This window comes from Clostridium nigeriense, assembly GCF_050585245.1.
Classification (GTDB): Bacteria; Bacillota; Clostridia; order Clostridiales; family Clostridiaceae; genus Clostridium; species Clostridium nigeriense_A.
Genome location: NZ_JBNOOF010000003.1, coordinates 115,343 through 230,685, shown reverse-complemented (window position 1 = coordinate 230,685; position 115,343 = coordinate 115,343). Strand labels below are relative to the sequence as shown.

Below are 115,343 nucleotides of genomic sequence, written 5' to 3'. Positions count from 1 at the left end.
TACTTTATTTCTAACCATAGTAGTGGAATATAAAGTAATGAAAGAACGTCCATTTTTAGACATTTGAGCACCAACTGCAGTATCAGTTTGTCCTCCTGTAGCACTGAATATTGATGATCCTAAGGATTCAGAAGCACATTGTCCTGTTAAATCAACCTCTAAAGTAGTGTTTATAGAAACTTGATTATCATTTTGTGCTATTACAGCTGGACTATTTGTCCAATATCCATCAAACATAACAAATGATGGATTATCATCTATAAAATCATATAGCTCTTTTGTTCCAAGAGCAAAACATGCAACGTGTTTTCCATTATTAAAATTCTTTTTCTTTCCAGTTGCTACTCCAGCTTTAATTAAGTTCATCATTCCAGTACTAAACATTTCTGTATGAACTCCTAAATCTTTTTTATCCATTAAAGAAGCTGCAACTGCATTAGGTATTCCACCTATTCCAAGTTGAATACAATCTCCATCATTAATTCTATCTGCTATATACTTTCCTATTGTAAAATCTTTTTCATTTGGCTCTAAGTCTGGATATACAGGGACTTCATAATCAGTTTCAACCATATAATCTACATCACTTACATGAATTTCCATATCTCCAAATGTTCTTGGAAAATTTTTATTTACTTCTAAGATTACCAAATCGGCTTCTTTTAATACTCTTTTTTCATACATATTACTTAAGGATAAAGAGATATATCCATGCTTATCTGGAAGTGTAGCTGTTCCCATATAAATATTAGTTTTTTTATGGAAACCTCTCTTATAAGCTGATTCATGAAGATGATTTGGTATAAGAGTTATACTCTTATTTCCATTTTTTATCGCTTTCCTCATAAGACCTGAATAAAACCAACTATCCATCTTAAATGAATTTTGGTATTCAGGATTCATAAAGTATTCTGCTGGTTCAAGAGGTAAACATGTAGTTACTGTAACATCCCTTACTCTATCTGCAATTTTGTGCAGGTTGTTTAAAATTTCTTTTGGTTCAGCGCCTCCTAGACCTGTTACTATTACATCTCCACTTTTAATTAAACTCAATGCTTCATCTACAGTAATATACTTATCCTTTGTTGATATTACTTTTGCCATATTGATCCTCCTAACATATAATCTAATACAAATATTGTAAATAGATTTTATTATTTTAATATCAAGTATGGTCAACCTCAATGTCTATACTTTAAGCTTGATATTTATGTATGTGGAAATGTTTATTTATTCTGTATCTTCAATTGTAAACATTGTCAAAACTATAGTCAATACCTTCAATTTATATATGTTAATTTTGAAATTAAACATCTGATTATTAGAGAAAAATGAATTATTTTTCTACTAAAAATGTATAATTAGATAAAAATATATATTGATATCATAATTATAATGAATGGAAATTTACTCCCATATAGTTTGATTTTTTATTTTTCTATATAATTTATAACATGCTTTATTATCATATTTATGCTACCATCTCCATTTCTATGAATTTCAAATCTACTGTCATCATGATAAGCTTCTTCATTAATATATAAGTCTATATCTTTATCTATCTTTAATCTTACTCTTTTTAACTTTTTTTCTACCCATTGCTTATCTATTGCTACTTCATCTTCAAGACCATGACTTTTAACAAAGTTTGAAAAATCGTTTTTTATTTGTGGTTCTTCTTTAAATAATTCATTAGAAAGTTCATCGATATTTATTCTCTCTTCCTCTTTAAGCTTTGCCTTAACTGCAGTTCTTATTCTTTCAGCTTTATCTGCATCTTCTATAATATTGTTTCTAGTCCAATTTTCAGCAGCCTTTAAGAAAGTCTTAGTCATGTCTCTTTCATTACTAATTATGGAGCATCCTAAGAAATTACTTATAAAATAATTTGCACCATATTCTTCTTCATCTTTACTCTTCTTTTGTTTATCTATAACCATAAGATTATAATTTTGATTTTCTCTTATAGGTTTTATAAAAGCTGCCTTTTGAATTCTTTGACTACTTGCTGGAAGTCCAGCTGATTGCGGAACTATATCTATTCCTATCTTGTTTTCTATAAATTCTACTTGATGTGTAAAGTTTTTAACATAATCCATTTTTAGTATACCTATCATCGGACCTTGATCTGTTATTAAAGAAACTATAATTAAATCACAAGATGGTATATTTACATTTCCCTTCATTATAATAAATAATTGTCTTGCAAGTTCTTGTGATAACCCTATCAAGTTATTATCTATTCCATTTAAGTAATCCTGTACAAGTTCCTTTACTATATTTCTTTCTGGATTAAATATAGCATATTTTAATTCCTCATCCTTAAAACATTTTTCAATATGTCTATGGAGAAACTTATATGTATCTTCAGTTAACTCAAGACTATACTCATTTAAAATAGGCTCATCAGCATTAGAATCTACAATATGAATTACTGCTTCTTGTATATCTATATCACTTATGTATTCCATATCTTTTGGGCTATCATAATGACATCTAAAATAAAAATGTAAAATTATTTATGTAATTTAATTTTGAATAATCCTAATGGAGTTTCTTCTTTAATTTTACACTTTACATTCTAAATTTTACATTTTAAGTCAGCCCAAACTCACCACCTTTCACTTATGCTCCTATTATTATGTATAATTTATTATAAGTTTTCAATTACATTTATTACTTCTTTTAGATTTTTTAATCTTTTATAAGCTAATTCTTCTATTTCTTTATCTGGTTCCTTTAAATCTGGAATTATAATTGCTTTCATTCTACCTCTACTTGCAGCTATAGTACCAGCCTCTGAATCTTCTAAAACAATACAATTTCTTGGATTTACATCTAACTTTTTAGCAACATTTAGAAATACTTCTGGATCTGGTTTTGATTTTTTTACTTCATCACCACATAATACATAATTAAAATAATGTAATATGTTAGCCTTTTCTAATAAATTTAAAGCTACCTCTCTATTAGAAGAAGTTGCAACTGCTTTTTTTATATTTTTATCTTCTAAATACTTTAATAAATCATCTAGGCCTGGCTTTTTTTCTGCACCATTCTCTAACATAGACAAATTAATTCTTCTTTTTTCTTTAATATACTCATCTACCTCTATCTTATCACCTAATTCAGATATTAATAGATTTCTAATACTTTCATGATTTGTTCCCAACATTTTGTAAAATAAATTTAATTCAAAATCAAAATTAAATTTTTTAGCTGCTTCAGCCCATGATGCATAAGATAATTTTTCTGTATCAAATATTAATCCATCCATATCAAATATTACTAGTTCAACTTTTTCCATTTCTATTCCTCCCATACTTTCCTATTTATATATTATAATATAGTTTACAAAAAAATAGGACTCATATTTCTTTTTAATATAAATCCTAATTTTCATTATCTATTAATTAAGCATTTTTAACATCTGATTCCTTAATTACAAAGTAAGTTATAATAAAGCCAGCTATATAAGAAATAACTAATCCTATAAAATAATTAAGCATACTTCGTGGTTGCATTATAGGAATAGCAACTAATCCAGATGGTCCCCATGCTGTAGCTAGTACATGTGTTAACATAACATAAGCTCCACCAAAACCTGCACCAAGTCCTGCTGTAATAAATGGCTTGAACATTGGAAGTGTAACTCCATAAATTAATGGTTCACCAACTCCTAAGAATCCTGCTGGCAACGCACCTGTTATAACCTTTTGTAATCTAATATTTTTAACTTTCCTTGCTATAAAATAAATTGCAATTGCTGCACCAACTTGTCCAGCTCCAGCCATTGCAAGTACTGGGAATAATGAAACTCCACCCATAGCTTCTAATTGAACTGCATATATTGGAATTAATCCATGATGTAATCCAAATAAAACCATTGGTAAAAATAAAGCTGATAATAAATATCCACTTATTACACTAATAACTGGATTTGAAGAATTTATAATAACACTTAATGCAGAAACTAATCCATCAGATAAGAATCCAGCTAAAGGCATTATTGCAAATACGAAAAGTAAGCCTGTTATTAATAATGTCAATAATGGAGTTAAAATTAAATCTAAAACATCTGGTACTCTCTTACGTATTGCTTTTTCTATTTTAGCAAGAATATATACACCAAAGATAACACCTATAATACCGCCTTTTCCTGTTGTTAAAATAGAATTTAGTGGAACTGCTTCATCATATAAACCTAACATAGTTGATAGTGAAACTATGTTAGCACTAATTGAAATAGCTCCAAGCATACCACCTAATGCTTCTGTTGCACCAAATTGTTTTGCAGAATTAATACCTGTATAAATTGCAAAATATGATAAGAATCCTCCACCAATTAATGAGAACATTAATTGTGTACCCTTCCAGAATCCTTCTGCTGGCAAAGTGCCTTGTCCTTGTAATGTAGAAACCAAACTACCTAATCCATTAAATATACCAGCCGCTATAATTGCAGGTATTAAAGGAATAAATATATTAGCAATTATATTTACTACTTTTTTAAATTTATTTTCTTTTTGGTTTGCCTTTATAGCTTGTTTATTTTCTTTCCAATCTTCAGTAACAATAGCATCTCTAGGTAATCCTAATTCTTCTACGCAAATATCAGTAACCTTTTTAGCCTTACCAGGTCCTAAAACTACTTGTATATAGTCGCCATTTTCTACAACTCCAAGTACTCCAGCTGTATTTTTCAAACTATCAATTTTAATTACAGAGGCGTCTTTTAATGTAAGTCTAAGTCTTGTCATACAATTTGCCGCTTTAATTACATTTTCCTTGCCACCAATTAAATCAACAATAATCTTTGCTAATTCTAAATTACTCATAAACTCTCCCTCTCTCTTCAATATTTTTTAGGTTTTAAATATTCCCCCCTTTACGATTCATCAAAATTAAGTATATTTTTAAATACACCTCCTTTAATATTTCAATAAACGTTTACCTTATATTTATACTCATCCCTTGTTTAATTTAAGCCTAAATTTATAATTATTTTTTTCATAATAATACAGTATTTTTGAAATTCCATTTCATATTTTATTGAAAATTATTAATATAATATAAATTAAATCAATTTTTAGATAAATTAATTAAAAATGGTTAATAATACTTAAATAATTTCAAAATTAATATTATTTATTAAAGCTTATTTAAAAAAAGTTTGTAAATTCTCATAATTTTCATAAACTAGTAAGTAAATTCTAATATTTTTGTTTAAATTAAATTTATTTTGAGTTATAATATATATTAACAAGAACAACTTCTTAGTTGTTTCTCTTACTACAGTTAGCATATAGCTTAATTGTAATAAAATATAAAGTTTATGGAGGGTTTATACCATGTTAGTTTCAGCAAAGGAAATGTTAACAAAGGCTAAAGCAGGAAAATATGCTGTAGGTCAATTCAATATCAATAACTTAGAATGGACTAAGGCAATATTATTAACTGCTCAAGAAAATAATTCACCAGTTATATTAGGAGTTTCTGAAGGAGCTGCTAAATATATGTGTGGATACAAAACTGTAGTTGGAATGGTAACTGCAATGATAGAAGAGTTAAACATCACTGTACCAGTTGCATTACATTTAGACCACGGTAGCTATGAAGGTGCTTTAAAAGCTATTGAAGCTGGATTCTCATCAATCATGTTTGATGGATCTCACTATCCAATAGATGAAAATATAGCTAAGACAAAAGAAATGATTAAATTAACTTCAGAAAAAGGTTTATCTTTAGAAGCTGAAGTTGGATCAATCGGTGGAGAAGAAGACGGAGTTATCGGTGCTGGAGAAATCGCTGATGCTGCTGAATGTAAAGCAATTGCTGACTTAGGAGTTACTATGTTAGCTGCTGGTATTGGTAATATCCACGGTGTATATCCAGAAAACTGGAAGGGATTAAGCTTTGATGCTTTAGAAGCTATAAGCAACGCTACTAACAATGTTCCTCTAGTATTACATGGTGGTACTGGAATCCCTGAAGATATGATAAAGCAAGCTATTTCTTTAGGAGTATCTAAGATCAATGTTAACACTGAATGTCAAATATCATTCGCTGAAGGAACAAGAAAGTACATTGAAGCAGGAAAAGACCTACAAGGAAAAGGCTTTGACCCAAGAAAACTTTTAGCTCCAGGATTTGAAGCTATTAAAGCTACAGTTAAAGAAAAAATGGAATTATTCGGATCAATCAACCAAGCATAATTCTATTAAAATTTTAGGAGTACTACATTAATTTGTAGTACTCCTTTCCATTTAAACTTATAAAGATTGCCTTCATATTTATATTAAGGATCTTTTTTTAACCTAATCTAAAAGTTTTAACTTAATCTAAAATTTTTAATAGTACTATCCTAATGCCACATCTAAAATCATCATAACGATAAATCCTAAAATAAGCCCTAGAGTTGTTAACTTTTTATTTTCAATAGAAGCTTCCGGTAATAATTCTGCTCCTACTACTGCAACCATAGCTCCTGCTGAGAATGATAATAAAAATGGTAATAAGCTTCTTACTGACAATGCCGCAATAACTCCAATAACTCCCGCTATAGGCTCAACTAATCCTGATGCTTGACCATAAAGAAAACTTTTGGTTCTAGATAATCCTTCCCCTCTTAGTGGTAATGAAACCGCAGCTCCTTCTGGGAAGTTTTGAAGACCTATCCCTAATGCAAGTGCTAATGAGGCGGCTATACTAGTTCCAGGAATTCCAGCTGCAACGCCACCAAATGCAACTCCAACAGCTAATCCTTCTGGAATATTATGAAGTGTTACTGCAAGTACTAATAAAATACTTTTTCTATACCTAGCTGCTTTAGGTATATTTTCATTATTTTTATCTACTACAACACCATAAGAATAAGTATCCATTAACTTATCTGCAAAAATTAAAAAGGCACCACCTAAGAAAAATCCAATAGCCGGAATAACAAAACCACTATATCCAAGTTCTTCTGATAATTCTATTGCTGGGCTTAAAAGAGACCAAAAACTTGCTGCTAACATTACTCCGGCACCAAAACCAAGCATTGAATTTAGAACCCTCTTATCAAACTTCTTAAAGAAAAAAACTAATGCAGCTCCTAAAGCAGTAATAAACCAAGTAAATAATGTTGCAAGTAAACCTTGTAAAACAGGACTTAAACCTTCAAACCATTCCATTAAATATCCTCCTTAGTTTTTATTATTAAATCCTTAATTATAATTTACTAAGGAGAGTGTTTTTTGGTTACAAAGTTATTCAATTTATTACAAAATTATTTTTTAAAGTCCCTTACCCTTTCCTTGAGCTAATCCTCTTTCCTCCAATAGTTCATAAATTGTTTTTGATGTAGTATCTTCTATAGTATATCCTATTAAATCTAATATTTTCTTTAGCTTTTCTTCTGAAGATGTCTCTATTTCTAAATAAGGAAATGGGCAAAAACTCTTATCATTAATATCTATTTCAATTAATGAATCCATTATTTTATAACTTTCTCTATACTTTTTTATAGACTGCTTTAAAGATAGTCCTAATGAAGTAAATATCTTACTTGCTGCTTCCTTATCTTCAACAATAGTCTCATTTTCCTCCATAACCTTAAAAGTATCTTGACTTAACATTTTCTTAGTAGTCATATAAACTACTTCTTTATTATTAAGTCTATCATCAGTTATTCTAATTCTTGCATATCCCTTAGCATTAAGAAGTCTATTATCATCAAAGTCATAAATATTATTAGTTTGATATTCTTCTTTTACCTTCTTTGCACCAATATCCTTTAAAAGTTTTCTTATTTTATCAACATCTATATCAACTATCCTAGTTTCTAATTCCTTCATTAGTATCACTCCTTTAAAATTAATAATAATTATTATACCATATAAATTTATATAAATATTTTAAACTAAAAAGAAATAGTAATATATGCAAAAAGGTATATACCATTATCGATATATACCTTTATATCCTAATTTTCAATATACTCAAATACTTATTTCTTCTTACCTTTTTTCCTAACAGAAATGCTAATATTCCAGAAGATCCTACGAGCATAGTGCCTAATAAACCAATATTACCAACATCTCCAGTTTGTGGAACATCATTTTTATTGTTTGATACATTGTTATTATTTGATTCATTATTATCTGGTATTGTTTCCTTGTCTTTGTCTTTCTCGTTAACTGTTACTGTAATTGTCTTAATAGCAGTAGCACCATCTTTATCTACTATATTATATGTAACAGTATATATCCCTGTTTTATTTGTATCTACATTATATTGATAGACAAGGGAATTTAATTATAGAGTTATTGTGTACTAGAAAAATGACTTCTGATAAATTAAAAAGACTCTATACTAATCGTATAGGAGAAGATTCTATTTTTTGTATTGATATTCACAAAGTTATATGAAATTCGCAGAAGATATGGAATTAGAACATAATAGAATTAAAAGAGGGACACATAAAGAAGATATATACCCATATAAACAGCCTTCATTCTAATTTAAAGAGATGGATGAGTAGGTTTAATGGCGTTATCTTAATAACTACCTTAAATGTCACAAATGGATAAATACCTTTAGTTCAGAAAAAGTATCTATTAAACTTAAAAATTTTATGTTTCATAGTAATATACCTTGCAGTTATACTAAGATACATGAATTTAAAGATATTCAACCAATCTTCATATAAAGCATATTCATTTTACATAAATGATGTGTTCATTATATTCAAGACATTATGCATAATATAAATAAAGATTAATAACCAATTATATTGAAAAAAGAAATGAAAATCTAAATAAATGAGAGAGTTTTACTATAAGATAAAAGATTGTTAAATAATAAATTTGTAATTTATTATTTAGCAGTAATATTTTTAGAAATATATACAATGTACTAAAGTATATTTGTATGGATTTTAATTTTAATCAAGAACAATAAAAATTTATTGACAAACGATAAATACTTATATATTATTACCTTTAAAGGGAAATAATAGAATACAGAATTTTAATTGGGGGTATATTGTGAAAAAAGTTAGTAAAAAAACATTAATAATTTTATTGATATCATGTTCTTTTATATTTGTATTACTTAGTAAGTGTCCATATAGAATTTTACAAAAAATTAACGCAGAAAAAATTATATTAAATGACATGATTCTATCAAGTCAGTTTAGTAACAAAAATATAGTTTCTGTGGAATACAAAGGAGATAACACCTTTTTAATAAACGCGGATGAAGACCTATTTATTGTTGTGCGTGAGAATACTTCCTTTATGAATTATAAATGGAGTGTCTTTGAGTATAAATATGATTTGCAATAATAATCATTTATTCAAATATCAACATTAATTTAAAACAAAGCAATACATTATAAATATGCAAAGTATTGTTATAAGCAAAAGGGATATTTTCAAATTGAAAATATCCCTTTTAGCTATGTTCAGAAAGGACACATAAGTGTCCTCTACTTTATAATTTTTCTCTTCTTTTACTAGATTTTATAAATAATTTTTTTAAATTATCTTCATCGTCTTCAATTAAAGCAGTCTTTATACTATTTATTTGTAATAAAAAATTATCTATTGCTTCAATTAAATTTTCCTTATTCCCCAAAAATAATTCACTCCATAAATCTTCATTGATATTTGCTATTCTAGTTAAATCTCTATAGCTATCACCAATGAAACTTCCAGTATCTCTGCCTTCTTCATCACTATTTATTAAAGCTACTGCAATAGCATGAGGCAACTGACTTGTAAAGCCTATCATCTTATCATGATAATATGGATTAATTCTTTTAATATTTTTAAAGCCCATTTCATAAATAATTTTCTCTAAAAGCTTTATATTTTCTTCTTTATTTCTATCAGTTACAGTAATTAAATAATTAGCTCCCTTAAAGACTTCCTTTGAAGCATAATCTATTCCCTTTTTTTCTCTACCAGCCATAGGATGACCAAATATGAAATCTATTTCATTAGGTAATATATTTAAAATGTCATCAATAAAATGTCCTTTAATTCCTGTTGCATCTGTTACTATTGCACCAGACTTAAAATAAAATCTATTATCTTGCATAAAATCCTTAACTAATCTTGGATACAAAGAAATAATAACTAAATCTGCTTCTTTTATAATTTCCCTTCCACATAAGTATCCTTTTTTAATTATTTCTAAATTTTCTGCTTTTTTTAAGGTTTCTAAATTACTATCTATTCCATATACATCCTCATATCCTGCTGCTTTAAGTGCCATGGCATAACTACCTCCAATAACACCAAGCCCTACAATTAAAATTTTCATAAAAACCCCCAAAATTACAATTAATAATTGATAATGCATAATGCATAATTAAGGAAAAAATCCTTCGGATTTTTGAAGATAATATTCTTCTCACCAATTGAAATTAAGTTTTGCTGTGCAAAACATCATTAATTATCCACTATCAATTATGCATTATTAATTAAATTATCTTGCCTTCCATTTTTGCTAAAATTTTCACCTTATCCATAATATTCTTAAAGGATTCTGGTTTTACTGATTGCTGTCCATCACTTAATGCACATTGTGGGTTGTTATGAACTTCTATCATAAGTCCATCAGCACCTGCACTTATTGCTGCCTTTGCTAGTGGCTCTACAAGATACCAGTATCCAGCTGCATGACTTGGATCTACTATTACTGGTAAATGTGATTTTCTCTTAACTACTGGAATTGCACTTAAATCTAATGTATTTCTTGTGTAAGTTTCAAAAGTTCTTATACCTCTCTCACATAAAATTACATTTTCATTTCCAGCTGCCATTATATATTCAGCTGACATAAGCCATTCTTCTATTGTTGCTGACAAACCTCTTTTTAATAAAATAGGTTTTCTAGTTTTTCCTAATTGCTTTAATAAATCAAAGTTTTGCATATTTCTTGCTCCAACTTGGATTACATCAACATCTTTTTCAAATACATCTATATAATCAGTTGACATTATTTCCGTCACTATAGGTAGTCCTGTAGCTTCCCTTGCTTTTTTTAGAAGTTCTAAGCCTTCTAATTCTAATCCTTGGAAACTATATGGGGAAGTCCTTGGTTTAAACGCTCCTCCTCTTAAAAAAGTCGCGCCAGATTCTTTTACACTTTTAGCTATTTCTATTATTTGCTCCTCGCTTTCAACAGAACATGGCCCAGCCATAACAGCTAAATTATTGCCTCCAATTAAACTACCTTTTACATCTATAACAGTGTCTTCAGGCTTAAATAATCTATTAGCCTTCTTATAAGGCTCTTCAACCTTAATAACTCTATCTACTCCTGGAAATCTTAATATCTTATTTGAATCAATAGCTCTAGTTTCTCCTACTATTCCTAAAATACAAAAAGTTTCTCCTTGAGATAAATGAACACCTAATCCCTTAGTCTCTAATTCTCCCTTAACCTTCAATACTTCATTTTCATCACAATTTGGATTCATTATAATTATCATTCTACTATCCCTCCATACTACTTAAATAAATTTTTGATTTGATTTATGCCTCTATTTATCTTTTGTTGCTCTTTTTAATATATTTTTAAATATTCTGAAAGTGTCCAGTTAAATAAATCTTTTTTCTAACTTAAAATTATTAGTACCATTTATAAATGGCACCTTAATGCCCCCTTATTTATTATTACTTTTTATTACTTCTATAACATTATCTATAGTATCTTCAATATCTTTATCATTATCTATCTTATAATGGCAATAATCATTATATAAATTATATCTTTCAGAATATAAATTGTAAAGCTTAGACTTTCCTTCTTTTAATAATGGTCTTGAAGAAGTTTCAATATCTTTAGCTATATTTTCAACAGGTCTATCTATAAATACAATAATTCCCTTATCTTTAAAGAAATCTATATTTTCTTTTCTTTTTATAACTCCTCCACCACTAGAAATTACAATTTTCTCATCTAAAGAACTTAACTCCTTGCAAGCCCTAGTTTCATAATCTCTAAAGAAATCTTCGCTAATATTAAATAATTCTTTTACAGTACTATTAGAAATTTCCTCTATATATCTATCCATATCACAAAAATTATAGTTAAGTTTTGAAGAAACTTCCATTCCTACAGTAGTCTTACCAGCTCCTGGCATTCCAATTAAAAAAATGATATTTTTTCTCATAATCTTCACCTAAGACAAAATAAGATTCATCTTTATCTTTCTATATATATTCTCAATTACAGAATCATCAATGACAGTATCTTGCCAAATTTCTTGAGCTTTAACTGCTTGACCCACAAGCATATATAGTCCATCAACTATTTGCTTATTTGATTCTTTTCCATAGGATAGAAATTTAGTCTCCATTGGGTTGTAAATTAAATCAACTAAAGAACTAAATCTATCTACAACTTCTTTAGATACTGGAGAATTTTCAATATTAGGATACATTCCAACCGGTGTAGTATTTATTAATATATCTCCACTTAATGAATTCAACTCTTCATAACCAATTAATTTTGTATTTTCAAACTCAAAAACTTCCTTATTAGGATTTCTACTAACTATGTATACTTCCCTAGCTCCGTTATCTAGCAAATAATGAAGTACAGCACTTGATGCTCCACCATTACCTAAAATCACTGCCATCCTATCTCTTACATCAATATTACTTGTTTTAAGCATATAACCAAAGCCAAAATAATCTGTATTATATCCATAAAGCTTTTCATCCTTTAAAAATATAGTATTAACTGCTCCTATTTTATTAGCTTCTTCAGATACTATATCAATATATTTCATTATGTCTTTTTTATAAGGAATAGTTACATTGCATCCACTAATCTTTAATAGTTTTATTGCTTCTGTAAAGTTCTTAAGCCTATACCTATCTATTTCGAATAATTTATATGCCCCATTTTTATTTAATGATTTTAAGATTTCACTATGAATTTTAGGTGATAAGCTATAAGATAACTTTTCCCCAAGTAGTCCATAAAGCTCCATATAATCGCTCCCTAATTAAATATAATATTTATTATATCATAAGGTTATGGTAATATTAACTAGAATAACAGGCTTAAAAAAAATATATATTTATTATGGAGGTAATAATGACTAAAACCCAAAATACTAAAGGAAATTTTAATTATGAGAATGTAGAAAAAAAAGATAAAAATTTTATGTATCAAAATTTTGAGAAAAGTAATTGCTATAATTGTAATTTTTCAGGTTCAAATTTTGACTATGTAAATTTTAGAGGAGCACGTTTTAAATCATCTAGCTTTCTAAAATGTAGCTTCAAATTTGCTGAATTTATAGGAAGTAATTTTAAAAAGAGTAATTTTAAAAGTGCAACATTTGAAAATACTATTTTTGATTCAGTAAGATTAGATAATGTAGATTTTAAAGATGCCGAATTTATAAATACTATATTTGTTGCAACTGATATAAGTAAAGCTAAAAATTTGGATATCAAAAATTCAGAAATAAGAATTTATGAAGAAATGCCCCAAATAGAAATAAGTGAAGATTTAAAAAATGTAACTTTAAATGCCTTAAATAATAAATATGTAAAAGCTTCAAGAGTTCTTGATACAAAGGATGGAAGTATAAATTTATTAAGTATTATGATTCTTTTAGAAAATTTTGATGAAGAAACTTTAATTAAAGGACTAGATTTAGTTGCTAATGAATTAGATAGAGATTTCTATACTCTAAGTTATATAATAAAATTTATTCAAAATATGCAATAAGTTAATCCATAAATAATTAAGGTAGTAAGAATTGATGCTTCTAATCAACTCTTACTACCTTATATTTATTGAAGATAAAACTGTTTTTCATACCTCCTCTCACTATTTAATTCAAAGAATTGATTGTTATAAAATTCCACCTCCTCTTCCACATAATTATCATTTAATGAAACTAAATAAGCTACATTGTAGGCTTTAGCATGTTTTTCAGCTTCTAACATAAGTTGATGTCCAACTCCAAGTCCCCTATACTTTTCCTCAACAACTATCTCATTTATCACTAAGCTCTTATTATAATTTATATCATGTACTATACTGTAACTGATATATCCTATAATATTATCATTTAATTGGGCAACAATAATCCTTAAATTTTCATCTTTTTCTTTTAATTTAATGCTTGAATAATCTAAACTTGAATTTAAATTAATTAAATCACTATAATCATCTAAGATCATATTTCTAACATCAAAACCAACCATAAATACACCTCCCCAGGTAAACCTTTACACAACCCCTATCGCAAACTAAGAAGAACCGTTATTCAAATTATAATTTTCAGAAAATTCTGTATTTTGTTTATATATTTATTATACTATTTTTTTTAATAATTACTACTATTTTTTAAATTAAAAATGAACTAAATTTCTAATTATCTTTTCAAATGTCATCTAGGCCTTATTCTATGGGCTTTTCGGGCATTTTTACTATCAGTAAATTTTAGAGTTTATATACTTTCTTTAGAAAAGTCACAATAAATACTATGTTAATTCTTAAATGAAACATAAGCAACTACATCTGTATTATATATAACACAGATGTAGTTGCTATTTATGAAATAGATTATAAAGAAATAAATATGTTAATATCCATTGTTAAAAGTTTAAGTTCAATTCAGATAAGCATGTGTCAATTTGATTTATACTATTTATTCGCATCCCCTTATAAACAGCCAGTCCTTTAGATGAATTTAAAAAAGTCGGCATTGTTTCGGAAATATCACTTTCTCCACTGGTACAGAATGGAATAATGAGTTTATTGCTTAAATCATAACTTTCAAGAAAAGTATTAACTGGGGCAGGAGTAGCATGCCACCATACTGGGTATCCAATAAAGATGATGTCATATTTATCTATGTTTTTAACAGTATTTGAAAGTTTAGGAAGTTCTGCATTCCTTATTTGGCTGTTAGATTGTAAATATACATTTGAATATTCAGTTTCTTGAGCAATTTCAAATATATCTGCTCCGATTTCTTCGCTTAATGCATTTGCCACACGTTCTGTAGTTCCCGATTGAGAAAGATATGCTACCAATACCTGCTTATCTTCTTTTGTCTCAATTTTTTCCTTTAATGTGTTTACCTGTTCTTCGCTTAATGATTCATCAGATAAATTTCTAAACATAGCTGGTTGCCTATAAATATTATATCCAACAAATGCAAGGACGATAACAGCCAAAATTATAATTCCTATCATAATACGGTTACCTTTCATAGATATATATTCTCCTTTTACATACATTCAATTAATATTTCGTAAATTTCATCTCGACTTAGTTCACGAGGATTAGATTTAACGATATTACAAGTATCTGCTACTTGACGTAATACATCAGGAGTAATTTCCACTTTAGATTTCAACTCATTCATTTTTGTAGGAAGTCCACATTCCTCAATAAATGCAGATAATGCATTTATCCCTTTTTCAGCAGTGTCTACATCAAATACAACTTTTGCAAACTTTTCAAATTTTTCTTCTGCATCTTTTACGATATGGCGATAATAAGCAGGCTGAATGACAGCTAACCCTTGTCCATGATTACAATCAGTATAAGCTCCTAACTGATGTTCTATCTGATGTGCTTGAAAATCTGTTTTTCTTCCAATTTTTAAAATTCCATTTTCAGCCATAGCAGAATCCCACATCAAATTAGCTCTTGCTTCCATGTTTTCATGGTCATGTAACAATTCACGGATATTATCAACAGTATTTCTCATAATTGCTAAGGCAACATAATCTGAAACATGATATTTTCCAGAAGTCCCTAAATATGTTTCCATTGCATGACTTAAAGTATCAAATGCACCTGAAATCACTTGTTTGTATGGTACAGTTTTTGTATATTCAGGATTTAAAATAGCAAAAACTGGTGTTGCTCCTAACATACCTGTTTTTAGATTTTTTTCTTCATAAGTTATAACAGCTCCACAATTCATTTCAGCCCCTGTTCCTGAAGCTGTTACGATAGCTCCCATAGGAATTATCTGCATAGGAAGTTGACCTTTTTCAAATTCCATAGTCCAAATATCTTCATCTGTACCTGCCTGTGCAGAAACAATTTTACAACAATCAATTACAGATCCTCCACCAACAGCAAGAATAAAATCAACATGATTTTCTTTAACTAACTTTGCTCCTTCCTGTACTTTAGCATAAGTTGGATTCGACATGATACCCGAAAATTCAACTACTGTTTTTCCGGCTTTTTTTAAAATATCTGTGATTTCTTGATGAATTCCATTTTTCTTAATAGAACCACCACCATAAGCAAACATTACCGTTTTTCCAACTGCCTTTAATTCATTTTCAAGATTGTTTTTTACACTTTCATTACAAAAAATAACTTTTGTTTTATATTCATAAATAAAGTTTTCCATTATATTTTCCTCCATTCTTATTTATTGAATTCCTATCGTTTTTAGCCATTAATCTACTTCATGTGGTACTGCTTCCATATCATCTCTCGATAAAGTAAATCCATTTGAGATTACATCAGCCTTTGTTAAAATTTCACTGATGGTTTCCACTGATTATTTGCTTCTATAATTTCTTTAAGTTTTACCTCATTATTACGATAACGAGCCATTGGATTTTTCTCTGGTATATTTAACCGAATCGCTTTTTTAGGGCAGTTATGAATACAAGCCATACAAGTCTGACAATTATTCATATCGTAAATGACTTTATCATTTTTCAGACTAATACAACCAGCAGGACAAACCTTTGTACAAATACTACATTGGATACAATCATCATTAACTGTGTATAAATGTTGAAATATATCTGCTGGCATTTTACTTCTAATTTCAAGATACTGTTGATGTGCCTGTCTGTCGCTATCTGTAACAGGTTGAATACTTCTTTTCTCATACTGAATATCACTGATAATTTTAAATAAGTTTTCATTTACATGCTTATCTATTTTTCGCTGTTCATCCATATCAAATGACGGTAACCAATTATCTACCATTTGAATTAAATTCAGATAATCAACATTTAGTCCACATTCTTTACAAAAGTTATTTGTTAGTTCAACTGCCCCACCATGACGATTACCAAAGGTAAGTATGATAAAAAAATAATCTGTTTGAAATGTTGCTGTTCTGATAAACTGCTTAACCATTTCTGGCACTTCATGTCCATAAATTGGAGCGACGATACCAATTTTATCTGCTTTATAAATTTGTTCAGTTTGCTTAATGATTTGCGGAATACTAATAGGATTTTTTTCTATATTCTTTGCTACATACAGACTATTTCCTGTACCTGTAAAATAAAATATCATTACCTCTTCGCCTCTATTCTTTTTCATAATTTAAAGAAATTTCATCAACAATAGCCATTGCATTTAATGTTCTTGGATATCCGATATACGGCATACATTGTTCAATAACCTGATATAGCTTTTCTTTGCTGTTTCCAACATTAAAATTACCAGCTGTATGACCTCTCAGCTGATTTTCACAACCACCTTGAGCTAAGATAAAACAAAAAGTAATCATTTCTCTTTCTTGGTCGTTTAAACCTGTTCTTGTGTAATAGTCTCCGAAGCAATTAGAAGCTAACCACTGATTGATATTCTTTCTTAACTTTGGACCTTTCGTTTGCCTATCAGCCATTTGTTGTCCAAATAAAGAAATCTGTTTATTTAATCCTTTTTCAAAACGATTTGTTTCATTTGTTGTACTTTGATTTTGAAGTGGTAATTGAATACCGTTTTTTAGCATAATTTCATTTGTTTTGACTATATAATCATAAGTACGTCCAATACCTAAATAAGCAGTTGCTTGATAAATCATTTCTTTTATTCCAACAGGGTCAATGTTGCTATTCAAAGCCATATCAAGCATATTGCAATATACATTCATTCCTTGACATCCTATTAATACAGACAAAATACAAAGTATTCTTTCCTTTTCTGGTAGCGTATTTTGCTCAACCACTTCACATTGAGAGAATCTAAAGATAATATCCGCAAATTCTGGATCATAGGTTTCAATTGAACCAAATAAGATTTTCTTACATTCTTCTATATCTTTATTCATAGTTTTTACCTTGCCTTCCTTTTATTTCTTTGTTACAATTATATTGTAAAACTCGGGTGTAACACACGGTCAATAACTATTTTAAATTTTATGAATTTTTTGAGGAGTGTGAAGTAAATGTATTCCATGAAAGAAGCATGTCAACTTACCAATATGACATACGACACATTGAAATTCTATTGTAATAAAGGGTTAGTTCCTAATGTCAAAAGAGATAAAAACAATTATAGAATTTTTGATGATAATAATATTGGATGGTTAAAAAGTCTGTCTTGTTTAAAAAAGTGTGGCATGAGTATTGAAGAAATCAAAGAATATTTAGATTATTGCTTACAAGGACAAAATACTATACCTGAAAGAAAAGTAATTTTAAACAAAAAAAGACAAAAACTTATAGAGCAAATGAAAGTTATACAAGAATCTATTGATTATATCGACTCTAAGCAACAACTTTATGATGATGTTATGAATGGTAAAATAGAGTATCAAAGCAATTTAATTGTTAAATAAAAATGTTTATGGCATTAGAAAAGACACTCCATATTTGAAGTGTCAATCAATCGTATAATGAAATTATAAAAAGTTATTCACAGAGTAAACTTCTTATAATTTCCTATTATTTTAAAGTACCCACTATTTTTTTCTATAAGATCTAAAGCATTTTTAACTAGATTATTTTTTAAGTTTCCTTCGAAGTCTACATAAAGTAAATACTTCCATGATTCATGCTTATTAGGCCTTGATTCTATCTTAATCATATTAATATCATTTTCCGCAAAATGTCTTAAAAGTTTATATAATGTTCCAGCCTTATCTTCTAGAGAAAATACAACACTAACCTTATTAAAGGAATCATCATATTTTAATTCTTTTCCTATGATAATAAATTTAGTATGATTGTCACTCTTATCATTAATATTTTCTCTTAATATATCTAATCCATAGATTTCAGCAGCTCTTCTGCTGCCAATAGCAGCCTTTTTTGTATCCTTTAAATCTGAAACTAACTTAGCACTTATAGCTGTATTATGATATGGTATTAGCTTTACATCATCATATTTACTCAAAAAGCCTTTACTTTGAGCAAAACCTTGTGGATGTGAGTATATTTCTTCAATATTATTTTCATTTGCTCCTAACATACCCATAAGATGTTGATCTATCTTTATACATTCTTCTCCAATTATATAAAAATTATATTTAACTAAAAGATCATATACTTCAGTAATTGCTCCTGTATAAGAATTTTCAATAGGAAGTATAGCATATTCTATTTCATTATTTTCTAAAGCCTTAAATACATCTATAAATTCATCATAATTTTTAACGCAGTCATAGGATTTAAAATACTTAATTAAAGCTTCTTCGCTAAAAGAACCTTTAACTCCCTGATACCCTATTTTAATTTCTTTTTCTATTATATTAGAATTATTATCTTCTTTATTCTCTTCAATTAACTTAGCTTGTAGAGATCTACTAAGTTCCATTACTTTTTCAAAGAACCTTCTAGTTATATCACTATAATCTTTATTATTAAGAAGATTTATATTCTTTTCTATAACTTCCTCTTCTCTTTTACCATTAAATATTGGAAGATTTCTTTCTTTTTTATACTCACCAACTTTAATAGCAACATTCATTCTTTTTTCAAATAATGCTATTAATTCTCTATCTATAGAATCAATTTCTTTCCTATAATCTTCTAAACTTCCCATTAGTATCTTCCCCCTATTAAATCTAGTAATCCTATTGCAGTAACTGCTTCAATTACAGGTACTGCCCTTTGTACTATACAAGGGTCATGCCTTCCTTCAATTCTAAATTTAACATCTTTTTTATTCTTAATATCTATAGTATTTTGTTCTTTTAATATGGATGCTGTTGGCTTCACTGCCACTTTAAATACTATAGGCATTCCATTGCTTATTCCACCAAGAATCCCACCATTATTATTAGTTTTAGTTCTTACTAAATTTCCATCATAATAATATTCATCATTTGCTTCTGATCCAAAAAGTTTTGTCATATCAAAGCCCATACCAAATTCAATTCCCTTAACTGCTGGAACAGAAAACATAAGATGAGCTAATGTGGATTCTACTGAATCAAAAAATGGATTACCTACTCCAGGTTTTATTCCTACTACTGCACATTCTATAGTTCCACCTACTGAGTTTCCATCATATTTAGCTTGCATTATAGTATGTCTTATTTTTTCTTCTAAAGATGTATTTATTAATGGTAACTCTTTATCCCTTAGTTTTAATAGCTCTTCTTTAGATATATTTGTACTATTAAACTTATCATCTTCTATATCTTTTATTGATGAAATATGAGCCCCTATAACTATACCTTTTTCTTCTAATATTTGTTTACAAATAGCTCCTGCAAATACTAATGGTGCTGTAATCCTTCCCGAAAAGTGTCCACCACCTCTATAATCATTAAAGCCTGCATATCTCTCATATCCAGTAAAATCAGCATGACCTGGTCTCATAAAATCTTTAGTTTTCCCATAATCCTTAGATCTAGTGTCACCATTTCTAATTATTGCGCAAAGTGGTGTTCCTGTAGTCTTTCCTTCAAAAAAGCCACTTAATATTTCTGGCAAATCAGCTTCTTTTCTAGATGTTGATAATTGATTTTTTCCTGGTGCTCTTCTTTCCATTTCAATAAGTATCTTATCCATATTAATTTCAAAGCCAGATGGAAGTCCATCTATATTAATACCTATTGCATTTCCATGAGATTCACCAAATATAGAAACCTTTATATTATTCCCCCATACTCCACTCATTTACAGCTCCTCCTAGCATTTTATAATCTTCGAAAAATCCTGGATAAGATTTTGCTACACAATCATAATCCTTTATAATTATAGGCTTTTTACACCTAGTCGCTGCTATTGCTAAAGTCATGGCAATTCTATGATCCTTCCAGCTCCAAACTTCTACACCGCCTTCTAGTTCTTGAACACCATGTATTACTAGCCCCTCTTCTTTTTCTTCGATTTTTGCACCAAGCTTATTAAGCTCAGTAGCTACAGCTTTTAATCTATCGCACTCTTTAATTCTAAGTCTTCCTGCATTTATTATTTCTGTTCTTCCTTTTGATAAAGCAGCTACTAAAGAAATTACAGGAATTATATCTGGACATTGAGACCCATCTATTAATGTAGAAACTATCTCATTTTGAACTTCACAACTTAAGTTATCTCCACAATTAAATGTAGCTCCCATTCTTTCTAAAATTTCTATTACTTCCTTATCTCCTTGAAGTGAATCTAATCTTAAATCTTTAACTTCAACTTCTGAACCTAATGCATCTGCACAAAGATAGAAAGCTCCTTGAGAATAATCTCCCTCAACTCTATATTTTCTAGAAACATAGCTCTGATTTCCTTTAATTATAAACTCTCTATAATCATTATTTTCAATAGAAATTCCAAAGTCCTTCATACAGGATAATGTTAAATCTATATATCCCTTAGATTCAAGTTCTGTACTAATTATTATCTTTGAATCACCTTCTAATAAAGGTAATGTAAATAAAAGTCCTGTTATAAATTGAGAGCTTATATTTCCTGGTAAAGTAAACTCACCACTACTTAAAAGTCCTTTAATTTTTAAGCTTAACTTACCATCAACTGTACTATAACTAATTCCTTGATTCTTAAAAATATTATAATAAGTATCTAATGGTCTCTTTCCTAAATTTCCTCTTCCTACAAACTTAGTCATACCATCAAATAAAAGGGACACAGGAACTAAAAATCTTAATGTAGAACCTGATTCATTGCAATCAATAGTTCTAACTGCATTTCTCTTATTCTCCTTATTAAAGGCTCCTGTAATAGTTAGCCTATCCCCCTCTTTTTTAATATATGCTCCTAAAGCTATCATTCCATCTATAGTTGCATTAATATCATCTGAGTAATCTATATTTTCTATTATTGAAACTCCACTTCCTAGTGCTGCACAAATAATAGCTCTATGTGCCATGCTCTTAGAAGGTGGAACTTTAACTATTCCTTTTAACTTGCTATTTTCTACTTTTATATCTTGCATAAAAACCCCCTTAATAATAATTGATAATTAGCAATTGATAATGGATAATTTCGGATGTAATTTGTTCCAAATTACTTAAGCTTCTATTTTTAAAACTACTTTTTAGTAGTTTTTACTTTAATTATGCATTATCCATTATTTATTATTCATTGTCCAAGTCTCTCTGTACTATTTTGCTTTCTCCTATCTTATCAATAAAAATTAGATTAAGCTTTTTATTTATATTTTTCTTATCTAACTTCATAGCTTCCCTTATTTCGTTTATATCAACGTCTAACTTGTATGGTAAATTATATTTTATTAATATATTCTTTATTATATCTGCTGTTCCTTTTTCAGTTTCTCCATAGGATTCACTTATCTTAGTTATTTCATACATTCCAATTGCTACTGCTTCTCCATGAGTATACTTACTATAATTGTAATGTTGTTCTAAAGCATGACCTATTGTATGTCCAAAATTCAATTTCATTCTTTCCCCAGTGTCTTTTTCATCCATTTCCACAACTTCTTTTTTGATTTTACAACAATTGTGAATAACATATTCAATATTGTTCATAACTTCTTCTTTGTTCTTATAATTTAGAAGCTTATAAAAAAATTCCTTATCTTTTATACATCCATACTTAATAACTTCAGCCATTCCATCATTAAAGACTCTATCACTTAAAGTGTCTAAAACATTTGGATCTATTATAACTTTCTTTGGATGATAAAAACTTCCTACTAAATTTTTCCCTCTATCTAAATCTACTCCAACTTTTCCGCCAACACTGCTATCTACCTGAGCTAATAAAGTGGTTGGACATTGAACAAAAGGAACTCCCCTTAAATATGTAGATGCAACGAAGCCTCCTAAATCTCCAATAACTCCACCACCTAAAGTCAATATTAAATCACTTCTAGTAAGCTTAAAATTTAAAAGCTCATCATAAACTTTTGGTAAAGTAAAAAAAGCTTTGGTTTCTTCTCCAGGCTCTAAAACTAATTTTTTTGTATCATAACCAGCAGCTTCTAATTCTTTAATAACTGTATCTCCATAAAATTTATCTACATTTTTATCCGTTAATATAAAAATCTTATTTCCTTTAAATACTTCTTTTATCTCCTTAGCTAAATTACTAAGTATTCCTTTTTCTATAATTATCTCATAGCTGCTATGAGCTAAATCTATAGCTAACTTCATTGTTGCACCACCCTGTTTTATAATTGATAATGCGTAATTGATAATTCATAATTATTGTTGTAATTTGTTCCAAATTACTAAAATATTTAATTTTAAAAACTCCTACTGGAATTATTTTTAATTAATATTTAGAAACTCAGCTCAGCTGAGTTTCATCTACAATTATCAATTATTCATTATCCATTCTTCATTATATTATATTTCTCTTCCAACTGCTGCTGCAATTGTTTGTAATTCTTTTACTAATGTACTGTAGTCATCTGGTGTAATTGATTGTGGCCCATCACAAAGTGCTTTTTCAGGATTATTATGAACTTCAATTATAAGTCCATCTGCACCTACTGCAATTGCTGCCTTTGCAAGTGGAGATATCATAAATCTTTTTCCTGTTGCATGGCTTGGATCCACTATAACTGGTAGATGACTTAATTTTTTTACTGCTGGTATTGCACTTAAATCTAAAGTATTTCTTGTGTAAGTTTCAAAGGTTCTTATTCCTCTTTCACATAATATTATATTTTCATTTCCACCAGCCATTATATATTCAGCTGACATAAGCCACTCTTCTATTGTAGCAGATAAACCTCTTTTTAACAGTATTGGCTTTTTAGTTCTACCTAATTCAGTTAACAAATCAAAATTTTGCATATTTCTAGCACCAACTTGAATAACATCTACATCTCTTTCAAAAATTTCAACATCATATGGTGACATAATTTCTGTTACTATTGGTAAGCCAGTTTTTTCTCTTGCAATTTTTAATAATTCTAGTCCATCATGCTTTAATCCTTGGAAACTATATGGTGATGTTCTTGGTTTAAAAGCTCCGCCTCTTAAGAAGTTTGCCCCTAACTTCTTAACTTCGTCAGCAATATAAGTTAACTGCTCTTCACTTTCTACTGAACATGGACCTGCTATCATTGCTAGTTTATTTCCACCAATCGCCTGTCCTGCAACATTAATTACAGTATTATATGGGTGGAATAATCTATTTGCCTTCTTGAAAGGCTCTTGAACATGCATTACTTTTTCAACTATGTCCTTTGCCTCTATCTTTAAAGGATCTATTTTACTCGTATCTCCTACAAGTCCTAATATAATTAATTCAGACCCAACTACAGGATTTACTTTAACTCCCTCTTTCTCTAATTCCTCTGTTAATCTTTTTATTTCCTCTTCCTTTGTTCTTGGTTTTAAAATTATTACCATAAATAAAGCCCCCTTTAAATTTAATTAATAATTAAAAATTAATAATGAATAATTTAGGTTATAATCTAACCAGCTAGATTATTTAAAATAAATTAAAAATCAAATATTGAAACTAAATTTCTATTAAATTATTCTCTTTACTAATTCAAATCATTTTTTATATAAAAAAAGAGAACCCTTAGGAGTTCTCTTATAATAATCACTATATATTCATCACCCAAAATATACAAATCTATATCAAAAACTCACCTTGAAACGAATTATTTTTTTTGCAAAACAAATAGCCAGCGCTAAAGAAAAAGCCCCAGAATGTAAAGTAAAAAAAGCTATAAAATTTTGCTAATTTATTCATAATTCCTTTCATATAGTCCTCCATAAATTTGAATTCTTTACCTAATTATACCAAAATATATCACCTTGTCAATATTTTATGAATATTTTTATTCTTTCACAACAAGAATAAAATGCGAGCATTTTTATAATGCATAATCAAGGAAAAAAATCCTTAAGGATTTTTAAATAAAGAGTGCTTCGCACCAATTAAATTTTAAGTTTTGCTGTGCAAAACATCCTTAATTATCCATTATCAATTATGCATTATTAATTTTAAGATTGCTTCGCAATCTTATAGTATTGGTGCTATAAGCCTAATTAATGCTTCTTTAATCCTAATAGCTCTTCCTCTATTGTTATAGTCTTCCAAAGTAACTAATTTACTATCTTCAATATCTTTATTAAATATTTTTTCTTGCTTAGATGCAAAATCACAATTAAAAATAATTGCATTTATTTCAAAGTTAAGTTGAAAACTTCTAATATCTAGGTTAGCTGTTCCAATACTTGCTACCTTTCCATCTGCTACAATAGTTTTAGAATGTATAAATCCTTTTTCATATTTATAAATTTTAACACCATATTCCATAAGTTCGCCCATATTAGCACTTAATATCCATGCCATAAAGAAGTGATCTGGCTCTCCAGGTACCATTATTCTAACATCTATCCCTGATAGTGCAGCAATCTTTAATGCCTCTTTCATAGGCTCATCTAGAACTAAATAAGGTGTTTGAATATAGACACTCTTCTTTGCATCATTAATAATTTTCATATATGCATTTTTAATATATTCTTCTTTATGATCTGGCCCTGAAGAAATTATCTGTATTCCAATATCTCCTTCTTCAGTTTGTTTTGGAAAATACTTTTCATATGTATTTAATTCTCCTTCTGATGCATAATCCCAGTCTAATATAAATCTTTTATTTAGTTCGTCAACAGCCCTTCCTTTAATTCTTACGTGAGTATCTCTCCAAAAATCAAATTGCTTTCCTTTATTTATATACTCATCTCCTACATTGAATCCACCAACATATCCTACTTTTCCATCTATAACTACTATTTTTCTATGATTTCTAAAGTTTAAACGAGTATTAACATAAGGTAATATTCCTGGGAAAAATAAATAGAATTTAATTCCTAGACTTCTTATATACTTAATATCCTTAGTCCTTAAACTTTTAGATCCCATACCATCAGCTAAAAGTCTAACCTCTACACCTTCATCTACTTTTTTCTTTAATTCGTTAATTATAGTTTTACCTAATTCATCTAATCTAAATATATAGTATTCAATATGTATAAAATTCTTTGCTGATCTTATGTCCTCTATTAAAGCTTTAAATTTATCTTCACCATTTATAAAGGTTTCGATGCTATTACCATTAGTATATAAAGCTCCTGAATGATTGTAATTCATTCTAATAAGTTCTATAAATTCCTCAGACATTCTGCTATTTCTTTCTTCTTCTTTAAATTTCTCTAATAATTCCTTAGATTTTCTTTCATCTGTAACCTTTTTTTCTTTAAAGATCTTTTGTCTGCTTAAATTTTGACCAAACATTAAATATAATACAAAACCTACTACCGGTAATACTAGTAGAATTAATAACCATGCCCAAGTAGTGGTAGCCTCCTTACGTTCAATAAATATTAATGATATAGCACATAAGATACTAACAAGGTAAGCTATTATAATCCAAACAGATGCATGCATTTATTTCACCTCTATTTCTACATTAAATATTTTATCTTATCATTTAATTATAATTAATTTTATCATTATTTAAAGATAATAAGTTAAATTTAATATTATATAATTGTTAACTTTTTATAATTTAAAAATAAGAAGCTATATAGAAGTACTTTGCTCCTATATAGCTTCCTATTGGTTTATTATATATAGTTTATATATAATAGAGGCTATTTATTATCTCCGAAATATCTATCTAATAAGCCCTTGAATGCTTGTCCATGTCTAGCTTCATCTTTACACATTTCATGAACTGTATCATGGATTGCATCTAAGTTTAATTCCTTAGCTAATTTAGCTAAATCCATCTTTCCTTGGCAAGCTCCGTGCTCAGCATCAACTCTAGCTTGTAAATTAGCTCTTGTATCTGCTACTACAACTTCTCCGATTAATTCAGCGAATTTTGAAGCGTGTTCTGCTTCTTCGAATGCAATTCTCTTGTAAGCTTCAGCAACTTCTGGATATCCTTCTCTATCAGCTTGTCTTGACATTGCTAAGTACATTCCTACTTCTGTACATTCTCCCATAAAGTTTGATTGTAGTCCTTCAATAATTCTTGGATCTACATCTTTAGCAATTCCAACTCTATGTTCATCTGCCCACTTTAAGTCTCCAGTTTGTTCAACAAACTTATCTGCTCCTACCTTACATACTGGACATTGGTCTGGTGCCATATCCCCTTCATGAACATATCCACATACTGTACAAACAAATTTCTTCATAATTAAACTCCTCCTATATCTTTTCATTTCCATATTTAAATTTATTTCATTTACGTTTTGCCGTTTCGACATTGATTATTATATAATAATTATTATCCATTGTAAATACAGAAAGATATTTTTATTAAATTTTAAAAAACATTACACTAAAATCATATTTTTTATTATTAAAAACAGTTATTATTGATAATTTATCATTAACATTAGTTATTTTTATTAAGTTAACTTCCTTAGAATATAAAATCCAATAAAAATAAGGAGCTGTTTTTAATAGCTCCTTACTTTTAGTAGTTCTTACCTTAATTATTCATTATATATTTTAAATTATTACTTTATTCCTACTGCTGTTTCCATATCTGAAATTATAACATCTATTGCCATTAATCCACTTCCGCCAACATACCAAGCTTGTGGGTCTACATATACTATATGTCCATCTTCATAAGCTTTTGTTGTTTTTACTAATTCATTTTCCATAGCTTCTTTAACAGACGCTTGAGCTCCTGTTATAGCTCCTCTATCTAAAACAAATAAATAATCTGGATTCTTTTCTTTTATATATTCAAATGATATTCCTTGACCATGATTTGAAGATTCTATAGATTCATCCACTACTTTGAATCCAAATTTGCTATAAACCATATCATATCTTGATCCTACACCATAAGCTGATAATGAACCTTCATTAAACATTGCTATTAAAGCTGTTGAATTATTTTCTTCTACTTTCGCCTTTACAGCTTCAACTCTCTTATTTAAACTTTCTAATTCAGAAGTTACGCTATCTTCTTTTTCAAATATTTGACCTAAAATTTTAGCATTATTTTCTGCTGAAGCAAATATATCATTATTAACTGTACCTAAGTATAATACTGGAGCAATTTTCTTTAAATCTTCATAATATGATTCTTGTCTTCCTTCAATTATAATTAAGTCCGGTTCAGCTGCATTTATTTTTTCTAAATCAAATTCCTTTACTCCACCTAAATCAATATATTTTTCATCTTTATATTGTGATAAGTACTCTGGTAATGAACCCTTTGGTAGTGCTACTGGCTCAACCCCTAACTTACTCATTATATCTAACGAACCATAATCTAAAACTACTACATTTTTAGGATTAACAGGTACTTCTACCTCTCCATTTTGATCTGTAACAACAATTGTTTTATTTTCTTCTTGCGCTGCTACATTGCTATCCGTTCCTGCACTATTGCTAGTACATCCCATAACCCCTACTGATAATGCCATAACCATACCTAATATAGCTATAATTTTCTTTCTCATTAAAATACCTCCATTTTATCTTTATATAAATTTTTATTTATATCATTTTTTATACTAGAAGTAAATACATATTTTTTGATTGTTAACTTCTCTTATATTAAAGTCCATATCATAAAGCTTTGATAAACTTTTTTCTGTTATCATCTCTCTAGTTTCACTATGTTTTATAAGTTCTCCATTTTTCAATGCTACTATTGTATCTGAATAACAAGAAGCAAAGTTTATGTCATGTATTACAATTACTATAGTTTTTCCAAGATCATTAACCATTTTTCTAAGCATTTTCATCATTTCTGCTGAATGCTTCATATCTAAATTGTTTAATGGTTCATCTAAGAAAATATAATCTGTATCTTGAGCTACTATCATGGCTATGTATGCTCTTTGTCTTTGTCCTCCACTTAACTCATCAAGATATTTATCTTGAATATCTGTAAGTTGCATATATTCTAAAGCATTATCTACTATTTTTTCATCTTCTTTTTTAAGCTTTCCTTCACAATAAGGAAATCTGCCAAATGAAACAAGCTCTCTAATACTTAGTCTTATATTTAAGTTATTACTTTGCTTTAATATAGAAAGTTTTTTTGATAATTCCTTTGAATCCCATTCTTTTATCTCTTTACCATCTATAAATACTTCACCTGAATCTGCATCCATGAGTCTTGATATTATAGATAAAACAGTACTTTTACCAGCACCATTTGGACCTATAAAAGAAGTTATCTTTCTTTCTTCTATTTTAAAAGAAACATTATCTACAACTTTTTTATTTCCATAGCTTTTATTTATATTTCTTACTTCTATCATAGTTTACTCTCCCTTAATAATAGATTTATAAAGTAAATTCCACCAATAAAGTTAATTATTATACTTATAGTTGTATTAAATGTAAACACCCTCTCTACTAAGAATTGTCCACCTACTAATGCTATTATACTTATAAGAGTACCAACTATAAGAAGAACTGAATGTCTATATGTTTTCGTTATTTCATAAGTTAAATTAACAACTAATATTCCTAAAAATGTTATAGGACCAACTAATGCCGTTGATAATGAAACTAAAATTGCTACAATAACTAATATTTTTTTGCTAAACTTATCATAATCAACGCCTAAATTTATAGCTTGTTCTCTTCCTAATGACATAACATCTAATTTACCAAAATCTTTATATAAAAATAGTCCTAATATTACTATAATTATAATAGAAACAAGTATTATCTTTGTATTAACTAAACTAAATGAAGCAAATAACTTTGTTTGAAGTGCATCATATTCATTGGGATCAATTAAAACCTGCATAAATGATGACATACTTCTAAATAATGTTCCTACTACTGTTCCTACTAAAAGTAAAAGAAATATATTATTTTTACTTTTTTTAAGAACAACTTTAAATAAAATCATTGCTAAAAGCACCATTAATGTTCCTGATGTTAAAAAGTTAACAGTTTTATTCACCATAAATAATGATGTAGATCCAAAAACAAATACAACAACTGTTTGAACTAAACTGTACAAAGAATCTAAACCTATAATACTTGGAGTTATAATTCTGTTATTTGTTATTGTCTGAAATAGTATAGATGCTACTGAAATACTTCCACCTGCTATTAAAATACCTAATACCTTAGGAATTCTTAATGATAAATTAAATCTATAATTTTTAGCTGTTAACCCCCATACTATAAAAAGAATTAAGGAAATTATAGCTATAATTGACATTATTATTATTTGTTTTTTATTCTTATTCATTAGTTATTCCTCCTAAGTATTAAATAAAGGAATATTACTGCTCCAATAACTCCTATTGTCAAATTGATAGGAACTTCGTATGGCGCTATTATAACTCTACTAATTATGTCACAAACTAAAACAAAGCTTGCCCCTAAAAGAGCTACAAGTGGCATATTAGTTTTTAAATTATCACCTTTCCATATAGAAACTATATTAGGTATTACAAGACCAACAAAAGGCAAACTACCTACTGTTATTACAACTAAGGAGGAAATTAAAGCAACTATTACCACTCCTAAATTGGTTACCTTCTTATAATTAAGACCTAAGCTTATTGACATCTCTTCACCCATACCTGCTAATGTAAATTTATGTACATATGAAAAAGCTATAATAACTAAAGGTATGCTTAAATATAAAATTTCATAGTTTCCTTTTAAAACTGTTGAAAAGCTTCCTTGTAAAAATGCTCCCATACTTTGATTTAAATTGAATCTGTATGCGAAAAAGTCTGTTATAGATCCAATTACATTTCCTAGCATAATACCTACTAAAGGTATAAATATTACATTTTTTATCTTTATCTTCTTAAGTATTGTCATAAATATAAAAGTACCAGTTACAGAAAAGATAAAAGCCAAAATCATTTTTTGAAATATACTTGCTGAAGTAAATATTATCATTGAAAATAAAACTCCAAGCTTGGCTGAATCTACAGTTGCTGCTGTACTAGGCGAAATGAATTTATTATTACTTATTTGTTGCATAATAACACCACTTATACTCATTCCAACACCAGCTACTAATATACTTATTAACCTTGGAAGCCTACTTATCATAAGAACTTGTACATCCTCTGACGTTAAATTAAATATATTTATATCTATTACACCAACAAAAATCGAAATAATTGATAATAATATCGTTATAATCCACAAAGATTTTTTAGCCATAAACTCCACTCCCGTCATTTGATAATTCATATCAACTGATTACCATTATAATTGATAAAGATTATCACTGTCAACATATTTTGAAAAATACTCCACATAAATATGTGAATTATTCGTTATTTTTAATAAATACATACAAATAAAAATAATTATCCATAATTTAAACTCTATAATCTTCTAAAAAATAAAAGGAATCCAGTCAAAACCGAATTCCTTCATTAATTTTACATTTTATTTTTCACTTTAAATTTTTTTAGAATTTCTCAATTAATATATATTATACATTTGTACTAGTCTCTGTATTTACTAACTTCTCTTTTTACTATTACTAATAAATTATTAAGCTCATTTATTTCTCCATCTTCAACTAGCTTATTTAGAGAACTTTCAAATCTATTTGCTTCTGCATTTTTCCCAAAAGATTTCAAAGCTAAAATATTATGCATTATATTAGAGATAATATCTGATTTAATTTCAAATAATTTTTGTGCATCTTTGATTTCATCTTTAATATCCAACATAAGTTCATCTAATTCAAAGGCTGCATCTGCCGCTTTTTTCAACTTTTCTCTTACCACATCAGGAAGCTGCTTTTTATATTTATAATTTAATGAATGTTCTATAGTTGCCCAGAAATTCATTGACAAAGTTCTTATTTGAAACTCTGCTAGTATTTCCTTTTGTTCTTCTGCCATATTTATTGGATATTTAATAACAATATGATAGCTTCTATATCCACTTTCCTTTACTCCTCTAACATAGTCCTTTTCATAAAGGATCTGCATATCTTTTCTTCCTCTAATTATTTCAACTACCTTATCTATATCATCTACAAATTGGCACATTATTCTTATGCCAGCTATGTCCTCAATTTCATATTGAAGTCTATCTACTGGAATATTAAATTTGTTAGCCTTTTCTAAAAGACTTGAAATTTCCTTCACTCTACCAGTAACAAACTCTATAGGTGAGTATTCATTTCTTTTTCTATATTCCTTTCTTATACTTCTAAGCTTAACCTTTAGCTCATCTACTGCCTGCTCATAAGGCATAAAAAAACTTTTCCAATCATGAATTGCCATATTACATCACCCTTTTCAAACTTCACCCTAATTATTATATCAAAAATATTGAAAAGTGTAATCAAATTCTTAAAGGTTATAAAATATATTACTATTTCAAATTGTTTTATTTATCTAATAAAGCTTCTATTATTTTGCCAACCCTTTTATCTACAACTTCATATACTATTTCTAATCCATTTCTCTCACCTTTTATTATTCCTATGCTTTTTAACTTTTGAAGATGTTGAGAAATTGTTGATTGAGGCATACCTAAACAACTATGCATATTTGTTACATTACAACTGCCTTTTTCTAAAAGATTTTTAACTATACAAAGTCTAACTGGGTGCGCTAAAACCTTTAAAATTTCTGCTACATCCTCATATTGTTTATAGTTACTATCCATTATACCACCCCACTTAATACCATTTTTTTCAACATTGTTATAATAATATCAATAATATCACTATATGCAAATTTTAAGATATACCTACTTAATTGTCAAGTTTTTCTTAATAAATCCAATTCTTTATTTTAATTTTTCCTCTTCCAAGCTCCAATAACCCTCTTTTTTCTAATGCTTTTAAGCTTCTACTTACTACTTCTCTTGATGATCCTATGTCAGCTGCAATCTTTTCATGGGTGGTATATATAATCCTTGCGCCATTATTATCTTCAAGCTTTACATTAAAGTAATTTATAAGCCTATTTTCAATACTATCAAAAGTTACTTTTTCTAATCCTTCAACTACATTCTCAAATTTATTATATAAATTTTTAAACATATATTTTAAAAAGCTGCTATTATTAACTAAATATTTTTTAAATAAATCCATTGGTAGAATAGCTATTAAAGCATTTTCTTCTACATCTGCAAAAGAAATCTCATCCGAATCAGTTAATGCACATAAAATAGTATTAAAACAGCTATCTCCTTTGCCAATTCTATAAAGAGTTATTTCTTTTCCATCATCACCAATCTTATAAATTCTAAGACGCCCTTCTAAAATGAAAGAAAAACCTATACAACTTACCTTATCACTAAATATATTTTGACCAACCTCATAATTGTTTACAATTATTCTCTTAAAAAATAAATCTAACACTTCATTTTCAATATCCCTTAAAAAAGGATATGACTTTAATAATTCATATCTAAAATCCATAGTTCCCCCTAAAAATAAAAAAGTAAAACTACTTTAATTGTAGCTTTACTTTTTTTACTAATCAACTAATTAGGTAATGTTAAACAATTATAAATCTAATAATGAGTCTATTCTTCCCTTATCAAATCCAACAACTATATTACCGTTAATATCTAAAACTGGAACTCCCATTTGTCCACTTTTAGTTACCATTTCCATTGCTGCTACTCTATTTAATCCAACATTAACTTCTTCATAATTTAAATTTTTGCTTTTTAGATAATTCTTAACCTTTGTACACCATGGGCATGTATTTGTTGTATATACTTTTATATTATTCATTTTGAATTCCTCCGTGTCATAAATTCTTTTTATGATATAAGTATATTCTTATTTTACTTTTTTGACTGTAACAAAGTCACAAAAGATAATTTATTATAAAATAGCTACAACTGTAAATAAATATACAAAAAATCCAATAGTACTAGATATATGTATTTTTCTTACTAGTCCCCTTTTTCCTATAGAAAAGTATCCTGTTACTCCAATAGCAACCATAATCGAAGTAAAACCAATATATTTTATAAAGTCTGATTGTCCTATTTTTTGTATTAAAGCTATACACATTGCTAATACAGATATACTTCCAACAACTATATGTGCCTTTATAAAATTAAACTTCTTTATCTTAAAAAGTTTTGGTATATAATAAATTAATAGTGCTAACATAAATAAATTTGATGATATTCTTTCCATAGATCCTCCAATTAAACCTCTTTGTTAAGTTTCATTACTGCTTTTTCTTCTTTTGTTATAGTTTTAATTCTAAAAATAAAATAATAAAATTTAAATAATATCAGTACTACAATAACAAGCTTCATAAATAAGCTATCTAAAAAAATTAATGGAAAAGCTAGCATAAAATCTGCAAAAGCTAAAATACAAATTTTTTCTTTTAGCGTCATAGACCTTTCTTTAACAAAGGAATCTAAATGATTTTTATATAATTTTGTATTAATAAACCAATTATTAAATCTATCAGATCCTTTTGCAAAACAATAAGATGCTAATAGTAAAAATGGTGTAGTTGGTAATATAGGAAGTATAACCCCTATTGCTCCTAATACCACAGCGATAAGGCCTACCGTTATATAAACATATTTTTTTATAGATTTCATGTTAATTTCTCCTATTCTAAAATTTTATATTATTTATTAGTAAGTCATATGCCTGAATAGCTCTATTGGATTATAAATAAGTAATCTCGGACCTGAAAATTTCATGACCTTCTTAACCCTTTCTTTCATATCCTTTTTATAGCAGTGTATTGGACATTTTGCACAAGTGCTTTTTTCTTCTCCAAACTTACAAAGACTAAGTCTCTTATTTGCATATTCTAATAACTCTTGACACTCATCACATAATTCTTTATTTTTATGTTTCTTTTTACAATAAATCTTTATCATAAGTTCAATAGTTCTTTTTTCTCTTTCTATTTTAGTCATATAAGTACTCCCCCTAGATTTTGATAATCATTATCAATAATAATTATTAATAAAGAGGATTTATCATCCTCTTTATTAACTTATACTATTTTTTTATTTTCTAGCTTATAAACTTTATCACATATAGCTGTTGTAGACTTTCTATGTGAAATAAGAATTATAGTCCTATCTTTACAGTTTTCATTTATAGACTTTAAAATTTCTCCTTCATTTAAAGCATCTAAATTACTAGTTGGTTCATCTAAAATAAGTACTTCACTATCTTTTAAGAAGGCCCTAGCTAATCCAATTCTTTGCTTTTCTCCTGAAGAAAGATTTCCACCAAGTTCCCCAACTTTTGTGTCATATCCATTAGGCAATGTTAATATAAAGTCATGTATAGATGCCTTTTTAGCAGCTTCAATAACTTCTTCTTCAGTAGCATTCTTATTTCCTAGCTTAATATTTTCCATTATAGATTCATTGAAAAGATAAGTTTCTTGGCTAACTAATCTTTGAGTATTTCTTAGAGATTTAGTGTTAACTTCTTTAATATTTATATTATCTAATTTTATATCTCCTGAATTAACATCCCAAAATCTCATTATTAGCTTAATAAATGTACTCTTACCTATTCCACTTTCTCCTATTAATGCAATCTTTTCTCCCTTTTTAATATTTAAGCTAGTATTTTCAAATATTTTTTCTTTCCTATTTGGATAAGAGAAAGTTACATTATTATAAGTTATATCTTTACAAATTATATCATTCTTTCCTGAAACTTCTTCTACTTGTGGATTTTCATCTAAAAGTTCAAATATTCTTTCTGCACAAGCAAAAGTTTGAAGTAATGTATTAGAAAGATTACTTAGTGCAACTACTGGTCCAAAAGATGATGCTATTATTACTATAGCTACTATAGCAGTTGTAAATGTGATTTCACCTGATAAGAACTTGCTTGTACCAAGTAAAACGAAAGTTAATATTGCTATCATTATTGTAATATCTGTAGTAGCTCTAATAATTCCTTCATGTTCTTTTATCTTATCTAAACTCTTATTTAATCTTTTAGAATTCTCATTTATTTTCTTAAGTCTTTCCTCACCATTTTTATACAATAATACTTCTTTTAAACCTCTTAAAGAATCTAAAACATAGTTATTACTTTCTCCAAAAATATTTCTGTAATTTACTCCTGATTCCTTTGCAAAACTTGAAGAAGCATATGGTATTACAAAACCTACTATTATATAGAATATAGCAGCTACAACTCCAAAAATTGGACTAATTAAAAATAATATTATAGCTATTATACTATTTGTTATTATTGCTATAGATATTGGTGCTATTGTGTGAGCATAAAATACCTCTAAAAGCTCAATATCTGAAGTTATTAAAGCAATTAAGTTTCCCTTTTCCTTGCCTTCTAATTTAGCTGGTGCAAGCTTTCTTAAAACAGTGAAAATCTTATCTCTTAAAATATATAAAATCTTAAATGCTATATAGTGTCCCGATAATTGTTCACCGTATCTTAAGAATCCTCTTAGTAATGCTGCTACAACCATTACTATTAAAGCTGCTTTAAAACTTATAAAAGTTATATCTCCAATAAATGCACCAAGAGCAATTGCTCCAAAAGTAGCTATTGAAATAGCAGCTAAAAATCCTAACACTCCCATAGAAATTGTAATTAACATTATAGGAGCAAGTGGTTTTAATTCTACTATTAGTCTCTTCATTATTTGGAAGCCTGATCTTCTTTTCATATTAGCAAACCTCCCTAATTTCTTCTAATTCATTTTGTTTATTTACCATGTTATGATAATATCCCTTAGCATTCATTAACTCATGGTGAGTTCCTTCTTCTACTAATTCCCCTTTATGCATAACATAGATATTTTTAGCCTCTTTAACATTAGCTAATCTATGAGATATTACTAATATAGTTTTGTCTTTAGAAAGATCGTATATAGCTTCCCATATAGCTTCTTCACTTTCAACATCTATATTTGAAGTAGCTTCATCAAAGATTATCATCTTTCTGTTTGCAAGTATGGCTCTAGCTAAAGCTAATCTTTGTTTTTGTCCTCCAGATAAGGCACTTCCACCTTCTCCTACATTAGTATTTAATTTATCTTTTAATCCTTGCACAAAATCATATAATCTTGAAACCTTTAATGCTTCATTTATTTCTTCATTAGTAGCATTTTTTTTGCCTACTAAAAGATTATCTAAAATACTTCCATTGAAAATATAACTATTAGTAGATATTAAACCTATATTTTCATATACAAGATTTGAATTAAGCTTTTCGATATCTATATTGTTTAATAAAACTTGTCCCTTATTAACTTTATAATTATTTAATATTATAGAAGCTATAGTACTCTTACCTGAACCACTTTCACCTACTATTGCAACTATTCCATTAGGTGTAATATCCATATTAATATTTTTTAATACTTCTCTTTCACCATCATAACTAAAAGTAACATCTTTAAGTTTAATATTTATATCTTCTTTAATTTCTTTTACTTTATCATCAACTTCTTTTTGTCTTTCTTCTGCATCTAAAATTCCAAAGATTCTATCTGAAGCTGCCATTCCATTCATTGCTATATGGAAGTAAGAACCTAGAAGTCTTAGAGGGATAAAAAATTCTGAGGATAAAAGTATTATTATAAGTAAGCTTCCTGGTAGTAAATCTCCATTTTTAAATTGAATTAAAGCAACTATAGTTCCTGCTGCTGCACCACCAAAAGCAACTAAATCCATTATTGTAATAGAATTTAACTGCATACTTAAAACCTTCATTGTTATTTTTCTAAACTTTTCTGCCTCTACATTCATCTTTTGATGTCTTTCTTCATCCATATCAAAAACCTTTAAAGTTGTAAGTCCTTGAAGATTTTCTAAGAAACTTCCACCTAAATCAGAATAGCTTTTCCAATAGTCTTTTAAAATTCTCTTTGCTATTTTCATTATTGCAATTATCGATATCGGAATAAGAGGTACACAAAGTATAAATACTAAGGCCGCTTTAACTGATATAAAGCTCATAAATACAAATAATGTAACTGGTACTAATAATGAATAGAAAAATTGTGGTAGATACTTACCAAAATATATTTCTAATTGTTCCACTCCTTCTACCATTACTTGAACTATAGACGATGTACTTTCAACACCACTATATCCAGTACCTAACTTAAGTAACTTCTTATATACAAGTTCTCTTAAAGTAGTTCTAGCCTCAGATGAAGCTAAATTAGAAAACTTAGCATATAGGATATTAGATATAAATCTTATAATTAAAAGTAAAACTATTATAATTCCTGGTTTTAAAATTGAATTTATATCTATAGCGCTTACTCCACCAACATAAACCTTATTAATAAACTGTCCAATAAGTATAATTGTAATTATATTACATATAATTGCAATCCAGTTCGCTAATATAGTAAGACCTATGTATTTTTTTGATTGGCTGCATAAATTTATTAGCCTTTTATTAATCATCATAATATCTTCCTCCGACATACCGATATTTATTTCAATTCTATTAGACTATTGATAGTATACATTAACTGATAGTGATTTTCAATAGGTAATTATGAAATTATAAGTTTTTGACAAAGAACTTTATATATATTCTCAATAACTTCTTAAAATTTAAAATAAGAACTCAGCCAAAGCTGAGTTCTTTCATTAATTCTTAATTCTTCATTCTTCATTTTTCATTATTCATTTTCCTAAGAGTGTACTGCTTCTCTAACCTCTTCTTTGTTAAAATACTTAACCAAAAGTAAAATTCCTAATGAAAGTATTCCTAAGAAGATTAAGAATTCTATTGTGTATGCAAGGGTCACTCCTCCTGTAATAAGTGTTGCTACAAATTTAAATAAATATGCGGCTACCCAAGCTAATACAAATTGATAAGCAATTGATAAATACATCATCTTAGTTCCATATTCTTTTTTCATAACACCTATAACTGCAAAGCATGGTGTATATAATGAAACAAATACTAAGAAAGTTAGTGCTGTTACTGCTGTAAACATAGTTGGTAGTACTACAGCTAAATCTCCGTATACTATTTCCATAGTTCCAATTATTAATTCCTTTGCTGCTAATCCAGTAATAATTGATACTCCAGCTTCCCAGCCTCCAAAACCTAATGGCTTGAATATAGGTGATATAAATCCACCAACACTTGCTAAAAAGCTAGTATTTATTTCATCAGTAAATCCACTCATATTAAAGTAAGTTAAGAACCAAATTACTATTGATACTGCAAATATTAATGTTCCAGCTCTTATTATAAAGCCTTTAGACTTATCCCAAGCATTTAATAATATACTCTTTAAAGTTGGCATTTTATATTCTGGAAGTTCTAATATGAATGGTTCTTCATCTTTCTTAAATAAAGAATTTTTAAATAATAATCCTACTAAAATTGCAACTACTATTCCTAATAAGTATAATCCCATTACTACAAATTCTTGATTTGAAGCAAAGAAAATTGAAGCGAATAGAGCATATACAGGTAATCTAGCTCCACAAGTTACAAGTGGTGCTAATAAAGCTGTCATCTTTCTGTCTTTTTCACTTTCAAGAGTTCTAGTTGCCATTATTGCTGGTGCTGAACATCCAAATCCCATTATTATTGGAATAAATGCCTTTCCTGATAATCCGATTTTTCTCATTATTCTATCCATAAGGAAGGCCATTCTTGACATATATCCACAATCTTCAAGGAATGATATACCAATGAAAAGCGAAAATATTATTGGGAAGAATACTATAACTCCTCCAACTCCAGCCACTATCCCATCAACTATTAATGATTGAAACCATGCTGATGAGTTCGCCACTAATCCTTCTACCATTGGTGTAAATATATCTGCTACAAAGGCATCCAAAGCATCAGCTAAAGGTTGTCCGAACCAACTAAATGTAAACTTAAATATTATAAATAATGCAATTAAAAATGCCGGATATGCTAATATTGGGTTTAATACTACCTTATCTATTTTTTCTCCTATATATTTTGATTTACCTTTTCCTTTAGCAGAATCTTTTATAATCTTATCAATAAAGGAATAAGCTTCTTTTTCACTATTAAATTTTAAATTATAACTTGGAATAATTTCTTTAGATTTATTGATTTCTTCTGATATATTTTCTAATCCAGTTTTGTTCTTTGCTGATATTGGTAAAATCCTAACACCAAGCTTCTTTGCTAAAACTTCTGTATCTATATTAAGTCCTCTTTTATTAGCTATATCCATCATATTTAACAAAACTAATATCGGCTTATTGAATTGCATTAATTGAGTTGTAAGATATAAATTTCTTTCTAAATTTGTAGCATCTACTACATTTATAATTAAGTCAACATCTTCATTTTCTAAATAAGATCTTGATATTTTCTCTTCATTTGAATATGTGTCCATGGCATAAATACCTGGTAAATCAACTATCTTTATGTCTTTATTTATAAAACCATACTTCTTATCTATAGTTACTCCTGGCCAGTTCCCTACATATTGTTTTGCCCCAGTTAAAGCATTAAAAACTGTGGTTTTTCCTGTATTGGGATTACCTACTAATGCTACATTTATCATTTTACACACTCCTTAAACATTTAAATGAATATTTTTTGCATCTGTTTTTCTAATAGCTAAATCAAAACCTCTAAATGATATTAATATTGGGTCTCCTAATGGTGCAACTAACTTAACCTTAACTTCAGTCCCCTTTACACAACCTAAAGCCCTAAGCCTCTTAGCTAATCTAGGGTCTCCTCCTACCTCTCTTACCGTTCCAGATTCCCCAACCTTCATATTAAATATAGTCATTAATCTTCCCCCTTACATAATCTTCTATATATACAATTATAATCAATTGAAATTGATTGTCAATAATTTTAACCAATATATGTTAAATTTTTATCAATTTTTTTACAAAAAAATATAGCAAAACTCCACGTCTTGCTATATCATTTATAAACTATTTTAATTTTCCTTTTTCTTTCTTACTAATAGTCCACCAACAGCTGTTGTTGCTCCACCTAATATTAATGTTAATATAGATAAAGCTCCACCAGTTTGAGGAAGCTTACTATCTTCTTTTCCAGTAGTACCATTATTATTCACATTGTTAGCTTGATCTCCACTATTGTTGTTTGCATTTCCGTTATTAGAACTATTATTATTTCCACCATTTCCATTCTCTAATTTAACTAAGCTTTTAATAGCATTATTTATTCTAGCTATTGCTGAATCTATATCAGCTTGAGTGGATTTTTCTGATTCTAGTACTTTCTTTCCTTCTTTAATCTCTACTAATAATGCTTTATAGCTATCCTTAGTGTAATCATTCTTATTTAAAGCTTCTGATTTTTTGATTACTTCTTCTAATTCTACCTTAGAAGTATTTTCAAATACCTTCAATGCTTCCTTAGCTTCAATAACTTTATTCTTTAATCCTTCAACTACTACAGTTATTTCTTCTAATGTTGCTTCATTATTATCTCTAATATTTTCTGCATCTAATACTAATTTTTCTAATTCTGTTTTTAATTTAGATAAACACTCATACTTTCCTAAATCTTTAATCAATTCTTTTCCTTCATTAATTAAGTTCTTTAGTTCTGTCTTATCTGGCAATGCTGATTTTAATAATTCTGATTCTGCATTTAACAATTCTTTTATACTTTCATCTACAGTTGCTTGGCTTGCATTACTATCTAATAATACTACCTTAGCCTTATTTATTTCTAATACAAACTTTTCAACTGCCTCTGCATAATATTTTCCTTCAGCATTTTTTACTGTCTCTTCAGCATTTGTTATAGCAACTTCCAAAGCATCTTTATTCACTATAATTACTTTAGAATCAAACTCTCCTACTGCATTCTTTAAAGTATCAATAATCTTCTCTACTTCTTCTATAGTAGTTGATCTCGTATAATCTTCTTTAGCCTTTGCAATAACTGCTTTTAATGATTCAACATCAGATTGAAGGAACTGTCCATTTCCTTCCCCTACTACTGCATCATTTAACCTACCTTCTGCTATTTCTAATTCTACTTTATATTTATTATCAGCATCTAGAGAAACATATCCTTCTTCTATTATTAACTTTAACTTAACCTTAGCCTCATCTAACTCTTTTTGTGTTACAATCTTAGTATCATAAACTGCTTGAGCCTCTGTTATTCCAGTTTTTAAATTAGCAATACTATCATTAATCACAGCTCTCTTGTCCTCTTTAGCTTCTGCTCCTAAAGAAGTCTTTAAAGCATTCAATACTATATTAGCATCACTTATGGTAGTTAGTAGGTCTTTTCTATTTATTATTACAACTTGTGAGTAGAATTTATTTACAGCTTCTTTTAGCTTAACTATTTCTGTTTCTACTTCAACAGAGTTTATTCCATTCATTGAAGCTGCTTTAGCTGAATTTATTGCTGTTAATAATTCATTTTTTGCAGCATTTGGATATTGTCCAGCATATTCACCTTCTTTTGCATTATTGTAGATCTTTTCTACTTCACCAATGTAATTCACTAATTTACCTGTTACATCTGCCTTATAAACCTTAACTTCATTAACAGTTAATTCTTCATTTGCGAAGTTAATTCTTATTGCATCTGTAGCAATTGGATTTTTTATAGCTGTTAATATTTTTTCTACTGTACTTGTATTTTCGCTATTATCAACAAGCTCTATCCATTCTTCTTCATTTTCAATGCTTCTATATTCAACAGTGTATTTTAATCCACCATCAGCTTTACCAATAGTTTCAATAGTGTTGATATCTACTATCTTACCAAAATCTATTACATACTCTTTATTTGAATCTGCATTTAAATTAGTTCCGCTTGTTTCATTCCCATCAATTAAAAACTCTCCCTCTAGAGGATTGACAGTTGCATTTATAGCTACATTTTCCGGTCTTGAGAAAGCTCTAATTTCAGCTACTGCTGGCCAAGCTAGGTATGCATTACCTTGTCCATTATTTCCTGTTATTTCAACTTTTATTTTCTTAATATTCTTATTTACAGGAATATTATATTTTAAATCTGTAACTTTATCATTAGATGTCATATCTAATACTCTATGAGTTTCATTGTTTCCATCTACTACATCCACATAAAACTTAAATGGCAATCCTTCTTTTTCAAATACTAATTCTAAATTATCAACATAATAAGAATTAACTAAATCTACATTTACATTAGATGGATATTTTCCACCATCAGCTACCCATAAGGTATCATCTTTACCATCTGTTACATTTGAAAGAGGTCTTCCATTTTCAGCGGTACTTCCTGTTACCGGCTTATCCAACGCAACATTTACTGCTTCAATTTTAACTTCTTGTTTTCTTAAAGCTTTAATTTCAGCTAGTCCTGCCCAAGCTCCAGGATATGACCCAACATTATTCTTACCATGGAAAGTATATCTAATTCCCTTTATTTCTCTATTTACATCTATAGTATATCTTCTATCCAAAGCATTACTTTCTGTGCTCTTATCTAATATAACTGTTTCTGTTCCATCTTTTTCAGTTACACTTACAGTAAACTTAAATGGTAATCCTTCTTTTTCATGAACTATTTCTACTTTATCAACAAATTCAGTACCTTCTAAGTCAACAAATAATGAAGAGTTTAATGCTTCACTTGTAGCTGCCCAAATTGTACTATCATTGCCATCTGTTAAATTAGTTGATGGTCTATCCCCACTTGTATCTGCCCCTTCTACTTTAACTGGTTTCTTTAAGGCAATATTATCATAAACTACTTTTTCTCCAGCATTTTCATAAACCATAAGTTCAGTCATTTCTGGAATGTTTTCTTTATTATCACTTTTAAATGTATACCTTACAGCATCTGCAGTTCCCTTGTAATCTAATGATATAGTCCCAGTTATACTATCGCCTTCTTGTGATCCAACTACATTCCAAGTATCACCGTTTCTTACTTCTACTTTATAATCAATATGAAATCCACCTGCTGCTTGGTTTGGAGCAAATGCTATTCCATTAAGATTTCTTTCACCTTCTAAATCTATTGTCATAGTTACTGGCCACTTAACTTCTGTTCCCATCCAAGCTGTACCTGTAGTTCCATCTGTTAAGTTTTTAGCTGGGTAATTTACATCAGTCTCTACTCCTTCAACTACTACATTCTTACCTAAAGCTATATTAACTTTTTCTACTGCATTTGATTCTCCATCTAAGAATTCATCCATATTAGTTACTGAGAATTTATCCATAGCCATTCTAGCTAAAGCTCCTAAATCTTCTCCTGATCCTTCTGTTGTATATCTATTATCTTCTGTTGTCTTAGTATTTGCCCATTGATACTCCATTTTATGCCAATTGACTTCTGGAGCTGGACTTCCTGTTTCAATTTCAGTAACAACATTATTAACCCAGGTTTCCCATCTCTTATAATATAAATCTTCAGTTAATCCTGCCCATTGTCTATTTGAATAATCCTTTAAATCTGGATTTTTATAATCTCCCCAAGTAGTTATTAATGCTCTTGCATTAAACTCAAATAAATCCATTGTCCAATCATCAGCACCTGATAACATAGTTCTTGCTTGATCAATCCAAGTTCCAACTAAGAATTCAGGACTAGTTGATAGAACTTCTTCTTGAAGCTTAATTAATTCTAAGAAGTGTGTTGAAATCTTTTTAAATAATTCTAAATCTTTATTATCATAAGCTGCTACCATTTCTTTATGATATTCTTGAGCAGAGTTTGCTAATACTTGTTTAGTTACATCTAAGAAATCATAAATAAAGGCTTCGCTATCCTTTAATTCATCGTATGAACTTATGAATAATTGTAAAGCTTTTTCAAGTTCTTCCTTATCATAAGTAATATTATTATGTCCCCATGTTGATGCACTGTTTATTTCAGTTGCAGGCCTTGAGTTAATTACTGATTCAGCCGCTCCTTGGTAATAATCGTTGGTTTTCTTATAAGCTGTTTCTAATAATATATTCCAAGCTTCTTGAATATCCTCATTTACCTTACCATATCTTCTTTCAATATAATCTTTAGTCCATTGTCTAAAGTCTATTGAATCTCTTGTCCAAATCATATCACCAATTAATTCATAAACTATTGGACTGTTGTTAATTGCTTCTGGTGTTATACCTATCCCCTTCATATTTTCAGACTCAGCATAGGCTGCTGGAATATTATTTGCTAATATTTCAGGTTGTCCATCTAATCCCATTCTTCCACCAAAGTTATGAAGCATATTCCATACCCATGGTAAATCTTGACTATCAAATCTATTCCAATCTGGATTTAAATCTGAATTTAAATCTAGTATTAAAGCTTGATCCTTTTTAAGTCCTGATAACTTTTCATTATTAGGATTTCCTTGCCAGTGCTGAATTACCCATACTGAATCTTCATCATGTTCTATCATCTTATTTTGAACTGTTTCATAAATCTTTCCATTATTTAATCCACCAGTATTACCACCTTCATGGAATGGGTCAACCGCATAATAATTACTAACATCACCAAACACTTCTTTTTGAGCTTTATAGAATGCATCTGCAACTTTTGCAAAGTAATCCTCTTCTCCCTCATTTACATAAGTTTTAAGCATATCTGGTCTATCAAAACCACACCATTCACCTTGCTTAATTACTTGTGCATCTGGATTCTTTTCAGTAAAGTCTAATGGAACTCCACCTGAATATCCTTGTAGAACTGGAGTAATTCCTAGAGTTTGCATTCTATCATGCATTTGTCTTCCAAGTTCAGCTCTATCCTCAAACCAATTGTTTGGTAATGGTCCTCCAAAGCTTGTCATGTTTTGCATATAGAACCATGCAAAATATCCTGGTCCAGAAATATATTCTTTTATTTCCTCATCTGAATATCCAAATTCACTTAAAGTTCTTCTTAAAACTTCCTCCTGTCCTACTATGTCAAGGATTAAGTTAAAGCCATTCATTGCTGACCAATCTATAAATGCTTCATATTCATTCCAATCCCAGAAAGCCATTGTATATGAATATGTACAGAAGTTTAATGAATATCTTTGTTCATATGGAGTATCTACTGCAACTTTTTCCCCTACATTTGGCAATACTTCAGGCATATTTAAGTTGGAACCCATTATAGGATTATACATAACTTTTGCATAATTCTTTAGATAGTAATTAAATCCTGATGCTAAAGATACACCATCATTACCTCTTACCACTATTTTACCATCTGCTCCATCTTCTACTTCAAATACATCATTTCCTGAAGAAGTTTGTTCTATGATTTCAAATTTAAAGCTATCCTTATATTCATCTCCAATAACTCTTCCAACCATATTTGTCATTTCATTTATAGTTTTTTCATTTGCATAATTTATATTGTTTTCAAATTTGTTATACTCTTCTGACCACTTAGTATCTTCAAAGTTTTCTACTGAAATCGGAGTTTCTTTTGCTACTTCGCTAGAGACTTTATTACCGAAAACTTCAATTTCTGCTATATTTGAATCATTATTATCCGAAGTGAAGGTAACATCAATTCTTATCTTAGATGCTCTAACATCACTTAGGCTATAAAAATCACCATCATCATCAGCAACTGAATTATCTGATTTATATGCTACCTTTTCATAGTTTTCTCCATCAGATGTTGCATAAATATTATAATTGTAGTATCCATTTTGCTTGTTATAGATTTTAATTCCTGACAAATCATATGTTCCATCTAATTCTAACTCTACCCATCTAAAATTATTTGATGATTCCCAATAAGTTGATACGTCTCCATCTATTGCAAGCTGACTATCATGACCTTCAGTATTACTTTTAGCAGTAATCTTCATTTTATCAGAACTTATTTTATTTTCCGTGCTTGCATAAGTCGGAAAAGGAATTGATGTTAGCATGCTAGCTGTTATTGTTATCGCTAGAGCTCTTGCTACCTGTCTTTTAACATTTTTCATTGACCAGTTTCCCCCTTGAGATAATATTGTGATTAAATAAATTTATACATAAAAACCTTGAAAATAAAAAAAGCCGAGAAGAACTCCAAGGACTCTTCTCAGCTAATGCCTATCATAATAGTAACACGCTAATCTAAACTATTTATAATTTTATGTATTCATTTACAACTAGATTCTACTTTAACTGCATTATTTTGTCAATAATATTTTCATTATTTTCACTTAATTCAGCATTCTTGTTTTTTATCCAATTCAATATAAAAAAAAATGCGAGCATTTTTATAATGCATAATTGATAATTCATAATGCATAATCGTGGAAAAAAATCCTTAAGGATTTTTAAATAAAGAGTGCTTCGCACCAATTAAATTTTAAGTTTTGCTGTGCAAAACATCCTTAATTATCCATTATCAATTATGCATTATTAATTTTAAGATTGCTTCGCAATCTTTTACTATAGTATTCTAATTGGATCAAAGTTTAAGTAATCACAAGAAGTTATTATATATTCAGTTCCTTCAAATTCTCCAGAAAAAGCTGTATTTAAAGATGGACCATGTAAATGTCCATATATAACTTTTTCTACTCCATACTCTTTAAATAATTCAGTAAAAGCAGATGGCTCTCCCTTATCATTTAATGGTGGATAATGAATCATTACTATAAATTTTTCATATCCAGCTTCTTTTGCTTTATCTAAAGATAATCTTAATCTTATTAGTTCTCTATCAAATATCTTCTTATCTTTTTCAGTAAATCTATCTGTTCCTTCAAGTATCCATCCTCTTGAGCCACAAATAGCATAATCTTCATATGTATAGAAGTTATTTTGTATAAACTTCATATCTTCATACATACTATTAAGCTTTGATATTCCGCCCCACCAATAGTCATGGTTACCTTTCGATATAATCTTTTTGCCAGGTAATGAATTAATCCAATCTAAATCTACCTTACTATCGCTTGATCTCATTGACCAAGATATATCTCCCGCAATTAATACCATATCATTTTCTGTAATTTTATTAGTCCAATTTTCCTCTATCTTTTCATCATGCTTAAGCCACTTTTCTCCAAAGATATCCATAGGCTTATCTGTTGTAAAAGCAAGATGAAGATCTGAAATAGCGTATAAAGCCATTAATTCAACTCACCTTTCTATTATCCTATATTAATTGTTTTTACTCTATATCTATTAACCATTTTAACATAGCTTTCTTCCTTTTTTAAAGCTTATAAAAAAGTACTTCTATATAATTTTGCTTATTCCGTTGCATTAGCTCCAAGTCATTGCAAAATTAATAGAAGCACTTCATAGCTGAAGGAAGGAAATTATAAAAGGTTATTCACAGGGTAACATTTTTATAACTGGTCTAAATAGCAAAGAAACTCAGCCATATAAGCTGAATTTCTTAATTTTATTCTACAACTATCTTATTGTAATTTTTCTTTCCTCTTTTTAATAATGCTGATCCATCTTCTAAATCTGATTCTTCTAAAGTTCTAGTAACTTCAGTTACCTTTTCTCCATTTAAAGATAATCCACCTTGTTGTATTAATCTTCTTCCTTCAGCTTTAGATGGAACTATTTTATTTTCAGCCATTATATCTAATATAGTGGAACCTAACTTTTCTCTAGATATAGTTACAGTTGGAACATTACTCATATCAACTCCACCTGAGAATAATGCTTCAGCAGCTGATTTAGCCTTTATAGCCTCTTCTTCACCATGTACAAGCTTTGTAACTTCAAAAGCAAGTCTCTTCTTAGCTTCATTAATTGCTGCACCTTCAACTGCACAAATACTTCTTACTTCATCCATAGGTACGAAAGTTAATAATGCTAAACACTTCTCAACATCTGCATCATCAACATTTCTCCAATATTGATAGAAATCAAATGGTGATGTCTTTTCTGGATTAAGCCATAAAGCTCCTCCAACAGTTTTACCCATTTTTTGTCCTTGGCTATTTGTTAAAAGTGTGCAAGTCATAGCCATTGATTGGCCTTGAGCTTTTCTTCTAACTAACTCTACACCTGCAATCATATTTGACCATTGGTCATCTCCACCTAACTGCATCTTACAACCATATTTTTGATTTAATACGTAGAAATCGTATCCTTGCATTAACATATAGTTAAATTCTAAGAAAGAAAGCCCCTTTTCTAATCTTTGTTTAAAACATTCTGCAGTAAGCATTCTATTTACTGAGAAATGAACTCCTACTTCTCTTAAGAAATCTACATAATTTAAGTTTAATAACCAATCTGCATTATTAACTAATATTGCCTTATCATCAGAAAAGTCTATAAATCTTTCCATTTGCTTCTTAATAGAGTTAACATTATGTTCTATTTGTTCCTTAGTAAGCATTGCTCTCATATCAGTTTTTCCAGATGGATCTCCTACCATTGCAGTACCTCCACCAAGAAGTGCTATTGGTCTATGCCCAGCTTTTTGCATATGTGCCATGAACATTAATGCAATAAAATGTCCAACATGTAAACTATCAGCTGTTGGATCAAATCCTATATAAAAAGTTACTTTTTCCTTTTCTAGCAATTCTCTAGTTTCTTCTTCGTGAGTAAATTGCTTTATGTATCCACGATCTAATAACTCGTCTAAAACATTAGCCATTCTACGTATCCTCCTCTTATCTTTACTTATTATAGTATATCTTTTTATTAAAATAATATCAATGTTCAATTATAGAAAAAGGCCCTTGTAGTTATTTCTACAAAAGCCCTTAACTTTTTAACTTTTATGCCACATATTCCTTTATAAAATCCGGTAAATCATCTATGCATTCACAGTTTAAATTTATAAAGATACTTAAATTATATCTTTGAGAGAATTCCTGTAATTTTTTGAACAAATTATTTGATCCCGATATATTTTGGTTAATTATATTTGATAAGGCATCAACATAAACATTTTCCACATCATAGTTTTGAGATATAATCCCACATAACAAACCATAAAAGCTATCGCTATCTAATACACCTAACTCATTAGTATCTATGAATCTAATTTTCCCCCTTAGTTGCATCCTACGTCTTGCATCATCATCGATATAAACTGAATCGCCCTTTGATATTAATATACGTTCATTTGCAAGCTCTATTAATTTTTTAGATTTACCTGTACCCCTTTTTGAACAAAAAACTTGAATCATTGGAATCCACTCCTTTTATAGATTTTTATATCTTAATTTATATATATTCCTTACTATTGAAATTATTTACAATAAAAAATATTAAAATATCATATCTAGGTTCCGTCGCTTCGCTCCAAGTCACCTTGCTATGATATTTTAATACTTCAAAACTGAAGGTAATAATTCCTCATTCTTCGGAATTATGAACTTTTATTCTCTCACTACGATTTTAGTTATAAACTCAAAACTTTAATTATTGAGTTTCTACATTAAGCTATATGATGAAATTTATTAATTCTTATTTTAAATTAACTAATTACCCTATAAACTATCTTTAACTATACCAGTTCCCTCCATAATTATATCTACATTTACTTCTAATTCAGCTTTGCTTATTGGATCCTCTACTGACGCTTTAGGATAATTTATTTCTAATAGTCTCTCTATTTCAAATACATCTATCCCTTCTGCTTTATACTTTTCAAAAGTATAATTAAGATATCCTTCTACTTCTTTTTCCTTTGCTATCTTAATATAGTCAAGTAACTCTTTATCAACTATAGCTTTTCCCTGCATTTCAGCAATAGAAACCCTTATAGTTAAGTTCTTAATTAATTTTATATTTTCATCATCAAAAATTAAATTACTATTAGTAGTATTGCCCAAAATTTCCAAAGTTATAAACCCACTTTCATCTTTTGGATTAGAAATTTCTAAGGTTCCTTTAGTAACTTTATTCATCATTAAATTATAGCTCATTGCATCCCTAGCATCTATTCTATCTACCAATACTCCATCTTTTATAATTGCCCCTCCTCCAATCTCAACTTTCTTATCTAAAGCATCTTCCCTAATTTCAATACTACCAACTATATAAGTATTATTATTATCTACTGTATTACTTAAATAATCATTAATATTAGCTCTCATAGCTCTAGGATTTCTTTTATTTTTATGAACTAATTCCTCAAGATATAAACCTAAATATTCCTCATCGCTTGATGTAACCTTTAAAAGATCATCTACCTCACCAAAATAAACAAATAAATCAGGCTTTATTTGAAATTCTTGATTGTTATTTATTAAATCTGTATATTTATTAATTCCTTCTTTAGCTGCTTTTTCTGTGAAAATATATGCTCTATTTTGAGAATAGTTTAATTCATAACTAGAAGCTAAGTTTACATCTCTTAAAGCTTCCAAGGCCGTTTTTCCTTCTCCTCTATAAATTATTCTCTTACCCTTATCAGAACTTTCATTAGTACTCCTATAAGGCTTTACGCAATCTACATAAACTACTGCTCTTCCAAAATCATCTGTATCAAAGATTATACTAGTTGAAAAGCTTACTTTATTTATATCTCTATAATTAAAACATCCTACTAATAATAAAGGAAGAAATGCAACTGATAAAAATCTTATAAATTTTTTAGTTTTCATTTTTGTCTCCCCTTTTTTATAAAATCTTTTGATATTTTATTTAATGATCCTCTTAGTACTACATCTTTAAATTTATATTCACTTATGCTACCAATAGGAAATAAAAATTGATATCCTACTGAATCAAGTTCAGCTAATTGTACTAGTAATAATAATGCTCCTGATAAAAATCCTGGTATTCCAAAAGCTGCTGAAAAACAAACTAATATTATTGCCCAAAAAGATACAGCTCCATAAAGCTTTGGTATTAAGAAGTATGAAAGTGTACTTAAAGCAACTACTATTATGGTAATTCTTGATGCTATTCCAGCTCCTACTGCTGCATCACCTAATATCAAAGCAGAAACTATGCTCATAGCACCTCCTATTGGCTGTGGCAATCTAAGTCCAGCTTCCTTTATAAATTGAAAAGCTAGCATCATTAATATAACTTCAAGAAAGGTCGGAAATGGTACTCCAGCCCTAGATACTGCAAGTCTAAACATAAATAAAGATGGTATCATTGCAAAATGATAGGTCATCACTGCTACATATAGTCCAGGTACTAAGGTCGCAATAAAAAAAGCTAACCATCTTAAAATTCTATTAAAGTTTGTATAATACTTATTTAAATAATAATCATCTGGCATTTGAAAGTTTTCTAAGAAAAAATATGGAACAGTAATAACAAAAGGAGTTCCATCTACTATTACTCCCACTCTTCCTTCCAGTAATTTTGCACAAACTTCATCTGGTTTTTCAGTATAACCCACTGTATCAAAAAAACTATTTTGAGTTTTAATTGCATCTTCAATATAATTAGTATCTAAAATAAATCTCAAATCTAAGTTCTTTACCTTATTTTTTATTTCATTTATTAATTTTTTTGGTGCTATTCCTTCTAAATAACAGACTGCTACTGAAGTTTGAGATGTTTCACCAACTACTACTGCTTCAAATTTCAAATTAGGATTTTTAATACGTCTTCTTATTAATGCTACATTATTAACTATTAATTCGTTAAAGCCTTCTCTTGGCCCCTTTAATACAGATTCCGTTTCCGGTGTACCAACTCCCCTTACTGGGAATCCCTTAGCTTCTACATACATTATTTCCTTATAATTTTCGAAAATAACTGCTGGATCACCAGATAATATATGCATTACAGCATCGTCTGCATCCCTTGCTATTCCTGCTGCATTTATATCTAAGGCATCTTCAATTACTTGTTCTAATGAACTCAATTTACCATCCTTATATGCTAAATTTTCACTTTCTCTTAATGGCGCAACTACATATTCGCTTATCATTTCTGAATTACATAAATCGTCTATAAATACTATAGTTGCTTTTCCTAATACAGTTTTTACTGGTCTATATTTAACATCGAAGGAATTCTTTAGTTTTTCCTTTACATATTCTAAATTCTTCATATACATCACCTGTTTGTATTATTTGTTGTAAAACTGTTTAATATTCATAATAGTTGGGAATTATATTTAATGAAAAAACTCTATAGGAGTTTTCATGGTTTAATTACATCAATAATTATAAGATTTTAACTTGTCCGTATTTACTACAGACTTATAGCTATTAAATTTAATTATTTAGAAATGAAAGGGATTTATTATGAACAAAATATCTAGTAAACATTATATTCTATTTATACTTGGTGTAACTATAATTTCACTAAAAACTTATTTATCTGTTTTTATAAATAAAGGGGGAAGAGATACTTGGCTATCATCTTTATTAGCTGGAATTATTTTTATTTGTTTTTTACTATATATAATTAATATTTGTAAAGTAAGTAATACCTTTGATATAAAAGAAATATTCAACAAATCACTTCCAAAAGTTCTTAGCTATTTTTGTATTGCTATTTTTGTATTAGGTCTATTTATAAATGCAGTAGAATCTGCTGCTGTAGAAGCTAATGTACTTCATTCAACTTTATTTATAGATACTCCAGTTTGGTATGCCTTAATATTTTTTATAATTCCATCATTATTTATCTTTACAAAAAAAATGCGCACAATATTAATATTTGTATTAGTGAGTGTAGGTATATTTTTAGTAAATGGAATAGCATTTTTTCTATTAACACAAGGATATACGGATATAAACAACTTACTTCCTGTACTTGGAAATGGTCTCTCTAAAAACTTTTTCTCTACTACCTTACTTATTTTAGGTGGTTTTTCAACCTTTATGATAGTAGCCCCTTACCTTAAATATATAGATAAAAATCAGCATATAAGAAAGCATAGCTTTTATGCCGGAATAATTGCTACTGCCTTTGTAGTTGTATCATTTGTTAGTGCTATAACCGCCTTTGGTCCATCAAGAGCTGCTAATATTTTTTATCCTGAATTCGTACTAGGTCAAAGAATTGAATTAGCAGGATTTTTAGAGTTTGGAGAACTTTTTTTCATAATACAAACAGTAATAGGTTTCTTTGTTAAGTACATTTTAGCTACCTATAGCATATTATTAATACTAGAGAAATATATAAAAAGAAAATCTATCTTTATAGGTATTTATGTATTTATAGTATTTGTATGTTCAAACTTTTTAGGATTGAATAATTTCTATCTGTATGACTTACTTAAATATATACAGATAATTAATTTAGTAGCTTTTGTTCTTATTCCTTTTATTGTTTTTACTTTATACTATATTAAGCATAGAAATTTAAACACTAAAAAGTCTTAATACTGTAAAGCTAATTATCATATATTTTATGCGAGAAAAAGCATAAATTTAACGCTTAAATTTACCTTAATGTACCTTGCATAAAATTTACTTTATGTTATAATAAGTTTGAATATTTAAATAATAGGAAAAATTCGATAGATCTCTCCCCTTAAAGTTCATATTTTGCCTTAAGGAAGAAATTATCAGTTTGTACCTATGAATTTTAAGGAGGAATTTTTTAAAATGGAAGACAAGAAAATAGTATGTAAAGATTGTGGAAATGAATTTATTTTCACAGTAGGAGAACAAGAATTCTACAAAGAAAAAGGATTTGACAATGATCCTGTAAGATGCCCAGAATGCAGAAAAGCTAGAAAGGCTCAAAATAACAGAAGATAGTTTCTGTTTTAAAAGGGACTGTATCAAGAAAACTTGATACAGTCTTTTTTTACTTAAACAATTATTTCCAGTATTTTTTTTATTAAGTTGCACAAGCTATTTATAATAAGAGTTTAGGAGGTCAAAAATTTGAGTTTCTTAAAAATATCCTTTACTTTATTAGTTTTACTAATGTTAATAATTTTAATATTTAAATACTCCTTTTGGGTGATTAATATAATATTACTGCTATCAATTGCTACATTATTAATAGATATATTTTTTAGTAAAGAAAGAAGAAATCATTTTAGCTAATAGAATGATTTCTTCTTTTGTTTCTGTCCATTTCTCCATTGTTGTTGACATGATAATTTTCCAAATCTATAATTAAAAATATAGTTTAAGGTTTTATGTTAATTTGCACAAATGAAAGGAGTGCTTAACTTGGAAAGTAATATAGAAAAAAAGAAGGTCATATTTAGCGGAATTCAACCTTCTGGTCAATTAACCTTAGGAAATTATCTAGGAGCTATAAAAAACTGGGTTAATCTACAAAATGAATTTGATTGTTATTTTTGTGTAGTTGATTTACATGCAATTACAGTTAGACAAGAACCAAAGGATTTAAGACAAAGAACCCTTGAAGTATTAGCAATTTATATTGCATCTGGAATAGATCCTGAGAAAAATACTTTATTTATTCAATCTCATGTACCAGCTCATAGTGAAGCTGCTTGGCTATTAACTTGTAACACTTATATGGGTGAATTAAGTAGAATGACACAATATAAGGATAAATCTCAAAAATACGGTGACTCCATAGGGGCTGGATTATTTACTTATCCAGTTTTAATGGCAGCTGATATCCTTTTATATAATTCAGATTTAGTACCTGTTGGTCAAGATCAAAAACAACATTTAGAATTAGCAAGAGATATTGCAAACAGATTTAATAATCTATATAGCCCTACCTTTAAAATACCTGATCCATATATTCCTAAGATAGGTGCTAAGGTTATGAGTTTACAAGAGCCTACTAAGAAAATGTCTAAATCAGATGATAATCCAAATGCATATATATTAATTATGGATCCCCCTGAAGTTATTAGAAAAAAAGTTTCTAGAGCTGTAACAGATAGCATTGGAGTTATAAATTATACAGATGAACAGCCAGGTGTTAAAAACCTATTAGATATATTAATTGCAATTAAGAATTCAACAGCTGAAGAACTAGTTGAATATTATAAAGATAAAGGATATGCAGATTTAAAGAAAGATGTAGCTGATGCTATAATTTCAGAATTAGAACCAATCCAAAATAAAGTAAATGAAATTCTTAAGGATAAGAAAGCCTTAGAGTCAATTTACAAACTTGGTGCTGAAAAAGCTAGCTATATTTCAATGAAAACACTAAGAAAAATGCAAAAGAAGATAGGATTTATTCCTAGATAACTTATAAAGACTCCTTTTATAGGAGTTCTTTATTTATTATTTTTATGAAAATGAGGTTTTAAATATGAATCTATATAAAGGTATATTAAATTGTCTTATTTTATTATTTATAGTTTTATATCCTATATTACCTAGTTATGGTGCAATAAACTCTGATTTAATTTTATACTTATTAGCCCTAATTCAAATAATAGGCTTAATTGTTTTTAAAGATGAACGAAAGGATTTATTTAAAAACTTAAAATTACTTATTAATGATAAAATTTTTTTATTTGTAATATTTCTAAACTCAATTATGTATTTTTCAGTTTTGGTAGCTGAAGATAAAAGAATTGCTCTAGTAGGTAGTATTAGATTTTCTATGTACATATTTATATATTATTCAATTGCTTATAAGTTAAAAATTAAAAATTCAGTTACCATAATTATGACTTCCTTTTTAGGGGTAGCTAGTCTATCAGGAATTGTAAGCTTAATTCAATTAGTAATATTGAACTTTTCAAATATACAATTAAGTGAAGAACATAGAATTTCATCGCTGTTAGAAAATTCGAACAACCTAGGCGCATATACAATATTATCAATTTTTATCGTATTGCTATTATTACTTAATGAAAAAGAAAAGAAGATGAAAATGCTATTACTTATATCATTCTTTCTATTGATTGCAAATATTATTTTATCACAATCACGAAATGCATTATTAGCTTTATTTATAGGATCTTTATTAGTTGCAATAATCTACGATAAAAGAATTTTAATTTTTTCTATATTACTTCCTGTAATATTACTAATTATACCTCAAAGTCGTTATAGAATTTTAGATATTCTAAATCCGGAGCAAAATAGTAGTAGAGTTAAGATATGGAAAATTGCAGAACTTATAATTAAGGATAAACCTTATTTTGGATCTGGATATGATAACTTTGCTATAAAATATCCTAATTATGTATATCATAATCCTGAGCTTATGATTCATGGAAGCTATAAAGCCTTGCATCCTCATAATATATTCTTAAAAATACAAAGTGAATTAGGAATTATAGGAACTATATTATTTATATTATTTATTATTGCTGTTTTATTTACTTTATATAAATCTATTAAAAAAACTAAAGATAGTAAAATAAAATCATTATTAATAGGTATAACAATTTCTTTTATTTCCTTTAATTTTATGAATTTAATAGACTGTTATTATTCCACATTAAAAGTAATAACTACAATGTTTGTGATAATCTCAATTATTACTGTTATAAATAGAAATAAAATAGGATATGCAGAATAACACTGCATATCCTATTTTATTTCTATTTGTTCCAATCTCTACTTGTTAAATATTCAATGAACGGCTGTCTAAGTTCATCTCTCTTTAATGCAAACTCTACTGTTGCTTGAAGGAATCCTAACTTATCTCCAACATCATATCTTCTTCCTTCAAAATTATATGCATACATAGCTTCATTGCCTATTAAGGTTTGTAATGCATCTGTAAGTTGAATTTCTCCACCCTTACCTGGCTCTGTATTTTGTAATATATCAAAAATTTGTGGTGTTATTATATATCTTCCCAAAATAGCCACATTACTTGGTGATTCTTCGATAGCTGGCTTTTCTACTAATTTTTTAACTTTATAAACTCTATCTTCAATATGAATTCCATCTACTATACCATACTTATTTACATCTTCTTTAGCTACAGTTTGAACACCTAAAATTGTTGTCTTATATTCTTTGTAACAATCCATTAATTGCTTCAAACAAGGAACTTCTGAATCTACTACGTCATCACCTAACAAAACTGCAAAAGGTTCATTTCCAACAAAAGCTCTTGCACATAAAATAGCATGACCTAACCCTCTAGGTTCCTTTTGTCTTATATAGTGAATGTCTACCATATCTGATATTTTTCTTACCATTTGTAGTAATTCATCTTTATGATTCTTCTCAAGTTCCATTTCAAGTTCTACAGACTTATCAAAATGGTCTTCTATACACTTTTTATTTCTTCCTGTTATTATTAAGATTTCTTCTATACCTGAAGCAACAGCTTCTTCAATTATATATTGAATAGTAGGCTTATCAACTATAGGAAGCATTTCCTTTGGCTGCGCCTTAGTTGCTGGCAAAAATCTAGTTCCAAGACCTGCTGCTGGTATAATGGCTTTTCTTACTTTCATATTTATCCCTCACATCCAATATCTTTTTACATAATATAACAATGTTAATTTTAACATATTATTTATTATAAAACAAACTTATCTAATACTCTTTATAAAATCTATAAACTTATCATGATTTATAGCAAAATTTCCAGAAACCCTTTCACCATCAGATAAACTTTTAGTAACTACAGAACCAAGACTTATACTTACTTTATTCCCTAATTTAAGTCCATTAGAAATTATTGCACCTAGACCAACCCATGAATCATTACCTAGTATTGTTCTTCCTCCAAAAGTAGATCTTGAAGCAATTAGACACCTTTCTCCTATTTTAACTCCATGTTCAATATGAACTAAATTATCAAGTTTAGAATAATCTCCTATAACTGTATTATCCCAAGTATAAAGTGCTTTATCTATACAAGAATTATATTGAACTTCAACATTATTTCCAATAATTACTCCACCACAATGGTTAACATTCATTATTATTCCATCTGCTCTTTTATATTCAAAGCCTTCTCCACCTAAAATAACGCCAGATCTTATAATACTGTTATCTCCAATCACAGTATTTTCTCTTATTACAACAAACTCTTCTATTATTACATTATTTCCTATTACTACATTTTTATTGCTTATAGATGCTAAGTTACTTATTTTACATCCTTCACCTATTGTAGTATTAAATTCTTTTCTCTTATAATTATCTCTACTTGATAATATATTATGTAACTTAAAATAATCTGTTCTTGGATTTTTTGAAATTAGTACACCATATCTATCTTTAAGCTTCTCTCCTAATTTTTCAGTAGTAATTAATGCAGATATCTTATCACTTAAACTATTTATATATTTTTCACTTTCAATAAAAGTAAGAATTTTCTCATCACAATCTGCTATTGCAAGTCCTAAAGATGTAAACTCTCCATCATTTAATAAACTTAAGCCTTCACCTAAGTGCAAAATTTCACTTAATAACATGATAATCCTCCTAATTTTGATTTATATATTTATTATACCAGTTTTTTCACAAATTTTTAATCTAATATTTTATTGAAGTATTTCTATCATTATGTTAATATATTTAAGTATTATTTAATATTTATGTAGAAATATTATATTTATATTGTTAATTAGAAAATAAATTTGTTTATTATGGAGGAAAAAGAATGAAGAAAAGTACAAAAGATTCTATTGTAGTAGGATTTGCTCTATTTTCAATGTTTTTTGGAGCAGGTAACTTAATATTCCCTGCATTTTTAGGAAATACAATAGGAGATCAATATATTTTAGGTGTTATAGGTTTTATATTAACAGGAGTAGGACTACCTCTTCTAGCAATACTTGCTTGCTCTAAAGGAGATGGAACATTTAAATCTATTTCAAGTAAAATCGGACCAAGATTTTCAGTAATTTTCACTGCAATTTTATTTATTGCTATTGGGCCTATGCTTGCTATACCAAGGACTGCTGCAACTACATTTGAATTAACAATTAATCCATTTTTCCCAAATATACCTGCATTTGTAGCTATGGCAGTATATTTTATCATTAATTTATTCTTTGTTTTAGGAAAAACATCAATAATTGATACACTTGGTAAATATCTAACACCTGTGCTTATGGTACTATTATTTATTTTAATTGTTAAGGGATTATTTATGCCTATTGGTACTATTTCATCAACTAATACAATAAATGTATTACCTACTTCTTTATTAGAGGGTTATCAAACAATGGATGCTATAGCTGCCCTTCTATTTGCAGGAATAATAACAACTTCTTTAAAATCTAAAGGATATAAAAATAAAGAAATGCCATCTATGATTTTTAAATCAAGTTTAGTTGCAGTATTAGGATTGGCTTTTGTTTATGGTGGATTAACATACATCGGTGCTCAAACTATAGGATTAGTACCGTCTGAAATAGGTAAGACTGGATTATTAATATTTATTTCTAAAAGTATTTTAGGAAATATTGGACCTGCTATAATCGGAATAGCTATGGGACTTGCTTGTTTAACTACTTCTATAGGTCTATTAACAGCAGGTGCAAGTTTCTTTGAAAAGATATCAAATGGCAAACTACCTTTTAAAGTTAATGCAATAGTAATATCTATTATAAGCTTAGGTCTTGCTACTCTTGGAGTTGATAATATAATAGCTTTATCAGTTCCTATACTAAATGTACTTTACCCTGTTTCTATTACTCTTATTGTAACTACACTTTTATCTAATTACCTAAAAAATATTAAAGCTGTTAGAGTAGGAGTATATACTTCATTAGCATTTGGAATATTATTTGCTATACCAGGATTAAACTTAAACTTTATTCCTTTAGCTGAAGTTGGATTTGGATGGTTTATCCCAACAGTAATTTCAATACTTATAGGATATATAATCAACGCACCTAAAACTAGTGAAGAAACTCAACCAGAATAAAAAAAGCAGTAAATATGTTATATTAGTCGCTCCGTCGCGAGCTCCAAGTCGCTCTAACATATCATATTTACTGCTACAAATCAAAGGTAATAATTCCTCATTTATCGGAATTATGAATTTTCATGGCCTTGCAAGCTACAAGTCATTGCAAAAATAATAGGAGTACAATCATATATTTAAAATCTAATAATTTTAATAGGAGCTATCTTGCGATAGCTCCTTCTCTTGTTTATTAATAATAAACGTCCTTCTTTACTTTCTTAAAATTTTTAAATGTAAAGTATGATACTATACTTATAATTACTATGCTTGTTAATCTAATAAATACTATATGATATGCCCTTAATGTATATCTAAAATATGCATCATCTATAAATTCACTTATATATGGAGCACTTACTACTCCTACAAAGGTTACTATCATAAAGCTTGCTACTTTTTTAGGAAAATCAAATATTATTCCTTCATTCATATTTTCTACAAACATCTTATTAGTTAATCTTTTAGAAATATAAATTAATATAAGTCCAATAACTATAAAAGCTACTGATATGCAAATTATTTTTGTAGGATAAATATTATTTCCTATGCTATATCCTCCTAAATATTGCATTAATCCATTATAAATATATCTTAATCCATACACATTTTCATAAGAATAGTAAGTTAGAATAGGATTAAAATTAACAAGCAAGAACACTAAATATATAAAAGAGAATATACCTGCTCCAACTAAATAATATAAGTTTGCAAAAATACTATCTAATAAAGCTAAAATTCCTATAGTCAATGTTGCAATACTAATTATTCTTATTACATCAAATATAATTATTTTATCAAACCCATCCAAATATTGTAAAATATCATAATATTGAATATAGTTTTTAACTACTATAGATAGAAAAATTCCTATGTAAATAAGCACTGACATAACAATTATTATTAATTCTCTTACTCTAATATCTAATCTAGAAAATGGTCCCGATAAAAAGGTTGACCACTTCTTTCTTTTAAATATTCCAACAGTTATAGCATATATTGCTAATATATAGGCCACTAATATTAATACTCCTTCAAATGAAAAAATATATTCAATTTGACTTTGGTTATAAAGATAATATTTTATATTCCAGCTAAACACTACATTCGTTCCTATAACTGTAAAAATAAAAGCTGCTACATAAACTATACATAAGGGAAGAAAAATATTAGCATCACCCTGATAAAATAAATTGCTATTTAAATATTTCTTCATCACTAGCCTTCCCTTCTATCCTATTTATAAATACTTCTTCTAAACTTAAATCTATTTCCTCAACAAATAAAGGATTGAACCTCTTAATAAAATTTTTAAATTCATCATCATTATCCTCTATTACAATAGTAAACACTCTCCCAACTTGAGAAATACTAAAAATTCCCGGGAAAGTTAAATCTTCTTCATACACAGGCATATCAAAAGCTACTTGAATCTTCTTAATATTGCGTTTTATATTATCTAAAGAATTATGATACTCTACCTTCCCCTCATTAAGGATTAAAACATCATCACATATTCTTTCAAGCTCAATTAAATTATGGGAACTAATTATAACAGACTTATCTCCACTTGAAACCTCTTCCATAATTATCTTCAAAACTTTTTCTTTAAGAATAGGATCTAATCCTGATGTTGGCTCGTCTAACACTAATAACTCTGCATTTAAAGAAAATGCAACCATTAAGTTAACCCTCATTTTCATTCCTTTAGACAATTGTAAAAATCTCTTATTTAAAGGAATCTTAAAAAATTTATTAATCTTATAAAATCTTTCTTCATTAAACTCAGGATATAATCCCTTATAAAAATTAACTATTTCCCTTAAAGTAATTAAATAAAAGCTATTATGCTCATCTGGAACAAATGCTATTTTTCTCTTAGCATTAGGATTATCATAAACCTCTTCACCATCATATAGTAACATTCCTTCTGTTCCCTTATAAATCCCAACAATTCCTCTTATTAATGAAGTTTTTCCTACTCCACTAGGACCTACTATACCTAGTACCTTTCCCTTATCTAATGAAAAATTTATATTATTTAAAATCTTGCTATCTCCATAATTTAGGGAGTAATTTTTAACTTCTAACATCTATATTCCACCCCTCATATCCCTATACTCCTGGCTTAATATTAAAATTAAATCTTTTTCCTCTAGCCCTAAGTAGTTTGCTTCTAATATAATTTTCTTAAAATCTATCATTAACTTATTTAATTTTTCCCTGGAAATATTCTTTTCATAATTTTTTGATATAAAAGTTCCTTTGCCTTTTATAACTTCAACTATATGTTCTTTTTCTAACTCCATATATGCCTTACTAACAGTATTTGGATTTATAGTTAAAAGTGTAGATAGCTCCCTAACTGAAGGTAACTTATCACCCGATTTAAGTACACCCTTAAGTATAAGCTCCTTAATCCCAAGTATTACTTGTTCATAAATTGGAGTACTAATTCTTGCATCTATTCTTAACATAATATCACCTCACATTTAGGCTATTGATACATTAATGAATAATAATCAACTACATATCCTTCCCCTTCATCTACTAAAATTAAGTACAATGTCATAGGTGTCCCTTCACCATCATAAATATTTTCTATAGTTCCATCTTCTTTTACATAAGACTTTTCAAAACCTGAATTAAAATCTCCATATCCATCCAATTTATATACTCTAACTTCATTATTACTTAGATATTTAGGAATATTCTTAAAAGATTCATTATAAGTATTCTTTAAATTAGTTAGTGAGTTAAAATCTACTTCCGTCATTTCATACCTAAAAAATACTGGTACTTGTTCATAAATAAATTTATTAGAACCTTCAGTGCCTACAAACATCCTATATCTCTTAGATATACTTTCTAAAAAATTCCTCGAAGGAACATAATAGTAACCATTATCAGCCTTTACCATCTCGTATGTATTTATGTATCCTATAAAATTAATTATTGCATCCTCAGGCTTTTCAAAAGTTTTTTCCTTTTCATAAAAGTTATTTTTATTGCCAAAGGCTGATACTATAAAAAATGCTAAAATAACACCACCAATAGCTAAAAAAGTTGACCTCTTCATACTTGTTCCTCCTAAATAATAATAAAAAATACTAAGTGTACTATATTATCTAGTACACCTAGTATTATATGGAATAATATGCTTTTACACAATTAATTTTTTCTTAATTAATATTCTATATTTTAAGTTTCCCTTAATATTATTTTTTCATATCTGAACTTGAAAAATTACTAAATGGGAAATTTACTGGCATTCCAGTTTTCCTAGATTTGTAAGCTGCTAAAATTATAGATAATGGAACTATTGCATCTTCGCCACTTACATATGGCTTTCTATCATTATTTACAGCCTCAATAACATCTCTAAATAAAGGAGTATGTCCTTTTCCATATACACTATCTATTTCAACTTGTAAATCCTTTTTAACAGCCTCTTCATCTTCACCTTCAAATCTCCAAGTCTTAAGTTCATTAACTGCTAAGCCACCGATTACTACTGTTCCTTCAGTGCCAAATACACTTAAAGTCTCTTCTAAGTTCTTTGGATATACAACTGCACTACCTTCAACTATACCTATGGCACCATTTTTAAATCTAATAACTATAGCCCCAAAGTCTTCTCCTTCAATCGGATTTCTAAATGTATCACATTCTGCATATACTCTTTCAACTTCTGATCCTATCATCCATTGTAATAAATCTATGTTGTGAATACATTGGTTCATTAAAGTACCACCATCTAAGTCCCATGTACCTCGCCATGGAGCTTGCTTATAATAATTATCATCTCTTCTCCAAAGTATTCTTGCAGTACCATTCATTATTCTTCCAAGCTTATTATCTTCAACCGCTTCTCTCAACTCTTGAATAGGCTTGTTAAATCTATTTTGATGAGCTACAGATAATTTAACATTATTCTTCTTAGCAATTTCAATCATTTCATTTGCATCATCTATTGACATAGCCATAGGTTTTTCAACTATTACATGCTTACCTTTATTCATACAATAGATTGCAATTTCAGCATGATATCCACTCTCTGTTGCAATAGTAACTACATCTATATCTTCTTTTTTAAGCATTTCTTTATAGTCTTCATATATTCCAACTTTTAAAGAATCATCATTCATCTTTTCCATATATTCTTTCGCTTTAGCTTCAGCAAGATCTAGCCTAACATCACACGTAGCAACTAAATTAGATATTTTTCTATTTTCATATAACCCTTCAACATGTTTATATGAAATTCTTCCACAACCTATAATTGCAAAATTAAGTTTTTTCATTATAATCACCTTCAATAAATTATTTTAAACATTTTAATAAGGTCTTAAATATAATTTTTATATCTAAAAATATATTATTTTTATTTATATACTTCAAATTTAATTGAAGTTTATGCTTCATAATTATATTAATGTAATACTCCTCTGGATTTTCTACAGTCCCTAATATTTCATTTTCATCCCTATATTCAATTGATGCAAAATCTGTAATACCAGGCTTGACTTTAAGTACTTCTCTTTCACTTTCATTATAAAGCTTAACATACTTTGGTACTTCTGGTCTAGGCCCAACTAAACTCATATCTCCCTTTAATACATTAAATAACTGCGGCAGTTCATCTAACTTATATTTTCTTAAAATACGACCAATCTTTGTTATTCTAGAGTCATTACCTACAGTAATTTGCTTTCCTAATTTTTCAGCATTCACTACCATCGTTCTATATTTTAGAATTTCAAATGTTTTCCCGCATTGTCCCACTCTTTTTTGCTTAAAAAAAACAGGTCCTTTTGAGTCTAACTTTATTAATATAGATATAATAATAAAAACTGGAGCTAATATTATACACCCAATTAAAGATGCTATAAAATCAAATATCCTCTTAATTATTTTATTAAACATATTAATCTTCCTTTAATACTTATTAAACTTAAAATATTATTCTAAAATCAATTTATTAAATACTTCTGCTAATTGTTTAGCCAAATTTTTTCTATCGAACTGAGAGCATTTACTAATACTATTAATATCTAATAATTCTCCATTTTTAAACTTTCTATACTCTGAAAGTATAAACTCTTCTATTTTATCTACTTCTCCATGATTTACAGCTAAACCAATACTATTTTCATTTATAAGTTTTGATGCTACTCCATCTTCAGGCATTATACCTAAAATAGGCCTTTCAGCCAATATATAATCAAATATTTTTCCTGTATATATTCCCTTACTTTGCTCTTCATCCGGAAGTATTAGTAAGTTTATATTAGAATTAGCCATTATATTCAATATTTTATCATGCTCTACATAAGAATTTATATTAATTTTACTACTAATACTAGAACTTTTCATAATGTCAACCAATTCTTCAGCAACATTTCCGGTAAAATTAATTTCCAAATCTTTCTCAAAATTCTTATTTTTATTAGTAATTCTTTCTATAGCAGCTATAATATCCTTCGGATTTTGAGACTTTATTAAAATACCTGAATAGTTTATTCTAAATTTATTTGAATTTTCTTTTTTTATAACTTTTTTATCATTAGAATCAAATCCATTAGTTATAGTAATAAACTTATCTTCAAATTGTGGATACCTATTTTTATACATATTGGTTATTGACTCAGTTACATTTATCACTACATCAGCTAAAGAAACAACTTCAAGTTCTAATTTTTTTTCCTTTTCTACCCTTTCTCTACTATATCCTCCCATAATAATATCATTTCCTATCCAAGGATCTCTAAAATCTGCAACCCAAGGCTTGTTTGTTATTTTTTTTATTTCTAGTCCTATTAAATGATCAGTGTACGGAGAAGATGTGGAATATATAATATCTATTTCATTTTCATTTAAAACCCTTTTTTTAATATCTTTAATTGCATGTTTATACCACCTAATTTTAGTATCAGGTATGTAATAATTATATTCTAAATATCTAAACACTTTATCTTTTACTGTTTCTGTTCTAATATTATTATTTTCAATTTTAGTTTCTTTCTTTTTATTAGAATTTGATTTAAATTTAACTAACATTTTATTAAAATTTTCTATTTTCTCTCTAAACCAAAGCATTTCTCCAGAATTAGATCTATATACCTTTACACTTTCGGGAATTTCTTTTAACATTCCAAAATCATATGCAAAATTATGTCCATTATTTACCGTTACTACTAAAGGATTATACTCAAACATAGGTAAATACTTTACATATTTAATACTCCTCTGTACACCACTTCCTCCAATTGGCGGAAAGTGATATGCTATAAACAGTATATTTCTTTTCATATTAGCACCCCTAATACTATTTTTATCTACTTAAAATCTTATTATAGGAATTTAAAACCATTTTCATATTATCTTCCCATATTGCTCTTTCTTCAATAATTTTTTTGTTAATTTTTTGTGCTGACTTTATAAGATCCTTATCTTCTATTGTTCTTATCATTAATTTACTTAATTCAACAGAGTCAAGCTTAGATAAAATTAAACCATTAATCTCATCATCTATCCATTCCCTATTAGCTGGTAAATCAGATACTATCGGGAAACTTCCACTTAGCATACTTTCTAAAAGGGTTACTGAAGTAGAATCTGAAGTAGGTATTGAAACAAAAGTTAATCCTTCATTCAATAAATCAAAAAGCTGTTGTCTATTAATAAATCCTTGAAAATCAACATTATCTTCTAATCCCAACTTCTTAATATAATGCAAAATTTCTTTTTCGCTACTTCCTGAATTTGTAATTATAAGCTTTGAGTCGGAATACTTTTCTAAAACCAATTTAAACGCATCTAAAATACATTCTATATTTGAGTTTTCACATAATGTTCTCATACTCAAAAATACTTTTCCCCTATCTTCTTTTACATTATTAAAATTAAAATCAGATAAACTAACTCCCATAGGAACTGTTAGGACTCTATCCTTATTAGCCTTTAATTTAATTATTTCTTCACTCATATAATCTGAATCAGATGTTACTAAATCACATTTTTTCAATACATACTCAGTTAATATTTTATAAACCTTATTCTTCTTTGGTGTTACAAGTATATCAGTTCCCCAAGTTGAAACCACAAAAGGTATTTTTCCCTTTACTAAGCTACCTATAAACCCGTAACTAGTTAAATAATGAGCATTAATTAAATCTGGATTAATTTCTTTTATTATCTTTTTTATAGAAAATACCTTTTTTAGATAAGAGGCATTTCCACCATCACTATCTATATTTATAGAGTCTCCCATATAATAAAGTTTTACCCCAGTTATATCAGCCTGTCTAAAAGATATAAGATAAACTTCATTACCAGTATCTCTGAAGAACTCTATCCATCTTCTTGTATGTATGCTTCCTGCATCACCTAGAAAACAAATCTTCATAATTTACACCTCTAAACAAATTCATTAATATAGTCCATATAAAATAAAACAAACAACATTATAAATGTACTTGAAAAACTATATATCTCTCCAGTAAAATTAAATGCTATACCAGTTAAATTTCCGTAAATGAAGAAAATTGCAACAACTATTCCTAATGATAAATATGTTAACCTCATTTTTCCTTTCGATTTAAAGTATCCAATTAATGCATCTATTCCCATTTTCACAATTAGAATTACTGCTATAATCATAAAAGGAACTCCTAGCTCCGCTGAAAAATTTAATAATAAATTATGAGCATCTATATAAGACTTAGTTGTACCAGAATATTCATTAAAGAAATATTTGAAATTTCCTAATCCTACACCAGTATATGTATAATCATTAGTAATTTCTAAAGCAGATTTCCATATAATTTGTCTAGTTCTACTTTGAGAATCTATTATTTTAACAGCTACTTCCTTAAGCTTTCCTTTTTCATTTGAATTACTTGGTTGTTCAATTATAGTATTAATTTCATTTATAGTATCCTCATCAGCTACATCAGGCCTCGAAGCTACATTTCCAGATACCATAATACCAACTATTAAAAACACTATACCATACTTTTTCCAATTTTTAATATTAAAAATTAAATATAATATAAATATAGAGAATATTGCTATTAATGCTCCTCTTGATCTTTGAATTCCTATTGATAAACTAAAAGCAATTACATAAAGTGTCCACCTATTTTTGATACCATCCTCTTTTGACCATTTTCCTAATACAATTACAAACATTAATAAAGAATATGCCAAAATAGCATTAGAACCTAAAGGCCCGTATAATTTTTCTGTACTTCCTTTAATTAAAGATAGCATATAATAAAGGAAATCTGGTGCTACTGATATTAATGAACCTAGAATAGATGCTTCTAAAATTTTGTTATAAAATGCTTTTTTATCTTTAAAATATGATGTTCTTACCACATAAAATAGGAATATAAATGGCAAAAATGACAATAATATTATCATAATAGATACTTGTTTATTAAAAGCAAAAAAGACATTTATAATAATCATTGCTATGATAATCAATCTTATATACTTGTTTTTTATGTTATTCTTATCTTTATTTATTCGATTTAAAAATCCATTCTTAAAAAGAAAAAATAAAACTACTAAATAAAATGCTGTATAAAATACCCACTGCTTATCCAACAAACCTATTCTTAGAAATATATATCCTCCTAATGGCAATAAAAATATACTAAAAAATGCTGCTATAATGGTATTTTCATAAGACTTATCCATATACCAAATAGTAAAAGCAATAAAGGGAATCCCAATTAAAGCTGCTAAAAAAGTTAGTTTAGCTTCAGTTCCCCATAATGTAACAATTGCCAAAAGCTCTAATATAGAGCATATAATAACATAATAAAAGTTTTTATTTAGTGTCTTCATATATTTACTTTCAACTCCCCCTGCAATTTTAACTATAACTAATTATATAAATCAACTATCTTCTTTCCAGAGATAGCTAATGCATTATTATCTATGCAATAGTTTATTATTTCTTCATATACACTTAGCCAATCCTTCCACATAGAATTGTCTAAATTAGAATTATGCCATAATAATGAAAATACCCCATTAACATCTATGATTCTATTTATAAGATTCTTAACATAATCAATTCCCTCTTTAGGATTTAATCCCATATATTGAGTTTCAGCTATAGTAACATCCATAACTATTAAAGGTATTTCAAAAATATCAATAACTTTTCTATCCAACACATTAAAAGGTTTATATGGAGTACAAATTCCTGCTCTAAATCCTGCATTTTTAGCATATCCTAAAGTAGTATCATATTTTAAATTACATTCTTGTTGAACTTTCCAAGTATCAGGCGTTTTAAATCTTAAATAATGTTGTCTAATTCCAACTGACTTTGTATACTTATCTATTTTTGACTTTTCACTAGCTAATAAATTCAAATCATTATAACTATTGTAGCTACCATGGATTCCAATTTCACTTGAGTTATTCTCTATTCTTTTAAACACATTTTTTAATATTTTATTATTTATATTGTAGTAATTATCATTACTTGTCTTTCCACCTGTCATAAAATAATATGAAGCTGACATCCCATATTTTTCTTCAATATCTGCCAAATAATCAAACTTCCAATACGGATCATTTTCTTTATTTCTTAAGACTTTTAAAAAATTATTAAAAATTTCAATTGAAGATTTTATATCTTTTTCTTTTATTATTTTTACACCCATAGTTTTGATAAATTTATCCCTATATTTTAATATTGAATCAATATCATGACTTAAGAAAAATACAAAATCTTTATTTTCCCATCTATTCTTCTTTTCTATATTTTTATCTAGATCCTTTAGCAAACTTAAAATCATTTCAATCTGTTCATTTACAATTGGTCTATCTAAAAAACTAAATTTATATGAGATAGATTTTTCTAATAAAAATCTCTCATGAGAATCTTTTTCATCACAAATAACTTCTTCGTATCTTGTCACCATAAAAAATATATCCGAAATTATATCTATATAAATATTAAATTTATTATCATTTTTCTCTATTAATTTATCTTCATTTGAAAATATTGATATAATATTATTTATAGATTTTATATTTTTTTCTAAGTTTAATATTTTTATATTATAATTAGGCTCTGATTTTAGATAATTATCATTAAATAGATTATTGCTTTCTTTAATCCAAATAAATTTATTTTTAAATTTTTTATCTAATACTGGAGCATAATATATTAATATATCATCTTGATTTATTTCATCATCATTTCTATAAAATTTATAATCAATACCTAAGGTAGAAAATATTAAGTCAAAAGTATATTCCTTCTCAATTATAAATTCATCATTTTTTATATATATCCCAACCATAAAACACCTCTCTTATTACCTTATAATTCTTTTTAGAATCTTCTTTAGTTTTGGAGCTCCTAATACAAAAGTAATTAAAGATTTCTTTAAATCAAACTTAAAATCCTTAGTTATTGTGAAATATTGTTTTTGCGCTCCTCCAAAAGTACTAAAAAACTTTTCTATTTCTTTATTCATAGAACCTTCAAAATCAAACTTCAACCCCATACTACCAGCTAATTTTATTGCTTCCAATAATAATAATGATGTTGCATTTGAATTTTTGTAATCTGGATTTATTCCACCCAATAAATAATACATACTTTCTTTATCCCACAATACATAAATTACTGCATGAACATTATTATTCTCATCAACTGCATATAAGCTTTCCCTACAATTTCTGTCATTGCATAATTTATCTATTTTAATTAGTAAATCTACACTATATGGGATTTCCATATTTTTTCTTTCAAAAGTCATTTTATTAATTTTATATAATTCTTCTATACTTATTCCTTTTTTAACTTGAACCATTTTTTCAGCTTTTCTAATAACATTTTTTGTACTAGAATCTATTTCATTATATACCTTATTAAAATCAGAAGTATCCTCAATAACATAAGTATATCTAGTAGTTTGATTATAGCCCCTCCAATAAAAAGGTAACCAATTAGTAAATGAATAATCAAAATTTTGAGAATAACTCTTAATATCTTTTTTTTCTAATTCCTCAATTAGGTAACTTATAGTTTTTCTTTCAAAAGACAATTTTGAAGTATATTTTTGATTATTAGGATAATTTATATATACACCACTTTTTTGAGTTAAATTTCCTTCATTTATAATTAATCCACTTTTTGTTTTATTAAATGAATATGGCAGGGCCCCTAAGATTTTCCCACCTTTTTCATTTAAAATAACATCCCAATTTTCACTTCCGACAACTGCATCTAGCCACCAAGGTTGAACAAATATATTAACACTAGACTCTTCACAAAACTTTAAATATTTTTCTTTATTACTCATATAAACTCCTTTAATAAGAATTAATTACTTCCTTTATTCTATTAGCAACTAATCCATCTACCTTATAAAAGTTTCTTTCAATATATCTATCATTGGCATCCCAATTTATATCATTTAATAAATCAATAAGCTCTTCTTCATTTTTAGCTCCCTTAGATATATTATTTTTAACAAAATTACCTTGATCCCAATAATTATTTAAAAGTAAACAAATAGATGGTTTATTAAGTACTGCTGCTTCTAAGTTAACTGTTGAATGAACACTTATTACTATATCTGACCATATTATTGCATCATAAATATCCATATCCTTAGTAATTTTAATATTATTTACATTATATTTTTTAGCAATTTCATCATACATATCATAATAAGTATCATTTGGATGTAATTTTATAATAACTTCATACTTTTCCCCATATTTTGATAAACTACTAAATAAAAATTCTGTTGCTTCCCTTGCTAACTCCTTAATATATTGAGTTGCATATAAAATCTTTAAATTCTCATCTCTAGTTTGACCTATATCGGTATTAGAAATTTTATTATATAAATAGTCCGTTCTAGGCTGTCCTACAACTACAACATTATTATCATTATAAATTATTGTACCTTCTAATAATTTTTCCTTAAATTCTTCTCCCCATACAAAAGTTTTACTTGGAACATATATATTTTCCTTTGATGGAATAAAATATGAAACTGATGCCTCTGTTATTATACCATGCTGTATTGCAAAAGTTGGAATATTTAGCTTATTTCCTGAATAAATAAAACATCTTGCTCTATCTGCTTCATCAGTACATATAATTTTATCAAATTTTAGTATTTTTAAAAACTTTTCAGCAGAATAAATTTCATATATATAGCTATCAAATATATCTTTTAAATTTTTAAATAAAAATTCATTAAATAAACCATATAAATTATAATTATGAAAGTTTAAATTAAAATCTTTAAGTAAATACAACCTATTATTCAATTTATCCTGATTCAATTTCATTCTATATAATATTTTTTTTAATATTATAAAATCCTCGAATGGGAAAAAATCATCTCCTATTTTTTCAGATTTATTTAATATAGAATCATTATTTAGATATTGAATTCTAAATACATTCTTTTCTTTTTTGAAAGATTCCAAAACTTCTCCAAATTGACAATCATAATGTAAATTTTTATTTCCTATTTTAATATTATTTATATCACTACAATGCGTCATAAATAATATGTTCTCGTTTCTAATATTCTTAAATTTATATTTTAAAAGGAAAATAAATCCCTTAAATATTCTCTTAGTTTTCATCATTTTATTATTTGGTTCTTTATTTTCTTTATTTATATCTATATTATCCTGAACTTCAGATATGGCAATTTTGAATAAGGAATTACATATATATTTATAAACTGGATCACTAGTATATATTTTAATTTTTTCTTCACCAAATTTATCTACTAATGCTTCAATTAATAAAAATTTGCTTAATATATCTTTTACTTTATTACATATAGTTCCTCTAGCAAAGTTATATACCTCAATGTCATCATAAATATACATATCTTTAATAGCTGTATTATTTACGCTTTCTTTCTCTAGATTCTTAATAAATCTATTAATTTCTACACTAATATCACAACTTATTATATTTTTATCTATTGAAGTTTTTTCTCCACTATTAACAGCATAAATTTCATTCCCATTAATTAAGACTTCTATCATATTCCCTCCATTTTACCTAATTAATTTATAAGGAACTATATTACTATAGTTCCTTATAAATTATATAAATATTTATTTATCTCTATCTACTGCCACTTCATCTTTATCTACTCTGTGATATGTTGGAACAACTTTCTCCATCATATCCTTAATTTTTTCATTACTATCTTCTTTTAGTAATTCTTTCAACATATTTAATTTTACTTGTAATTTATTCATATTTTCAAAAGTTGGTTTACCAATATATATCTTATTATGAGTTGTAGTTCCTAAGCCTTCTTCACTCATTAACAACTCTTCATAAAGCTTCTCCCCTGGTCTAAGTCCTGTAAACTTAATTTCTATATCCTTATTAGGTTCAAAGCCTGAGAGTCTTATTAAATCACAAGCTAAATCGTATATTTTTACAGGCTTACCCATATCTAAAACAAATATTTCTCCACCCTTTGCAAAAGCTCCTGCTTGAAGAACTAGTTGAGATGCTTCAGGTATCAACATAAAATAGCGAGTAATGTCTTTATGAGTTACAGTCACAGGTCCCCCCTCAGCAATTTGCCTTTTAAATAACGGAACAACAGATCCATTACTTCCTAGCACATTTCCAAATCTAACTGCAACAAAATCAGTTTTACTTTCTTTATTCATTGCTTGAACTATCATCTCACATAATCTTTTAGTTGCACCCATTATATTGGTTGGATTAACAGCTTTATCTGTTGAAATCATAACAAATTTCTTTACACTATGTTTATCTGCTTGCTTAGCTAAATTTAATGTACCAAAAACATTGTTTTTTATAGCTTCTTTTGGACTATCTTCCATTAAAGGAACATGTTTATGAGCAGCGGCATGAAAAATAACATCTATATTATAATTTTTGAATATTTCATCTAATCTTTTTTCATCTCTAATAGATCCTATTAAAGTTTTAACATATAAATTAGGATACTTAGCCCATAGTTCATTTTGTATATCATAGGCGTTATTTTCATATATATCGAAAATAATTAATTTACTAGGATTGAAAACAGCAATTTGCCTACATAATTCAGATCCAATTGATCCTCCGCCTCCAGTTACTAAAACTGTTTTTCCAGTTAAATAATCAGAAATTCCATTATTATCAAGAACTATAGGATCCCTTCCTAATAAATCCTCTAATTCTACATCTTTAATTTTACTTACACTCGCTTTCCCTGATATTATTTCATATATACCAGGAATTATTTTTAATTTACACTTAGTTTGTTTACAAATATCTATTAGTCTTGCCTTTTCTTCAGATTTCAAAGAAGGTATTGCTATAATTATCAAATCTATTCTTTTTTCTTCAACTATTCTTGGTATATCCTCTGTAGTTCCTTGGACTTTTGTTCCTGAAATTCTTTTTCTTTTCTTATAAGGATTATCATCTATAAGAACAACTGGATTTAATTTCAAATCTCTTCTTGAAAGCATTTCATTTATGATCATTGTTCCTGCTGACCCTGCTCCAACAATCATGACCCTTTTTTGATCTGGTGCATATTTATAAGGAGTATATATTAACATCCTCCTATAAACCCTATAAAGTATTCTAATTCCTAATACAAAACACATAACTAGAACTATAGCTAAAACACTTACATTTAAAGGTATAACATTTCCAATAAATCTAGTATATATAATTGAAACACAACCAGCTAAAACACTTCCACCTACTCCTAATAAGAATTCATCTGTTCCTGTCAAATGCCAAAGGGAATTATACATTCTGAAAATGAAAAAGCTAATTAAATAAATAAAACTAACTATAATACAATCTTCCTTATATATTGTAACTATCTTTCTAAACTCATCTGCATATATCATATTAATTACTATTAAATATGCCATATTTACAAGAAATATATCTATACATGCCAATATAAGCATTCTCCATTTTTTCATTCGGATTACCTCCATTTTTTACCATATATGTAATTAAATCAAAAGCTCTTTTTTTAAAATATCCTTCATAATTATACTACTTATTATTTACATTGTCTATAAATCTTAGTCTACTGTTTCTATTTCCTTACCTATTTTTAATACTACCTTTAATTAATTTCATATATTTCAAAAATTCATTTCTATAAATTACTACAATTCCTAATAATACTAATAATACAATTCCAGATTTAATCAATACTGATTTCCAAAAGCTGAATCCTAATATTATAAAAGAACACATTGAAATTGCAAAGAATAATCCAGAAATAACAAACAACTTAAGTAAATTTAACTTTATAGGTTCTATTTTTTTAGATATAAAGTAAACTAAGATACAGGATATCATCATTGATAATAAACTTGCAAATGCAGCTCCCATCATTGAATACTTTGGAATTAATATTATATTTAATAATGAGTTTAATATTGCACCAGTGAATGTACCAACAGCAATGAACTTAACCCCTTTTTTATTATAAAATAGCGGATTAACATAAAAATAATATATACCATTAAATACAAATGAAAAACTTAATAGAGGTATAACTTTCCATCCTTCAGCATATGCATCATCTACCATAATCTTAAATATCTCAGGTCCAAACAAAGACATACCCATAGCTAGAAAACAATAAATTATTGTAATATATTCTGCAGCCTTAACTATATCAGCTTCATTTTTTTCCTTATCCTTCATCTTTGAGAAAAACCAAGGAACATATGCTTGATTCACTGCAGTTGTAATAACGTTAATGATATTTGCAAATTGCGAACCAGTGGAATATATAGCTGGTGAAGCTAAGCCTTCATATCCATTTAAAAAAAGACGATCTATCATAGATACTGCCCAGCCAGATAAAGTATGAGGTAATAATGGTAATGAATACTTTAATGCTTGTATCAAATAAGCCTTTCTTATTTTCATTGTTATAGTAGGAATAAATCTAATTAAAGTATAAACAAAAAATACTGTATCTGTTATTGCTAATGCTAATAATACTCCTATAGCTCCTATTCTTAAACCTACTACAAATAATATATTTAGAGAAAGATTAAGAATAAAATACAGTAAATTATTTATACCATATGTAGAACTTTCTTCCCTCGCTTGTAAAGTACTTTGAAAAATTGTATAAATAGGATTAAATGTTATTGATACTAATCCTAGTGCAATATACGGATAAAAATTTATTCCTTTTGCTAAAGGTAATAGTAATACATCTTTAAAAATAATTAAAATTATAGTTATTATTACACTATTTAAAATAACAAACGTTATACAAGTTCCCCAGAACTCTTTCAACTTCTTATCATTTTCTTTATAATCTACATAAAACCTTACAACAGCTGAATTTAATGCTAGAGTATAAAAAATAGATAAAAACGTAACTAATGGTTGAACTACATCTGTTATCCCTTTGTCACTTGGAGATAATAATGATGTATACACAGGCAATAAAAATAATCCAATAGCTTTTTGTAAAATTTGAACTAAACTATATATACTTGAATTTTTTAATAAGCTCTTGTTACTACTCATTCTTCATCTCCTATTTATCCATCTCACTTAATTCGTTCATTATTAACTCTGCTATTTTAAAATCAAGCTCAGTATCTATATCAACTGAAGAATATGAATCCATTATATAACCAGTTAAGCTACTTGCCTGAAAAGTTTTTTCTTTTAAAAACATCTCAGTTTCTATTAAATAAATAGCTCCGTTAACTCTATAAACACTAGGTAAATCCTGTCTTCTAGTTATTTTGTATCCATCTTTCATAAATGGTTTTAAAGAATCTCCTTCGAAAATATTAGTCCAATATGGATTAACTTCACTTTCACAAACCGATATTAAGGCTTTTTTACTACTATGCCTAAATTGTTCAACTGCCTCATCTATATGCTTGTAAGTTCTTAATGGCGAAGTACATTGTAACAACATAATATGCGTTGGTGTATATCCTTCACTTTCTTTAAGGTAATTTAGCATATGTATAACGCAATCTACAGTTGGAGATACATCTCCGGATAGACTATCAGGCCTTAAACAAGGAATTTCAGCCCCAAACTCTTTAGATATTTCTGCGATCTCATTATCATCAGTGGATATAACTAATCTATCTATATATTTACTTTTTTTAGCAGCCTCAATAGTATATCCAATTAACGGTTTACCATTTAATTTTTTTATATTCTTTCTATAAACCCCTTTAGATCCTCCCCTTGCCGGAATAATCCCTAGTATATTAATACTCATAATTTTTCTCCTTACAATATATTTATTTCTAACATTACTAATTATATCATATATATTTTATACTAAAAAAAATAAAAGAGTAACAGTAAACTGTTACTCTTTTATTAATATTTTCTTAAAATTGTTTTTGAATTTGATCAGCTAAAACTTTTGCAAATTTTAATTGATTATCTTGATTAGCCAACTTTTGGGCTTCTGTTGGATTTGATATAAATCCACATTCAACCAATACAGATGGCATAAATGTATTCTTTACAACATAAAACTCTTCATCTTTAGCACCTCTGTTATAGTAACCTAGTTGTGATGCTATATTATTTACCATATTTTGAGCAAGCAATTTACTTGTATTAATCTTGCTAGTAAGCCCATTCTGAATATTGTTAGTTCCAGCTAACGGTTCCGCAGAACTATAATAAACTTCTACCCCATTTGCAAGTGAATTCGGGTTAGAATTATGATGAATACTAACAAACAAATCTGCATTTAGATCATTTGCTATCTTTACTCTTTCAGCTAAACTTTCTTTTACAGGTTTATTATCCCTATCACTTTCTTCCCTAGTCATTACAACTTCAAATCCTCTAGAAACAAGTTCCTGCTTAAGCTTCAATGCAACTTCCATATTTAAAACAGTTTCATTATAAGTAACCCCATTATGGACATATAGTGCTCCAGAATCTCCACCATAATTATGCCCTGGATCTATTACTATAAGTTTTTTAGATGACGTTACATTAATATCTTTAGAAATATAGTCGTCCCTCTCTGATTTGCTATTCTTATGCTTAACATGTACTACTATACTATAAGTTCCTGATGTTTTTGGAGTAAATGTAGCAGTTCTAGTTTTGCTATAATCACTTAATACTGTCCATGTTTCAGTTTTTCTATCACATACCCATATCTTATATAATGCATCATCTTGTGGCTCAGCTAAAGCTTCTATAGAAATTCTTCCATTAGGCGTATATGAACCACTAACATTTAAAGATATTGCAGTAGCCTTGTCCTTTTCATAAGCATAAATATCTTTTGACATATAATCTTCTTGAACACTAGAATTTGAATACTTATTCTTTACATGTACCACAAATGAATAATAACCTTTTTTCTTAGGAGTGAATGTTGCTGTATTTTTTGTGCTCCAATCACTTAATACTGTCCATGTATCTGTGCTTCTATCACATACCCACAACTTATATAAAGTCCCTGATGATGGGTCTGCAGTTGCTGTCATTGTAATAGGTTGTCCAATAATATTGCTACCTGATAAATCTAATGTTTTCACAGTAGATTTTTTATACTGTATATTTATATCTATAGACTTATAACTGTCTTGACTAGTTGTGCTACTATTTTTATGCTTTACATGTACTACAAAACTATATGTTCCAGCTTTCTTTGGAGTAAACGTTGCTGTATTTTTTGTGCTCCAATCACTTAATACTGTCCATGTATCTGTACTTCTATCGCATACCCACAACTTATATAAAGTCTCTGATGACGGGTCTGCAGTTGCTGTCATTGTTAAGTTAGCTCCTACATATTTGTCTCCAGTTACAGTAAGTGACTTAGCTGTCGATTTAGAATCCGCAACCTTTATATCAACTGATTTATAATCATCTTGTGTATTAGTTGTACTATTCTTATGTTTTACATGTACTACAAAACTATATGTTCCAGCTTTCTTTGGAAGAAAATTAACAGTGCTCTTTGTACTCCAGTCACTTAGTACAGTCCATGTATCTGTACTTCTATCACATACCCACAACTTATATAAAGTCTCTGATGATGGGTCTGCAGTTGCTGTCATTGTTAAGCTAGCCCCTACATATTTATCTCCAGTTACATTAAGTGACTTAGCTGTCGATTTAGAATCCGTAACCTTTATATCAACTGATTTATAATCATCTTGTGTATTAGTTGTACTATTCTTATGTTTTACATGTACTACAAAACTATATGTTCCAGCTTTCTTTGGAACAAAATTAACAGTGCTCTTTGTACTCCAGTCACTTAGTACAGTCCATGTATCTGTACTTCTATCACATACCCACAACTTATATAAAGTCTCTGATGATGGGTCTGCAGTTGCTGTCATTGTTAATGTATCATTTACAAACTTATTTCCTGTTACACTTAATGATGATACTATTGACTTTGCTACTTTAACATTAACATCTACAGATTTATAATCATCTTGTGTCTTTGTTGCACTATTCTTATGCTTTACATGTACTACAAAACTATATGTTCCAGCTTTCTTTGGAGTAAACGTTGCTGTATTTTTTGTGCTCCAATCACTTAATACTGTCCATGTATCTGTACTTCTATCGCATACCCACAACTTATATAAAGTCTCTGATGACGGGTCTGCAGTTGCTGTCATTGTTAAGTTAGCTCCTACATATTTGTCTCCAGTTACAGTAAGTGACTTAGCTGTCGATTTAGATTCTGCAACCTTTATATCAACTGATTTATAATCATCTTGTGTATTAGTTTTACTATTCTTATGTTTTACATGTACTACAAAACTATATGTTCCAGCTTTCTTTGGAGTAAACGTCGCTGTATTTTTTGTACTCCAATCACTTAGTACTGTCCATGTATCTGTACTTCTATCACATACCCATAACTTATATAAAGTCCCTGATGACGGGTCAGCAGCCGCTGTCATTGTTAATGTATCATTTACAAATTTATTTCCTGTTACATTTAAACTTGTAACTTTTGAACTTCCAACGTCCACCTTAAAATCTTTATTTATATAATGATCTTGTGTTGAAGTATCTGAGTTTTTATTTTTAACATGTACTACAAAACTATAATTCCCTGATTTTTCCGGATAAAAATCTGCTGTTCTCTTAGTACTCCAATCACTTAACAAAGTCCATTCTTCTGTATCCCTATTACAAACCCAAATTCTATAAAGTGTATTGTCTGATGGTGTAGCTGTCGCAGTAACAGTTATCTTAGATCCTGTTGATTGATTTCCTGAAATAGTAACATCATTCAACACAGAAAAATTAAGAGTTTTTGATTCTTTTCCAGCTTCTGAAACTATATTTAATATGTTATATCCATATCCTTTTGCAGTTGCCCATCCATACCCTTCTGGATTCTCTGGGATTCCTAAATGTTCTAGATATAATGCACTTCCTCTAGTAACATATTTAAATCTTGGATCAACCACATCTTGTTTTAACGGTTCAGTTGATGCATATGCCTTTAAGTGTTGTACTACAACTCTTATTCCAATTTCAACACTCTCGAAAGTATAACCAGGATTTCCATTACCTGTTGCACCTATTCCAGCAAAATTATTTTGCTCAAATTTAACATCTCCACCAAACTTTAAATAACCAGTTTCATGCATCATTTGAGAAAATACTATATCATGATTAATACCTTCAATCTGTGATTCTTTAATTGTAAAATCTACAAAATCTACTATGTATTTTAAATCAAGCTTAGAGTTATTCCTTCTTAAGATATTAATCATTTGAGCTCTATCTAAAGACCCTGTCCCCATTATTTTAGTCTTGCTATCATTTATATTTACACTAATAACCGTATCAGATTTGTTTCCTTTAGAATCTATAACACTTATTTTCACTTCATGTTTACCATTTGAAACATTTGTAAAGTTATATTTAAACCCACTTTTATTTGAATTAGAATAATCAGGATACTTTGTTCCTATATCACTTCTTTCAATACCATAAGTAGCAGTTCCAACTTTATTGTTATCAAGATAAACTTCAACCTTACTAATTCCATCTTTACTAATTGCATATCCTCTTACTTGGAAAGAGTCTGTTAGTTTATGATCCATTACAGGATTCTCTACCTTTGCAATTATAGTTGATTGTTCTTCAGAAGTTGAAAATGGAGTATAGCTATCTCTCATATTATCATCTACATCATCTATAGATTCAGTATCTAAATCATAATTAACTTCTTCATTATTTTCTATATCTTCAACAACATTTATAGAATCTTCTGTTTTCTCTAACTCATCCTCCTTTCCTAATAATTCATTTTCATTATTTACTGTTTCTGTTTGTATGTTATTTTTTTCACTATTATTATCTTCGGATGTTACAGATAACTCTTCCGATATTACAGTTGAATCATTTGTAGTCTCTGCAAATGATGTAACATTTGGAAAAACCACATTGAAAATAAACATACATAAAACAAATATTGCTATTTGTTTTAATCTCTTCATTTATTTATCCCCCCATTATTTAACGGGCCACTAAATAAATAAAATAGCATTATATATTTACTAAGTTACTATTAGATTATACAGCCTATCCCCTATTAATTCAATCCATTAATAAACTCTTTTAATTAAACTATTAATTTTTAAAATTTCTTTTTTTGATTTTATGTATAAAATTTTAATTTATTCTATGCTAAATTAATATAAATAAAACTCAGCTCTCGCTGAGTTTTATTTATATTAATTATCTTTATATGTTTCCCCTTATTATATTGCAAACCTTCCTTACTTCTTCCTCAGTTAACGATACGGAACTTGGAAGATTTACTCCCCTATCACTTACATCCATAGTTACTTCCATAGTACCACATTTACTTTCACAATAAGGCTTCATATCATGGACTGGTAAGAAGAATGGTCTTGCTTGAACCCCATTTTCTTTTAATAATTCTAAAAGTTCATCTCTAGACATTCTAAAATCATCTTCAACTAAAATTGAGTATAACCAATAACAATTATCTATATACTCAACTTGTTTTACTAAAGAAATACCTTTAACATCCTTTAATAATTCATTATATAATTCTGCATTTCTTCTTTTTACTTCTAAATAAGTATCTATATTCTCAAGTTGAGCTAATCCCATCGCTGCTAATATATTAGGCATTCTAAAGTTATACCCAACCTCTTCATGATACATAGCTCCATTTTCAGTAATAGTTTTAGTTTGATTTGATAAGTACTTTGCCCTTTTACCAATCTCTTCATCATTAGTAATTAACATTCCCCCTGCTCCAGTTGTTATTAATTTATTCCCATTAAAACTAAAGCATCCTATGTCTCCTAAAGTTCCTGCTAATTTTCCTTTATAAGTAGTCCCTAAAGCTTCAGTAGCATCTTCTATCACATATAAATTATGTTTTTTTGCAATTTTATTAAGCTCATCCATTTCTACTGTATAGCCATATATATGAACTGGCATTATTGCTTTTGTTTTCTCAGTAATTAACTCTTCTACTTTATTAACATCCATTACAAAAGTTTCTCTATCTACATCAACAAATACCGGCACTGCACCTACGTATTTTATTGAATTTACTGAAGAAATAAATGTCATAGAAGGTACAATAACCTCATCACCTTCACCTATTCCTAATGTAACTAAAGCAAGTTGAAGAGCAGCTGTCCCATTCATTGTTACTACTGCTGATTTAGAATTATTATACTTAGCAAATTCCTCTTCAAATTTATCTACAAACTTACCTACTGAAGAAACCCAATTAGTGTCTAAACATTCCTTTATATATTTCCACTCATTTCCTCTAATCTCTGGTATGCATAATGGTATCATCTTTATCCCACCTTTTTAAAATATAATTTAGAGATTATCTTGAAATACTAAGATAATCTCTAATATTAATTATATAAATTAAACATTGTAAATATCTGGCTTATAATACCTCATATTTTCTTTTATCCAATTTATTGTCTCAGCTAAACCTTCGTCAATTGAATACTTAGGAGTCCAATCTGTAAGCTCTTTAATCTTAGTATTATCAGCCCATAGTCTATTTACTTCACTTTTCTCAGGTCTTATTCTATCTTCATCACAAATAATCTTAACATCTTTTCCTATAATATCTATAATTTTCTTTACTGTATCACCAACAGATATTTCAAAATTAGAACCTGCGTTTATAACTTCTCCAATAGTTTTATCTGATTCAGCTACCTTGACAAAAGCTTCTGCAGTGTCTTTTACGAAGTTAAAATCTCTAGTTGGTGTTAAACTACCAAGCTTTATTTCATTTTTACCAGCCAAAATTTGTGATATTATAGTTGGAATTACTGCTCTTGCAGATTGTCTAGGCCCATAAGTATTAAATGGTCTTAAAGTTGCAATTGGCATATTAAATGATCTATAAAAACTTTCTGCCATCTTATCAGCTCCAATTTTAGAAGCTGAATAAGGTGATTGACCTTGCATTGGGTGCTTTTCATCTATAGGAACATATAAGGCTGTTCCATATGTTTCAGAAGTTGAGGTATGTATAATTTTTTGTACATCATGATTTCTACAAGCTTCTAAAACATTTGTTGTTCCTTCCACATTAGTTCTTACATAAGCCATTGGAGAAAGATAAGAATAAGGAATTGCTATTAAAGCTGCAAGATGGAATACTACTTCTTGCCCTTTAATTATTCTATTCATTCCATCTAACTCTCTTATATCACCAGTTTCAACTCTTATATTGTTTAAAACTTCTTTATCAAATGTATCTATCCAACCCCAGTTATTAAAAGAATTATATTGTACTAAAGCTGTTACATCAGCTCCTAACTCTACTAACCTTTCAGTTAAGTGGCTTCCTATAAAACCTTCTGCTCCTGTTACAAGAACCTTTTTTCCTTTTAAGTTCATCACACACACTCCTAGTTATTATTTTTTTCCTTTTCTTCTATTTTTTCAACCATTTCTTTCATTTCGCTAATTTGCCCCATATCCATCCATGATTGTTCACTTATAGGATATACTCCTACAGGTACACCATTGTTCATATATTTTTCAACAATATCAGGTAAGTTATAAAACTCTCCTTCTGGAATATCATTTAAAACATCTGGCTCTATTACATACATTCCAGTATTTATTAAAAAAGTATATACTGGCTTTTCAACAATTTCATTAATATTACCATTTTCATTAAGCTTAAAAACTCCATAAGGAATTTGAAAATTTTTAACTGATGATATAACAGTAACTTTATTACCTTTTTCCTTATGATATTTCAAGATAGACTCATAATCTGCTTCTATTAATATATCACAGTTTGAAACAAAAAAAGTTTTATCTATCTTACCTTTTAATAAACTTAAGCTTCCACCAGTTCCTAATGGTTTATCTTCTTCTACATAATTAATAAAATAATCTTTATTTAATTCATTAAAGTACGATTTTATCATGTTCTTCTTATAATTAACAGTTAGATAAAACTCTTTACTTCCATATAAACAAAATTTATCTATAATTCTTTCAATTATAGGTGTATCTCCAATTGGTATAAGTGGTTTTGGTAATATCTTTGTATATGGATATAATCTTGTTCCTAAGCCACCTGCCATAATTACTATAGGAATATTTTCCAAAGATTTATTCTTATTCTCTATAAATACATTTTTATTCAAAAACTTAATATCTAAAATATTTCTATTTAAGTTAATTATTGGAATAGCAGTTATTGATTTTTCAATCATAACTTCATCCGCCGAACTAATATCACCTTCCATTAAGTAGATAGGATTTTTATTCATAACCACTTCTACAGCCTCTTCCATACACCCATTTTTTAATATCCATCTGCGAAAATCTCCATCTGTTAAAGTACCTATTAATTCATCATTATCAGACACTACAAAAAGTATTCCTTTTGCTACATCATTAATTTTTTTCATAGCCTCTCTTATATTAACTTCTTTTCTTATTTTTAAGTTGTCTATATTCACTATATCACCACATTACCTATTAATATTATGTTCTATAAATTCTAAATACTATTATAATTTAAAACTCAATATTATAAAAGGCTTTCTTAATATCTATTGGATTATTTAACACTTTTTTGATTTGTAAAATTATCTTTTCAGAAGTCCCATCCTTTTCATAAGGATTATTTACAGAATCCAACATTTCTTTAAATATATCGCTCATTGCAAAATTAATGCTATCAACTATTTCTTTTTTTATAGGCTTACAATTAATTACCGAGGTAGATTGTGTCCTTCCTTTCTGTCTATCCCCTATATTAATAGTCGCCTTTTTAAAAGAAGGTGCTTCAATTATTCCGCTAGATGAATTTCCAATTACCATTTCACAATTTTTCATTGCACTAAGATATCTTTTATAACCCATAGAAACGAAGCTTATGTACCTATCCTTATTTTTGGCGCAATGTTCATCTATAACTCTATTAATTATTCTACCATCACTATCAGAATTTGCTTTAGTAATTATAAACTTCATATCATCTATACTTTCTAAAGCATCTAATAATTCTTTTATTTGCTCTTCTGATGTACTATTTTCAAGCGTTACTGGATGAAAAGTAACTAATGAAAAAGAATCTCCTAAGTCAAATCCTATACTCTCTTCTAATTCCTCTTTAGACATAAGCTCCATTTTAAGTATATTCTCTACACCTATTGCTCCAACATTAAATACTCTTTTAGGATCTTCTCCTAATTGAATAACTCTTTTCTTATACTCATCAGTACTTGTAAAATGTAAATAGCTCATCTTAGTTATGCTATGTCTAAAAGCTTCATCAAAAGCGCCTTCTGTTGTCTCACCACCATGTAGATGTGCTATAGGAATCTTTGCAACCACTGCCGCGCTACAAACTGCAAATATTTCAAATCTATCGCCTAAAACAACTATCATATCAGGCTTTAATCTTTCGAAAACTTCAGCAAAACTTATAGTAGCTAACCCCATGGATTTAGATATTCCAACTGATGTATCTGAACTTAATAAAATCTCTATTTTTTCATCTACTTTATATCCATCTTCTACAATATTATTATAAGTCATTCCAAACTCAGGAGATAAATGCATACCTGTTGCAATTAACTGCAATTCTAATTCATTGTCATTATTAATTTTCTCAATTAAAGGCTTTAATAGTCCATACTCCGCTCTAGTACCTGTTACAACACAAACCTTCTTCATTATAACTCCACCATTTCATCTATATGATAATCTTTTTGGGCCTTTTTCCCTAATACTTCATCCCACATCTTTGGTGATAAACCTGTTCCTGGTCTCTTTATTGTTAAGTTATCTTCAGTAAAAGTATCACCCTTCTTTATATCACTACTACAGATAATACTTTTCCTTGCTATCTTAACATTTTTCTTTTCAGACTCTGTCAAGTTCTTAATACCATTTCCTAAAGCAATCTCTACATTTCTTATAGCATTCACCATGCTCTTAAGTTCATTAGGTTCTAGACTTGCTTTATGATCTGGACCTTCCATATTTCTATCTAATGTAAAATGCTTTTCTATTATTTTAGCTCCTAGAGCAACAGCTGCAATAGGAATTTCTATCCCTTTTGTATGATCAGAATATCCTATTTCAACTGAAAAGGCATTTTCTATAGTATTCATAGCCTTTAGATTAACTTCTTCCATTTTAGTTGGATAATCAGTGTTACAATGTAAAACTGATACGTCTTTTGCTCCTGATGATTTTAATATTTCTAAAGCAAATTCTATGTCTGATAAATTACTCATTCCAGTAGATAAAATAACCTTCTTACCTGTTTCTCCTATTCTTCTTAAATATGGAACATTTTCTATTTCACCAGAAGGAACTTTAAATATTTCCATGCCAAGATTATTTAACAATTCTATACTTTCCAAATCAAATGGAGATGATAAAAACATTATCTCCTTTTTCTTTGAATAATTTATTAATTCAAGGTGATCATCATAACTTAATTCTAAAGCTTTTAACATTTCATACTGAGAAACTTCTTTACCCATATTATTTCTTTGGTACTCTGCTTGTTTTGCAGATTTTGTCACTAAATTTTTAGCTTTAAAGCTCTGAAATTTAACAGCATCAACTCCACATCTTGCTGCCTCATCTATAAGTTTTTTTGCAATTTTAATACTACCATTATGATTTACACCAGCTTCTGCAATTATAAAAACTTTATTCATAAACTACCTTCCTTCCTGGATTTCCATAAACTTTACAGTTATCTTCTATATTTCTAACTATTACACTTCCCGCACCTATAATAGAATTTTTTCCAATAGAAATTCCTTGTATTATACTTGCTCCTGTTCCTACATGAGAATCATTTCCTATAGATGCTCCTCCACTCATTGTTACACCAGGAGCTACATGTACAAATTTCCCTATTTTACAATCATGTTCTACAATAGATCCAGAGTTAATAATTGAGTTACTTCCTATATAAGAACCAGCATTTATTATTGCACCTTTCCCTACAAAAACTCCATCCTCTAAAGTAGCATATTTTGAAACAATTGCTGTTTTATCAATTATTCTAGGTAAATTATAACCAATATCCCTTAAATTGTTATAAATCTTCCTTCTTATACTAGTATTCCCTATAGATCCTAAGGATATAAAAGCATTACTAACACCTGATTTGAATAAATTTTCTAATATATCATCAGATCCAATGACCTTTACTCCCATTACTTCAAAATCATTTTTTATATCAGTAATACCAACAACCTCATAAGTTCTTAACTCTAATAAGGAATCTAAAACACTTTTACAGTGTCCACCAGCACCTATCAAAACTATTTTCTCCATAATAGCACCTCTAGTATATATTAGAAACGGTTAATAACTACAAATATCTAGTTATTAACCGTCCCCCTTAATCTCTGCTAAATATATCCCTAGTATATACCTTCTTTAATACATCAGAAATATCATCAGTTATCCTATTTGCTACTATAACATCAGATATAGATTTAAATTCATCTAAGTTCTCAATCACTTTAGAATTATAGAATTTTTCCTCTTTTAAAGCAGGTTCATAAACCACTACATCTACTCCCTTAGCTTTTATTCTTTTCATAACACCTTGAATGGCTGATTGCCTAAAGTTATCCGAATCCATTTTCATAGTTAATCTATAAATTCCTACAGTCTTAGGATTTCTACTTAAAATCATATCAGCTATATGATCTTTCCTAGTTCTATTTGCATCAACTATTGCAGACATTATATTTTGTGGTATATCTGCATAATTTGCTAATAACTGTTTAGTATCCTTAGGAAGACAATATCCACCATATCCAAATGAAGGATTATTATAATGATTTCCTATCCTAGGGTCTAAACAAACCCCATTTATAATTTGTTTAGTATCAAGCCCTCTAATTTCTGCATAAGAATCTAGCTCATTAAAAAATGCTACCCTCATTGCTAAAAATGTATTAGCAAATAGTTTTATAGATTCTGCTTCAGTTGAATTAGTATAAAGAATTGGCACTTCTTTTTTAATTGCTCCATCTAATAATAGTTCTGCAAATACCTTTGCTCTCTTAGATTGTTCACCAACAACTATTCTTGAAGGATATAGATTATCATACAATGCTCTACCTTCCCTTAAAAACTCAGGAGAGAAAATAATATTATCAGTATCAAATTTTTCTTTTATCTTTTCTGTGTATCCAACTGGAATAGTGGATTTTATAACCATTATTGCTTCAGGATTAATAGACAAAACATTTGCTATTACTGCTTCCACAGTTCTTGTATTAAAGTAATTTTTTTCAGGATCATAATTTGTAGGAGTTGATATAATAACATACTCAGCATCCTTATAAGCTAAATAATTATCTGTTGTAGCTTTTAAATTCAACTTTTTATTTGTTAAGTAATCTTGAATTTCATCATCTATTATAGGTGATTTTTTATTATTTATCATATCAACTTTTTCTTGTATTATATCTAATGCAACAACTTCATTATTTTGAGCTAATAACACAGCATTAGAAAGTCCAACGTAACCAATTCCGGCAACTGTTATCTTCATTATAAATTCCTCCTATTTAATCCTTAGAGTCTTTAAAACTCCCCAGTAACATATATGAAATGTTGATCTTATAATAGATAAATTTTCAATTTCCCTATAAAGTTTCCAATGATATTTTACTAATTGAAGCTTATTACTAGAAATGGAATTATTTCTAATCCTATATTTCATTAGTATGTCTTTCATTCCATAAATATATCTTTCTTTTTTCAATATCTGTAGCCATAAAGCATCGTCATTTCTTTTCCTAATATTAGGAACCGTAAATTTCCCTAGCTTATCTACATTATACATTACTGTTGAGTTACCAACTGGACAACTTAATAAAATACCATTATAGTCTGTTTTTTCTTTAGTTTTAATTACCTTATTTAATGGATATCCCATTTCATCAATTTGCTCATAAGCAGTGCAAGTAAAAGCATAGTCATTATTTTTCATAAAATCTAGTTGACGCTTTAATTTATCTTCCATCCATAAATCATCACTATCTAAAAAAGCTATATAATTACCCTTAGCTAATTCCATGGCTTTTGTTCTAGTTACTGCTGCCCCTGAATTCTTATCTAATATATAATATTTAATTCTATGATCATTTTTTGTATATTTTTCCACAACTTCTTTTGTATTATCTGTAGAACAATCATCTACAATAATCATTTCCCAATTTTCATGACTTTGCTTAAGAACAGATTCTATAGTTTCTTCAATAAACTTTCCACAATTATATGTAGGAGTAATTATTGACACTAAATCACTCATTATATAGTGACCTCACTTTCATTAACACTTATATTCTATAACTTATATATTTTTTCTCTATTGTTTACAACATTCTTAGTTGCATTTCTTGTATCGTAAACCACTTTTGCTCTATCAACTATATCTTCATAGTCATAAACTGTGTGTCCAGTAGTAATAACTACTATATCTGACTCATCTATAACTTCTTTCCAATCTACTGAATGGTAAGTTTTATTTTTATACTTAGCTGTAGCACAGAAAGGATCGTTAACTATAACTTCTGCTCCGTTCTTTTCTAGTAATTCTATTACTTTAAATGATGGAGATTCTCTATAATCATCTATATCATTCTTGTATGCTAATCCCATTACTAATACTTTTGAACCATTTAGAGCTTTCTTTTGCTTATTTAGTATCTTCATTATATTTTCTAAAACGAAGTCTGGCATAGAATCATTTATCATACCTGAAGTTTCAATAAGTTGCGTATGGTAATCATATTCCTTAGCCTTCCACTCTAAGTAGAAAGGATCTAGAGGGATACAGTGTCCACCAAGACCTGGGCCTGGATAAAATGGCATAAATCCATATGGTTTAGTTTTAGCAGCATCTATAACTTCCCATACATCTATTCCCATTCTGTTACAAAGAATAGCCATTTCATTTGCTAAACCTATATTTATATTTCTAAAAGTATTTTCTAATATTTTTTCCATTTCAGCTACTGCTGGTGAAGAAACTCTGTGTATTTCTCCTTCTAATACATTTTCGTATAAAGCAGCTGCAACTTCTGTACATTCTTCAGTACATCCACCTACTACCTTTGGAGTATTTTTAGTGTTGTAATGCTTATTACCTGGATCTACTCTTTCTGGTGAGAATGCTAAGAAGAAATCTTCTCCACATTTTAATCCACTCTTTTCAAGTATTGGTTTTAATACTTCTTCAGTAGTTCCTGGATAAGTAGTACTTTCAAGGATTACTATCATTCCCTTATGAAGGTATTTAGCAACATTTTCTGTTGATTTAACTACATAAGATAAATCTGGTTGCTTATATAAATCAAGTGGTGTTGGAACACAAATACATACTGTATCTACATCATTTATAAAACTAAAATCAGTAGTTGCTCTTAATATTCCTTTTTGTGTTAATTCGCTTAATTCAGAATCAACTACATCTCCAATATAGTTTTGGCCATTATTAACCATATCTACTTTTTGATCTTGAACATCGAAACCTATAGTTTCGTATCCAGCTTTTGCTTTTTCTACTGCTAAAGGTAATCCAACGTAACCTAATCCTACTACACCAACTTTTGCAGTTTTATTATTAATTTTTTCTAATAATTGGTCTTTTAAAACTGACATTGTTTCTCCTCCTAAACTTAATGGAATCAATTATTTTAATTTGCTTATTATATAATCAACTTGTTCTCTAGTTAATTCTGGATATACAGGAATAGCAAAAGTTCTGTGAGATAAGTATTCTGATACAGGCATATCTCCTTCTTTATATCCTAGGTTTTTATACACTTTTTGAAGGTGTAATGGTACTGGATAATAAACTCCTGTTGCAATTCCAGCTTCTTTTAATTTTTCAATAACTTCTTCTCTATTTTCTGATTGTAATATATACATGTGATAAACATGTTCATTATAATCCTTAGCTACTGGAGTTACTAAATCATTATTTTGTAAAGCTTCATTATAAACTTTAACTATTTCTCTTCTCTTAGCATTCCACTTATCTATTTCCTTTATTTTAACATCTAAGATTGCCGCTTGGATTGCATCTAATCTAGTATTAAAGCCAATTAAATAATTATAGTATTTAAGTGGATTATAAACTGTATCATTAGCTCCTTCTGCTTTTTGAACTTCTTCTTCTATATTATTAAGTAAGTTATAAGCCTTTTGACCATTTTCTCCACTTCCATGAGTTCTAAGAGCTCTTGCAATAGTTGCAATTTCATCATTATCTGTAACTATCATTCCACCGTCACCAGCACATCCTAAGTTCTTAGTTGGGAAGAATGAAAAACATGCTACATCTCCTAATGCCCCTATGTTTCTTCCTTTATATTTTCCTCCTATAGCTTGACAAGCATCTTCAATAACCATTAAGTTATGCTTCTTAGCTATTTCATTTATTTCATCCATATCTGCACTTTGGCCAAATATATGCACTGGCATTATAGCCTTAGTTTTTTCAGTAATTTTTTCTTCAATTTTAGTTATATCTATATTGAAAGTTTCTTTATCTACATCTACAAATACTGGAGTTCCTCCTACTGCTGATATTGCTTCAGCTGTTGCAAAGAAAGTAAATGGAGTCGTTATAACTTCATCACCATCACCTATTCCTATTGCTTTTAAAGCAAGTACTAATGCATCAGTTCCATTACCTACTGATATTGCATGCTTAACTCCTATATAATTTGCAAATTCTTTTTCAAAGTCTAATACTGTTTTTCCCATTATGTAATTAGCTGATGATAGTATCCCTAAAGTAGCTTCATTTAATTTATCAGCTAACGATTCATATTGAGCTTTTAAATCTATTAAAGGTATATTCATAGTTATACGCTCCTTTATATTCTAATTTAATAGAAAACTAACATTTTCATTTTATCACAATTCAAAATATATATAAACTTTTTAATATAATTTTATTACAAGATTTTCTACAAAATTATTACATTTTCAAACTCTTAATACTTTTTTAATAAAGCTATCTATAAAAAATATAGATTAACTATATAAAAGCTAATCTATATTACTTACGATATTATTCACTCAAAATATTTTTCACTTCTTTTACCAACTCTTTTGCTACAAATTCTACATCTTTTAAATCTAGTGTGCTATATACCGGAAGAGAAATTTCATTTACATATTGCTCATAAGCATTTGGATAATCTTCAATGTTATATCCTAAATTCTTGTATAATGTAAACATTGGTAGTGGCTTATAATGAACATTTGTTGAAATTCCCTTTTCAGCTAATCTAGTAATAAGTAAATTTCTCTTTTCTTCATTAAACCCTTTAATTCTTAATGGGTAAATATGATATGAACTTTCTGTTCCTTCACCATATTCTGTTACTGGTATTATAGAAAAATCTTCTTTTCCTAAGATTCTTGTATAAGTATTAAATATTTCTTTTCTATACTTTAACATTCCTTCATATCTTGTTAACTGCGCTCTACCAATAGCAGCATTTATATCTGTCATATTGCATTTAAATCCATCTGTAATTATATCATATTCCCAAGCACCAGCCTTCATTTTAGCTAATGCATCTTTTGATTGGCCATGTAGAGAAGTAAATTTAAAGTCTTGGAATAAGTTTTCTCTTCCTCCAAAGTTATTATCATTATATGTTATAGCTCCACCTTCTGCAGTAGTAAAGTTTTTAACTGCATGGAATGAGAAAGTATGGAAATCACATTGAGCACCAACTTTTTCTCCTTTATACTTTGCTCCAAAAGAATGAGCTGAATCTACTAAAATAATTATATCTTCTCTGTTTTTTTCTTTTAAAACTGCTTTTATTTTATCGTAATCACAAGGTATTCCTGCAAAATCTACAGGCATAATTACCTTTGTTTTTTCTGTTATTAATTCTCCCATTTTATCATAATCCATAAAGAATGAATCTTTAGCTACATCGCAAAAAATAGGCTTTATACCTCTATGCACTGCTACACTTGCAGTTGCAGTATATGTGTAAGGAGTTGTTATTATTTCATCTCCTTCTTTTATATCAAGAACTTTAAGAACTAGCTCCATAGCAGCTGTTGCACTATTTAACGCTACTGCCTTATTAGCTTCACAATATTCGGCTAACTCTTCTTCAAATTTTGCTAAATTTGGTCCTGATGTAATCCATCCTGACTTTAATACTTCTACTACAGCATTAATTTCTGCTTCAGATATATCTGGAGGAGAAAATGGTATTTTTTTCATTTATATCATCCTTTCAATCATATACTTATATTATTAAATATTACCTTAATCTATTATATATCTCAATTATAGCAAATACAAATCCTATATTTTATAATTATTTCTTACTTTTACATTACTTAATTGAAAGAAATGCATATACTATGATAAAATAATAATTTGAAAGGGAGTGTGAATATGCCAAAATTTAATAATAATGAAGTTAATAAAAAAGATAAAAAGAAAAAAAAGAAATCTATTGGCTTTAAAATATTTATAGGATTTCTATGTGTATTACTTGCACTAGCAGTAGTTGGTGGAGGATATTTTGTAGGACTTTTAAATAAAATGGATACTGTTGATATTGATAAAGATAACTTAGGAATTGTAGAAGATGAAATTAAGGAGTATACTACAGCTGATAAAATAACAAATATAGCTTTATTCGGTGTCGATGCTACTGATGGTGAAGCCGGTCGTTCAGATGCAATTATGATTGCAACATTAGACCCTATCCATAATAAACTTAAACTAACTTCTATAATGAGAGATTCTTATGTATACATAGATGGATATGGACAAGATAAAATAAACCATGCCTATGCTTATGGTGGTCCTGAACTTTCAATAAAAACTATAAATGAAAACTTTGGTTTAAATATTCAGGATTTTGTAACAGTTAACTTCTCATCATTACCTAAAATAATTAATATACTTGGTGGCGTTGATATAGAGATTACAAATGAAGAATTAGAATATATTAATAGTTATATAGATGATATTAATAATAAGGATGGAACAAATTCAGCGCATATATATTCTTCTGGAGTTCAACACTTAGATGGAACTCAAGCTCTTGCTTATTCAAGAATAAGATATACTAGCGGTGGAGACTATGAAAGAACTCAAAGACAAAGAACAGTACTAGACGCTTTATTTAATAAGTTAACTTCTACTTCAGTATCTTCTTATAATTCTTTATTAAATGAAGTTTTACCTTATGTTCAAACTAATTTAAATGCTGCTGATATTCTTTCATTAGGTACAAAAGTTCTTAGTATAGGAAATAATTTAGAACAAGATAGATTCCCTAGAGATGGATATGGAGAAGGTGCTATGATAAATGGAGTTTATTATTTAACCTTCGATTTAGAAACTGCTAAACAACAAATGAGAGATTATATATTTAACGATATAAAACAGTAATTGATTAAGAAAATAGCTCATTTCAAAAATAAATAAATTATAATATAGTTAAATGGAGCTCGCAGCTAAGCGGACTCCTAATTTCTTTGTACTGCTAATGATATCTCAGCCCATTAAATTTCCTTGTCTTCAACAATTTTATTATCATTAGTATTCATCTTTTAATCCATTAATAATATTGAATAGCAGTAACATTATTATCTCTACACCAATTATTAAATCGATACCACTAGCTTGTAAATCACTTATACTCTCCGCCCATATTTGATCTAAGTTACTTTTATACCCTCCACTATAATTAATTGATAGTGGAGGGTACATGTATCTAAAAACAATTATAGACGTCATGTTCTGAAAAGCCTACATCTATATCTTTTTATTTCTTTAATATCATATTTTTACCTAACTCAATTAAATATTTAAACTCTTTAGTCATACTATATATAATAAAATATATGATTGTAGATAAAACCAAAACTAATCCAGCCTTAATAAAAAAAGTACTCCACTCTAGCACTACTATAAATTGAGTTACTTTATCTACTGTAAAAATAGCTCCTACTAATAATATAACATTTAATAAATGTGAAATAAAATATTTTTTTACACTACTATTAAAATACATTTTATATAGTAATATTGGTTCATACCAAAAATATGTTACAAGTCTAGAAATTAAAGAAGCAGCTATAATTCCTCCAATACCATACAACTTCCCAAGTATTATGGACATGACCAGGTTTATAATTGCTGTAATCAACATTAAATACTTTGTCTTTTTAAATATTCCAGCCGCTTCCCTATATATCCAAATCGGAGGAAGCACTGAAGATAAATAAAAATTTGATAATATTGCCATTAAAGTAAATTTATCAAAAATAAAATTCTTACCTATCCAGAGATTAATAAAATCATCTATAAGTAGATATAAACAAATAGTACTAATCCCTCCAATAATAAAACTTCCCGTCTGTATTATTTTAAATACATTAAATCTCTTTTCATTATTATCCTCCGTCATTAAATTACCTATACTCGCTGTTAGTGCTGTAAATATTGTATTAATGAACTTGCTTACAGTTCCTATAATCATATTATAATTAGAATAATAACCAACATATATTGTTCCTACTAATAATGAAATTAATGTATTATCCGTTCCGTTTAATAATACTCCAGATACCTTATATAGAAATACTGATTTTACATTATCGAAAATTCCTTTAGCTTCATCCTTCTGTAATTTGTAATTACCTTTAAAATGAGGATATAGTTTATCAACTTTATATCCTATAAAAATGTTATTTATTAAAGTAAATAATATTTGAACAATTAAGTATACAATATAATTATGGGTTATTAATAAGAATACTGCTTGCACCACTATTCTAATACTATTAAATACCATAGAAAACTTAGCTATAATATATCCTTTTTGATCTGCATTTAACAAAGATGACTTATAAATGAATAAATATGAAGCTACTGAGTTTAAAACAAACAATATATAATATATCTTAAGATTATTTATTGGCTTATCTAACTTAATTATATAATTAAGAAATGGTATTATACTTATTCCTATTATTGTTACTACTAATGCTATATATGTATATATTTTTTTATATGTATTTATTAGTGATATAATTTTTTTATTATCCTTTTCTGCTAGTGGCTTATAAAAACTATAAACCATAGCACTCCCTAATCCCAAATCCGCTAATGATAACATCATTAATATTTCCGAGAAAAGTCCATTAATACCTAAAAACTCAGTTCCTAAAACATATATAAAAATCGTTCTGCTGACAAAATTTAAAATAAAAGTAACAACTAAATTAAGAAAAGAAAAAAATACATTTCTTATAGAATTTTGAACTCTCCCTTTACTCATTGATTACTCCCTTTAATTCATCTGTTAACTTATTGAAATATATTTCTTTAAAGTTTATCTCATTAACTTCTTCTATATTGATTAACTCATCTATTAATAATCTTATATTTTCAAACTTTAAATCATCTACAAGTTTTATGTAATTTAAATCTTTAATCCATTCATATGTGCCTATTACTTTATGATCTAAAGATTTAGTAACAATACAAGGAGTTTTTGTAATAACACAAAATACCATTCCATGTAATCTGTCTGTAATTACTACTTTTGAAGATAAAAACTTATTAAACATATCTTTTAATTCTTCATATCTATTTTCTTTTGTTACATTTCTTTCTACCTTTGTATCATAATTGAATACATCTTTATATTCACTATTTAATTTATTAATAAAATTATTTTTTTGATTTCCTAGAACACTCTCTTTATCATTTCTTAAACAAGTCATTATCCTATTTCTTTTACTCTTATCAAAAGTATACATATCCGAAAGATAAAATACTATATCTGGATTTAATATAATATTCTCTACATCTAATAGCTGATTCATTAAAGAATATGATTTTTTTTCTCTAGCTATTAATGTTAAATTTTTATGTTTGCTATAAACCATTTGAGATTTTACTAACTCTTTCTTTCCAATATCATCTTCACTAAAATTAATAGTTTGTGTCATAGATATTATTTTATTATTAGGAAAAATTTCTATTGCTAATCTTCTAGCTTCTTCTTCTTTAATATATAAGTTTCCCATATTCCCGCCACCATGAAGAACTATTATATCATCATCATTTAATATACTATTAATAGATTTACCATATTTATAAATATCATCTCTATAAAACTCTAAAATTTTATATTCACCAAATTGCTCTTCTAAATATTTATTGGTAGCATATGCTATAGCTTGGTCTCCTATATTACCATGAATGGGAGTTAATATAAAAATTATTTTTTTATAATTTTTATATTTTGAAAACTTATACTTATATATATTACTTAAATTGAATTTTAATTTACTTAATTTCTCTCTGCTAATTATTCTTCTAACAACTTTTTTTATCATGAAATTTCCTCTTTCTGTTACCAATAATTTTTTGCATTTCTAAACTTATAAACAAATATTTACATATTCTTGGTGATAGCTTAAAAATAAATATTTTAAGTTTAAATTTAAATAATAATTTCTTAGGTATATTATTACTAGTTTTTATAAATTTGTTATATAAGTCTTTCGATACATTTTCTTTATTATGTATTCTAGAGCTTTTTACTTTAAAATAGTAATTAATAATAGAATTTAGCTGCCGTTCTATAGACTTAATTTCTATAGAAGTTAATCCATTATTTTGTATAAATTCATTTCTTTCTTCTAGTATTTCTAAATAATCTAACCTTCTAATGCTAAATTCACTATTCATTATACTATTTGGAGTTTGTCTGTAATATATTAACTCCTCTTCTATATATACTATTTTGTTAGCTCTATATAGTAATTTAGGTGTTAAAAATTCATCCTCATGTATCTTTCCTTTAGGGTAATACAACCCCCTAAAAATATTTTTCTTATAAAGCTTATTCCATGCAACTATCATTTGCGCACAATTTTCACCATAAATTTCTTCTAAAGCCTCGATATTTGAGTAATTATAAATTTTCTCCGATGATGATAAAATATCATCTTCATCAAATACCTTTTTAAAATTACATATAGATATTTCGGCACTATATTTTTTTAATATTGAATAAAGCCTAGAGTATAAATTAATATCAACCCAATCATCACTATCTAAAAATGCAATATATTCACCTTTAGCAATTTTTATTCCTACATTTCTTGCATCAGATAATCCGCCATTTTTCTTATGTATTACTGTTATTCTCTCGTCTATAGATTTATATTCATCACAAATTTCGCCACTTCTATCTTGTGAACCATCATCAACTAAAATAATTTCTAATCTTTTATAGGTTTGATTTAATAAGGATTCAATACATTTACGTATGTATTTCTCAGTATTATATACCGGAACTATCACACTAATTAATTCAGACATACTTACTCCTTTTATTAATTAAGATATTATTTAGTTATGTATTTAATAATCTTCTTTAGTACATGGACTAATAACTATTAAAACAAACTAATAATTTTACATAAGAAATAAAAGACTATTTATACTAAGTTCAGTTATCTCAAAACAAATTGCACTAACTAAAAATTTTATATCTAATTTAATTACTTTTCTCCTACAAATACAGCTCTTAATTTCTTGAAAATTTTAAAAATTTGAATAATTTGAATAATACAATAGTATGCCCTTCTGTTATTCGCAAAATTTTCTATATAGTTTAGTTATATTTTGTATTTTTTATATATCTTATAATAGTAATTTTTAAATAGTATAAAACTTATTATTTTCATCTTATTCTTTAGATTATATGAATTTCTTAACAAAAAACGTTTATAACTTTTATCAATATTTTGATATTCAGCATTAGAAAAACTATAAAGCATTTGACTTACTAATTTATTTAATAATACTTTTCTTAATTCAGTATCATCTATATTTTCATTATAATATTCTTCTAGTTCAAAACAATTCATTATAGTATGCTGGACACTTAAATCCTTTTTTGTACCACTCATAATTGAGCCTTCTCTTTGTCTATAAGCATAAAAGCTTTTAGGATATATAGAAATATTATTACTTAATAAGAACGCTTTGGTAATAAACTCCTGATCCTCATGTATTCTTCCTTCTTTGAAAAACAAATTATTTTGTTTTAAAAAATCAGTTCTATACATATTATAATATACAGGAATTTGCATAGAGTCAGAGTTAATAAATTTTATTAAAAAATCTTTACTATTCATAACAGACCTTTTAAATAAATTTTTATCTCTATATAATTCTTTCATATTATCTTTAGAATAGTATTTATAACCATTCCCAACAATTATATCTGAAAAATCTTTTTCTGCTATCTTATACATTTCCTCCAAACATTTGTTATTTAGTAAAAAATCATCACTATCTATAAAATATATATACTTTCCTTTTGCTATCTTTAAACCTTCATTTCTAGCAGAAGATAACCCCCCATTTTCTTTGTTTAATATAACTATCCTATCGTCGTCATATTTTAACACTTTTTCCATACTATTATCTTTAGTACCATCATTAACTATTATAATCTCAATATTAGTTAATGTTTGACTTAGAACACTATTTAAGCACTCCTCAATATACTCTTCTACATTATAAACAGGTATAATAACGCTTATAAACATAACCTTTCCTTTCAGAATTAATAAATCTATATTTAAAATCTAATTTTACTTCTAATCAAAATCATTATTAAAATCGCACAAATAATACCCACTTATCATCAATGCTAAAATACTTCCTGATAAAGCTGAAAAAGCAACGTGCCCAGCAATAAAACTAAATAATAGAACTATACTTATACATACAAAAAAAACAAAATTTTTTTCATTTAAATTCTTAATCATTTCATATAATAATTTTACTATATAATAAACAATGACTATTGCTACTATCACTCCTAATGAAAAGAATATATCCATTAAATCCATTTCAACTAATCTACCTTTTCCCCAATTATTTCTATAAAAAAAACCTACACCAAATAGTATTTTAAAAGCCAAAAATTTTTCTCTTGCAAGATTCTTTATTGCTACAGATAAAAACTTTTCTCTTCCACTTAATAAAGCTGCAAAAATATTTCCTTCTTTATTATAAAAGTAAATTAATCTATCCATCATTTTATTAAACACAGGATAAAATAATACCAAGATACAGCCAACTAATAGTATAAAAGAAATAGCAATTATTACTATATTTTTTTTAGATATAACTTTAGTTTTAATTACCTTTTTTCCATAAAAAATAAAATAAGCTAATAATGCTATAAGTAATCCTAATATTCCAGTTTTAGATCCAACTAAAAGTAATGATATTAAGTTTAAAATAAACAATATAATTGTTTTTACATTTCTTTTTATTATCACACTATTTAATCCGTAAATAGTAGAAATCAGTAATACTATACTTAAATCGTTATTAGCATAATATAAACCTGTATACCCTAACCCACTACTATATGTAGGACTTCCTAAACCTAATATATATGGTACTAGCATTGTAAAAGGAAATATAACTAAATAAAAATTAAAAATTTTATTAACTATATCTATATTTATCAATTTCTTTCTATATAAGAAAGACATACCATATATAATAATAAAAATTAAAAGTAATTTGCTTATGGACACAGCATCATATATAACTCCTTTAAAGCTTCTATGATAATAAAAAAATATCAAAAGATAAGCAATTATAATTAATCCTGTTATAAACATACCAACAATATGCCTTTTTTTCTCTAATTTATTTGAATATTTTACTATTATATAAACTATTAATATAATAGTAAAAATTCTATAAAATTTACCTATGCTTATTTCATTTCCAAAATTCAGCATAGTTATTATACTTCCATTTATAAAATCCACTAAGGGAATGGCCGCAAACAGCCATAATAAAATATTGTAGTCGTATTTATTAATATTTGTTTTTTCCATAGTTTTCTCCATATATTCTTATAATGAATTAATTTTTATACTCGTTAAAAATATTAATCAAATCCTTTTGAACATTTTCACTCCAGTATTTCATTGATGATTCATATGCTGAAGACTTCATTTTATCCCTTTCATCTTTACTTAATGTAATATATCTTTTTATTTTAAGACTTAAATCTTTATAATCTCCCTTTTGAAATAAATATCCGTTATAATTGTTTAATATATAATCAGTCGGACCAGCGAAATTACTAGCAACTACAGGTATTCCACAAGCCAAAGCTTCAATTCCTACAAGTCCTAAACTTTCGCTATCTCTCATTGTTGGAAAGCAAAATAGATCTAAAGCATTATATAAATCAGATAACTTTGAATGTTCTAAAAAGTCTATATGTATTATTTTTTCTTCAATATTTAATTCTTCTACTTTTTCTTTAAATAATACTTCTTCTTTTCCATTACCTACAAATATGAATTTATAATTTTTAATATACTCACTATCTTTCATATCATTTATTGCATCTAATAATATATTCCATCCTTTTCCTTTATCTAATCTACTTACAAACCCTATATATTTATAATTAGTATCAAGATTAAACTTATTCTTCATTTCTAAAATATTATCCTTTGGTTTAAATATATCTTTATTTATTCCACCTGATGGAAATACTTTTAGTTTCTCATCTTTAATCTTCCATTTCTCCATTATTACATTCTTATAGTAATTTGATGGTACGATTATTTTATTAGATATTTCTGCACATTTTTTTGATAAATTATTTAACATACCATGCTTTCTATTTTCAGGAATTACATCACTTCCATGTACATTACTTACTATGTCTATATTTTTTTTAAATTTTTTTGCAACTATTATAGGTAAAGATGAAAATGATAAATAATGAACATATATACAACTATAGTTACTCGTTAGTAATCTAAATAGTATCTTTATATAAAATGTTACATACTGTAATATTTTTGATATCTTACTCTTTTTCTTAGTGCAAACAATTTTATCTACAACTATATTATTATTCAGTAAAATTTCTTCGCAATTCTTAACAAATATTCCAAATTGAGGATTTTCCTTACTCGGATACATATTTGAAATTAATAAGACTCTCATACTCTCTCCTATATTAATTATTAATAAATTTTTCTATAGAACTAATTATTTTTTGTGTATTAGAACAATATGTTTTAAACTCTCTATTTTCAATATATCTTATAGCATCAACTATATTAACTAGATTATCTAACTTACATATTAAATTCATATTTGAAAACTGATTTACTATCTCTATTTGATGGTTATCTACATGCTCTCCATATTTCTTTAATCTTGGAATAGCTATTACTTTTTTCCCTTGCTTAACAGCACTTATTATTGCCCCTGTTCCACCATGGGTTATAACTTTATCACATTTTTCCATAATTTCTTTAAACTCATCTCTATCAAGAAAATCCTTATATTTATAGTTTTTAGGAATGTAATCAGAATATCCAGTCTGGGCAAATACCTCTTCAGTTAATTTCTTTTCTCCAATTAACTTATCTATCTCACTTAATAATCTATTAAACTGAAACTTTTGTGATCCTACTGTTATAAATATCAATATATCCCCCCCTTATAAATTGCTTTTGGATAAAACTTTAACATTTCCTCCCATTGTACATAAAACTGATCAGCAAATTTATAAACAAATCTTCCTGTTAGTGTAGGGGAATTAATTTTAGCAAAGGATTCTATAAATATAACTTTTTTTCTGAATAACTTTGCTACTAAACATATTGGTATAGTTGCCAATGCTCCTGTAGAAATTACAAAGTCAGGTTTCTCTTTTAAAAATATATTAATTGAAACTAAAAAATTGTAAATCATTTTAAAAATAAAAGTTTTTTCATCTCTATTTACTTGTTTTAAATAATGAACTCTACTTTTATTTTTAACTGCACAATATTTAGTCTTTTCAGTAACAATAAAGCTATCATATTTATCCATTAAAGGTTTGAGCATCATAAGTTGTTCAAAATGTCCACCTGTTGAGGCTATAAAACAAACTTTTTTCATATTATCTCCTTATACTTAAATATAACAATACATAAAATTTAAGACTTATCTTTAGTTTATATTTTTCCTACCAATAGAATAATATTCAATACCATATTTCTCTACATCACTTAATTTGTAACAATTTCTTCCATCAAATATTATTGAAGTTTTCATCATATTTTTATAGAACTCCAAATCAATTTCCTTTATTTCCTTCCATTCAGTAAATATAAATGCCATGTCTGCATCTTCTATTGCCTCATACAGATTATCTGTATATTTAATTTCAGTAGGATATTTCTTTTTAAAATTTTCTATTCCTACTGGATCATAGGCTATTATTTCTGCTCCTTCATCTAACAATCTTCTTACATTAGGTATTGAGGGAGCCTCCCTTAAGTCATCTGTTCCTGGTTTAAATGTTAAGCCTAACACAGCAACTCTTTTTCCTTTTAATGATCCAAATCTTTCTTTAGCTTTTCTAAATAATTTAAACTTTTGATTTTCATTTACTTCTATAGCTGCTTTTATAGTTTTTATTTCATATCCATTATCATTTGCAAGCCAGTGTAAAGCCTTTGTATCCTTTGGAAAACATGATCCGCCATATCCAATCCCTGCATTTAAGAATTTGTCTCCAATTCTCTTATCATAGCTCATTCCTTTTGCAACATCTTCAATATTTGCTCCAACTATTTCACAAACATTTGCCATTTCATTCATAAAACTTATCTTAAGAGCTAAGAAATCATTTGAAGCATATTTTATCATTTCTGCACTTCTTCTATTTGTACATACTATTGGTTGATTGAATGGATTATATATTGTTCTTAATATATTTTCAGCATTTTCTGATTCAACACCAATAACTATTCTACTTGCATATAATGTATCTACTACTGCTGTTCCTTGAGCTAAGAATTCTGGATTTGAAGCAACTTCAATAATTACATTATTAACAACATTCTCTTTTAAATACTCTTCAACCTTATCATTAGTTCCTATAGGAACTGTAGATTTTACAACTACCAAGCAGTCATTCTCTACATTTTCTGCAATTTGCTTACATACATTAAATACATAATCAAGATTTGCAGAACCATCTTCTCTTTCAGGCGTACCTACACCTATAAATACTACATCAGCATCTTTATATGCATTTTTATAATCCGTTGTGAAATCTAATCTTTCTAACTCAAAATTTCTTTTTAGCAATTCATCTAATCCTGGCTCATATATAGGTGATATACCTTTTTTCATTATTTCAACTTTATTTTCATCAATATCTACACAAGTAACATTATGTCCAACTTCTGAAAGGCATGCCCCTGTAACCAACCCTACATATCCTGTACCTGCTACAACTATCTTCATTTTTCTCTCCTCTATCTTGCGTTTTCATCTCCAAATAAAACAAAAAATGTCTTAATAATAAGCTTTATATCTAACAAAAAACTTCTCTCATTTACATACTTAATATCAAGTTTCATCCAATTTTCAAAATCTATTTCATTTCTCCCCATAACTTGCCAAAAACAAGTAAGTCCTGGTTTAACTTCAAGGCGCTCTAACATCCAATGTTCAAACTCTTTAACTTCATTTGGTAAGCTTGGTCTAGGTCCAACTAAGCTCATATCACCTTTAAGTACATTAATTAATTGAGGTAATTCATCTATACTAGTTTTTCTTATAAACTTCCCAACTTTAGTTATTCTAGGATCATCCTTTATTTTAAACATTGGTCCAGACATTTCATTCTTTTCTTTCAGTTTTTCCTTTATTTCTTCTGCATTTACTACCATGGATCTAAACTTATACATTTTAAACTCTTCTCCATTTAAACCCACTCTTTTTTGGGCAAAAATTATAGGACCTTTAGACTCTAATTTTATTAATATACCTACAATTAATAATATAGGACTTAATATTATTATTCCTGCTAACGACCCCATAACATCTATAAATCTTTTAGATAAATTATATATTATTCTACTTTCCATTTTCTCAGCTTCAGAATTGATATTTATATTAATATTATCCATCCATATCCCCCTAGATTATAATATAATAAAAAAATGAACATTGTTATATTAATTTAAACAATATTCGTTTCTTATTATATCATATAAATTAAGTAATTCAACCTTATATAAAAGAGACACAATTTACCATATCAGCTAATACTCTTTACGTTAAAATAATATTTCAAAATTCATTTCATGCTTATTAGCTTTTTGAATTATTTCATGCTTGTTAGCTTTTTGAATTTATTCTAATATTTTCTTTTTATTTTCAGAAACGCCTACTTTCTGATATAATATATCAGTATTTAAAAATATTATAATCTTGGGGGAGAGTAAATGAGGAAAGTTACAAGAAAAATGAAAATTATTATTACAGTTTTATCTGTAATTATTTTAATGCTTGCTATAGGTGGTTCCTATACATATTATCTATCTAGTAAAGTAGAAAGAGTTAGTATTGATAGAAGTGATGTTGTTGATACTGGTAAAGAAACTCCAAAAGAAACTGATGACGTTATAACAATAGCTCTATTTGGAAGTGATTTCTCAGAAATCTACGATGTTAGCGCTGCTGATGCAACTATGATTCTTGCAATTGATACTAAAAATAATAAAATTAAACTTTGCTCGTTAATGCGTGATATTTATTTAGACTTACCTAATGGTGGTAAAATGAACTTAAATTATACTATTTTAGATGGTGGTCCAAGCTCCATATTAAAGGCTATAAATTATAACTTTAATTTAAAAATAGATAAATTTATTCAAGTAGATTTAGAAAGACTTCCTAAGATAATAGATGCCCTTGGTGGTATTGAAATGGAAATTACTCCAGATGAACTTCAATATATAAATGGATACATAGATAACATAGATAAAAATAATGGAACAACTACAGAACATATATATAACTCCGGCACACAACTTTTAAATGGTACTCAAGCTTCTGCTTATTGTAGAATTAGATATACAGCCGGAAGAGATTTTAAAAGAACTGAACGTCAAAGAGATGTTTTAAATGCTTTATTTGTTAAGTTTAAGGATATAAGTTTAACTGAAGCTCCTGGAATGATAAATAAAATTCTTCCTTTAGTTACTACTAATTTAACTAATAGTGAAATAATTTCCATATCAACTAAAGCATTAAGGATGGGGTTAAGTAATATAGAACAAGGGCGATTCCCTTCTGATGGAAATATAATAAGTGCAGGATTTACAGATATGTACCATACTAATATAGATATAGAAGGAACAACAGAAGAACTTCATAAATTCTTATTTTCAATAGAATAAAACAAGTGAGAAAATATTATAGGTGGAACTTAATCATTATTTGATTAAGTTCCACCTATAACTTCATTAATTTATAAAACTATATAATTTTTAGTTTTTTAATTTTATAAATTTATATATTTCAACTAATGAGTCAACTTAATTTAAATAAATTGATACATTATCATATCGTTTTTCATCACTTGATATAAAATATAAATCAAAGCCATTAACATTTTCCAAATCAGATGTCATTATTGAAAATTCTATATAAGATTGATTATCTAGTTTATTTATATTACAATCTAAAATTCTATTATTTATATTTGCATAAGCATACAACAACTCTTGGCTTTCAATCGGAATAGAAAAATTAGTTATACTAGTCTTTGATTTGTCAAAATAAGTATTTTCGACTTTCACAAAATCATCATTTGTTAAATCTTTATACTCCATGATATTTTTTTTATAAATTTTATTTTTCATACCATTTAACGGAAAATAATAATTCATATGAGTATATTCAGTTGATTCGAATAAAACAATATCAGGATTAAAAATATTAATATAGTACTCATAATCTATTACATTTCTATAATTATGTATTTTTATAAGCTCTGAAAATTTATTTGTCAGAAATTTTTCTTTATCATTAAAATAACTTCCTGCAAAAATCAATATTTTAGGTCCATTTCTATTATCATCATTCTTATAATATGAGAAATTGTGATAATTCTCATCTAGCCTTAATTCAGCATTGAAATCATTCACCATTTTTGAATTATCATTAATCAAATTATATTTAATAGTTTTTTCATTTATATCAAAGTTAGAATTTGGTAACTTGCCATTAACGCTCTCTACAACTTCATAATTATTTATATCAAAATTTCCTATTCTATTATCAATAAAGTTTAAATCTTCTAATATATTAGAAATTCCTACAATAGCTCCTGTTTCATTCCAATGTCTAGCATCATATTCTTTATCATAAAGTAAAATTTCATTTTTATATTTTAATAAATTATCTACATTATTAGTAAAATTAACATTTTTCTCTGAAAGTAACTTTAAAAAGTAGTCTAAATTTTCATTAGAATAATTAAAGCCTTCAGGTAAATATTCTGTATACACTACTTCTTTACTAGGTTCTACCGCATATAAGAAACCTATACCTCTACTTATACAATAATCTTCAAATTTTTCTATAAAATCTGCATAAACTTCTTGAAATTCAGGATTAAATTCATTTTCGCTAACCTTTGAAAATACATATCCATCTTTTCCATATTGATAGTTTGGATGTACCATTTCATCAAATAAAACATCCATAGACTTAGTATATATATTAACTAAACTAGTTCTTAATCCAATACGATCATTTATATAACTTTCTATATTTACTTTTACAGATTGCCCATTAAAAATATCTTCTATATCTGTAAGCATTCTATTGTCTATTTCTGAAATTTGGTTCTTTTTAAGATTAAATGTGAAAATAGGAATCATAATAATTGAAATAAAAATAGTAATTTTAATTATATTTATCTTTTTCATTTCTTCACCTCATTTAGAATTGGAAGTAAATAAATGGACTATAAGTTGAATTAACAACAAAAATTATTGCAACAATAAATAATAATGATATAAATATTGTAGATAGCAATTCAAAAGTCTTATTTCCACTATACTTCTTTAGTTTATTGGAAATAAAAGGTGTTGAGCCTAATGCTGAAATAATCATCCAAAACACAAATTTTTTATTGATAAAGTATGGGTATTCAAATGTTAAAGTTCCTACATTAGTCATACCAAACATAGTCCTAATATATCCTACTGCTTGTTCCAAACTATCTGCCCTAAATAATACCCATCCTAAAATAACAATTAGCATAGTAACAATATACTTAATAGCAGTTGGAATTTTAATATACCACTCCCTCTTACTTATAACTCTTTCAATAATAATGAATAATCCATGCCATAGTCCCCATAATACAAATGTCCATGCGGCTCCATGCCAAATACCTGTAACTAGAAACACAACGAATAAATTGAAATATACATTTCCTCTTCTATTCCCTCCAAGTGGTATATAAAGATATTCTTTAAACCAAGTTGATAAGGAAATATGCCATCTTCTCCAAAACTCAGTTATAGATTTTGATATATATGGATAATTAAAATTCTCCATAAATTTAAACCCAAACATATAGCCTAATCCTATAGCCATATCTGAATATCCTGAAAAATCATAATATATTTGGAAAGTATAGCAAATTGCACCTATCCAAGCTGTTGGTGTGTCTATTCCACTATAATATAAATTAAATATGTTATCTGCAATACTACCTAATATATCTGCAATCATAACTTTCTTAGCTAGCCCCATAACAAATCTATTTATTCCATAACTAAAATCCTCTATAGACTCTTTTCTATTTCTAATTTGATCATCTACTGTCTTATATTTCACAATAGGACCTGCCACTAATTGTGGAAAGAAAGATATATATAGTGCTACAGCAAAAGGATTTTTGTTAACCTTACCATCTTTTCTATAAATATCTATAATATAGGACATTCCCTGAAAAGTAAAAAACGAAATACCTATAGGTAAAACTATATACTTTAACTTAAAATTAGTATTAAATACTGAGTTAGTGTTCTCTATAAAGAAATCATAATATTTATAATAGAAAAGTAAAGCTAAGTTAATCAATACTCCCATAGATAAAAATATTTTTTTCAATTTAATATTATCTCTTACTTTATCTATTAATAATCCAAAAATATAGTTAATCATAATAGATAATATTAATATCTTTAAATAATCTACTCCACCCCAGGCGTAGAAAAAAAGACTTGCTATTAATAAAACATAATTTTTTATTTTTTTACCTAAAACATAATATGTAAATAAAACTATTGGTAAAAAAATAAAAATAAAAATAGTCGAACTAAATACCATAAATTTATCCCTTTCCAATTTATAATACTATAAATTTTACAACTAAATATATTCTAAATATTATATATTTCAAAGCTTAAAATACTCTTAAATTTAATAATTATAAATAATATTTATTTGTTGATACCTTTCTTCATCCTTTGAAATAAAATATAAGTCAAAGCTATCTATATTTTCTAATTCTGAAGTTATTATTGAAAATTCAACATATAAATTATCTTCAACTACATTAATTTTGCAGTCTAATATTCTATTATTAATATCTACATATGCATAAAGTAAATCATCACTTTCAATTGGTACTACAAAATTTGTTATATTAATTCCTGACTTTTGAATATTTTTATTATCTACATAAACAAAATTATTTTCAATTAAATTATTATAGTTATTAATTGATTTTATATATGTTTTTTCTTCCATATCATTAATTGGATAATGATAACCAGTATTAGTATATTCAGTTGATTCAAACAAAACTATATCTGGATTATAAATATTTATATAATATTCATAGTCTATTACATTTCTGTAGTTATGTATTTTCATTACTTCTGAAAAATTACCTGTGATAAATTTTTCTTTATTATTAAAGTAGCTTCCTGCAAAAATTAATAATCTAGGTCCTTCAGTATTTGTTAAGTTTTTATAATGAGTGAAATATCTAAAGTTTTCATGTCTTATTATTTCATCCTCATAATCTTCAATATATTCTATGTTATATTCTTTCAAATTGTAATTAGTAGTTTCTTCATTAATTACAAAGTTAGATGCTACTAATGTTTCATTTATGTATTCTTCTGGCTCAAAGTTTGTAATATCAAATCGTCCTACTCTATTATCTAATTCATTTAGCCTATCTATAATAGCTGTAAAGCCAACTATAGCCCCTGTTTCATTCCAATGGCCAGCATCATATTCTTTATTATATAGTAAGATATCTTTATATTCTGGATCTTCCTTGGCGTTTAATAAAGTATCTACGTTACTTAAATAGTTAATATCTTTTCCTTCTAAAAGCTCTATAAAATAATCTAAATTTTCAGTACTTCTATTATATCCTTCTGGTAAATACTCTGGATAAATAGTTGACTTATTTGGCTCCAATGTATATAAGAATTTAATCTCTCTTTCATTACAATAGGTTTGAAAATCTTTTATAAAACTTGAGAAAACTTCCTGAAATTTTAAATTTACAGCCGTTTCTGGTAACTTAAGATAAATATGTCCTTCCTTACCATATTCATAACTTGGATGAACTAATTCATCAAAAAGCATGTCCATTCCATTTGTGTATAAGGATACCATACTTGTTCTAAATCCAATTCTATCATTCAAATAACTAGAAGCATTATTAAAGATAGATCTACTATCATTAGAATCTGTAAAAATATCTTCGAAATTCATTAACATCCTATTATCAATTTCTGAAACTTGATTGCTTTTCAAATCTATATTAAATATTGGTATTATAATAATGCTTAAGAATATAACTATTCTCAAATAATAAGCATTTCTAATATTGCTTTTCAAAACACCACCTCACTTAATAAATTAATATTTTGTAAAGTTTTAAGCTATTCCCCTAAGCAAATGCGTGTTTATTGATTATATTATATTATTTGAATATATAATATACACATCAGAGTTTATATCATCAACTTATAAGCTAATTTCTCAATAGTACTCTTAAATACTCTAATTTTCTTAATATATCATTAATATTTCCTTATTTTTTTCTTAATTTTATTTTAAATTATACTAAATCTATAGTTTTAAAATTAAATATTATTATGTTTTATCATTACTTTTTGTCAAAAAAGCTGTGTACAACTTTAATTGTACACAGCTTTACTTTGCTTAATTATGCTCTTTTCTTTTTTGATAAAAATATTCCTAATCCTACTAATATTAATGATCCAACTAATACTGGTAATGTGTCTCTTCCACCTGTAGCTGGTAAATCTCCATCATTAGGTTTTATGGAATCAATTGAATTTTGTGAAGATCCTCCTATATCATCAGAATTGTCTTTATCTCCTGAACCTCCATTATTTCCATTGTTTCCAGAATTATCTCCATCATCTGGATTAGTTCCATTATTATCACCATTTCCATTATCTCCAGGATTATCAATATCTCCATCACCATCATCTCCAGGGTTATCTCCATCTCCTGGCTCATTTCCATCATTATTATCTTTAGCTTTAACATTTATTTCCCAAGTAATAAATGCTCCACCTTCATTTATATTAGCTGTAACTATGGCCTTCCCGGCACTATTCGCAACTGCTTTTCCATCTACTATGGATACTATACTATCTGCTGATGAAACATAGCTAATTGATTTTATTACTACATCTTCTGGATTTAAGCTAAACTCTAAATCAAACTCATCTCCAACAATTACTTCTAAATTAGGATTTTTAACAACAGTATTTTCAATGTATGGTATTTTACCATCTTTAGTTACAGTAACGTAACAATTTAGTATTGCAGATCCATCTGTAGGATAAACTTGTATAATTGTTGTTCCTGCATTTACAGCTGTAACTAAACCATTTTGGTCAACTGTAGCTATATTTTCATTTTTAGATTTCCACTCTAATTCTATATTTGGAACATTTTCTGGATTCATTGTTGCTACAAGTTGTTTAGTATTATTTTCAGGATCATTTAACTCTAAAGTTATTCTACTTTCACTAATATTTATTTCTTCTAATCTAACTTCATCATAATATCCAATTTCAGTTAAAATATCTTCAAGATTTTTTCCATCATAATATTCTTCGCCTTCATTAGCATCTTGATTTTGCTCATTTGTTATTAAGTAGTTCTCTACTATATAATCCATATCATTAGCATTTACAAGTCCATCAAAATTGAAATCTACAGCTGCATTCTTATAATCAACTTTTTTCCCATAATACTTAGCAACTTCAATTGCATCATGGATATCAATGACATCATCTCCATTTACATCCCCTGCATATGCATATTGATAGAATTCTGAACCTAATAAGTAGTAAACTTTACCTAAAACTTCGCCATTAGAAACTCTAGATGGTACAAACCTTCCTTCCTTTCTAAAATGTCCTGGAACATCTGTAACAACTTTGTATTCTTCAGTTGAAATTGGTAAATCAAAAGCAACATATTCATCATTATTAGCATAATACTCTAAGTCATACCTATTACCTTTATTATCTTCAACCCAAATATATTGTGTTAAATCTTCAGTATACTTATTTCTTTGAACAGCATCAATAATCCCTTGTGCAATTTGAACTGTTCTGACAGATGATGTATTCTGTTTGATATTTACGCCTTCATAAGTTGAAGTATATGACATCTCAGCATAATTATCATCCTTATCTAAAACTTCAGAACTCATACATTGAATATACTCTTTATAGAATTCACATTCAGAATCATCAACTAGCTTAAGCTCTACATCTATTAAATCAATATCATCTGATATGTTAACCTTATTTCCATCTTTATCCTTAACAGATAAATTTAATAGTAAACTTCTATAAAAGTCACCACCTACACTTTTTTCAAAGCTAACAGTATAACCATTATCATCAATAATTTTTTGAAGCTCATCATTAAGTCTTATATCCATAACTTCAAAGCCCTTCATATATTGTAGTTCAAAATTAAATGTGCTTCCTACTTGTAAATTATTTACTCCTATAGTTGAAATAATATTTTCACCTTCAGACATACTATCCTTATCTAAGGTAACACTTGTATAAGGTGTACCCTCTTTAACAAAGAAATACCTTGGAGCTAAATATAAATTTTGTGAAGTTGCCATATCTGTAGCCATTGGAGAAAACTCCATTACATTATTGCTTATATCAGATTCTTCGAAGCCAATCATGAAGTCACCATTTTCATCTACTTTCAAACCAAAAGCCGGCATTCCATTTTTGAATCCACTAACTAGTATATCTTTCTTACTAGCGTTATAACCCATTTCTTGTAATTCAGCTATACTATTATCATCAACATTACCATGAAACCAAAAAGCAGTATATTCTTGACCTTCATATTCTTCAGTAGTCATCATATCTTCGGTAATTTCATATACACCAGCCTCTTTATCTATATTCATAGTAACATCTTGATTATCAACTAAAATTCCATAGTTATACTCAAAAACTTCTTCTATTTCATCAGAATGAGCAATAAACTCTAAAGTATATTTCCCATCAGTTAAAGAACTCTTAATATATGTTACTTCTCCATCTTTATTCATTGGGAAGTATGATGCTCTTGAATCTAAAGCATAAAATGAATTTCCATAACCTGCTGGAATAGAAGATAAATCTACCTTCCCAACTAATCCTATTATTTCATCTGTTTCATAATCTTTTACATAAATCTCCATGTAACTTAGAGGCGAGCTAACTTCAACAGTTGCACCAATACCTGAAAGTTTTGCATAGTGCATCATTTCTAAATCATTACTTATAGCATATCTTGATAAAGTTAAACTCTTTATTCCTGGTTCAATATAAGACGCTGAGAATGGTATCTTATATTCTTCATTGCTATCTTCTGCATTAGTTAAAATTACATAACCTTCATATCTACCTAAAGTAGCAGAACTTGGAATCTTAATAGTAGCATTAAAGTCAACGCTTTCACCAATTCCAACTGATAGTGTATTTGGAACTTCTAAACTAACTCCATTTGACTCAGCATTTTGTGCTAAGGCTTCTTCTCCTAA

General features: G+C 27.7%; 99 protein-coding genes and 1 pseudogene (2 of these 100 running past the window's edge). 12 read left to right on the top strand and 88 right to left on the bottom strand.

What is annotated here, in order from left to right:
- The 4 genes from ACQPUY_RS07050 to ACQPUY_RS07035 all read right to left on the bottom strand — a co-directional run.
- On the bottom strand, positions 1–1,104 hold the 5' portion of the coding sequence (locus tag ACQPUY_RS07050) for an acetyl-CoA hydrolase/transferase family protein (protein WP_430840439.1). Its footprint begins 225 nt before the window's first position; the window shows 1,104 of its 1,329 coding nt (coding positions 1–1,104); it begins with the start codon at positions 1,102–1,104; the stop codon falls past the left edge of the window.
- A 326-nt stretch (positions 1,105–1,430) separates the two neighbouring features.
- Positions 1,431–2,471, bottom strand: coding sequence for a nucleoid-associated protein (locus ACQPUY_RS07045; protein WP_430840438.1), 1,041 nt, complete (start codon positions 2,469–2,471; stop codon positions 1,431–1,433).
- Between the two features lie 182 nt (positions 2,472–2,653).
- On the bottom strand, positions 2,654–3,307 hold the full coding sequence (locus ACQPUY_RS07040) for an HAD family hydrolase (protein ID WP_430840437.1): 654 nt from the start codon (positions 3,305–3,307) through the stop codon (positions 2,654–2,656).
- 106 nt (positions 3,308–3,413) lie between these two features.
- A complete protein-coding gene (locus ACQPUY_RS07035; RefSeq protein ID WP_430840436.1) occupies positions 3,414–4,838 on the bottom strand; it encodes a PTS transporter subunit EIIC in 1,425 nt (474 codons plus the stop codon).
- 513 nt (positions 4,839–5,351) lie between these two features.
- On the opposite strand from ACQPUY_RS07035, the gene fba reads away from it, so the two are divergent.
- Complete coding sequence (gene fba, locus ACQPUY_RS07030; RefSeq protein ID WP_430840435.1) at positions 5,352–6,215, top strand: class II fructose-1,6-bisphosphate aldolase; 864 nt, start codon at positions 5,352–5,354, stop codon at positions 6,213–6,215.
- 144 nt (positions 6,216–6,359) lie between these two features.
- On the opposite strand, the gene ACQPUY_RS07025 is transcribed toward fba, so the two are convergent.
- The 3 genes from ACQPUY_RS07025 to ACQPUY_RS07015 form a co-directional block, all read right to left on the bottom strand.
- Complete coding sequence (locus tag ACQPUY_RS07025; protein WP_430840434.1) at positions 6,360–7,175, bottom strand: ZIP family metal transporter; 816 nt, start codon at positions 7,173–7,175, stop codon at positions 6,360–6,362.
- Between the two features lie 102 nt (positions 7,176–7,277).
- Positions 7,278–7,838 (bottom strand): class IV adenylate cyclase, encoded by a 561-nt coding sequence (locus ACQPUY_RS07020; protein WP_430840433.1) that lies wholly within the window; start codon positions 7,836–7,838, stop codon positions 7,278–7,280.
- Between the two features lie 121 nt (positions 7,839–7,959).
- Positions 7,960–8,250 carry an LPXTG cell wall anchor domain-containing protein gene (locus tag ACQPUY_RS07015; RefSeq protein WP_430840572.1) on the bottom strand — a complete coding sequence of 97 codons (291 nt, stop codon included), beginning with the start codon at positions 8,248–8,250 and terminating at the stop codon, positions 7,960–7,962.
- 26 nt (positions 8,251–8,276) lie between these two features.
- On the opposite strand from ACQPUY_RS07015, the pseudogene ACQPUY_RS07010 reads away from it, so the two are divergent.
- Positions 8,277–8,692, top strand: a pseudogene (locus ACQPUY_RS07010) (IS1595 family transposase); the annotation flags it as partial.
- Positions 8,693–9,029: 337 nt separating this feature from the next.
- Positions 9,030–9,329 carry a hypothetical protein gene (locus ACQPUY_RS07005; protein WP_430840432.1) on the top strand — a complete coding sequence of 100 codons (300 nt, stop codon included), beginning with the start codon at positions 9,030–9,032 and terminating at the stop codon, positions 9,327–9,329.
- Positions 9,330–9,477: 148 nt separating this feature from the next.
- Here the strand turns inward: ACQPUY_RS07005 and ACQPUY_RS07000 are convergent, their stop codons facing one another.
- From ACQPUY_RS07000 to aroE, 4 genes are all read right to left on the bottom strand, one after another.
- The gene (locus tag ACQPUY_RS07000; RefSeq protein ID WP_430840431.1) at positions 9,478–10,311 is read right to left on the bottom strand and encodes a prephenate dehydrogenase; all 834 of its coding nucleotides are present in this window, start codon (positions 10,309–10,311) and stop codon (positions 9,478–9,480) included.
- Between the two features lie 160 nt (positions 10,312–10,471).
- Positions 10,472–11,485, bottom strand: coding sequence for a 3-deoxy-7-phosphoheptulonate synthase (gene aroF, locus ACQPUY_RS06995; RefSeq protein ID WP_430840430.1), 1,014 nt, complete (start codon positions 11,483–11,485; stop codon positions 10,472–10,474).
- 174 nt (positions 11,486–11,659) lie between these two features.
- A complete protein-coding gene (locus ACQPUY_RS06990) occupies positions 11,660–12,169 on the bottom strand; it encodes a shikimate kinase (protein ID WP_430840429.1) in 510 nt (169 codons plus the stop codon).
- 9 nt (positions 12,170–12,178) lie between these two features.
- Positions 12,179–12,994, bottom strand: a complete 816-nt coding sequence (aroE, locus tag ACQPUY_RS06985) for a shikimate dehydrogenase (protein ID WP_430840428.1) — start codon at positions 12,992–12,994, stop codon at positions 12,179–12,181.
- A 107-nt stretch (positions 12,995–13,101) separates the two neighbouring features.
- On the opposite strand from aroE, the gene ACQPUY_RS06980 reads away from it, so the two are divergent.
- Positions 13,102–13,743 carry a pentapeptide repeat-containing protein gene (locus ACQPUY_RS06980; RefSeq protein WP_430840427.1) on the top strand — a complete coding sequence of 214 codons (642 nt, stop codon included), beginning with the start codon at positions 13,102–13,104 and terminating at the stop codon, positions 13,741–13,743.
- 65 nt (positions 13,744–13,808) lie between these two features.
- Here ACQPUY_RS06980 and ACQPUY_RS06975 read toward each other — a convergent pair whose 3' ends face one another.
- From ACQPUY_RS06975 to ACQPUY_RS06955, 5 genes are all read right to left on the bottom strand, one after another.
- Entirely contained in the window at positions 13,809–14,225 is a 417-nt protein-coding gene (locus ACQPUY_RS06975) for a GNAT family N-acetyltransferase (protein ID WP_430840426.1), read from the bottom strand.
- A gap of 393 nt (positions 14,226–14,618) precedes the next feature.
- Complete coding sequence (locus ACQPUY_RS06970; protein ID WP_430840425.1) at positions 14,619–15,239, bottom strand: flavodoxin; 621 nt, start codon at positions 15,237–15,239, stop codon at positions 14,619–14,621.
- A gap of 17 nt (positions 15,240–15,256) precedes the next feature.
- On the bottom strand, positions 15,257–16,402 hold the full coding sequence (locus ACQPUY_RS06965) for an iron-containing alcohol dehydrogenase (RefSeq protein ID WP_430840424.1): 1,146 nt from the start codon (positions 16,400–16,402) through the stop codon (positions 15,257–15,259).
- Positions 16,403–16,527: 125 nt separating this feature from the next.
- Entirely contained in the window at positions 16,528–17,337 is an 810-nt protein-coding gene (locus ACQPUY_RS06960) for an EFR1 family ferrodoxin (RefSeq protein WP_430840423.1), read from the bottom strand.
- Positions 17,324–18,070 (bottom strand): carboxymuconolactone decarboxylase family protein, encoded by a 747-nt coding sequence (locus tag ACQPUY_RS06955; RefSeq protein ID WP_430840422.1) that lies wholly within the window; start codon positions 18,068–18,070, stop codon positions 17,324–17,326. Before ACQPUY_RS06955 ends, ACQPUY_RS06960 begins: the two co-directional genes overlap by 14 nt.
- Positions 18,071–18,187: 117 nt before the next feature.
- Here ACQPUY_RS06955 and ACQPUY_RS06950 point away from each other — a divergent pair, with 117 nt between their 5' ends.
- Complete coding sequence (locus ACQPUY_RS06950; RefSeq protein WP_430840421.1) at positions 18,188–18,580, top strand: MerR family transcriptional regulator; 393 nt, start codon at positions 18,188–18,190, stop codon at positions 18,578–18,580.
- 77 nt (positions 18,581–18,657) lie between these two features.
- Here ACQPUY_RS06950 and pheA read toward each other — a convergent pair whose 3' ends face one another.
- The 28 genes from pheA to ACQPUY_RS06810 all read right to left on the bottom strand — a co-directional run bounded on the left by pheA (position 18,658) and on the right by ACQPUY_RS06810 (position 53,025).
- Positions 18,658–19,785 (bottom strand): prephenate dehydratase, encoded by a 1,128-nt coding sequence (gene pheA, locus ACQPUY_RS06945; protein ID WP_430840420.1) that lies wholly within the window; start codon positions 19,783–19,785, stop codon positions 18,658–18,660.
- Positions 19,785–20,867, bottom strand: coding sequence for a chorismate synthase (aroC, locus tag ACQPUY_RS06940; protein ID WP_430840419.1), 1,083 nt, complete (start codon positions 20,865–20,867; stop codon positions 19,785–19,787). Before aroC ends, pheA begins: the two co-directional genes overlap by 1 nt.
- Positions 20,845–22,137, bottom strand: a complete 1,293-nt coding sequence (gene aroA / locus ACQPUY_RS06935; RefSeq protein ID WP_430840418.1) for a 3-phosphoshikimate 1-carboxyvinyltransferase — start codon at positions 22,135–22,137, stop codon at positions 20,845–20,847. The genes aroC and aroA overlap by 23 nt, the downstream gene beginning before the upstream one ends.
- Positions 22,138–22,279: 142 nt before the next feature.
- The gene (gene aroB, locus ACQPUY_RS06930; RefSeq protein WP_430840417.1) at positions 22,280–23,323 is read right to left on the bottom strand and encodes a 3-dehydroquinate synthase; all 1,044 of its coding nucleotides are present in this window, start codon (positions 23,321–23,323) and stop codon (positions 22,280–22,282) included.
- Between the two features lie 195 nt (positions 23,324–23,518).
- Positions 23,519–24,532 carry a 3-deoxy-7-phosphoheptulonate synthase gene (aroF, locus tag ACQPUY_RS06925; protein WP_430840416.1) on the bottom strand — a complete coding sequence of 338 codons (1,014 nt, stop codon included), beginning with the start codon at positions 24,530–24,532 and terminating at the stop codon, positions 23,519–23,521.
- 625 nt (positions 24,533–25,157) lie between these two features.
- Positions 25,158–26,585, bottom strand: coding sequence for a cardiolipin synthase (gene cls, locus ACQPUY_RS06920; RefSeq protein WP_430840415.1), 1,428 nt, complete (start codon positions 26,583–26,585; stop codon positions 25,158–25,160).
- Between the two features lie 206 nt (positions 26,586–26,791).
- Entirely contained in the window at positions 26,792–27,343 is a 552-nt protein-coding gene (locus tag ACQPUY_RS06915; RefSeq protein WP_430840414.1) for an NADH peroxidase, read from the bottom strand.
- A 327-nt stretch (positions 27,344–27,670) separates the two neighbouring features.
- A complete protein-coding gene (locus ACQPUY_RS06910; protein WP_430840413.1) occupies positions 27,671–28,630 on the bottom strand; it encodes a siderophore ABC transporter substrate-binding protein in 960 nt (319 codons plus the stop codon).
- A gap of 54 nt (positions 28,631–28,684) precedes the next feature.
- Complete coding sequence (locus tag ACQPUY_RS06905) at positions 28,685–29,440, bottom strand: ABC transporter ATP-binding protein (protein WP_430840412.1); 756 nt, start codon at positions 29,438–29,440, stop codon at positions 28,685–28,687.
- Positions 29,437–30,390: an iron chelate uptake ABC transporter family permease subunit gene (locus tag ACQPUY_RS06900; protein WP_430840411.1), complete on the bottom strand. Its 954-nt coding sequence runs from the start codon at positions 30,388–30,390 to the stop codon at positions 29,437–29,439. The genes ACQPUY_RS06905 and ACQPUY_RS06900 overlap by 4 nt, the downstream gene beginning before the upstream one ends.
- On the bottom strand, positions 30,390–31,325 hold the full coding sequence (locus tag ACQPUY_RS06895; protein ID WP_430840410.1) for an ABC transporter permease: 936 nt from the start codon (positions 31,323–31,325) through the stop codon (positions 30,390–30,392). Before ACQPUY_RS06895 ends, ACQPUY_RS06900 begins: the two co-directional genes overlap by 1 nt.
- A 290-nt stretch (positions 31,326–31,615) precedes the next feature.
- Positions 31,616–32,407 (bottom strand): GTP pyrophosphokinase, encoded by a 792-nt coding sequence (locus ACQPUY_RS06890; RefSeq protein WP_430840409.1) that lies wholly within the window; start codon positions 32,405–32,407, stop codon positions 31,616–31,618.
- Positions 32,408–32,513: 106 nt separating this feature from the next.
- Positions 32,514–32,795 carry an ArsR/SmtB family transcription factor gene (locus ACQPUY_RS06885; protein WP_430840408.1) on the bottom strand — a complete coding sequence of 94 codons (282 nt, stop codon included), beginning with the start codon at positions 32,793–32,795 and terminating at the stop codon, positions 32,514–32,516.
- 106 nt (positions 32,796–32,901) lie between these two features.
- Positions 32,902–33,555, bottom strand: coding sequence for a Crp/Fnr family transcriptional regulator (locus tag ACQPUY_RS06880; RefSeq protein ID WP_430840407.1), 654 nt, complete (start codon positions 33,553–33,555; stop codon positions 32,902–32,904).
- Between the two features lie 87 nt (positions 33,556–33,642).
- Positions 33,643–33,876, bottom strand: coding sequence for a glutaredoxin domain-containing protein (locus ACQPUY_RS06875; protein WP_430840406.1), 234 nt, complete (start codon positions 33,874–33,876; stop codon positions 33,643–33,645).
- A 93-nt stretch (positions 33,877–33,969) separates the two neighbouring features.
- The gene (locus tag ACQPUY_RS06870) at positions 33,970–34,290 is read right to left on the bottom strand and encodes a hypothetical protein (protein ID WP_430840405.1); all 321 of its coding nucleotides are present in this window, start codon (positions 34,288–34,290) and stop codon (positions 33,970–33,972) included.
- An 11-nt stretch (positions 34,291–34,301) separates the two neighbouring features.
- The gene (locus tag ACQPUY_RS06865) at positions 34,302–34,712 is read right to left on the bottom strand and encodes a YbaN family protein (RefSeq protein WP_430840404.1); all 411 of its coding nucleotides are present in this window, start codon (positions 34,710–34,712) and stop codon (positions 34,302–34,304) included.
- Between the two features lie 36 nt (positions 34,713–34,748).
- On the bottom strand, positions 34,749–35,039 hold the full coding sequence (locus tag ACQPUY_RS06860; protein WP_430840403.1) for a nitrous oxide-stimulated promoter family protein: 291 nt from the start codon (positions 35,037–35,039) through the stop codon (positions 34,749–34,751).
- A gap of 80 nt (positions 35,040–35,119) precedes the next feature.
- Complete coding sequence (gene cydC, locus ACQPUY_RS06855) at positions 35,120–36,784, bottom strand: thiol reductant ABC exporter subunit CydC (RefSeq protein WP_430840402.1); 1,665 nt, start codon at positions 36,782–36,784, stop codon at positions 35,120–35,122.
- A 1-nt stretch (position 36,785) separates the two neighbouring features.
- A complete protein-coding gene (locus ACQPUY_RS06850; RefSeq protein WP_430840401.1) occupies positions 36,786–38,540 on the bottom strand; it encodes an ABC transporter ATP-binding protein/permease in 1,755 nt (584 codons plus the stop codon).
- 230 nt (positions 38,541–38,770) lie between these two features.
- The gene (feoB, locus tag ACQPUY_RS06845; protein WP_430840400.1) at positions 38,771–40,645 is read right to left on the bottom strand and encodes a ferrous iron transport protein B; all 1,875 of its coding nucleotides are present in this window, start codon (positions 40,643–40,645) and stop codon (positions 38,771–38,773) included.
- Positions 40,646–40,657: 12 nt separating this feature from the next.
- Positions 40,658–40,879, bottom strand: coding sequence for a FeoA family protein (locus tag ACQPUY_RS06840; RefSeq protein ID WP_430840399.1), 222 nt, complete (start codon positions 40,877–40,879; stop codon positions 40,658–40,660).
- A 156-nt stretch (positions 40,880–41,035) separates the two neighbouring features.
- Positions 41,036–47,014: an alpha-N-acetylglucosaminidase TIM-barrel domain-containing protein gene (locus tag ACQPUY_RS06835; RefSeq protein ID WP_430840398.1), complete on the bottom strand. Its 5,979-nt coding sequence runs from the start codon at positions 47,012–47,014 to the stop codon at positions 41,036–41,038.
- 454 nt (positions 47,015–47,468) lie between these two features.
- Positions 47,469–48,155 (bottom strand): metallophosphoesterase, encoded by a 687-nt coding sequence (locus ACQPUY_RS06830; protein ID WP_430840397.1) that lies wholly within the window; start codon positions 48,153–48,155, stop codon positions 47,469–47,471.
- A gap of 277 nt (positions 48,156–48,432) precedes the next feature.
- A complete protein-coding gene (gene tyrS / locus ACQPUY_RS06825; RefSeq protein WP_430840396.1) occupies positions 48,433–49,653 on the bottom strand; it encodes a tyrosine--tRNA ligase in 1,221 nt (406 codons plus the stop codon).
- Positions 49,654–49,777: 124 nt separating this feature from the next.
- Positions 49,778–50,191 carry a hypothetical protein gene (locus ACQPUY_RS06820; protein WP_430840395.1) on the bottom strand — a complete coding sequence of 138 codons (414 nt, stop codon included), beginning with the start codon at positions 50,189–50,191 and terminating at the stop codon, positions 49,778–49,780.
- A gap of 303 nt (positions 50,192–50,494) precedes the next feature.
- The gene (locus ACQPUY_RS06815; protein ID WP_430840394.1) at positions 50,495–51,613 is read right to left on the bottom strand and encodes a Ger(x)C family spore germination protein; all 1,119 of its coding nucleotides are present in this window, start codon (positions 51,611–51,613) and stop codon (positions 50,495–50,497) included.
- Positions 51,610–53,025, bottom strand: coding sequence for a spore germination protein (locus ACQPUY_RS06810; RefSeq protein ID WP_430840393.1), 1,416 nt, complete (start codon positions 53,023–53,025; stop codon positions 51,610–51,612). Before ACQPUY_RS06810 ends, ACQPUY_RS06815 begins: the two co-directional genes overlap by 4 nt.
- A 196-nt stretch (positions 53,026–53,221) precedes the next feature.
- Here ACQPUY_RS06810 and ACQPUY_RS06805 point away from each other — a divergent pair, with 196 nt between their 5' ends.
- From ACQPUY_RS06805 to ACQPUY_RS06790, 4 genes are all read left to right on the top strand, one after another.
- On the top strand, positions 53,222–54,307 hold the full coding sequence (locus ACQPUY_RS06805) for a GerAB/ArcD/ProY family transporter (protein WP_430840392.1): 1,086 nt from the start codon (positions 53,222–53,224) through the stop codon (positions 54,305–54,307).
- A gap of 225 nt (positions 54,308–54,532) precedes the next feature.
- On the top strand, positions 54,533–54,688 hold the full coding sequence (locus ACQPUY_RS06800; RefSeq protein ID WP_430840391.1) for a zinc-ribbon domain-containing protein: 156 nt from the start codon (positions 54,533–54,535) through the stop codon (positions 54,686–54,688).
- A 405-nt stretch (positions 54,689–55,093) separates the two neighbouring features.
- Positions 55,094–56,119 (top strand): tryptophan--tRNA ligase, encoded by a 1,026-nt coding sequence (gene trpS, locus ACQPUY_RS06795; RefSeq protein ID WP_430840390.1) that lies wholly within the window; start codon positions 55,094–55,096, stop codon positions 56,117–56,119.
- A 64-nt stretch (positions 56,120–56,183) separates the two neighbouring features.
- On the top strand, positions 56,184–57,407 hold the full coding sequence (locus ACQPUY_RS06790; protein WP_430840389.1) for an O-antigen ligase family protein: 1,224 nt from the start codon (positions 56,184–56,186) through the stop codon (positions 57,405–57,407).
- A gap of 22 nt (positions 57,408–57,429) precedes the next feature.
- Here ACQPUY_RS06790 and galU read toward each other — a convergent pair whose 3' ends face one another.
- Both galU and ACQPUY_RS06780 read right to left on the bottom strand, forming a co-directional pair.
- Complete coding sequence (gene galU, locus ACQPUY_RS06785) at positions 57,430–58,299, bottom strand: UTP--glucose-1-phosphate uridylyltransferase GalU (protein WP_430840388.1); 870 nt, start codon at positions 58,297–58,299, stop codon at positions 57,430–57,432.
- Positions 58,300–58,377: 78 nt separating this feature from the next.
- Positions 58,378–59,268 carry a UDP-3-O-(3-hydroxymyristoyl)glucosamine N-acyltransferase gene (locus ACQPUY_RS06780; protein ID WP_430840387.1) on the bottom strand — a complete coding sequence of 297 codons (891 nt, stop codon included), beginning with the start codon at positions 59,266–59,268 and terminating at the stop codon, positions 58,378–58,380.
- A gap of 188 nt (positions 59,269–59,456) precedes the next feature.
- Here ACQPUY_RS06780 and brnQ point away from each other — a divergent pair, with 188 nt between their 5' ends.
- On the top strand, positions 59,457–60,728 hold the full coding sequence (gene brnQ / locus ACQPUY_RS06775) for a branched-chain amino acid transport system II carrier protein (RefSeq protein ID WP_430840386.1): 1,272 nt from the start codon (positions 59,457–59,459) through the stop codon (positions 60,726–60,728).
- 232 nt (positions 60,729–60,960) lie between these two features.
- On the opposite strand, the gene ACQPUY_RS06770 is transcribed toward brnQ, so the two are convergent.
- From ACQPUY_RS06770 to ACQPUY_RS06640, 27 genes are all read right to left on the bottom strand, one after another.
- A complete protein-coding gene (locus ACQPUY_RS06770; RefSeq protein WP_430840385.1) occupies positions 60,961–61,983 on the bottom strand; it encodes a hypothetical protein in 1,023 nt (340 codons plus the stop codon).
- Entirely contained in the window at positions 61,964–62,860 is an 897-nt protein-coding gene (locus ACQPUY_RS06765) for an ABC transporter ATP-binding protein (RefSeq protein WP_430840384.1), read from the bottom strand. Before ACQPUY_RS06765 ends, ACQPUY_RS06770 begins: the two co-directional genes overlap by 20 nt.
- Positions 62,861–63,244 (bottom strand): GntR family transcriptional regulator, encoded by a 384-nt coding sequence (locus ACQPUY_RS06760; RefSeq protein WP_430840383.1) that lies wholly within the window; start codon positions 63,242–63,244, stop codon positions 62,861–62,863.
- Positions 63,245–63,264: 20 nt separating this feature from the next.
- Positions 63,265–63,846, bottom strand: a complete 582-nt coding sequence (locus tag ACQPUY_RS06755; protein WP_430840382.1) for a hypothetical protein — start codon at positions 63,844–63,846, stop codon at positions 63,265–63,267.
- A 139-nt stretch (positions 63,847–63,985) separates the two neighbouring features.
- Positions 63,986–65,071, bottom strand: a complete 1,086-nt coding sequence (locus ACQPUY_RS06750) for a Gfo/Idh/MocA family protein (RefSeq protein ID WP_430840381.1) — start codon at positions 65,069–65,071, stop codon at positions 63,986–63,988.
- Between the two features lie 19 nt (positions 65,072–65,090).
- Positions 65,091–65,699 carry a sugar transferase gene (locus tag ACQPUY_RS06745; RefSeq protein WP_430840571.1) on the bottom strand — a complete coding sequence of 203 codons (609 nt, stop codon included), beginning with the start codon at positions 65,697–65,699 and terminating at the stop codon, positions 65,091–65,093.
- A 30-nt stretch (positions 65,700–65,729) separates the two neighbouring features.
- Positions 65,730–67,079 carry a hypothetical protein gene (locus ACQPUY_RS06740; protein WP_430840380.1) on the bottom strand — a complete coding sequence of 450 codons (1,350 nt, stop codon included), beginning with the start codon at positions 67,077–67,079 and terminating at the stop codon, positions 65,730–65,732.
- 22 nt (positions 67,080–67,101) lie between these two features.
- On the bottom strand, positions 67,102–68,175 hold the full coding sequence (locus ACQPUY_RS06735) for a glycosyltransferase (protein ID WP_430840379.1): 1,074 nt from the start codon (positions 68,173–68,175) through the stop codon (positions 67,102–67,104).
- Between the two features lie 11 nt (positions 68,176–68,186).
- Positions 68,187–69,623: an O-antigen ligase family protein gene (locus ACQPUY_RS06730; protein ID WP_430840378.1), complete on the bottom strand. Its 1,437-nt coding sequence runs from the start codon at positions 69,621–69,623 to the stop codon at positions 68,187–68,189.
- A 38-nt stretch (positions 69,624–69,661) separates the two neighbouring features.
- Positions 69,662–71,098 (bottom strand): polysaccharide deacetylase family protein, encoded by a 1,437-nt coding sequence (locus tag ACQPUY_RS06725; protein ID WP_430840377.1) that lies wholly within the window; start codon positions 71,096–71,098, stop codon positions 69,662–69,664.
- Between the two features lie 15 nt (positions 71,099–71,113).
- Positions 71,114–72,106 carry a GNAT family N-acetyltransferase gene (locus tag ACQPUY_RS06720; protein ID WP_430840376.1) on the bottom strand — a complete coding sequence of 331 codons (993 nt, stop codon included), beginning with the start codon at positions 72,104–72,106 and terminating at the stop codon, positions 71,114–71,116.
- A gap of 10 nt (positions 72,107–72,116) precedes the next feature.
- The gene (locus ACQPUY_RS06715; RefSeq protein ID WP_430840375.1) at positions 72,117–73,826 is read right to left on the bottom strand and encodes a CDP-glycerol glycerophosphotransferase family protein; all 1,710 of its coding nucleotides are present in this window, start codon (positions 73,824–73,826) and stop codon (positions 72,117–72,119) included.
- 72 nt (positions 73,827–73,898) lie between these two features.
- Complete coding sequence (locus tag ACQPUY_RS06710; protein ID WP_430840374.1) at positions 73,899–75,755, bottom strand: polysaccharide biosynthesis protein; 1,857 nt, start codon at positions 75,753–75,755, stop codon at positions 73,899–73,901.
- Between the two features lie 127 nt (positions 75,756–75,882).
- Positions 75,883–77,337, bottom strand: coding sequence for a lipopolysaccharide biosynthesis protein (locus tag ACQPUY_RS06705; protein WP_430840373.1), 1,455 nt, complete (start codon positions 77,335–77,337; stop codon positions 75,883–75,885).
- A 10-nt stretch (positions 77,338–77,347) separates the two neighbouring features.
- Complete coding sequence (locus ACQPUY_RS06700) at positions 77,348–78,055, bottom strand: cytidylyltransferase domain-containing protein (RefSeq protein WP_430840372.1); 708 nt, start codon at positions 78,053–78,055, stop codon at positions 77,348–77,350.
- Between the two features lie 115 nt (positions 78,056–78,170).
- Complete coding sequence (locus ACQPUY_RS06695) at positions 78,171–82,289, bottom strand: N-acetylmuramoyl-L-alanine amidase (RefSeq protein ID WP_430840371.1); 4,119 nt, start codon at positions 82,287–82,289, stop codon at positions 78,171–78,173.
- 247 nt (positions 82,290–82,536) lie between these two features.
- Positions 82,537–83,637 (bottom strand): LegC family aminotransferase, encoded by a 1,101-nt coding sequence (locus ACQPUY_RS06690; protein ID WP_430840370.1) that lies wholly within the window; start codon positions 83,635–83,637, stop codon positions 82,537–82,539.
- 78 nt (positions 83,638–83,715) lie between these two features.
- Entirely contained in the window at positions 83,716–84,708 is a 993-nt protein-coding gene (locus ACQPUY_RS06685) for an NAD-dependent 4,6-dehydratase LegB (RefSeq protein WP_430840369.1), read from the bottom strand.
- An 11-nt stretch (positions 84,709–84,719) separates the two neighbouring features.
- Positions 84,720–85,790, bottom strand: a complete 1,071-nt coding sequence (locus tag ACQPUY_RS06680; protein ID WP_430840368.1) for a nucleotidyltransferase family protein — start codon at positions 85,788–85,790, stop codon at positions 84,720–84,722.
- Positions 85,791–85,848: 58 nt separating this feature from the next.
- Entirely contained in the window at positions 85,849–87,012 is a 1,164-nt protein-coding gene (neuC, locus tag ACQPUY_RS06675) for a UDP-N-acetylglucosamine 2-epimerase (protein WP_430840367.1), read from the bottom strand.
- Complete coding sequence (gene neuB, locus ACQPUY_RS06670; RefSeq protein WP_430840366.1) at positions 87,012–88,010, bottom strand: N-acetylneuraminate synthase; 999 nt, start codon at positions 88,008–88,010, stop codon at positions 87,012–87,014. The genes neuC and neuB overlap by 1 nt, the downstream gene beginning before the upstream one ends.
- Positions 88,003–88,638, bottom strand: a complete 636-nt coding sequence (locus ACQPUY_RS06665) for an acetyltransferase (protein ID WP_430840365.1) — start codon at positions 88,636–88,638, stop codon at positions 88,003–88,005. The genes neuB and ACQPUY_RS06665 overlap by 8 nt, the downstream gene beginning before the upstream one ends.
- Positions 88,639–88,705: 67 nt before the next feature.
- Positions 88,706–89,872: a nucleotide sugar dehydrogenase gene (locus ACQPUY_RS06660; RefSeq protein ID WP_430840364.1), complete on the bottom strand. Its 1,167-nt coding sequence runs from the start codon at positions 89,870–89,872 to the stop codon at positions 88,706–88,708.
- Positions 89,873–89,884: 12 nt separating this feature from the next.
- A complete protein-coding gene (locus ACQPUY_RS06655) occupies positions 89,885–90,634 on the bottom strand; it encodes a glycosyltransferase family 2 protein (RefSeq protein WP_430840363.1) in 750 nt (249 codons plus the stop codon).
- Between the two features lie 35 nt (positions 90,635–90,669).
- Entirely contained in the window at positions 90,670–91,986 is a 1,317-nt protein-coding gene (locus tag ACQPUY_RS06650; protein ID WP_430840362.1) for a nucleotide sugar dehydrogenase, read from the bottom strand.
- A gap of 30 nt (positions 91,987–92,016) precedes the next feature.
- Positions 92,017–93,195 (bottom strand): DegT/DnrJ/EryC1/StrS family aminotransferase, encoded by a 1,179-nt coding sequence (locus ACQPUY_RS06645; RefSeq protein ID WP_430840361.1) that lies wholly within the window; start codon positions 93,193–93,195, stop codon positions 92,017–92,019.
- A gap of 211 nt (positions 93,196–93,406) precedes the next feature.
- On the bottom strand, positions 93,407–94,588 hold the full coding sequence (locus tag ACQPUY_RS06640; RefSeq protein WP_430840360.1) for a DegT/DnrJ/EryC1/StrS family aminotransferase: 1,182 nt from the start codon (positions 94,586–94,588) through the stop codon (positions 93,407–93,409).
- A 177-nt stretch (positions 94,589–94,765) separates the two neighbouring features.
- On the opposite strand from ACQPUY_RS06640, the gene ACQPUY_RS06635 reads away from it, so the two are divergent.
- On the top strand, positions 94,766–95,773 hold the full coding sequence (locus tag ACQPUY_RS06635) for an LCP family protein (protein ID WP_430840359.1): 1,008 nt from the start codon (positions 94,766–94,768) through the stop codon (positions 95,771–95,773).
- A gap of 147 nt (positions 95,774–95,920) precedes the next feature.
- Here ACQPUY_RS06635 and ACQPUY_RS06630 read toward each other — a convergent pair whose 3' ends face one another.
- The 11 genes from ACQPUY_RS06630 to ACQPUY_RS06580 all read right to left on the bottom strand — a co-directional run bounded on the left by ACQPUY_RS06630 (position 95,921) and on the right by ACQPUY_RS06580 (position 106,377).
- Positions 95,921–96,094, bottom strand: a complete 174-nt coding sequence (locus ACQPUY_RS06630; RefSeq protein WP_430840358.1) for a hypothetical protein — start codon at positions 96,092–96,094, stop codon at positions 95,921–95,923.
- Positions 96,095–96,149: 55 nt separating this feature from the next.
- Positions 96,150–97,667, bottom strand: a complete 1,518-nt coding sequence (locus ACQPUY_RS06625; RefSeq protein WP_430840357.1) for a lipopolysaccharide biosynthesis protein — start codon at positions 97,665–97,667, stop codon at positions 96,150–96,152.
- On the bottom strand, positions 97,660–98,733 hold the full coding sequence (locus ACQPUY_RS06620) for a polysaccharide pyruvyl transferase family protein (protein WP_430840356.1): 1,074 nt from the start codon (positions 98,731–98,733) through the stop codon (positions 97,660–97,662). The genes ACQPUY_RS06625 and ACQPUY_RS06620 overlap by 8 nt, the downstream gene beginning before the upstream one ends.
- On the bottom strand, positions 98,714–99,724 hold the full coding sequence (locus ACQPUY_RS06615; RefSeq protein WP_430840355.1) for a glycosyltransferase family 2 protein: 1,011 nt from the start codon (positions 99,722–99,724) through the stop codon (positions 98,714–98,716). Before ACQPUY_RS06615 ends, ACQPUY_RS06620 begins: the two co-directional genes overlap by 20 nt.
- Before the next feature lie 299 nt (positions 99,725–100,023).
- The gene (locus ACQPUY_RS06610) at positions 100,024–100,962 is read right to left on the bottom strand and encodes a glycosyltransferase family 2 protein (protein WP_430840354.1); all 939 of its coding nucleotides are present in this window, start codon (positions 100,960–100,962) and stop codon (positions 100,024–100,026) included.
- 51 nt (positions 100,963–101,013) lie between these two features.
- Complete coding sequence (locus tag ACQPUY_RS06605; protein ID WP_430840353.1) at positions 101,014–102,276, bottom strand: O-antigen ligase family protein; 1,263 nt, start codon at positions 102,274–102,276, stop codon at positions 101,014–101,016.
- A 28-nt stretch (positions 102,277–102,304) separates the two neighbouring features.
- A complete protein-coding gene (locus ACQPUY_RS06600; RefSeq protein WP_430840352.1) occupies positions 102,305–103,408 on the bottom strand; it encodes a glycosyltransferase family 4 protein in 1,104 nt (367 codons plus the stop codon).
- A gap of 13 nt (positions 103,409–103,421) precedes the next feature.
- Complete coding sequence (pssE, locus tag ACQPUY_RS06595) at positions 103,422–103,898, bottom strand: PssE/Cps14G family polysaccharide biosynthesis glycosyltransferase (RefSeq protein WP_430840351.1); 477 nt, start codon at positions 103,896–103,898, stop codon at positions 103,422–103,424.
- A complete protein-coding gene (gene pssD / locus ACQPUY_RS06590; protein ID WP_430840350.1) occupies positions 103,895–104,353 on the bottom strand; it encodes a PssD/Cps14F family polysaccharide biosynthesis glycosyltransferase in 459 nt (152 codons plus the stop codon). The genes pssE and pssD overlap by 4 nt, the downstream gene beginning before the upstream one ends.
- A 51-nt stretch (positions 104,354–104,404) precedes the next feature.
- Positions 104,405–105,709, bottom strand: a complete 1,305-nt coding sequence (locus ACQPUY_RS06585) for a UDP-glucose dehydrogenase family protein (protein ID WP_430840349.1) — start codon at positions 105,707–105,709, stop codon at positions 104,405–104,407.
- Positions 105,710–105,720: 11 nt separating this feature from the next.
- Entirely contained in the window at positions 105,721–106,377 is a 657-nt protein-coding gene (locus ACQPUY_RS06580) for a sugar transferase (RefSeq protein WP_430840348.1), read from the bottom strand.
- Positions 106,378–106,695: 318 nt separating this feature from the next.
- On the opposite strand from ACQPUY_RS06580, the gene ACQPUY_RS06575 reads away from it, so the two are divergent.
- Positions 106,696–107,652, top strand: a complete 957-nt coding sequence (locus tag ACQPUY_RS06575) for an LCP family protein (protein ID WP_430840347.1) — start codon at positions 106,696–106,698, stop codon at positions 107,650–107,652.
- 138 nt (positions 107,653–107,790) lie between these two features.
- Here the strand turns inward: ACQPUY_RS06575 and ACQPUY_RS06570 are convergent, their stop codons facing one another.
- The 4 genes from ACQPUY_RS06570 to ACQPUY_RS06555 all read right to left on the bottom strand — a co-directional run.
- A complete protein-coding gene (locus ACQPUY_RS06570) occupies positions 107,791–109,188 on the bottom strand; it encodes an alginate O-acetyltransferase (RefSeq protein WP_430840346.1) in 1,398 nt (465 codons plus the stop codon).
- Between the two features lie 13 nt (positions 109,189–109,201).
- On the bottom strand, positions 109,202–110,602 hold the full coding sequence (locus tag ACQPUY_RS06565; RefSeq protein WP_430840345.1) for an MBOAT family O-acyltransferase: 1,401 nt from the start codon (positions 110,600–110,602) through the stop codon (positions 109,202–109,204).
- A 93-nt stretch (positions 110,603–110,695) separates the two neighbouring features.
- On the bottom strand, positions 110,696–112,135 hold the full coding sequence (locus ACQPUY_RS06560) for an alginate O-acetyltransferase (protein WP_430840344.1): 1,440 nt from the start codon (positions 112,133–112,135) through the stop codon (positions 110,696–110,698).
- Positions 112,136–112,466: 331 nt separating this feature from the next.
- Positions 112,467–115,343, bottom strand: the 3' portion of a protein-coding gene (locus ACQPUY_RS06555; protein ID WP_430840343.1) for a S8 family serine peptidase. 2,160 nt of this gene lie beyond the right edge of the window; only the last 2,877 of its 5,037 coding nucleotides appear in the window; its start codon lies beyond the right edge, outside the window; its stop codon occupies positions 112,467–112,469.

Bases quoted from the DNA above. Each gene is read 5' to 3' on its own strand.
- ACQPUY_RS06585 (WP_430840349.1), bottom strand. From the start codon at position 105,709: ATGAAGATAGTTGTAGCAGGTACAGGATATGTAGGGTTGGTTACAGGG.
- aroF (WP_430840430.1), bottom strand. From the start codon at position 11,485: ATGATAATTATAATGAATCCAAATTGTGATGAAAATGAAGTATTGAAG.
- ACQPUY_RS06960 (WP_430840423.1), bottom strand. From the start codon at position 17,337: ATGAAAAAGAATAGAGGCGAAGAGGTAATGATATTTTATTTTACAGGT.
- ACQPUY_RS06990 (WP_430840429.1), bottom strand. From the start codon at position 12,169: ATGAGAAAAAATATCATTTTTTTAATTGGAATGCCAGGAGCTGGTAAG.
- aroF (WP_430840416.1), bottom strand. From the start codon at position 24,532: ATGGTAATAATTTTAAAACCAAGAACAAAGGAAGAGGAAATAAAAAGA.
- ACQPUY_RS06850 (WP_430840401.1), bottom strand. From the start codon at position 38,540: ATGATGATTAATAAAAGGCTAATAAATTTATGCAGCCAATCAAAAAAA.
- ACQPUY_RS07045 (WP_430840438.1), bottom strand. From the start codon at position 2,471: ATGGAATACATAAGTGATATAGATATACAAGAAGCAGTAATTCATATT.
- ACQPUY_RS06905 (WP_430840412.1), bottom strand. From the start codon at position 29,440: ATGATAGAAGTAAGAAATATAAATAAAAGCTATGGAAATAAAAAAGTT.
- ACQPUY_RS06810 (WP_430840393.1), bottom strand. From the start codon at position 53,025: ATGAAGAATTTAGAATATGTAAAGGAAAAACTAAAGAATTCCTTCGAT.
- fba (WP_430840435.1), top strand. From the start codon at position 5,352: ATGTTAGTTTCAGCAAAGGAAATGTTAACAAAGGCTAAAGCAGGAAAA.
- ACQPUY_RS07000 (WP_430840431.1), bottom strand. From the start codon at position 10,311: ATGAAAATTTTAATTGTAGGGCTTGGTGTTATTGGAGGTAGTTATGCC.
- ACQPUY_RS07025 (WP_430840434.1), bottom strand. From the start codon at position 7,175: ATGGAATGGTTTGAAGGTTTAAGTCCTGTTTTACAAGGTTTACTTGCA.
- ACQPUY_RS06750 (WP_430840381.1), bottom strand. From the start codon at position 65,071: ATGAAAAAACTTAATTTTGCAATTATAGGTTGTGGAAGAATTTCATAT.
- ACQPUY_RS06860 (WP_430840403.1), bottom strand. From the start codon at position 35,039: ATGACTAAAATAGAAAGAGAAAAAAGAACTATTGAACTTATGATAAAG.
- ACQPUY_RS06870 (WP_430840405.1), bottom strand. From the start codon at position 34,290: ATGGAAAGAATATCATCAAATTTATTTATGTTAGCACTATTAATTTAT.
- ACQPUY_RS06655 (WP_430840363.1), bottom strand. From the start codon at position 90,634: ATGAGTGATTTAGTGTCAATAATTACTCCTACATATAATTGTGGAAAG.
- ACQPUY_RS06725 (WP_430840377.1), bottom strand. From the start codon at position 71,098: ATGGTTGGGATATATATAAAAAATGATGAATTTATAATTGAGAAGGAA.
- ACQPUY_RS06695 (WP_430840371.1), bottom strand. From the start codon at position 82,289: ATGAAGAGATTAAAACAAATAGCAATATTTGTTTTATGTATGTTTATT.
- ACQPUY_RS06700 (WP_430840372.1), bottom strand. From the start codon at position 78,055: ATGAGTATTAATATACTAGGGATTATTCCGGCAAGGGGAGGATCTAAA.
- trpS (WP_430840390.1), top strand. From the start codon at position 55,094: ATGAAAGGAGTGCTTAACTTGGAAAGTAATATAGAAAAAAAGAAGGTC.
- pssD (WP_430840350.1), bottom strand. From the start codon at position 104,353: ATGAAAAAAGTTTGTTTTATAGCCTCAACAGGTGGACATTTTGAACAA.
- aroA (WP_430840418.1), bottom strand. From the start codon at position 22,137: ATGCAAGATATAAAAGTAGAAAATAGCAAGTTAAAAGGAATAGTTAAA.
- pheA (WP_430840420.1), bottom strand. From the start codon at position 19,785: ATGGGAAGTTTAGAAGATTATAGGAAAGAAATTGATTCTATAGATAGA.
- neuB (WP_430840366.1), bottom strand. From the start codon at position 88,010: ATGAATAAAGTTTTTATAATTGCAGAAGCTGGTGTAAATCATAATGGT.
- ACQPUY_RS06705 (WP_430840373.1), bottom strand. From the start codon at position 77,337: ATGAGTAGTAACAAGAGCTTATTAAAAAATTCAAGTATATATAGTTTA.
- ACQPUY_RS06910 (WP_430840413.1), bottom strand. From the start codon at position 28,630: ATGAGAAAGAAAATTATAGCTATATTAGGTATGGTTATGGCATTATCA.
- ACQPUY_RS06685 (WP_430840369.1), bottom strand. From the start codon at position 84,708: ATGAACTTAAAAGGAAAAAAGGTTCTTGTAACAGGAGCAGAAGGTTTT.
- cydC (WP_430840402.1), bottom strand. From the start codon at position 36,784: ATGAAAAGAAGATCAGGCTTCCAAATAATGAAGAGACTAATAGTAGAA.
- ACQPUY_RS06965 (WP_430840424.1), bottom strand. From the start codon at position 16,402: ATGGAAAACTTTATTTATGAATATAAAACAAAAGTTATTTTTTGTAAT.
- ACQPUY_RS06635 (WP_430840359.1), top strand. From the start codon at position 94,766: ATGCCAAAATTTAATAATAATGAAGTTAATAAAAAAGATAAAAAGAAA.
- ACQPUY_RS06880 (WP_430840407.1), bottom strand. From the start codon at position 33,555: ATGGATTTTAGATATGAATTATTAAAGTCATATCCTTTTTTAAGGGAT.
- ACQPUY_RS06885 (WP_430840408.1), bottom strand. From the start codon at position 32,795: ATGGATAGTAACTATAAACAATATGAGGATGTAGCAGAAATTTTAAAG.
- ACQPUY_RS06645 (WP_430840361.1), bottom strand. From the start codon at position 93,195: ATGAATATACCTTTAATAGATTTAAAAGCTCAATATGAATCGTTAGCT.
- ACQPUY_RS06970 (WP_430840425.1), bottom strand. From the start codon at position 15,239: ATGAAAGGTAACCGTATTATGATAGGAATTATAATTTTGGCTGTTATC.
- ACQPUY_RS06780 (WP_430840387.1), bottom strand. From the start codon at position 59,268: ATGTTATTAAGTGAAATTTTGCACTTAGGTGAAGGCTTAAGTTTATTA.
- ACQPUY_RS06840 (WP_430840399.1), bottom strand. From the start codon at position 40,879: ATGACTATATTTAATATGAAGGTTGGGGAATCTGGAACGGTAAGAGAG.
- ACQPUY_RS06710 (WP_430840374.1), bottom strand. From the start codon at position 75,755: ATGAAAAAATGGAGAATGCTTATATTGGCATGTATAGATATATTTCTT.
- ACQPUY_RS06890 (WP_430840409.1), bottom strand. From the start codon at position 32,407: ATGGCAATTCATGATTGGAAAAGTTTTTTTATGCCTTATGAGCAGGCA.
- ACQPUY_RS06715 (WP_430840375.1), bottom strand. From the start codon at position 73,826: ATGATAGAAGTCTTAATTAATGGGAATGAAATTTATGCTGTTAATAGT.
- aroB (WP_430840417.1), bottom strand. From the start codon at position 23,323: ATGAAGTTAGCTATAGATTTAGCTCATAGCAGCTATGAGATAATTATA.
- feoB (WP_430840400.1), bottom strand. From the start codon at position 40,645: ATGATAAATGTAGCATTAGTAGGTAATCCCAATACAGGAAAAACCACA.
- ACQPUY_RS07020 (WP_430840433.1), bottom strand. From the start codon at position 7,838: ATGAAGGAATTAGAAACTAGGATAGTTGATATAGATGTTGATAAAATA.
- ACQPUY_RS06690 (WP_430840370.1), bottom strand. From the start codon at position 83,637: ATGATACCATTATGCATACCAGAGATTAGAGGAAATGAGTGGAAATAT.
- ACQPUY_RS06815 (WP_430840394.1), bottom strand. From the start codon at position 51,613: ATGAAAACTAAAAAATTTATAAGATTTTTATCAGTTGCATTTCTTCCT.
- ACQPUY_RS06895 (WP_430840410.1), bottom strand. From the start codon at position 31,325: ATGGCTAAAAAATCTTTGTGGATTATAACGATATTATTATCAATTATT.
- ACQPUY_RS06650 (WP_430840362.1), bottom strand. From the start codon at position 91,986: ATGTCAGTTTTAAAAGACCAATTATTAGAAAAAATTAATAATAAAACT.
- ACQPUY_RS06820 (WP_430840395.1), bottom strand. From the start codon at position 50,191: ATGATTCAAGTTTTTTGTTCAAAAAGGGGTACAGGTAAATCTAAAAAA.
- ACQPUY_RS06805 (WP_430840392.1), top strand. From the start codon at position 53,222: ATGAACAAAATATCTAGTAAACATTATATTCTATTTATACTTGGTGTA.
- ACQPUY_RS06620 (WP_430840356.1), bottom strand. From the start codon at position 98,733: ATGATAAAAAAAGTTGTTAGAAGAATAATTAGCAGAGAGAAATTAAGT.
- ACQPUY_RS06630 (WP_430840358.1), bottom strand. From the start codon at position 96,094: ATGTACCCTCCACTATCAATTAATTATAGTGGAGGGTATAAAAGTAAC.
- ACQPUY_RS06755 (WP_430840382.1), bottom strand. From the start codon at position 63,846: ATGAAGAGGTCAACTTTTTTAGCTATTGGTGGTGTTATTTTAGCATTT.
- ACQPUY_RS06660 (WP_430840364.1), bottom strand. From the start codon at position 89,872: ATGAAGATAACAGTTGCCGGAATTGGTTACGTTGGACTTTCTAATGCT.
- ACQPUY_RS06980 (WP_430840427.1), top strand. From the start codon at position 13,102: ATGACTAAAACCCAAAATACTAAAGGAAATTTTAATTATGAGAATGTA.
- ACQPUY_RS06730 (WP_430840378.1), bottom strand. From the start codon at position 69,623: ATGAAGACACTAAATAAAAACTTTTATTATGTTATTATATGCTCTATA.
- ACQPUY_RS06600 (WP_430840352.1), bottom strand. From the start codon at position 103,408: ATGAGAGTCTTATTAATTTCAAATATGTATCCGAGTAAGGAAAATCCT.
- ACQPUY_RS06800 (WP_430840391.1), top strand. From the start codon at position 54,533: ATGGAAGACAAGAAAATAGTATGTAAAGATTGTGGAAATGAATTTATT.
- ACQPUY_RS06665 (WP_430840365.1), bottom strand. From the start codon at position 88,638: ATGGAGAAAATAGTTTTGATAGGTGCTGGTGGACACTGTAAAAGTGTT.
- ACQPUY_RS06975 (WP_430840426.1), bottom strand. From the start codon at position 14,225: ATGGTTGGTTTTGATGTTAGAAATATGATCTTAGATGATTATAGTGAT.
- ACQPUY_RS07040 (WP_430840437.1), bottom strand. From the start codon at position 3,307: ATGGAAAAAGTTGAACTAGTAATATTTGATATGGATGGATTAATATTT.
- ACQPUY_RS07035 (WP_430840436.1), bottom strand. From the start codon at position 4,838: ATGAGTAATTTAGAATTAGCAAAGATTATTGTTGATTTAATTGGTGGC.
- aroE (WP_430840428.1), bottom strand. From the start codon at position 12,994: ATGGAGCTTTATGGACTACTTGGGGAAAAGTTATCTTATAGCTTATCA.
- ACQPUY_RS06765 (WP_430840384.1), bottom strand. From the start codon at position 62,860: ATGTTAGAAGTTAAAAATTACTCCCTAAATTATGGAGATAGCAAGATT.
- ACQPUY_RS06830 (WP_430840397.1), bottom strand. From the start codon at position 48,155: ATGGCTTTATACGCTATTTCAGATCTTCATCTTGCTTTTACAACAGAT.
- ACQPUY_RS06790 (WP_430840389.1), top strand. From the start codon at position 56,184: ATGAATCTATATAAAGGTATATTAAATTGTCTTATTTTATTATTTATA.
- ACQPUY_RS06955 (WP_430840422.1), bottom strand. From the start codon at position 18,070: ATGAATAAAGATATAGAAGAATGTAAGAAAATCTTATTTGGTTCAATT.
- ACQPUY_RS06625 (WP_430840357.1), bottom strand. From the start codon at position 97,667: ATGAGTAAAGGGAGAGTTCAAAATTCTATAAGAAATGTATTTTTTTCT.
- ACQPUY_RS06575 (WP_430840347.1), top strand. From the start codon at position 106,696: ATGAGGAAAGTTACAAGAAAAATGAAAATTATTATTACAGTTTTATCT.
- brnQ (WP_430840386.1), top strand. From the start codon at position 59,457: ATGAAGAAAAGTACAAAAGATTCTATTGTAGTAGGATTTGCTCTATTT.
- ACQPUY_RS06570 (WP_430840346.1), bottom strand. From the start codon at position 109,188: ATGAAAAAGATAAATATAATTAAAATTACTATTTTTATTTCAATTATT.
- ACQPUY_RS06865 (WP_430840404.1), bottom strand. From the start codon at position 34,712: ATGAAATCTATAAAAAAATATGTTTATATAACGGTAGGCCTTATCGCT.
- ACQPUY_RS06605 (WP_430840353.1), bottom strand. From the start codon at position 102,276: ATGGAAAAAACAAATATTAATAAATACGACTACAATATTTTATTATGG.
- ACQPUY_RS06760 (WP_430840383.1), bottom strand. From the start codon at position 63,244: ATGTTAAGAATAGATGCAAGAATTAGTACTCCAATTTATGAACAAGTA.
- aroC (WP_430840419.1), bottom strand. From the start codon at position 20,867: ATGAGTGGAGTATGGGGGAATAATATAAAGGTTTCTATATTTGGTGAA.
- ACQPUY_RS06615 (WP_430840355.1), bottom strand. From the start codon at position 99,724: ATGTCTGAATTAATTAGTGTGATAGTTCCGGTATATAATACTGAGAAA.
- ACQPUY_RS06835 (WP_430840398.1), bottom strand. From the start codon at position 47,014: ATGAAAAATGTTAAAAGACAGGTAGCAAGAGCTCTAGCGATAACAATA.
- ACQPUY_RS06735 (WP_430840379.1), bottom strand. From the start codon at position 68,175: ATGAAGATTTGTTTTCTAGGTGATGCAGGAAGCATACATACAAGAAGA.
- ACQPUY_RS06720 (WP_430840376.1), bottom strand. From the start codon at position 72,106: ATGAGTAATAAAGAAAAATATTTAAAGTTTTGTGAAGAGTCTAGTGTT.
- ACQPUY_RS06875 (WP_430840406.1), bottom strand. From the start codon at position 33,876: ATGAATAATATAAAAGTATATACAACAAATACATGCCCATGGTGTACA.
- ACQPUY_RS06565 (WP_430840345.1), bottom strand. From the start codon at position 110,602: ATGGTATTTAGTTCGACTATTTTTATTTTTATTTTTTTACCAATAGTT.
- ACQPUY_RS06915 (WP_430840414.1), bottom strand. From the start codon at position 27,343: ATGAAGAAATTTGTTTGTACAGTATGTGGATATGTTCATGAAGGGGAT.
- ACQPUY_RS06900 (WP_430840411.1), bottom strand. From the start codon at position 30,390: ATGAATAAGAATAAAAAACAAATAATAATAATGTCAATTATAGCTATA.
- tyrS (WP_430840396.1), bottom strand. From the start codon at position 49,653: ATGGCTAATGTTTTAGACGAGTTATTAGATCGTGGATACATAAAGCAA.
- ACQPUY_RS06640 (WP_430840360.1), bottom strand. From the start codon at position 94,588: ATGAAAAAAATACCATTTTCTCCTCCAGATATATCTGAAGCAGAAATT.
- galU (WP_430840388.1), bottom strand. From the start codon at position 58,299: ATGAAAGTAAGAAAAGCCATTATACCAGCAGCAGGTCTTGGAACTAGA.
- ACQPUY_RS06580 (WP_430840348.1), bottom strand. From the start codon at position 106,377: ATGGATAATATTAATATAAATATCAATTCTGAAGCTGAGAAAATGGAA.
- ACQPUY_RS06770 (WP_430840385.1), bottom strand. From the start codon at position 61,983: ATGAAGAAATATTTAAATAGCAATTTATTTTATCAGGGTGATGCTAAT.
- ACQPUY_RS06740 (WP_430840380.1), bottom strand. From the start codon at position 67,079: ATGAAAAGAAATATACTGTTTATAGCATATCACTTTCCGCCAATTGGA.
- neuC (WP_430840367.1), bottom strand. From the start codon at position 87,012: ATGAAGAAGGTTTGTGTTGTAACAGGTACTAGAGCGGAGTATGGACTA.
- cls (WP_430840415.1), bottom strand. From the start codon at position 26,585: ATGCATGCATCTGTTTGGATTATAATAGCTTACCTTGTTAGTATCTTA.
- ACQPUY_RS06610 (WP_430840354.1), bottom strand. From the start codon at position 100,962: ATGTTTATAAGCGTTATTATACCTGTTTATAATGTAGAAGAGTATATT.
- ACQPUY_RS06950 (WP_430840421.1), top strand. From the start codon at position 18,188: ATGTATTCCATGAAAGAAGCATGTCAACTTACCAATATGACATACGAC.